Annotated in this window: 102 protein-coding genes, 7 tRNA genes and 10 pseudogenes (2 of these 119 only partly in view); 44 read left to right on the top strand and 75 right to left on the bottom strand. The window is 50.6% G+C overall.

Translation table 11 applies throughout. The annotated features are described in order from the left end of the window. Positions 1–140, bottom strand: partial view of a terminus macrodomain insulation protein YfbV gene (yfbV, locus tag AACH44_RS13325; protein WP_261847984.1) — the 5' portion only. The gene continues 316 nt to the left of window position 1, outside the view; the window shows 140 of its 456 coding nt (coding positions 1–140); it begins with the start codon at positions 138–140; its stop codon lies beyond the left edge, outside the window. Between the two features lie 468 nt (positions 141–608). Here yfbV and ackA point away from each other — a divergent pair, with 468 nt between their 5' ends. Together ackA and pta are read left to right on the top strand one after the other, a co-directional pair. Then, positions 609–1,811 carry an acetate kinase gene (gene ackA, locus AACH44_RS13330; protein ID WP_261847983.1) on the top strand — a complete coding sequence of 401 codons (1,203 nt, stop codon included), beginning with the start codon at positions 609–611 and terminating at the stop codon, positions 1,809–1,811. Between the two features lie 79 nt (positions 1,812–1,890). Further along, the gene (gene pta / locus AACH44_RS13335; protein ID WP_261847982.1) at positions 1,891–4,029 is read left to right on the top strand and encodes a phosphate acetyltransferase; all 2,139 of its coding nucleotides are present in this window, start codon (positions 1,891–1,893) and stop codon (positions 4,027–4,029) included. Between the two features lie 125 nt (positions 4,030–4,154). Here the strand turns inward: pta and yfcD are convergent, their stop codons facing one another. Together yfcD and yfcE are read right to left on the bottom strand one after the other, a co-directional pair. After that, positions 4,155–4,805, bottom strand: coding sequence for an NUDIX hydrolase YfcD (yfcD, locus tag AACH44_RS13340; RefSeq protein WP_261847981.1), 651 nt, complete (start codon positions 4,803–4,805; stop codon positions 4,155–4,157). Positions 4,806–4,928: 123 nt separating this feature from the next. After that, on the bottom strand, positions 4,929–5,480 hold the full coding sequence (gene yfcE, locus AACH44_RS13345; RefSeq protein WP_338659282.1) for a phosphodiesterase: 552 nt from the start codon (positions 5,478–5,480) through the stop codon (positions 4,929–4,931). Positions 5,481–5,745: 265 nt separating this feature from the next. Between yfcE and yfcG the strand changes: the two genes are divergently transcribed. The 3 genes from yfcG (at position 5,746) to AACH44_RS13360 (ending at position 7,787) form a co-directional block, all read left to right on the top strand. Continuing rightward, positions 5,746–6,372 carry a GSH-dependent disulfide bond oxidoreductase gene (gene yfcG / locus AACH44_RS13350; protein WP_261847979.1) on the top strand — a complete coding sequence of 209 codons (627 nt, stop codon included), beginning with the start codon at positions 5,746–5,748 and terminating at the stop codon, positions 6,370–6,372. Between the two features lie 122 nt (positions 6,373–6,494). Next, complete coding sequence (gene folX, locus AACH44_RS13355) at positions 6,495–6,866, top strand: dihydroneopterin triphosphate 2'-epimerase (RefSeq protein ID WP_261847978.1); 372 nt, start codon at positions 6,495–6,497, stop codon at positions 6,864–6,866. A gap of 15 nt (positions 6,867–6,881) precedes the next feature. Beyond that, positions 6,882–7,787 carry a TIGR01777 family oxidoreductase gene (locus AACH44_RS13360; protein WP_261847977.1) on the top strand — a complete coding sequence of 302 codons (906 nt, stop codon included), beginning with the start codon at positions 6,882–6,884 and terminating at the stop codon, positions 7,785–7,787. Between the two features lie 157 nt (positions 7,788–7,944). Here the strand turns inward: AACH44_RS13360 and hisP are convergent, their stop codons facing one another. The 14 genes from hisP to pdxB all read right to left on the bottom strand — a co-directional run bounded on the left by hisP (position 7,945) and on the right by pdxB (position 21,693). Then, positions 7,945–8,718 (bottom strand): histidine ABC transporter ATP-binding protein HisP, encoded by a 774-nt coding sequence (gene hisP / locus AACH44_RS13365; protein ID WP_261847976.1) that lies wholly within the window; start codon positions 8,716–8,718, stop codon positions 7,945–7,947. Positions 8,719–8,732: 14 nt separating this feature from the next. Further along, positions 8,733–9,449, bottom strand: coding sequence for an ABC transporter permease (locus AACH44_RS13370; protein ID WP_261847975.1), 717 nt, complete (start codon positions 9,447–9,449; stop codon positions 8,733–8,735). Further along, the gene (locus AACH44_RS13375; RefSeq protein ID WP_261847974.1) at positions 9,442–10,131 is read right to left on the bottom strand and encodes a histidine ABC transporter permease HisQ; all 690 of its coding nucleotides are present in this window, start codon (positions 10,129–10,131) and stop codon (positions 9,442–9,444) included. Before AACH44_RS13375 ends, AACH44_RS13370 begins: the two co-directional genes overlap by 8 nt. A gap of 129 nt (positions 10,132–10,260) precedes the next feature. Beyond that, positions 10,261–11,040: a lysine/arginine/ornithine ABC transporter substrate-binding protein gene (locus AACH44_RS13380; protein ID WP_261847973.1), complete on the bottom strand. Its 780-nt coding sequence runs from the start codon at positions 11,038–11,040 to the stop codon at positions 10,261–10,263. A 386-nt stretch (positions 11,041–11,426) separates the two neighbouring features. Then, entirely contained in the window at positions 11,427–11,999 is a 573-nt protein-coding gene (locus AACH44_RS13385; RefSeq protein ID WP_261847972.1) for a UbiX family flavin prenyltransferase, read from the bottom strand. A gap of 221 nt (positions 12,000–12,220) precedes the next feature. Further along, positions 12,221–13,738 (bottom strand): amidophosphoribosyltransferase, encoded by a 1,518-nt coding sequence (gene purF, locus AACH44_RS13390; RefSeq protein WP_261847971.1) that lies wholly within the window; start codon positions 13,736–13,738, stop codon positions 12,221–12,223. 21 nt (positions 13,739–13,759) lie between these two features. Continuing rightward, entirely contained in the window at positions 13,760–14,260 is a 501-nt protein-coding gene (gene cvpA / locus AACH44_RS13395) for a colicin V production protein (protein ID WP_005969889.1), read from the bottom strand. A gap of 175 nt (positions 14,261–14,435) precedes the next feature. Next, entirely contained in the window at positions 14,436–15,203 is a 768-nt protein-coding gene (gene dedD / locus AACH44_RS13400) for a cell division protein DedD (protein ID WP_261847970.1), read from the bottom strand. Then, positions 15,193–16,461 carry a bifunctional tetrahydrofolate synthase/dihydrofolate synthase gene (gene folC, locus AACH44_RS13405; protein WP_261847969.1) on the bottom strand — a complete coding sequence of 423 codons (1,269 nt, stop codon included), beginning with the start codon at positions 16,459–16,461 and terminating at the stop codon, positions 15,193–15,195. The genes dedD and folC overlap by 11 nt, the downstream gene beginning before the upstream one ends. 105 nt (positions 16,462–16,566) lie before the next feature. Then, positions 16,567–17,484 (bottom strand): acetyl-CoA carboxylase, carboxyltransferase subunit beta, encoded by a 918-nt coding sequence (accD, locus tag AACH44_RS13410; protein WP_005969895.1) that lies wholly within the window; start codon positions 17,482–17,484, stop codon positions 16,567–16,569. A 224-nt stretch (positions 17,485–17,708) separates the two neighbouring features. Continuing rightward, on the bottom strand, positions 17,709–18,371 hold the full coding sequence (locus tag AACH44_RS13415; RefSeq protein WP_261848083.1) for a DedA family protein: 663 nt from the start codon (positions 18,369–18,371) through the stop codon (positions 17,709–17,711). 194 nt (positions 18,372–18,565) lie between these two features. After that, positions 18,566–19,417 (bottom strand): tRNA pseudouridine(38-40) synthase TruA, encoded by an 852-nt coding sequence (gene truA, locus AACH44_RS13420; RefSeq protein WP_261847968.1) that lies wholly within the window; start codon positions 19,415–19,417, stop codon positions 18,566–18,568. Beyond that, positions 19,417–20,427 carry an aspartate-semialdehyde dehydrogenase gene (locus AACH44_RS13425; RefSeq protein WP_261847967.1) on the bottom strand — a complete coding sequence of 337 codons (1,011 nt, stop codon included), beginning with the start codon at positions 20,425–20,427 and terminating at the stop codon, positions 19,417–19,419. The genes truA and AACH44_RS13425 overlap by 1 nt, the downstream gene beginning before the upstream one ends. Positions 20,428–20,556: 129 nt before the next feature. Continuing rightward, positions 20,557–21,693 (bottom strand): 4-phosphoerythronate dehydrogenase PdxB, encoded by a 1,137-nt coding sequence (pdxB, locus tag AACH44_RS13430; protein WP_261847966.1) that lies wholly within the window; start codon positions 21,691–21,693, stop codon positions 20,557–20,559. A gap of 283 nt (positions 21,694–21,976) precedes the next feature. On the opposite strand from pdxB, the gene AACH44_RS13435 reads away from it, so the two are divergent. Next, positions 21,977–22,876: a DMT family transporter gene (locus tag AACH44_RS13435; protein ID WP_261847965.1), complete on the top strand. Its 900-nt coding sequence runs from the start codon at positions 21,977–21,979 to the stop codon at positions 22,874–22,876. Between the two features lie 86 nt (positions 22,877–22,962). Beyond that, positions 22,963–24,216, top strand: a complete 1,254-nt coding sequence (flk, locus tag AACH44_RS13440) for a flagella biosynthesis regulator Flk (protein WP_261847964.1) — start codon at positions 22,963–22,965, stop codon at positions 24,214–24,216. Between the two features lie 102 nt (positions 24,217–24,318). On the opposite strand, the gene fabB is transcribed toward flk, so the two are convergent. Then, entirely contained in the window at positions 24,319–25,536 is a 1,218-nt protein-coding gene (gene fabB / locus AACH44_RS13445; RefSeq protein ID WP_261847963.1) for a beta-ketoacyl-ACP synthase I, read from the bottom strand. Between the two features lie 171 nt (positions 25,537–25,707). Here fabB and mnmC point away from each other — a divergent pair, with 171 nt between their 5' ends. Beyond that, positions 25,708–27,735 carry a bifunctional tRNA (5-methylaminomethyl-2-thiouridine)(34)-methyltransferase MnmD/FAD-dependent 5-carboxymethylaminomethyl-2-thiouridine(34) oxidoreductase MnmC gene (gene mnmC / locus AACH44_RS13450; protein ID WP_338659283.1) on the top strand — a complete coding sequence of 676 codons (2,028 nt, stop codon included), beginning with the start codon at positions 25,708–25,710 and terminating at the stop codon, positions 27,733–27,735. A gap of 80 nt (positions 27,736–27,815) precedes the next feature. Here mnmC and AACH44_RS13455 read toward each other — a convergent pair whose 3' ends face one another. The 6 genes from AACH44_RS13455 to prmB all read right to left on the bottom strand — a co-directional run bounded on the left by AACH44_RS13455 (position 27,816) and on the right by prmB (position 32,631). After that, positions 27,816–28,100, bottom strand: a complete 285-nt coding sequence (locus AACH44_RS13455) for a YfcL family protein (protein WP_261847961.1) — start codon at positions 28,098–28,100, stop codon at positions 27,816–27,818. Between the two features lie 33 nt (positions 28,101–28,133). Beyond that, positions 28,134–28,679, bottom strand: coding sequence for an elongation factor P hydroxylase (locus AACH44_RS13460; protein WP_261848082.1), 546 nt, complete (start codon positions 28,677–28,679; stop codon positions 28,134–28,136). A 28-nt stretch (positions 28,680–28,707) separates the two neighbouring features. After that, a complete protein-coding gene (locus AACH44_RS13465; protein ID WP_261847960.1) occupies positions 28,708–29,508 on the bottom strand; it encodes a sulfite exporter TauE/SafE family protein in 801 nt (266 codons plus the stop codon). A 9-nt stretch (positions 29,509–29,517) separates the two neighbouring features. Next, complete coding sequence (mepA, locus tag AACH44_RS13470) at positions 29,518–30,363, bottom strand: penicillin-insensitive murein endopeptidase (protein WP_261847959.1); 846 nt, start codon at positions 30,361–30,363, stop codon at positions 29,518–29,520. A 6-nt stretch (positions 30,364–30,369) separates the two neighbouring features. After that, the gene (gene aroC, locus AACH44_RS13475) at positions 30,370–31,455 is read right to left on the bottom strand and encodes a chorismate synthase (RefSeq protein WP_261847958.1); all 1,086 of its coding nucleotides are present in this window, start codon (positions 31,453–31,455) and stop codon (positions 30,370–30,372) included. Between the two features lie 234 nt (positions 31,456–31,689). After that, on the bottom strand, positions 31,690–32,631 hold the full coding sequence (prmB, locus tag AACH44_RS13480) for a 50S ribosomal protein L3 N(5)-glutamine methyltransferase (RefSeq protein ID WP_261847957.1): 942 nt from the start codon (positions 32,629–32,631) through the stop codon (positions 31,690–31,692). Positions 32,632–32,803: 172 nt separating this feature from the next. On the opposite strand from prmB, the gene smrB reads away from it, so the two are divergent. Continuing rightward, positions 32,804–33,346, top strand: coding sequence for an endonuclease SmrB (gene smrB / locus AACH44_RS13485; protein WP_261847956.1), 543 nt, complete (start codon positions 32,804–32,806; stop codon positions 33,344–33,346). A 77-nt stretch (positions 33,347–33,423) separates the two neighbouring features. Here smrB and sixA read toward each other — a convergent pair whose 3' ends face one another. Further along, the gene (sixA, locus tag AACH44_RS13490; protein WP_261847955.1) at positions 33,424–33,906 is read right to left on the bottom strand and encodes a phosphohistidine phosphatase SixA; all 483 of its coding nucleotides are present in this window, start codon (positions 33,904–33,906) and stop codon (positions 33,424–33,426) included. Between the two features lie 937 nt (positions 33,907–34,843). On the opposite strand from sixA, the gene AACH44_RS13495 reads away from it, so the two are divergent. From AACH44_RS13495 to AACH44_RS13515, 5 genes are all read left to right on the top strand, one after another. Then, a complete protein-coding gene (locus AACH44_RS13495) occupies positions 34,844–35,395 on the top strand; it encodes a Csu type fimbrial protein (protein ID WP_261847954.1) in 552 nt (183 codons plus the stop codon). Between the two features lie 183 nt (positions 35,396–35,578). Beyond that, positions 35,579–36,115: a Csu type fimbrial protein gene (locus AACH44_RS13500; protein ID WP_261847953.1), complete on the top strand. Its 537-nt coding sequence runs from the start codon at positions 35,579–35,581 to the stop codon at positions 36,113–36,115. A gap of 35 nt (positions 36,116–36,150) precedes the next feature. After that, entirely contained in the window at positions 36,151–36,924 is a 774-nt protein-coding gene (locus AACH44_RS13505) for a fimbrial biogenesis chaperone (RefSeq protein ID WP_261847952.1), read from the top strand. Positions 36,925–36,982: 58 nt separating this feature from the next. Next, positions 36,983–39,349: a fimbria/pilus outer membrane usher protein gene (locus AACH44_RS13510; protein WP_338659613.1), complete on the top strand. Its 2,367-nt coding sequence runs from the start codon at positions 36,983–36,985 to the stop codon at positions 39,347–39,349. Between the two features lie 4 nt (positions 39,350–39,353). Continuing rightward, positions 39,354–40,364, top strand: a complete 1,011-nt coding sequence (locus AACH44_RS13515; RefSeq protein WP_261847950.1) for a Csu type fimbrial protein — start codon at positions 39,354–39,356, stop codon at positions 40,362–40,364. Here AACH44_RS13515 and fadJ read toward each other — a convergent pair. From fadJ to AACH44_RS13550, 7 genes are all read right to left on the bottom strand, one after another. Next, entirely contained in the window at positions 40,357–42,537 is a 2,181-nt protein-coding gene (gene fadJ, locus AACH44_RS13520; RefSeq protein ID WP_261847949.1) for a fatty acid oxidation complex subunit alpha FadJ, read from the bottom strand. The two genes, AACH44_RS13515 and fadJ, sit on opposite strands and share 8 nt — an antisense overlap. After that, complete coding sequence (fadI, locus tag AACH44_RS13525; protein ID WP_261847948.1) at positions 42,534–43,847, bottom strand: acetyl-CoA C-acyltransferase FadI; 1,314 nt, start codon at positions 43,845–43,847, stop codon at positions 42,534–42,536. Before fadI ends, fadJ begins: the two co-directional genes overlap by 4 nt. A gap of 210 nt (positions 43,848–44,057) precedes the next feature. After that, entirely contained in the window at positions 44,058–45,257 is a 1,200-nt protein-coding gene (locus AACH44_RS13530; protein ID WP_261847947.1) for a M20 family metallopeptidase, read from the bottom strand. 97 nt (positions 45,258–45,354) lie between these two features. Continuing rightward, positions 45,355–46,209, bottom strand: a complete 855-nt coding sequence (locus AACH44_RS13535) for a MetQ/NlpA family ABC transporter substrate-binding protein (RefSeq protein WP_261847946.1) — start codon at positions 46,207–46,209, stop codon at positions 45,355–45,357. Between the two features lie 54 nt (positions 46,210–46,263). Then, positions 46,264–46,926, bottom strand: coding sequence for a methionine ABC transporter permease (locus AACH44_RS13540; RefSeq protein WP_261847945.1), 663 nt, complete (start codon positions 46,924–46,926; stop codon positions 46,264–46,266). Beyond that, complete coding sequence (locus tag AACH44_RS13545; protein WP_261847944.1) at positions 46,916–47,941, bottom strand: methionine ABC transporter ATP-binding protein; 1,026 nt, start codon at positions 47,939–47,941, stop codon at positions 46,916–46,918. The genes AACH44_RS13540 and AACH44_RS13545 overlap by 11 nt, the downstream gene beginning before the upstream one ends. Positions 47,942–48,206: 265 nt before the next feature. Further along, positions 48,207–48,503, bottom strand: a complete 297-nt coding sequence (locus tag AACH44_RS13550) for a YfcZ/YiiS family protein (protein WP_261847943.1) — start codon at positions 48,501–48,503, stop codon at positions 48,207–48,209. A gap of 382 nt (positions 48,504–48,885) precedes the next feature. Between AACH44_RS13550 and fadL the strand changes: the two genes are divergently transcribed. Next, on the top strand, positions 48,886–50,187 hold the full coding sequence (fadL, locus tag AACH44_RS13555) for a long-chain fatty acid transporter FadL (protein ID WP_261847942.1): 1,302 nt from the start codon (positions 48,886–48,888) through the stop codon (positions 50,185–50,187). Positions 50,188–50,341: 154 nt separating this feature from the next. Here fadL and mqo read toward each other — a convergent pair whose 3' ends face one another. From mqo to mlaA, 3 genes are all read right to left on the bottom strand, one after another. Next, positions 50,342–51,925: a malate dehydrogenase (quinone) gene (gene mqo / locus AACH44_RS13560; protein WP_338659284.1), complete on the bottom strand. Its 1,584-nt coding sequence runs from the start codon at positions 51,923–51,925 to the stop codon at positions 50,342–50,344. 384 nt (positions 51,926–52,309) lie between these two features. Further along, on the bottom strand, positions 52,310–53,698 hold the full coding sequence (gene ltrA / locus AACH44_RS13565) for a group II intron reverse transcriptase/maturase (protein WP_338659228.1): 1,389 nt from the start codon (positions 53,696–53,698) through the stop codon (positions 52,310–52,312). A 507-nt stretch (positions 53,699–54,205) separates the two neighbouring features. Beyond that, on the bottom strand, positions 54,206–54,967 hold the full coding sequence (gene mlaA, locus AACH44_RS13570; protein ID WP_261849691.1) for a phospholipid-binding lipoprotein MlaA: 762 nt from the start codon (positions 54,965–54,967) through the stop codon (positions 54,206–54,208). Between the two features lie 385 nt (positions 54,968–55,352). Here mlaA and AACH44_RS21245 point away from each other — a divergent pair. The 3 genes and pseudogenes from AACH44_RS21245 to AACH44_RS13580 all read left to right on the top strand — a co-directional run. Further along, a pseudogene (locus tag AACH44_RS21245) lies at positions 55,353–55,499 on the top strand (formate/nitrite transporter family protein); the annotation flags it as partial. Between the two features lie 84 nt (positions 55,500–55,583). Further along, a tRNA-Arg gene (locus tag AACH44_RS13575) sits at positions 55,584–55,658 on the top strand. A gap of 179 nt (positions 55,659–55,837) precedes the next feature. Beyond that, positions 55,838–56,933: pseudogene (locus tag AACH44_RS13580) on the top strand (tyrosine-type recombinase/integrase); the annotation flags it as partial. Between the two features lie 52 nt (positions 56,934–56,985). Here the strand turns inward: AACH44_RS13580 and AACH44_RS13585 are convergent. The 4 genes and pseudogenes from AACH44_RS13585 to AACH44_RS13600 form a co-directional block, all read right to left on the bottom strand. Further along, complete coding sequence (locus tag AACH44_RS13585) at positions 56,986–57,285, bottom strand: hypothetical protein (RefSeq protein ID WP_261849733.1); 300 nt, start codon at positions 57,283–57,285, stop codon at positions 56,986–56,988. 708 nt (positions 57,286–57,993) lie between these two features. Then, positions 57,994–58,404 (bottom strand): annotated as a pseudogene (locus AACH44_RS13590) (helix-turn-helix domain-containing protein); the annotation flags it as partial. Positions 58,405–58,495: 91 nt separating this feature from the next. After that, positions 58,496–58,663 (bottom strand): annotated as a pseudogene (locus AACH44_RS13595) (Arm DNA-binding domain-containing protein); the annotation flags it as partial. Positions 58,664–58,810: 147 nt separating this feature from the next. Next, positions 58,811–58,886: transfer RNA gene (locus AACH44_RS13600), tRNA-Asn, on the bottom strand. A gap of 379 nt (positions 58,887–59,265) precedes the next feature. Here AACH44_RS13600 and AACH44_RS13605 point away from each other — a divergent pair. Both AACH44_RS13605 and iraP read left to right on the top strand, forming a co-directional pair. Further along, positions 59,266–59,535, top strand: a pseudogene (locus tag AACH44_RS13605) (LysR family transcriptional regulator); the annotation flags it as partial. A 401-nt stretch (positions 59,536–59,936) separates the two neighbouring features. Then, the gene (iraP, locus tag AACH44_RS13610) at positions 59,937–60,203 is read left to right on the top strand and encodes an anti-adapter protein IraP (protein ID WP_261849693.1); all 267 of its coding nucleotides are present in this window, start codon (positions 59,937–59,939) and stop codon (positions 60,201–60,203) included. Positions 60,204–60,372: 169 nt separating this feature from the next. On the opposite strand, the gene cycA is transcribed toward iraP, so the two are convergent. After that, positions 60,373–61,785, bottom strand: a complete 1,413-nt coding sequence (gene cycA, locus AACH44_RS13615; protein ID WP_261849694.1) for a D-serine/D-alanine/glycine transporter — start codon at positions 61,783–61,785, stop codon at positions 60,373–60,375. Between the two features lie 337 nt (positions 61,786–62,122). On the opposite strand from cycA, the gene AACH44_RS13620 reads away from it, so the two are divergent. Further along, positions 62,123–62,198, top strand: a tRNA-Lys gene (locus AACH44_RS13620). Between the two features lie 452 nt (positions 62,199–62,650). Beyond that, positions 62,651–62,938, top strand: a complete 288-nt coding sequence (locus tag AACH44_RS13625) for a hypothetical protein (protein WP_261849695.1) — start codon at positions 62,651–62,653, stop codon at positions 62,936–62,938. Between the two features lie 93 nt (positions 62,939–63,031). On the opposite strand, the gene AACH44_RS13630 is transcribed toward AACH44_RS13625, so the two are convergent. Next, positions 63,032–63,256, bottom strand: coding sequence for a DUF2594 family protein (locus AACH44_RS13630; protein WP_261849696.1), 225 nt, complete (start codon positions 63,254–63,256; stop codon positions 63,032–63,034). 637 nt (positions 63,257–63,893) lie between these two features. On the opposite strand from AACH44_RS13630, the gene uvrY reads away from it, so the two are divergent. The 10 genes from uvrY (at position 63,894) to AACH44_RS13680 (ending at position 70,152) form a co-directional block, all read left to right on the top strand. Then, positions 63,894–64,550 carry a UvrY/SirA/GacA family response regulator transcription factor gene (uvrY, locus tag AACH44_RS13635; RefSeq protein ID WP_010279369.1) on the top strand — a complete coding sequence of 219 codons (657 nt, stop codon included), beginning with the start codon at positions 63,894–63,896 and terminating at the stop codon, positions 64,548–64,550. Then, complete coding sequence (gene uvrC / locus AACH44_RS13640) at positions 64,543–66,375, top strand: excinuclease ABC subunit UvrC (RefSeq protein ID WP_261849697.1); 1,833 nt, start codon at positions 64,543–64,545, stop codon at positions 66,373–66,375. Before uvrY ends, uvrC begins: the two co-directional genes overlap by 8 nt. 58 nt (positions 66,376–66,433) lie before the next feature. Next, complete coding sequence (gene pgsA / locus AACH44_RS13645; RefSeq protein ID WP_261849698.1) at positions 66,434–66,982, top strand: CDP-diacylglycerol--glycerol-3-phosphate 3-phosphatidyltransferase; 549 nt, start codon at positions 66,434–66,436, stop codon at positions 66,980–66,982. Between the two features lie 139 nt (positions 66,983–67,121). Beyond that, a tRNA-Gly gene (locus AACH44_RS13650) sits at positions 67,122–67,197 on the top strand. A 51-nt stretch (positions 67,198–67,248) separates the two neighbouring features. Then, a tRNA-Cys gene (locus tag AACH44_RS13655) sits at positions 67,249–67,322 on the top strand. Between the two features lie 8 nt (positions 67,323–67,330). After that, positions 67,331–67,417 (top strand) — tRNA-Leu (locus AACH44_RS13660). A 192-nt stretch (positions 67,418–67,609) separates the two neighbouring features. Continuing rightward, on the top strand, positions 67,610–67,756 hold the full coding sequence (locus AACH44_RS21250) for a hypothetical protein (RefSeq protein WP_425606653.1): 147 nt from the start codon (positions 67,610–67,612) through the stop codon (positions 67,754–67,756). Positions 67,757–67,905: 149 nt separating this feature from the next. Then, positions 67,906–68,532 carry a hypothetical protein gene (locus tag AACH44_RS13670; protein ID WP_261849699.1) on the top strand — a complete coding sequence of 209 codons (627 nt, stop codon included), beginning with the start codon at positions 67,906–67,908 and terminating at the stop codon, positions 68,530–68,532. A gap of 22 nt (positions 68,533–68,554) precedes the next feature. Then, complete coding sequence (locus AACH44_RS13675; protein WP_338659285.1) at positions 68,555–69,352, top strand: lysozyme inhibitor LprI family protein; 798 nt, start codon at positions 68,555–68,557, stop codon at positions 69,350–69,352. Next, positions 69,349–70,152: a hypothetical protein gene (locus tag AACH44_RS13680; RefSeq protein WP_261849701.1), complete on the top strand. Its 804-nt coding sequence runs from the start codon at positions 69,349–69,351 to the stop codon at positions 70,150–70,152. Before AACH44_RS13675 ends, AACH44_RS13680 begins: the two co-directional genes overlap by 4 nt. 425 nt (positions 70,153–70,577) lie before the next feature. Here AACH44_RS13680 and AACH44_RS13685 read toward each other — a convergent pair whose 3' ends face one another. Further along, complete coding sequence (locus tag AACH44_RS13685; protein ID WP_261849702.1) at positions 70,578–71,339, bottom strand: hypothetical protein; 762 nt, start codon at positions 71,337–71,339, stop codon at positions 70,578–70,580. A 124-nt stretch (positions 71,340–71,463) separates the two neighbouring features. Continuing rightward, a complete protein-coding gene (locus AACH44_RS13690) occupies positions 71,464–71,730 on the bottom strand; it encodes a hypothetical protein (protein ID WP_261849703.1) in 267 nt (88 codons plus the stop codon). Between the two features lie 524 nt (positions 71,731–72,254). On the opposite strand from AACH44_RS13690, the gene AACH44_RS13695 reads away from it, so the two are divergent. Beyond that, positions 72,255–72,794: a hypothetical protein gene (locus AACH44_RS13695; protein WP_261849704.1), complete on the top strand. Its 540-nt coding sequence runs from the start codon at positions 72,255–72,257 to the stop codon at positions 72,792–72,794. A gap of 104 nt (positions 72,795–72,898) precedes the next feature. Here AACH44_RS13695 and AACH44_RS13700 read toward each other — a convergent pair whose 3' ends face one another. The 5 genes and pseudogenes from AACH44_RS13700 to AACH44_RS13720 form a co-directional block, all read right to left on the bottom strand. Then, complete coding sequence (locus tag AACH44_RS13700) at positions 72,899–73,471, bottom strand: alpha/beta hydrolase (protein ID WP_261849705.1); 573 nt, start codon at positions 73,469–73,471, stop codon at positions 72,899–72,901. Positions 73,472–73,540: 69 nt separating this feature from the next. Beyond that, positions 73,541–74,923: an ATP-dependent RNA helicase DbpA gene (gene dbpA, locus AACH44_RS13705; RefSeq protein ID WP_261849706.1), complete on the bottom strand. Its 1,383-nt coding sequence runs from the start codon at positions 74,921–74,923 to the stop codon at positions 73,541–73,543. Positions 74,924–75,043: 120 nt separating this feature from the next. Beyond that, positions 75,044–75,241, bottom strand: a complete 198-nt coding sequence (locus AACH44_RS21255) for a substrate-binding domain-containing protein (RefSeq protein ID WP_425606578.1) — start codon at positions 75,239–75,241, stop codon at positions 75,044–75,046. Further along, a pseudogene (locus AACH44_RS13715) lies at positions 75,226–75,745 on the bottom strand (ATP-binding cassette domain-containing protein); the annotation flags it as partial. The gene AACH44_RS21255 and the pseudogene AACH44_RS13715, both read right to left, overlap by 16 nt. A 4-nt stretch (positions 75,746–75,749) precedes the next feature. Then, a pseudogene (locus AACH44_RS13720) lies at positions 75,750–75,889 on the bottom strand (iron ABC transporter permease); the annotation flags it as partial. 169 nt (positions 75,890–76,058) lie between these two features. Between AACH44_RS13720 and AACH44_RS13725 the strand changes: the two are divergent. Beyond that, the gene (locus AACH44_RS13725) at positions 76,059–77,084 is read left to right on the top strand and encodes an LLM class flavin-dependent oxidoreductase (RefSeq protein WP_261849708.1); all 1,026 of its coding nucleotides are present in this window, start codon (positions 76,059–76,061) and stop codon (positions 77,082–77,084) included. A gap of 404 nt (positions 77,085–77,488) precedes the next feature. Beyond that, positions 77,489–77,563, top strand: coding sequence for a membrane protein YpdK (ypdK, locus tag AACH44_RS13730; protein ID WP_099606229.1), 75 nt, complete (start codon positions 77,489–77,491; stop codon positions 77,561–77,563). Between the two features lie 139 nt (positions 77,564–77,702). Here the strand turns inward: ypdK and AACH44_RS13735 are convergent, their stop codons facing one another. The 14 genes from AACH44_RS13735 to AACH44_RS13800 form a co-directional block, all read right to left on the bottom strand. Continuing rightward, a complete protein-coding gene (locus tag AACH44_RS13735; protein ID WP_261849709.1) occupies positions 77,703–78,551 on the bottom strand; it encodes a prepilin peptidase in 849 nt (282 codons plus the stop codon). 1 nt (position 78,552) lies between these two features. Next, positions 78,553–78,708 (bottom strand): hypothetical protein, encoded by a 156-nt coding sequence (locus AACH44_RS13740; RefSeq protein WP_261849710.1) that lies wholly within the window; start codon positions 78,706–78,708, stop codon positions 78,553–78,555. After that, complete coding sequence (locus tag AACH44_RS13745; RefSeq protein ID WP_261849711.1) at positions 78,698–79,192, bottom strand: type II secretion system protein M; 495 nt, start codon at positions 79,190–79,192, stop codon at positions 78,698–78,700. The genes AACH44_RS13740 and AACH44_RS13745 overlap by 11 nt, the downstream gene beginning before the upstream one ends. After that, complete coding sequence (gene gspL, locus AACH44_RS13750; RefSeq protein WP_261849712.1) at positions 79,189–80,466, bottom strand: type II secretion system protein GspL; 1,278 nt, start codon at positions 80,464–80,466, stop codon at positions 79,189–79,191. The genes AACH44_RS13745 and gspL overlap by 4 nt, the downstream gene beginning before the upstream one ends. Beyond that, on the bottom strand, positions 80,463–81,449 hold the full coding sequence (gspK, locus tag AACH44_RS13755; RefSeq protein ID WP_261849713.1) for a type II secretion system minor pseudopilin GspK: 987 nt from the start codon (positions 81,447–81,449) through the stop codon (positions 80,463–80,465). The genes gspL and gspK overlap by 4 nt, the downstream gene beginning before the upstream one ends. Further along, positions 81,446–82,006: a type II secretion system minor pseudopilin GspJ gene (gene gspJ / locus AACH44_RS13760; protein WP_338659614.1), complete on the bottom strand. Its 561-nt coding sequence runs from the start codon at positions 82,004–82,006 to the stop codon at positions 81,446–81,448. Before gspJ ends, gspK begins: the two co-directional genes overlap by 4 nt. A gap of 89 nt (positions 82,007–82,095) precedes the next feature. Continuing rightward, positions 82,096–82,461 (bottom strand): type II secretion system minor pseudopilin GspI, encoded by a 366-nt coding sequence (gene gspI / locus AACH44_RS13765; protein WP_261849715.1) that lies wholly within the window; start codon positions 82,459–82,461, stop codon positions 82,096–82,098. After that, positions 82,458–83,024, bottom strand: a complete 567-nt coding sequence (gene gspH, locus AACH44_RS13770; protein WP_261849716.1) for a type II secretion system minor pseudopilin GspH — start codon at positions 83,022–83,024, stop codon at positions 82,458–82,460. The genes gspI and gspH overlap by 4 nt, the downstream gene beginning before the upstream one ends. A gap of 76 nt (positions 83,025–83,100) precedes the next feature. Continuing rightward, complete coding sequence (gene gspG / locus AACH44_RS13775; RefSeq protein ID WP_338659287.1) at positions 83,101–83,571, bottom strand: type II secretion system major pseudopilin GspG; 471 nt, start codon at positions 83,569–83,571, stop codon at positions 83,101–83,103. A 32-nt stretch (positions 83,572–83,603) separates the two neighbouring features. Beyond that, positions 83,604–84,830 carry a type II secretion system inner membrane protein GspF gene (gene gspF / locus AACH44_RS13780; RefSeq protein ID WP_338659288.1) on the bottom strand — a complete coding sequence of 409 codons (1,227 nt, stop codon included), beginning with the start codon at positions 84,828–84,830 and terminating at the stop codon, positions 83,604–83,606. A 1-nt stretch (position 84,831) separates the two neighbouring features. Beyond that, positions 84,832–86,328 carry a type II secretion system ATPase GspE gene (gene gspE / locus AACH44_RS13785; RefSeq protein WP_261849718.1) on the bottom strand — a complete coding sequence of 499 codons (1,497 nt, stop codon included), beginning with the start codon at positions 86,326–86,328 and terminating at the stop codon, positions 84,832–84,834. Continuing rightward, positions 86,325–88,277 carry a type II secretion system secretin GspD gene (gene gspD / locus AACH44_RS13790; protein ID WP_261849719.1) on the bottom strand — a complete coding sequence of 651 codons (1,953 nt, stop codon included), beginning with the start codon at positions 88,275–88,277 and terminating at the stop codon, positions 86,325–86,327. Before gspD ends, gspE begins: the two co-directional genes overlap by 4 nt. Before the next feature lie 88 nt (positions 88,278–88,365). Then, positions 88,366–89,229, bottom strand: a complete 864-nt coding sequence (gspC, locus tag AACH44_RS13795; RefSeq protein ID WP_261849720.1) for a type II secretion system protein GspC — start codon at positions 89,227–89,229, stop codon at positions 88,366–88,368. A 50-nt stretch (positions 89,230–89,279) separates the two neighbouring features. Further along, on the bottom strand, positions 89,280–91,259 hold the full coding sequence (locus tag AACH44_RS13800) for a glycoside hydrolase family 28 protein (protein WP_261849721.1): 1,980 nt from the start codon (positions 91,257–91,259) through the stop codon (positions 89,280–89,282). Between the two features lie 576 nt (positions 91,260–91,835). Between AACH44_RS13800 and gspB the strand changes: the two genes are divergently transcribed. Further along, on the top strand, positions 91,836–92,414 hold the full coding sequence (gene gspB, locus AACH44_RS13805; RefSeq protein ID WP_261849722.1) for a type II secretion system assembly factor GspB: 579 nt from the start codon (positions 91,836–91,838) through the stop codon (positions 92,412–92,414). Here gspB and gspS read toward each other — a convergent pair. Further along, positions 92,411–92,824, bottom strand: coding sequence for a type II secretion system pilot lipoprotein GspS (gene gspS / locus AACH44_RS13810; RefSeq protein WP_261849723.1), 414 nt, complete (start codon positions 92,822–92,824; stop codon positions 92,411–92,413). The two genes, gspB and gspS, sit on opposite strands and share 4 nt — an antisense overlap. A 108-nt stretch (positions 92,825–92,932) precedes the next feature. Continuing rightward, positions 92,933–94,174, bottom strand: a complete 1,242-nt coding sequence (alaC, locus tag AACH44_RS13815) for an alanine transaminase (protein WP_261849724.1) — start codon at positions 94,172–94,174, stop codon at positions 92,933–92,935. A gap of 397 nt (positions 94,175–94,571) precedes the next feature. Between alaC and dgcA the strand changes: the two genes are divergently transcribed. Next, on the top strand, positions 94,572–95,552 hold the full coding sequence (gene dgcA, locus AACH44_RS13820; protein ID WP_261849725.1) for an N-acetyl-D-Glu racemase DgcA: 981 nt from the start codon (positions 94,572–94,574) through the stop codon (positions 95,550–95,552). A 42-nt stretch (positions 95,553–95,594) separates the two neighbouring features. After that, positions 95,595–96,455, top strand: coding sequence for a D-amino-acid transaminase (locus AACH44_RS13825; protein WP_261849726.1), 861 nt, complete (start codon positions 95,595–95,597; stop codon positions 96,453–96,455). A gap of 80 nt (positions 96,456–96,535) precedes the next feature. Here the strand turns inward: AACH44_RS13825 and AACH44_RS13830 are convergent, their stop codons facing one another. After that, the gene (locus tag AACH44_RS13830; RefSeq protein ID WP_261849727.1) at positions 96,536–98,989 is read right to left on the bottom strand and encodes a DUF3772 domain-containing protein; all 2,454 of its coding nucleotides are present in this window, start codon (positions 98,987–98,989) and stop codon (positions 96,536–96,538) included. Between the two features lie 398 nt (positions 98,990–99,387). On the opposite strand from AACH44_RS13830, the gene AACH44_RS13835 reads away from it, so the two are divergent. From AACH44_RS13835 to AACH44_RS13845, 3 genes and pseudogenes are all read left to right on the top strand, one after another. Further along, a tRNA-Arg gene (locus AACH44_RS13835) sits at positions 99,388–99,464 on the top strand. A 211-nt stretch (positions 99,465–99,675) separates the two neighbouring features. After that, positions 99,676–100,890 carry a tyrosine-type recombinase/integrase gene (locus tag AACH44_RS13840; protein WP_261849728.1) on the top strand — a complete coding sequence of 405 codons (1,215 nt, stop codon included), beginning with the start codon at positions 99,676–99,678 and terminating at the stop codon, positions 100,888–100,890. Positions 100,891–101,078: 188 nt separating this feature from the next. Then, positions 101,079–101,204: pseudogene (locus tag AACH44_RS13845) on the top strand (SymE family type I addiction module toxin); the annotation flags it as partial. A 66-nt stretch (positions 101,205–101,270) separates the two neighbouring features. On the opposite strand, the gene AACH44_RS13850 reads toward AACH44_RS13845, so the two are convergent. After that, a complete protein-coding gene (locus tag AACH44_RS13850) occupies positions 101,271–101,801 on the bottom strand; it encodes an SMI1/KNR4 family protein (RefSeq protein ID WP_261849729.1) in 531 nt (176 codons plus the stop codon). A gap of 3 nt (positions 101,802–101,804) precedes the next feature. Beyond that, positions 101,805–102,998, bottom strand: a pseudogene (locus tag AACH44_RS13855) (DNA/RNA non-specific endonuclease); the annotation flags it as partial. Positions 102,999–103,093: 95 nt separating this feature from the next. Between AACH44_RS13855 and AACH44_RS13860 the strand changes: the two are divergent. Beyond that, complete coding sequence (locus AACH44_RS13860) at positions 103,094–103,285, top strand: type I toxin-antitoxin system SymE family toxin (RefSeq protein ID WP_261849730.1); 192 nt, start codon at positions 103,094–103,096, stop codon at positions 103,283–103,285. Positions 103,286–103,351: 66 nt separating this feature from the next. On the opposite strand, the gene AACH44_RS13865 is transcribed toward AACH44_RS13860, so the two are convergent. The 6 genes and pseudogenes from AACH44_RS13865 to AACH44_RS13890 all read right to left on the bottom strand — a co-directional run bounded on the left by AACH44_RS13865 (position 103,352) and on the right by AACH44_RS13890 (position 110,777). Continuing rightward, the gene (locus AACH44_RS13865; RefSeq protein ID WP_261849731.1) at positions 103,352–103,783 is read right to left on the bottom strand and encodes a hypothetical protein; all 432 of its coding nucleotides are present in this window, start codon (positions 103,781–103,783) and stop codon (positions 103,352–103,354) included. Between the two features lie 386 nt (positions 103,784–104,169). Continuing rightward, positions 104,170–104,794: pseudogene (locus AACH44_RS13870) on the bottom strand (RHS repeat-associated core domain-containing protein); the annotation flags it as partial. 128 nt (positions 104,795–104,922) lie between these two features. Next, complete coding sequence (locus AACH44_RS13875; protein WP_261850173.1) at positions 104,923–105,447, bottom strand: hypothetical protein; 525 nt, start codon at positions 105,445–105,447, stop codon at positions 104,923–104,925. Positions 105,448–105,881: 434 nt separating this feature from the next. After that, complete coding sequence (locus tag AACH44_RS13880; protein WP_338659289.1) at positions 105,882–106,676, bottom strand: hypothetical protein; 795 nt, start codon at positions 106,674–106,676, stop codon at positions 105,882–105,884. Between the two features lie 96 nt (positions 106,677–106,772). Then, positions 106,773–107,825 carry a site-specific tyrosine recombinase XerC gene (xerC, locus tag AACH44_RS13885; protein WP_261850233.1) on the bottom strand — a complete coding sequence of 351 codons (1,053 nt, stop codon included), beginning with the start codon at positions 107,823–107,825 and terminating at the stop codon, positions 106,773–106,775. A 33-nt stretch (positions 107,826–107,858) separates the two neighbouring features. Beyond that, positions 107,859–110,777, bottom strand: a complete 2,919-nt coding sequence (locus AACH44_RS13890; RefSeq protein ID WP_338659290.1) for a DNA primase — start codon at positions 110,775–110,777, stop codon at positions 107,859–107,861. A 98-nt stretch (positions 110,778–110,875) separates the two neighbouring features. Here AACH44_RS13890 and AACH44_RS13895 point away from each other — a divergent pair, with 98 nt between their 5' ends. Then, entirely contained in the window at positions 110,876–111,274 is a 399-nt protein-coding gene (locus AACH44_RS13895) for a helix-turn-helix domain-containing protein (RefSeq protein ID WP_039297191.1), read from the top strand. A 74-nt stretch (positions 111,275–111,348) separates the two neighbouring features. Then, positions 111,349–111,573, top strand: a complete 225-nt coding sequence (locus tag AACH44_RS13900) for a type I toxin-antitoxin system SymE family toxin (protein WP_261850240.1) — start codon at positions 111,349–111,351, stop codon at positions 111,571–111,573. Positions 111,574–111,645: 72 nt separating this feature from the next. Here AACH44_RS13900 and AACH44_RS13905 read toward each other — a convergent pair whose 3' ends face one another. Beyond that, positions 111,646–112,008 (bottom strand): SMI1/KNR4 family protein, encoded by a 363-nt coding sequence (locus AACH44_RS13905; protein ID WP_121479498.1) that lies wholly within the window; start codon positions 112,006–112,008, stop codon positions 111,646–111,648. Between the two features lie 20 nt (positions 112,009–112,028). After that, positions 112,029–115,343: the 3' portion of an RHS repeat-associated core domain-containing protein gene (locus AACH44_RS13910; protein WP_338659291.1), read on the bottom strand. It continues 1,053 nt past the right edge of the window; only the last 3,315 of its 4,368 coding nucleotides appear in the window; its start codon lies beyond the right edge, outside the window — the gene reads right to left on this strand; it ends in the stop codon at positions 112,029–112,031.

Genomic DNA, 115,343 nt, shown 5'->3' on the forward strand with positions numbered 1-115,343 from the left:
CCGAACCGCGTTGCTCGCGTCACGCGGTTCTCAGGAAATAGGGGTGCCAACTGCTTTTCTGCTGGCCACGTCTTCATATAATGCTGCCCACGTTGGAGTAACTGTAGCCAACTAATTCTACTGTCTGGTTTCGTCGCCATAGCCACACCTCAACTTTACAGATAAAAAATAAAACTTTTGCACAAATCAACAACTCAAGTTGATAAGGTTAAAATATATTTTGTGTTTACTCTACGCTATCGGTATCCTAGATCGGCCTTTTGGCCGCTGTATACCTAAAGTAGTATGACTACACGCAGGGAGTATAATTCCCTTTGCGACATAAGCGCAGCCAACGGCCATAACGCGGTTATCATCGCTTTAAACGCTGCGATTTACATCAGGTCGATATCACGTTGTTGTAAAGACCACGTTATTGTAAAGACTATGTTGTAGAAATTATGGTGTACCGATTATCTGGTATACCGCATAGTATCGACCCTTATTCATCATCGTGTCTGGTGTATCACACCAAGGCATGATGTTAATCATAAATGCCAGCGGCGGTATGCGATACGCTATACCCTGTATGACATTTTTTTAACCATGTATAACAAGTAGGTACTTCCATGTCGAGTAAGTTAGTACTGGTTCTTAACTGCGGTAGTTCATCCCTGAAATTCGCCATCATCGATGCGATTAACGGAGAAGAGTACCTGTCTGGTTTAGCCGAATGTTTCAACCTGCCTGAAGCCCGCATCAAATGGAAAATGGACGGCGGTAAACACGACGCCGAACTGGGTGCCGGTGCAGCTCACAGTGAAGCGCTGAACTTCATCGTCAATACCATTCTGTCTCAGAAGCCAGAGCTGTCTGCTCAGTTGGTTGCTATCGGTCACCGTATCGTTCACGGCGGTGAGAAGTTCACCCAATCCGCGATCATCACTGATGATGTTCTTCAGGGTATCAAAGATTCCGTACCTTTTGCACCTCTGCACAACCCGGCGCACTTGATCGGTATTGATGAAGCACTGAAATCTTTCCCGCATCTGGCTGATAAAAACGTCGCTGTTTTCGACACCGCGTTCCACCAGACCATGCCGGAAGAATCCTACCTTTATGCACTGCCGTACAAACTGTATAAAGAAAACCACATCCGCCGCTACGGCGCACATGGCACCAGCCACTACTTTGTTTCTCGTGAAGCGGCGAAAGTGCTGAACAAACCGATAGAAGAGCTGAACGTCATCACTTGCCACTTGGGCAACGGTGGTTCTGTTACTGCAATCCGTAACGGCGAGTGCGTTGACACCTCTATGGGTCTGACGCCGCTGGAAGGTCTGGTGATGGGTACGCGTAGTGGCGATATCGATCCCGCGATCATTTTCCACCTGCATGACGCCATGGGTATGAGTGTTGATGCTATCAACACCCTACTGACCAAAGAATCTGGTCTGTTGGGCCTGACTGAAGTGACCAGCGACTGCCGTTACGTTGAAGATAACTACGAAACGAAAGCAGATGCTAGACGTGCAATGGATGTTTACTGCCACCGTCTGGCTAAATACATCGGTTCCTACGCGGCACTGATGGAAGGTCGTCTGGATGCGGTGATCTTCACGGGGGGTATCGGTGAAAACGCAGCAATGGTTCGTGAACTGTCGCTGAAGAAACTGGGTCTGCTGGGCTTTGACGTCGATCACGAACGTAACCTGGCAGCGCGCTTCGGTAAAGGTGGCAACATCGCTAAAGATGGCACCCGCCCAGCGCTGGTTATCCCGACCAATGAAGAATTGGTCATCGCCGAAGACGCTTACCGTCTGACCGCGTAAAACACGTAACTCCCAACACCGTCAGCTAAGGCTGACGGTGTTGTTTTTGACTAACGAGCAACCGTAAAGAGGTTCGGCCGTGTCCCGTATAATCATGTTGATCCCCACTGGCACCAGCGTTGGTCTGACAAGCGTCAGCCTGGGTGTCATTCGCTCCATGGAACAGAAAGGCGTCCGCCTGAGCGTGTTCAAACCTATCGCCCAACCGCGCAGTGGCGACAATACGCCAGATCAGACGACCACTATTATCCGTGCTAATTCCGCTATCAGCGCCGCAGAACCACTGGCAATGAGCCGCGTTGAAACCCTGTTGAGCTCTAACCAACAAGACGTGCTGATGGAAGAAATCATCGCGCGTTACCACGAAACGACCAAAGATGCTGAAGTCGTTCTGGTTGAAGGTCTGGTTCCTACCCGTAAGCACCAGTTTGCTAACGCGTTGAACTATGAAATCGCCAAAACGCTGAACGCGGAAATCGTCTTTGTACTGGCGCTGGGCAACGATTCTCCAGCACAGTTGAAAGACCGCATCGAACTGGCGCGTTCCAGCTTCGGTGGCAGCAAAAACAAAAACATCACTGGCGTGATCATCAATAAACTGAATGCGCCGGTAGATGAGCAGGGTCGTACACGCCCTGATCTGTCTGAAATCTTTGATGACTCAACGAAAGCCAGCGTTGCCAACATCGATCCTAAGCAACTGTTCGCTAACAGCCCGCTGCCGGTTCTGGGCTGTATCCCGTGGAGCTTTGATCTGATTGCTACGCGTGCCATTGATATGGCGAAGCACCTGAATGCTCGTATCGTCAATGAAGGTGACATTCAGACGCGTCGCGTTAAGTCTGTCACCTTCTGCGCACGCAGCATCCCGCATATGCTGGAGCATTTCCGTCCGGGTTCACTGCTGGTGACCTCCGCTGACCGTCCTGATGTTCTGGTCGCCGCGTGTCTGGCCGCCATGAACGGCGTGGAAATCGGTGCCCTGCTGCTGACTGGCGGCTACGAAATGGATCCAAGTATTGCCAAGCTATGTGAACGTGCCTTCCAGACTGGCCTGCCAGTATTTATGGTCGACACCAACACCTGGCAAACCTCACTCAGCCTGCAAAGCTTCAACCTTGAAGTACCGGCTGATGACCGCCAGCGCGTCGAGAAAGTGCAGGAATATGTTGCACGCCACATCGACACCCAGTGGATCGATTCTCTGAGCGCTGAATCTGAGCGTTCACGCCGTCTGTCTCCACCAGCATTCCGTTATCAGCTTACTGAACTGGCGCGCAAAGCGGGCAAACGTATCGTTCTGCCAGAAGGTGATGAGCCACGTACCGTTAAAGCCGCTGCAATTTGTGCCGAACGCGGCATTGCGCACTGTGTGCTGATCGGTAACCCAGAAGAGATTCAACGCGTTGCCGCCGCTCAGGGTGTAGAACTGGGCAAAGGCATTGAAATCGTCGATCCGATTGTCGTGCGTGAGCGCTATGTTGCGCGTCTGGTTGAACTGCGTAAGAGCAAGGGCATGACCGAAGTGGTTGCGCGCGAACAGCTCGAAGACAACGTCGTTCTGGGTACGTTGATGCTGGAACAGGGTGAAGTTGACGGTCTGGTTTCTGGTGCCGTTCATACCACCGCTAATACCATTCGTCCGCCGTTACAGTTGATCAAAACTGCACCGGGCAGCTCACTGGTATCTTCCGTGTTCTTCATGCTGCTGCCTGAGCAGGTTCTGGTTTACGGCGACTGCGCCATCAACCCAGACCCAACCGCAGAACAATTGGCTGAAATCGCTATTCAATCTGCTGATTCTGCCACTGCATTCGGCATCGACCCACGCGTTGCGATGATCTCTTACTCCACCGGTAACTCCGGCGCGGGTAGCGATGTTGAAAAAGTACGTGAAGCAACCCGTTTGGCGCAGGAAAAACGTCCTGATCTGGTTATCGATGGTCCGCTGCAATATGACGCCGCTATCATGGCAGACGTTGCACAGTCCAAAGCACCTAACTCGCCAGTGGCGGGTAAAGCCACCGTGTTCATCTTCCCTGATCTGAACACCGGTAACACCACGTACAAAGCGGTACAGCGTTCTGCCGACCTGATCTCCATCGGGCCAATGCTGCAAGGCATGCGCAAACCGGTTAACGACCTGTCTCGTGGCGCACTGGTAGACGACATCGTTTACACCGTTGCCCTGACCGCCATTCAGGCTACGCAGCTCTAATTTTTTTGATAGCGTGGATATTGATGCCAGCCTTCGGGCTGGCATTTTTTATTTGATAAGAAGAGCAAGAAAAATGCCGCAGCGGGAAAAGCGGCGGCAAGACAGGAATGCTGACCAATGTCAGATTATTTCTGTGGATCCGTTTCCGATGAAGCAACGTCGCTGTCGTTCTCATCATCAACATTGTCATGATTAACGACAGATTTCTCTGCCGCTTCTACTACCTCGTTCAGCTTACGCGAAATCGGCTTGCCATATTCCTGATCGCTATAGCGCGTCAGCCACAGCGACAACGCTTTCAGCGAGTCCGGCGTAAATTCATCGCAGCGTGCAGTGATCTCTTGCGGCGTCAGCCAACTGACTTCATCAACCTCTTCTTCCTGTAGTGCAAATGGCCCGTGGGTGACGCAGCTAAACAGCCCTCCCCACACTCGGCAATTCTCGCCTTCGTAATAGAATAGGCCATGTTCTGCAAATGGCACGCCCGCAATACCAAGCTCCTCTTCAGCTTCACGACGTGCGGACTCCAGCATTTGCTCACCGCTTTGCACTACGCCGCCAGCGGTCGCGTCCAGCCAGCCTGGATAAAAATCTTTGATTTTCGTCCGACGCTGCACCAGAATTTTACCCATTCCATCATGCACAACAATGTAAGTAGCACGATGACGAAGACTCTGAGCACGCATCTGCTGACGACTTGACTGAGCAATTACCTCGTTGTTTTCATTGACGATATCAACCCACTCTGTGCCTGCTGCCTGACTTTGTTCCGCCATCCTCTGAAACCCTTTAGTATTGGCACGTTGCTACGCGCGTCTGTTTTAAATGATCGAACTTTGTTGTGAATCTTCCCTGCTGCCTTGCCATTATTCAAGGTCAAAAACAGGGTATATGCTAAATTAGTGTCTAATTGAGACCTGTGCAATAGGCTCGCCGCCGTGTAACGGCAGAACTCGCAGTTCATCTTGTTCAAGTAAACCGTAGCTCGCGGGGTATCCCCCTTTCGACAAGCTCACAGAGCCGGGGTTGAAAAAATAATATTCCCCGCGTTGCTCCGCAATCGGGATATGGGTATGACCATAGACCAAAACATCCCCCGCGTGTAGCGGCGGCATATTCTCTGGATGATAAAGATGACCGTGCGTCAGGAAAAGGCGATTTTGCGGCAATAGCACATGTTGCCACGGTGCCGTTATCGGAAAGGTCAGCAGCATCTGATCAACCTCGCTATCACAATTTCCCCGTACGGCGATGACACGTGACGCATAAGCGTTTAGCCGGGCAGCCACTTCCGCAGGTTGATACGCTTCCGGCAGCGGGTTGCGGGGGCCATGATTAAGAAAATCGCCCAGTAAAATAAGCCAGTCAGCATGACTCTGCTCAAAGATCGCCAACACACGTTCTACCGCACTAAGAGACCCGTGTATGTCGGACGCAAACATCAACTTCATCGTTTATTCCCCTCCATGTTTATATTGGCAATATTTATATCCACAACATCCTCATTCTTCATCGGAAATAGTCTACCAAAGTTGGCGGTGTGCTTCCGGTAAAGATCGCGCAGCAGCGTGCGCCATCGCTTATTTTTCGCTCGCAGAAGTGGTAGGGTAAGAGCCCGTCCTCAATACGCTATTCTGACAGCACATCGCTCTCTGAAGCGATCAACTGCCATACCGTTCCATGATGTTTTTCTGAATGAAAATGGAGATATGATTCATGATTGACCTGTATTACGCACCAACCCCTAATGGGCATAAGATCACGTTGTTTCTGGAAGAAGCGAATCTCCCTTATCAGCTTCACCGCGTGAATATCAGCAAAGGCGAACAGTTCAAGCCGGAATTTTTAGCCATCTCGCCTAATAACAAAATTCCCGCGATTGTCGATACGCAGCCCGCGGAAGGTGACACGCCAATTAGCCTGTTTGAATCTGGCGCGATCCTGCTGTATCTGGCGGAAAAACATGGCGTGCTATTGAGCACGTCATTACGTGAGCGTACGGCCACACTACAATGGCTGTTCTGGCAGGTCGCTGGTTTCGGGCCTATGCTGGGGCAGAATCACCACTTTAACCACTATGCACCTCAGCCCGTGCCTTACGCGATTGAACGCTATCAGCAAGAAACGCAGCGTCTGTATCGTGTGCTGGATAAACATCTGCAAGACAACCCTTGGCTAGCAGGCCAAAATTACAGTATCGCCGATATCGCAACCTACCCGTGGGTGGTTTCTTATGCCCGCCAGCGCGTTGACCTTGATGATTACCCGGCGGTGAAGGCATGGTATACGCGTATCAGTGAGCGCCCGGCAACACAGCGAGCTTATCAGCGAGCAGAGCAGTAAAATTCTGGTACATCTCATTCGGCCTTTGGGTATCTTCTGCTATGGTAATCAACATATTATTGTTAATGATACCCTGACACTGTGATTTACTCGCGGTAACAGAAGCCACCGAGGGCCGACCAATGCCATATCACCATTCTGACGCTATTATTCGTATAAAAAATCTGCGGCTACGCACCTTCATCGGTATCAAAGATGAGGAAATCACGAATAAGCAGGATGTGATCATCAACGTTGTGATTCACTACCCAGCAGAACAGGCACGCAACAGCGAGAATATCGCCGACGCACTGAACTACCGTACCATCACCAAAAATATTATTCGCCACGTAGAAGATAACCGCTTCGCGTTGTTGGAAAAATTAACGCAGGATGTGCTCAACATCGCCAGCGATCACGAATGGATAACCTATGCTGAAGTAGAAATAGATAAACCGTTTGCCCTGCGATACGCCGACTCGGTTTCCATGACCCTGCGTTATCACCAGGCATAAATATGGGAGCGTGCGATGCAACTACTCATAACAGGCGGAACCGGTCTTATTGGTCGCCATCTTATCCAACGATTACAGCTGCTTTCCCATCACATCACGGTACTGACACGCGATCCTGAGCGCGCCCGAGGGGTTCTCGGCAATCAGGTCGACTATTTATCAACATTGAGTAATATCACCTCACTGAACGGCTTTGATGGCATCATCAATCTGGCGGGCGAACCTATCGCCGATAAACGATGGACGCCGCAACAAAAGCAGCGCTTGGCACAGAGTCGCTGGATCATTACCGAGCAGCTTGCCACGCTGATTAAGGCCAGCAGTGAGCCGCCAGCGGTTTTTATCTCGGGCTCAGCGGTCGGATATTATGGCGACCAGGGGGAAGCGCTGGTCACAGAAGAGGAATCACCGGTTGATGAATTCACACATCATCTGTGTGCCCGCTGGGAAGCGCTGGCGCAGTCTGCCGAAAGCAATAATACCCGCGTCTGCCTGCTGCGTACCGGTATTGTTCTTTCAGCACAAGGTGGCGCGCTAGCAAAAATGCTGCCGATTTTCCGCCTCGGATTAGGCGGACCGATGGGTTCCGGCAAGCAATACATGCCGTGGATTCATCTTGATGACATGGTTAACGGCATTCTCTATCTACTGGATCAACCGATATTACGCGGTCCCTTCAATATGGTTGCGCCCTATCCGGTTCATAATGAACAATTTTCTGCCATGCTGGCACACGTATTGGATCGCCCCGGTTTTCTACGAGCCCCCGCCTTTGCGCTCAAACTGCTGATGGGCGAAGCCTCAACGCTGGTACTGGGCGGGCAACGCGCCATCCCACAGCGGTTAGAGGCCGCAGGTTTTGGTTTCCGTTTCTTTGAGTTGGAAGAAGCCCTGCAAGACGTGATCAAAAAACCGAGCTGATAACTGTCTATCTCAGGTTGCTGGTAGCCTTTTCGCAGAACGGGATCGATGATAATGGGATCGAAGAGTAAAGCGTCCGCGCCAGGGATGTATTCACAGCGTCTTTACGATCTACCCATTATCATCGCTCAATGCACATCACTATCAGCCCCAAAGTCTACTTCAATGCACCGGACAGAAACTGCTGCAAACGGGCACTTTTCGGGCGACCAAATAGCTGATCCGGCGGCCCTTCTTCTTCAATCACGCCCTGATGCAGGAAGATAACGTGGCTGGAGACATGGCGGGCAAACTCCATCTCATGCGTCACCACCACCATCGTTTTTCCTTCCTCCGCCAACTGCTGCATGATGCGCAATACTTCGCCGACCAATTCAGGATCGAGTGCCGACGTCGGCTCATCAAATAACAACACTTCAGGCTCCATCGCCAGCGCCCGCGCAATCGATACGCGCTGCTGCTGACCACCTGAGAGATCCGACGGATATTTCTGTTGGGCAGAATCCGTAATCCCTACTTTATTCAGGTAGAACACCGCCCGCTTACGCGCTTCCGCTTTACTGAGCCCTAATACCTGAATTGGCGCTTCCATCACGTTCTCTAACGCCGTCATGAAGCTCCACAGGTTGAAGTGCTGAAATACCATCGTCAGGCGCGTCCGCAGCATCTGAAGCTGCTTTTTATCAAAAACCTTTAACTGCCCGTCAGTATCGCGCACCATGCGAATTTCCTGATCGCTGACATAAATCGCCCCTTCGCAGGGTTTTTCCAGAAAATTAATGCAGCGCAGTAAGGTGCTTTTCCCCGAACCCGACGACCCGATAATCGAAATAACGTCACCCGCTTTCGCCTGCAATGAGATCCCTTTAAGTACCTCATGCTCGCCATAACGTTTACGCAGTTCCGTCACCATCAATTTGTTATTCGACATGTTTTTTCCTGCGATTAATGAGATGAACGGGTATAAAGATGACGTAACCAGTGCCGCTCTGCCCTTCTGAACAGCCCGATTAATACAAATGAGATCGCCAGATAGATCACCGCAGCAATGCCAAACGCATAAAACGGCTGGTAGGTGGCCGCATTAATATCGCGCGCGATCTTCAGGATATCCGGCACCGTCACGGTAAAAGCCAGCGCTGTTGAGTGCAGCATCAGAATCACTTCGTTGCTGTAGGCTGGCAACGCAATACGCAGCGCACCCGGCAAAATAATGCAGCGATACTGCTTAAAACGGGAGAAACCGTATGCTCTGGCGGCTTCAATTTCCCCATGCGGTACAGAGCGGATTGCCCCTGCAAAAATCTCTGTGGTGTACGCGCAGGTATTGAGCGCTAACGCCAAAATGGCGCAGTTCAGTCCGCTGCGGAAAAAGGCATTCAGCAGATCGGTGCCGCGCACAATTTCCAGGCTATACACGCCGGAATAGAACACCAATAGCTGCACGTAGAGCGGTGTACCACGGAACACGTAGGTAAATAGCCAAACCGGGAAGCTGAACCGACGTCGCGGTGAAACGCGAGCAATCGCCAGTGGCAACGCCATCAGCCCGCCGATGACGACCGAGGAAATGAGCAGCCAGAGCGTCATCGCCAGCCCAGTCAGGCGATAACCATCGCTCCACAGCAGCGGTTGCCAATATTGTTGCAGGATCTCACTCATAGTTTACTTTCTTGACTCCCTGCGAATAATGCCGCTCCAACCACCACAACACGCCATTAGAAATGGTGGTAAAAATCAGGTACATCGCCCCGGCAACCAGTGCAAAATAAAACGGTTCGTGCGCGCCCTTGCCAGCCAGTTGCGTCGCCTTAATCACATCATTCAGGCCAAGCAATGACACGAGTGCCGTTGCTTTCAAGATCACCTGCCAGTTATTGCCGATCCCCGGTAACGCAAAGCGCATCATGGAAGGAAACAGAATGCGGCGGAACACTTTCAGAGGAGAGAAACCAAACGCCACCGCCGCTTCGATCTGTCCACGCGGCACAGCAAGATAGGCACCACGAAAGGTTTCCGTGAAATACGCGCCGTAAATAAAGCCCAGCGTAATAATCCCAGCGGTCAACGGATCGATGTCAACTTGCTCCAGACCGATCGATTCCGTCACGCCGTTTAAGGCAATTTGCAACCCATAGAAAATGAGCAGCATCAACACCAAATCGGGGATGCCGCGAATCAACGTGGTATAGCAGGAAAATCCCCCAGCCAGCAGGCGGTTGGAAGACAACTTCGCCGACGCCCCCATCAGACCGATAGCCAGCGCCAGCAGTAGCGAACTCACAGCCAACTCCAGCGTCATGATGGCACCATCCAGAATTAGCGGGGCATAGCCATAGAGCATCAATGATATCCGTAGAAACAGCGGTTAATGGCACGAAGCGTTATCAATCAGGAACCCGACACGGGAGGAACGTTCCCGTGTCGTTTTACCCTGTGATTCCGCTACAGAGTGTGAATCGTTATGGAGAAATTAGCCGCCGTAGACGTCGAAATCGAAGTATTTCTTAGCGAACGTATCGTAAGTACCGTCTTTACGCATCGCTTCGAAGGCTTTATCCAGCGCAGCTTTCAGCTCAGTATCTGCTTTACGCAGACCCATCCCCGTCCCCACACCGAAAAATTTGTCATCTTTTACTGCTGGGCCAGCAAACGCATAGTCTTTGCCCATATCTAGCTTCAGGAAACCTTCGCTTGCCGCGACTTCATCCTGAAAGGCAGCATCGACGCGACCTGCGGCCAAATCTGCGTAAATCAGATCCTGATTTTGATAAGCGACAACCTCAACGCCTTTTGGCTGCCAGTTCGCATTGGCAAAAGCCTCCTGCGTTGACGCCTGCAATACGCCGACACGCTTGCCACCCAGCGATGCCAACGTTGGCTCAATACTCGCCCCTTTCTTCGCAATCAGGCGAGAGTTAGCCGCATACAGCTTCTCGGTGAAAGCAATTTCCTGCTGGCGTTTTTCGGTAATAGACAGAGAAGAGATGATGGCATCAATTTTTTTAGCTTTAAGGGAGGGAATTAACGCATCAAAATCACTTTCCACAAACGTACAGTTAGCGTCAATACGCTTGCACAACTCTTTCGCCAAATCGATATCAAATCCGACCAGCTCACCGCTGGCATTTTTGGATTCAAAAGGTGCATAGGTAGGATCGGTACCGATTTTAATATTCTTAGGAATCTCCGCCATCGCACTGCCCGTAGCCAGAATAAGTGCCAACGGCAAAACTTTGATCAATTTCTTCATATTGCTACCCTTGTCGTGAGTGATTGATGTCATGTGTCGTCAATGTCGGAACGATATGAGTGCTCTTTGTTTTTTACGCCGACTATTACCGTTTTCATAAGCAGTTTTCATGCCACAATGAAAGCAGGGGGGTCATAAAAAAACCATGCACAAAAAACACGGAAAAGTATGATTAATCGATTGATTATTCAGTGCTTTTATAGATTTATTCGACAGGTAACAATAAGAATAGATAATATTGGCATGAATACAGCACACTTAAATGCACTATTTTAGCGCTTTTGCGCACAAAATCAGTGCGGTGTAATAAAAGCGCACAAAGAAGGGGCAGCCATGGTTTACTCCCCCCTGAGGAAGGAAAAGAGTGCGTATCGGCATCTATCCTGCTACGACGCGCCTTGCCAGCGAATAAAGAGATCTTTTGGCAGGTCGATATCAAACTGGTCCAAAATACGATTTACCGTTTGATCGACAATATCCTGCACACTTTCTGGGCGATGATAAAACGCGGGAACCGGCGGCATGATTATCGCACCCAGCTCAACGGCAGTGGTCATCAACCGTAAGTGTCCTAAATGCAGCGGCGTTTCGCGCACGCCCAACACCAGAGGACGACGTTCCTTCAACACCACATCGGCTGCGCGGGTCAATAGATTGTCGCTATAGCTGTGCACAATCCCAGAGAGGGTTTTTATTGAGCAGGGCAAAATCACCATACCCGCCGTTTTAAACGACCCCGAAGAGACACTGGCAGCAATGTCACGCGAGTCATGCACCACATCAGCTAACACCTGTACGTCACGCAGGCTAAAATCTGTTTCTAGCGCTAATGTCTGACGAGCTGCCTGGCTCATGATCAGATGGGTTTCGATGCCTTCCAGCGTCTGTAACACCTGTAACAGTCGGATACCGTAAATGACACCGCTGGCACCGGAAATCCCTACAATGAGTCGCTTCATTATTACTGCCTCTGGCTAGCCGCGTCAGCAGAAACGCGGAAAAATCATCTGCGCAAACTTTGCCGCATTGACTAGCGATAAGCAAGGACAAGCACCGAAACGATGTTTTCTATATACAACCCGATTTTCTCTATACTGATGTTTTCCAAATACAAAAAAAGAAGGAAGACACTTTCGCGCCCTCCCCCTTCAATCAACCTGCCTTAACGTACAACTCGCCGTTAACCTTCGTTGTGCAGTTCCAGATCTTCGACTTCATTCTGGCTACGCAGCGCTTTGGCATCATCGTTGCGCAAGACTTCCAGATAATCCAGATAGCCTTGATCGACATCCTTCGTCACATAAATCCCATTGAACACCGAACATTCAAACTGAGCGATATCCGGGTTATCTTCACGCGCGGCATCGATCAGATCGTCGAGATCTTGGAATATCAGCTCATCTGCGCCAATAATCTTACAGATTTCATCAACTTCGCGACCGTGGGCAATCAGTTCATTGACGCTCGGCATGTCGATGCCGTACACGTTAGGAAAGCGAATTTCCGGTGCCGCCGAGGCCAGATAAACACGCTTGGCTCCTGCTTCACGCGCCATTTCCACAATCTGCTCCGACGTTGTACCACGCACAATGGAGTCATCCACCAGCAGCACGTTCTTGTCACGGAATTCTGCGCGGTTGGCGTTCAGCTTACGGCGTACCGATTTCTTACGCGCTTGCTGTCCCGGCATGATAAAGGTGCGGCCAACATAGCGGTTCTTCACAAATCCCTGACGATACGGCTTGTTGATAATACGCGCGATTTCCAGTGCAATATCACAAGAGGTTTCAGGAATCGGGATCACGACATCAATATCGAGATCTTCCCACTGGCGCGCAATCTTTTCACCAAGCTTCTGACCCATGCGAACACGTGCACTGTAGACCGAAATTTTATCGATGAAAGAGTCCGGGCGAGCAAAGTAGACATATTCAAACAGGCACGGGTTGCTCTTTGGATTCTCTGCGCACTGGCGGGTAAACAACTGCCCTTTTTCCGTAATGTAGATCGCTTCTCCCGGCGCCACATCGCGTAAAAATTCAAAGCCCAAGGTATCCAGCGCGACGCTTTCTGACGCCACCATGTATTCGCTGCGGCCATCTTCCAGGTCACGTTTACCGATGACCAGAGGACGAATCCCATTAGGGTCACGGAATGCCACCATGCCATGACCGATAATCATGCCAACACAGGCATAGGCACCGCGAATTTGTTGGTGCGTTGCGGCAACGGCCGCAAAAATATTATCGGCTTCCAGCGGATAATGTTGGAAACGGTCCAGCTCTCTGGCAAAAATATTCAGCAGAATTTCAGAATCAGACGTGGTGTTAACGTGACGACGCTCCTGCTCGAACAGCTTTTTACGCAGTTCGTGGGCGTTTGTCAGATTACCGTTGTGCGCCAGCGTGATGCCGAACGGCGAGTTAACATAGAAAGGCTGTGCTTCCGAGGCACTGGAACTGCCCGCAGTCGGATAGCGCACATGGCCAAGCCCCATGTTTCCCTGTAAGCGTTGCATGTGCCGCGCTTCAAACACATCTTTCACCAGGCCATTGGCCTTACGCAGGCGAAAACAATTAAAGGCATCGATGGTTACAATACCCGCAGCATCCTGCCCACGGTGTTGCAACACCGTTAACGCGTCATAAATCGATTGGTTGACCGGTGTAAAACCGGCGATACCGACAATACCGCACATGGTGTCTTTTCCTCATCAGCGCTACCGCAGCGATAAATGCTGCGGCAAGAAACTTGACGTGCTTTGCAGGTAGTCAAAAAACCACCTGATAATATAACTGAACTGCGGGATTAACTGGGACTGCTTCCAGTCATCACTTTGTGAAAAACCGGTGAACGTATCCAGAAAGAATAGCAGTGCGGAAACGATCAGCACCCCACGCAGCGCACCAAAACAGATGCCCAGAACGCGATCGGTGCCGGATAATCCGGTACGTTCAACCAGTGAACTAATCACATAGTTGACGATAGCTCCCACAATCAACGTTGCAATAAACAGAATGGCAATCGCAATGCCGTTACGCACCAGTTCATCATCAAAACGGGTGAAGTAGACCGCGAGGTAGGCGTAGTAATGACTGGCAACAAAAAAAGCACATCCCCAGGTTACTAACGACAGCGCTTCGCGAACAAACCCCCGGATCAGGCTAACCAGAGCCGAAAATCCGATGATGCCAATAATGACGTAATCAACCCAAACCATGAACTATCCTAATAATGAACGATGCTACCGATAAGCCGCTACGTCATCCTGTTCGCGGCGCATTCTAACAGAAAAAGAAAACGTTTGCGTAGCGTATTTCCGCCGATTTCACCGATAGATAATCAGGCGAAAAACCAACAATCCGTCATGCCTGATTCTACTACCTATCGGTTTCTCAGCGAACCGAATGTGCTCGCACCTGCCCGTTTAACCCACTCAACTGTTGCAGTTCGCTCAGGGAAGACTCCAGCTTCTGCTTCGAGGCATCCGGCCCCACGTAAATACGGGTGATTTGTCCTGAAACTGGCGTTGACGGCACGGTATACGCGCGATAACCAGAGAGACGAAGCTTAGCGACAATCTCGTTCACCTTATCCGCATTTTTCAACGCGCCAAGCTGCACAATATAGGCCTGCCCGACAGGCGCTTGCTGCGTCGGCTGAGTGTCCGGTTTCACTTCCGGCTTGGGTTCTGGTTTAGGCTCTGGCTTCGGCTTCACTTCAGGCTTCACCTCAGGTTTTGGCTGAGGCTTCGGCGTCACCGGCGCTGGCGTCTGAATTGGCGGACGCTCAACCACCACCGGCGGTGCCGTCATGGCTGGCGTATTTGCACCTGAGCGAGATGATGGTGGCGATGTGCCAGTTTCAGGTGCCTTATTTTCAGGTGCCTTATTTTCAGGTAACTTAGTTTCTGGCGTTTCGGCTTCCGGGCTGTTCTGCATCGCCGCTTCCGCCCCTTCCGGTGGCAGGTTCGGCAACGACGGGTTCAGCGCAGGCAGAGATTCCATCTCATTGCTGTCGCCCGGCTTGGGGATCAGCGGAATCGATGCAAACTCATCTTCGTAGTGCTTTTTCTTTCCATCCAACAGACCGGGTAAGACGATCACGCCCAGCGCGACCAGAATGACCGTGCCAACCAATCGATTCTGAAATTTACTCGCCATTCGCCTTCTCCTCATCCAGCGCTTCCATCACATGCGCTACCGTATGAAAAGATCCACACACAATGACGATATCCTGTTCCGTCGCTTGGGACATCGCCTGCTGCCAGGCGGTAACAACATTGGGGAACGACTGGCTGCGCGTAAGGTGCTCGGCAATCTGTTGTGCCGTTGCACCACGTGGGCCTTCCAGCGGCGCGCAGTACCACTCATCCACCAACGGCATTAAGTAGGCCAGTGTGCCTGCGATATCTTTATCCGCCAGCATACCAACAACAGCACGCACTTTTCCGGTTTTCGCTAACCCGGCCAAACGATTTGCCAGATACGCCGCCGCATGAGGGTTATGTGCAACATCAAGAATCAACCGTGGTGATTCTTGTACTATCTGAAAACGACCCGGTAATGCCGCGTGCTGTAAGCCCTGACGAATCGCTTCTTCGCTCACGTTGAGTGAAGAATAGTGTAATGCAGCCAGTGCCGTAGCGGCATTGGCTAACGGAACATTGGGTAACGGCAACCGTGACAGCTCGCGCTGTTTATCCTGCCAGCTCCACGTCTCGCGCTGCACTGAAAATTCCCAATCGCGACCACGGCGCCGCAGCAACGCGCCTTTCTCAGCGGCAACGTCAGCAATCGTTCCTGGCATATCCGGCTCACCGACAATGGCTGGCCGATTCTGTCGAAATATCCCGGCTTTCTCGCGACCTATACTCTCTCGATCGTTACCTAGCCAATCGGTATGGTCGATCGCGATGCTGGTGACCACGGACACATCCGCGTCCACAATATTCGTGGCATCCAACCGCCCACCTAAGCCTACTTCCAGAATGACGACATCCAGATTTGCTTGCTTGAAGAGTTGCAGTGCAGACAGCGTACCGAATTCAAAATAGGTGAGCGATACCGCCCCTCTTCCTGCTTCGATATCCGAAAACGCTTGAGTATGCTGTGCTTCAGACAATTCGTTGCCCTGAATACGCACCCGCTCGGTATAGCGCACGAGATGAGGCGAACTGTACACGCCAACCCGTAGCCCAGCAGCTAACAGAATGGATTCTAGCGTACAGCAGGTGGTTCCCTTGCCGTTCGTCCCCGCGACGGTAAAAATCGTGGCGGCAGGCTGGAGCAGTTGGAGATGTTCAGCAACCTGCTTAACGCGTTCCAGGCCTAAATCAATGGCCTGAGCGTGCAGGTGCTCAAGATAATGAAGCCACGTGACCAAAGGTGACGTGGCTTGAGGTATTTGAAGAGTATCCATGAGTCCCGTTCACTGGCTTACGGTTCATTACGAGCAGAGCGTGCACATGACAACGCCATTGAGAACAACGTAGTCGAATGCCACACGCCCAGCCCATCATGTCAGTTATGCGTCATCCTGTGATGATTCAGAGGGTGCATCGCTGCGGATTTCCACGTCATCGTTGCCCGGTTCTGGATGATTCGTCAGTTTGGCAAGAATGGTGGCCAGCTTGTAGCGCATTTCTGGACGGCGAACGATCATATCAATCGCCCCTTTCTCAATCAGGAATTCACTGCGCTGGAAGCCCGGCGGTAGTTTTTCACGCACGGTTTGTTCGATAACGCGTGGGCCAGCAAAACCAATCAACGCTTTCGGCTCAGCAATGTTCAGGTCGCCCAGCATCGCCAGACTCGCAGAAACGCCCCCCATGGTTGGATCGGTCAACACGGAGATATAAGGCAAGCCGCGCTCGCGCATTTTCGCCAATGCCGCACTGGTTTTCGCCATTTGCATCAGCGACATCAGCGCTTCCTGCATACGCGCCCCGCCACTGGCGGAGAAGCACACCAGCGGGCAGCCGTCTTCCAATGACTGCTCGACGGCGCGCACAAAGCGTGCCCCGACGACGGACGCCATTGAACCGCCCATGAAAGCGAACTCAAATGACGCGACGACAACTGGCATGCCGTAAAGCGTGCCTTTCATGACAACCAGCGCGTCTTTCTCATCGGACTGTTTCTGCGCAGAAACCAGACGATCTTTATATTTTTTGGAATCCCGGAATTTCAGGACATCCTTCGGCTCCAGTTCGCTTCCCAGCTCGACAGTGTTTTCTTTATCCAGAAAAGCCTGTAGACGGGCACGCGCGGAAAGACGCATATGGTGATCGCACTTCGGGCAGACCCCCAAATTGCGTTCCAACTCAGCACGATAAAGAACCTGACCGCAGCTATCACATTTTGTCCAGACCCCTTCAGGGATGTTCGCTTTACGGGTCGGTGTGATATTGCTTTTGTTAAGAATTCGTTCAATCCAGCTCATTGATAACCTTTCTGCTTGAACCTGGCAAATGCCAGTCCGCTGTTCATGTTATTCCCTGACAACATTGCCAATGAAAAAATGCCTGAGCCGCACGACAATCGCGGTACAAAGGCATCGGCACCCAGAGTGTTCCCAAGAACAGACCATAAATGCTGCCCATTAAACCATAACGTTCCGGGACTGTGGATAAAAAACTGGTCAAACCGGATGTTAAAATACTTCACTTATTTCACATTGCCGCGCGAGGCTGCTCTACGGTGACGGGCGATTTCAATAATACCCGGTAGGATAGAGAGAAAAATAATCGCGACAATCAGTAATTTCAGATTTTCCTGCACGACGGGCAAATCGCCAAACAGGTAGCCCGCATAGGTGAACGACAGCACCCATAGCAATGCACCAACCACATTATAGGCGGCAAAATGCCGATAGCTCATGTGCCCCATCCCGGCGACAAACGGCGCAAATGTTCTCACAATCGGGACAAAGCGTGCCAGAATTATCGTCTTGCCACCGTGGCGTGCGTAAAACGCATGCGTTTTATCCAGGTAGCTGCGGCGAAAAATCTTTGAATTCGGGTTGCTAAACAGCTTCTCACCGAACAGTCGTCCAATCGTGTAATTCACTGCATCGCCCGTAATCGCGGCAACAATCATCAAAAATGCCATGGTATGCACATTCAGATCGTTCGACGGCAGCGCCGCCAACGCCCCAGCGACAAACAGCAGCGAATCTCCCGGTAAGAATGGCGTCACCACTAACCCGGTTTCACAGAATAAAATCAGGAACAAAATGGCATAAACCCAGACACCATATTGCGCCACCAGTTCCGCCAGATGAACGTCAATGTGCAGAATAAAATCAATAATAAACTGTATGAACTCCACCACAACATCTTCTCCCAAGAATGTACATCAAACGCACGCGGTCGATATACGCAAGGCAGCTGTACAATCCGTGTTGCCTTGCGTATAGCACGCTAACTCGCATCGGCCTTATCACGCATTGCACACGGCTTTTTAATTTACCGCCATCCGGCCGCATGCAACACGCAAAAGGCACACTCGTTACAGCAAAAACATCAATCCGCTAAAAAAAGCGGCCCCATCGTAGGCTGTGGCAAAGCAAAACGCGCGGGGTAATCTACCGCCACCAAATACAGCCCTTCGGCTCTGGCCGTTGCACCTGCTAACGTGCGATCTTTGGCTGCCAACAGTTCCGCAATCCACGATTCGGGACGATTGCCACACCCGACGTCCATCAGGCTACCCACGATGTTGCGCACCATGTGATGAACAAACGCATTGGCCTTAATATCTACCACGATATAGTCACCGTGACGTGTAACCTTTAAATGATTTACATAGCGCCACGGCGTACGCGACTGGCACTGTACTGCGCGAAAAGAGGTGAAATCATTCTCCCCCAACAGGCACTGCCCGGCACGCTCCATGCGCTCCACATCTAACGGGTGATAAAAGTGCGTCATGCCATGCGAGAGCACCGCAGGACGATAGCGGTGATTATAGATAACATAGCGGTAGCGACGTGCCGTCGCGCTGAAACGCGCATGGAAGTCTTCATCGACTGTTTTCACCCAGCGCACGGCGATATCTGGCGGTAAATTCGCATTTACGCCCATCGTCCAGGCCGCCTCTTTTCTGATCGCCTGCGTGGTGAAATGCACGACCTGCCCAGTGCCATGAACGCCGGCATCGGTTCGCCCAGCGCAAAACACTTCTATCGGTTCATCCGCGACTTTGCTCAGCGCCTTTTCAAGACAGGCCTGTACGCTAGCGACATCGTTCTGACGCTGCCAGCCATAATACTGGCTACCGTCATACTCAATACCGAGCGCAATTTTCAGCGGGGCGCGTTCGTTTTCCGCAACGGCAGTGGCTTGAGTCGTCGCCGCCTGAGTGGTTTGCGACATTACCCGAGATACTCCTGCACCAGACACTCAGCCGTTTCTACCGCCATCAGCGCGCCGCCAAAGCGCGCGTTATCAGCGACCGACCAGAATTGCAGCAGCTCAGGAATGCCATAGTCATTACGTAAGCAACCGACGCTCAGTTGCCCATTGCCAGAAGCGTCACCCACCTGTGTCGGGTAATCCTGCTCGTCGCTCACCTGAATATTCCCGGCATTGAGCAGTTCGTCACGCGCTTCTTCCGCAGACAGCGGACGCAGTGATTCAAGATGAACAACCTGTGCGTGACCATAGAACACAGGGGATTGAATGCAGGTCACGGAAATCGGTAATCCGTCATCCTGCAAAACTTTGCGCACCTGATCAACCAGACTGCGCTCTTCGCGCACGCTGCCCGCATCATCCGGCAGTAAAGGCAACAGATTAAACGCTAGCTGTTTCGGGAACAGCCCTTCTTCAGGCGGAATACCATTCAGCAAACGGGCGCTTTGCCCAGCCAGATCGTCTACCGCCGCTTTACCGTGTGCGGAAACTGACAGCATATTGACGACATGCAGACGCGACAGCCCCGCGGCATCGGTCAGGGGTTTAATCGCCGTCAGCAGTTGGCTGGTCAGGCTGTCCGCTACCGCAACGATATTGCGATTACGATAATCCGCCAGCGTATGCGTATTCACACCAGGCACCACCAGCGGTACATCTGGTTCCAGCGCAAACAGGCCGCTGCTATCGATGACCAAACAGCCCGCATCCCCAGCGTCTTCCGCATAGCGGGCGCTGACATCTTGACCGACGACAAAAAACGCCAACTGCGCCTGCGACCAGTCAAAATCCGCCACATCGGTGACCAGACAGGACTGGCCGTTAAAACGTATAGTTTCACCCGCGCTACGCTCGCTGGCCAGCGGATACAGCTCACCCACTGGGAATTCGCGTTCCTGCAATAATTCCAGTAACGCCGTGCCTACTGCACCCGTTGCGCCCAGCAAAGCAATATTCCAGCCGTCAGACATTTGGTTCTCTCCCAAATTTTGAATGAAACACAAATCATGAAGGAAACTGACAGACGATAGTGATGCCGTCTGTCAGTTTATGAATAAAAAGTGTGATACTCGCGCAACACCGTCGTCAGAGGAACACCGTTAACGTGCATCCCGCACTGACGCCGTGAATCCCAGCGCGTTCAGGCAATCTGCGCTGTCAGCATCGGCGCAGATAACATGGAGTGACGACCATTCGCGTCGTTCCTGATAATGTTTACGCAGGCGATCGAATTCGCCTTCCTGATGCGCTACGTGGCGCAACAACGCATCGTCCCGGCGCACATCATACACCAGATGCACCAGACGTTTTAGCAACGCCTCATCTACCGGTGCGGTTAGTGTCACTTCGGCATAGTCCGGTTCAGGTAACAACGATGAAAGCGCGACCTGCTGCGGGATTCCGATAAACTCGCTCCAGGCTTCAAAAACCTGTGTGGTGCCGCGCGCTTTTCCTTCTAACGTATAACCCGCGATGTGCGCCGTACCGATGTCCACTCGCGCCAACAGATCGGTCGATAACGCGGGTTCTGGTTCCCACACATCAAGAATCACGCTAAGTTTTTTGCCCTGTTGCAACGCCTCAAGCAATGCAGCGTTATCCACTACTGGGCCACGGCAGGCGTTAATCAGAATACGCCCGTCCGCAAACGCACTTAGCACGTTGGCATCAACTAAATGATGCGTCCGGTACGGCCCGTCGAGGTACAACGGCGTATGCAACGTCAGAATGTCCGCGTCACGCACTAGCGTTTCCAGCGGCAGGAAATCGCCTGCATCACCGCGATCGGCTCGCGGCGGATCGCACAACAGCGTTTTCACACCCCAGGCTTTCAGGCGTGCATCCAGACGTCTGCCAACATTCCCCACACCGACAATACCGACCGTTTTATCGCGCAGTTGAAAACCATCACGTTCAGCCAGCATCAGCAAAGAAGAAAACACGTATTCTACTACCGCAATGGCATTACAGCCGGGGGCGGCAGAAAACGCGATACCATTGGCGTTAAGCCAGGTGTCATCGACGTGGTCGGTGCCTGCCGTCGCGCTGCCGACAAATTTTACCGCCGAACCAGACAGCAGATCCGCGTTCACCTTCGTGACCGACCGCACCATTAGTGCATCCGCACCTGCCAGCAGATCGCGCGGCAAAGGGCGTCCTGGTACGGCCTGAACGTCACCCAAACGGCTGAAAAGCTCGCGGGCATACGGCATATTCTCATCAACCAGAATCTTCATTCTCTTCTCCGGTAACCTGTAGCCCGCCAAAAAAGCGGGGAGATATTTTGCCACCGAATGGGGCAGAAACCCAAGGCAATTACGATGCGATCCCTTTCCGCCATCGGTTCACGTCGCTGTATTTCCCTCGATAAACGGCAAGTTATATGCAAAGCCACACCCCGTTGAAGAACATACCGGGTTGATAGTCCTTATGTAGCTCTGCTATGTTGTTTGCCATTGCCGCACTTGCCCCATTTTATCGACCAGACTGGCAGCCCGTGCGTTTTCCGTCTGGTACGTTATGAGAAAACCAACGTTGAACGCCCTATTTCCCACCATCGCCGTCCTGATCTGGTCAATTAACGTCATCGTCAACAAGCTCTCCGCGAGCGTTATTGACCCGGCCGCTATCTCGTTTTATCGCTGGCTTCTTGCGTTCCTCGTCATGACGCCGTTCATGCTGCCAGCGCTTCGCCAGCATGCGGTGGTCATTCGTCAACACGCCTGGAAACTGCTAGTGTTGGGTCTGCTTGGCATGGTGTTGTACCAAAGTCTGGCTTACTACGCCGCGCACACGATCAGCGCCGTGATGATGGGGATCATGGGATCGCTCGTGCCGCTCCTCACCGTCTTGCTCAGCATTCCTCTGCTACGCGTGGCACCCACGCTGGGCGTCGTGCTCGGGAGCCTGCTGTCGCTGGCAGGCATTATCTGGCTGATTGGCGAGGGGCATCCCGAACAGATTCTGGCGCAAGGCATCGGCCCCGGTGAATTCATGATGTTTTGTGCGTCGCTGTCCTATGCACTCTATGGCGTGCTAACCAAACGCTGGAGCATCCCACTGCCCAACTGGGTATCGCTCTATGTACAAATTGCCTTTGGCGTGGTGGTACTGATTCCCAATTTTTTGCTGACGGACAATGTACAGCTCAATGCCGACAATCTGCCGCTGGTGATTTTCGCTGGCATCATGGCTTCAATCATTGCACCTTTTTTGTGGATTCAGGGGGTGATGCGTCTGGGAGCCAGTAAAGCCGCCATCTTTATGAACCTGACGCCGATCTTTACGGCGATGATCGCGATTAGCTTTTTGCACGAGCCTTTGCACCATTATCATCTGGTTGGTGGGGGCATTACGCTACTTGGCGTGATCCTCGCCCAGCGTTTGCGCGTCCCGTTAGGACGTACTTCGAGTGATTAGTGCGCTTTAGACGATGCATGACTATCGGCCATCACGGTAGATTGCTATGATTCATCTCAATCATGACGGCAGTGAGGATAACCAATATGCAACCTGTAAACGGCTCAGGTGCCCCGCTGCCCGGCGAACGTACGGTTACGCCGACAACCTCATCTGCATCCTCTAACGCCGCTGGTTCCACCAGCGGCGATCGACCGCTGACGTTGGCACAACGCACGACGCTGGAAAATCTGGTACTCAAAGTTGCTGCGCTGACCACATCAAAGGCAGCGGAAGTCTGGACGACGGTAAAACAAGGGTTAGGACTGGCAGAAAATAATGAACTGCTGTCCCGCCACTACCAGCCTGCCGAGCAGATACTCCAGACGCGCTTAACGCAGGCGCAAGATAGCGGTGGACGTCAACAGTGGCTTCAGCGCCTGACAGATATGCTGTCTCAGGGAAATAATCGTCAGGCGGTCAGCAATTTCATCCAGCAACAGTTCGGCAGCACCACGCTAAGCTCGCTGAATAAAATGCAGCTACAGCAGGTGGTTACGCTGCTGCAAAACGGGCAAATTCCGCAGTCAACGGCATCAGCGACTGCGTCGCAAACCGCTCAGGCCGCCAACTCGCCCGATCGTCCGCTTTCTCCTACGGAACAGCGCGGCTTGAATCAGTTAGTCACCCGATTAGCGACCATGACGGGGGAACAGCCAGCAAGAGTGCTGAACAATCTGATGATAATGCAGAATCTTAGCCCAGGCGACGTCATCCCGTTCAAACATCTGTCGCTGATCACGCAGTTCCTGCAAGCACAGGTTGAGCTACAACAGACGCAGACGCTGCTGCGCGCCACCTCGCCAACACCACAGGGAGCACCGACAAATTCAGGCACAGCGGATGCATCGTCAGAACCGCTGACAGCCAACACCACCAATACAGCTAACGCGACAAACGCAAATTCGGCATCAACCACTACGCTATCATCACAGCCACAGCCAACACAAAACGCCCTACTTTCCACGAACCTTGCCCCATTGCAGGCGCTGCTACAACAGCCTCTGACCGCGCAGGAACAGCACTTATTGATGGATTACACGCAGAATCGCTTCAATATTGGATTACAAACTCCGCTGACGCCGATGCAGGTCAGCGATCTGCTGACGCTCCTGTTTACCCAGCGCATCCAACGTTCACAGGAAACGGACTGGACGACCACCTCATCGTTGCTGCATCCGCTGTTTAACACTCTGATTGCCTCGCTACCGCTCAGTTGGCAATCCCTGTTTCATAAGCCGATGTTTTTGGTGATTGTCAGCACCTGCGTCGCGGCATTTCTGTTTTGGGTGTTGATCTAAAAACCTATCCCATTAAAGCAAGCGGATCTTCACTACGGCCAACAACAAAAAACCCCGCGGCTTGCGCCTGCGGGGTTTTTGTTTAGCCGGGTGAAAAATCGATTATTTATCGAGTTTTCTCATTACCAGTGCGGCGTTAGTGCCACCAAATCCAAAGCCGTTAGACATAACGGTTTTCAGTTCACGTTCAGTGGTTTCCGTAATGATGTTCATGCCTTCAGCACGTTCATCCAGCGTATCCACGTTAATGCTCGGTGCAATAAAGCCGTGCTCCAGCATTAACAGCGTATAAATAGCTTCCTGAACACCAGCGGCCCCCAGAGAGTGCCCCGTCATCGCTTTTGTCGCAGAAATAGGCGGAAGCTTGTCACCGAAGACTTCGCGAATCGCCCACAGTTCTTTCACATCCCCCACAGGCGTAGACGTACCGTGCGTGTTGATGTAGTCGATCGGCGTGTCAATGTCTTGCATCGCCATCTTCATGCAACGCACCGCGCCTTCACCTGACGGAGCAACCATATCCGCGCCGTCAGACGTCGCGCCATAACCGACGACTTCCGCGTAGATATGTGCGCCGCGCGCCAGAGCGTGTTCCAATTCCTCTACCACAACCATACCGCCACCGCCTGCAATCACGAAACCATCGCGTTCGGCATCATAGGTACGAGAGGCTTTTTCTGGCGTTTCATTGTATTTGGTCGACAGTGCGCCCATCGCATCAAACTCACAGGCCAGTTCCCAGCACAGTTCTTCGGCACCGCCAGCGAACACGATGTCCTGTTTGCCCATCTGGATTTGCTCAACCGCATTACCGATGCAGTGTGCGGAGGTCGCGCAGGCAGAGCTGATGGAGTAGTTCACACCGTGAATTTTGAATGGCGTTGCCAGACAGGCAGATACCGCAGAACCCATGGATTTGGTCACCACATAAGGGCCAACCGCTTTCAGGCCACGTGGGCTGCGCATGGCGTCCGCACCAAATACCTGATAACGCGCAGAGCCGCCGGAACCGGCAATCAGGCCAACACGCGGGTTATTCTGATAAACCTCATCAGACAGCCCAGAATCCTGAATCGCCTGCTCCATGGATAAGTAAGCATAAATCGAAGCATCACTCATAAAACGCACAACTTTGCGATCGATGAGGCCAGTGGTGTCCAGTTTGACATTCCCCCAGACGTGACTACGCATACCGGAATCTTTCAGCTCTTGAGAGAAAGTAATACCCGAGCGGCCTTCCCGCAATGATGCCAGAACTTCCTGCTGGTTATTACCAATGCTCGATACGATCCCCAGGCCAGTAATCACTGCACGTTTCATTTAATACCTCTTCTTCCACTTATAGAGTTTGGGATTTCGCTTCGCACTTTAGCGTACAGTTGTAAGCTGAACAAGTCCGATCAGCCGAACTAGCGCGAAATATTGCTAAATTTGCACCACGATCTTCAGCTCGTTAAAATCTCATCATCACTTGAATAATGAGCTTTTGCCGTGGCTAACCTTCCCATACAACATGCATCGTTAAGTTGGAACGCTCAGGGTACACCTGTATCGCAACAGTTTGATGACGTCTATTTTTCGAATCAGGATGGGTTGGCCGAAACCCGTTATGTGTTTTTAAAAGGCAATCAGTTTCCAGAGCGCTTCACCACGCACCCGCGCACAGCCTGCGTGGTAGCAGAGACCGGCTTTGGCACGGGTCTGAATTTTCTCACGCTGTGGCAAGCCTTTTCCCTCTTTCGTCAACAGCACCCGCAGGCGACATTGCGACACCTGCATTTCATCAGCTTCGAGAAATTCCCCCTGCGGCAGCACGATCTGGCTGCCGCACACGCACAGTGGCCGGAGCTAGCAGAATTCGCCGATGAACTGCGCCAGCAGTGGCCGTTAGTGCTGTCGGGTTGCCATCGTCTGATTCTGGCACAAGGCAGCATCACGCTCGATTTGTGGTTCGGTGACGTTAACGCCTTACTCCCTGAGTTGGATGATAGCCAGAATCATCAGGTCGACGCCTGGTTTCTGGACGGTTTCGCGCCCGCCAAAAACCCAGATATGTGGACCGATAATCTGTTTCAAGCGATGGCGCGCTTGTGTCGTAAAGAAGGCACATTCGCCACCTTTACCGCCGCAGGCTTTGTTCGTCGCGGTCTGCAACAGGCAGGGTTTCAGGTCAGCAAAATCAAAGGATTCGGGCAGAAACGTGAAATGCTGAGCGGCATCCTTCCCGATGTACTTCCCATCGTCTCGCCGACGCCGTGGTATGCACGCCCTGCGGCCAGCACGACTGACGATATTGCGATTATCGGCGGCGGCATCGCCAGCGTACTCACCGCACTGGCACTGCAACGTCGCGGTGCAAACGTCACGCTCTACTGTGCGGAGTCACAGCCTGCCACGGGCGCATCCGGCAATCGCCAGGGCGCACTGTATCCTCTGCTGAATAATCGGCACGATGCGGTGTCCCGTTTTTTCTCCCTCGCCTTTGACTTTGCTCACCGCAGTTACACCGCGTTGGCGCAGCAGGGTTTGGAGTTTGAGCATCAGTGGTGCGGCGTCAGCCAGCTCGCCTGGGATGAAAAAAGTGCGCGTAAAATCGAACAGATTCTGCAAGGGGAATGGCCGGAAGAGCTGGTCGTCAGCGTGGATGCACAGCAACTGGAAAAGCAGAGCGGCCTGAATCCCAGCGTAAACGGCATCACTTATCCTGACGGCGGATGGCTGTGTCCGGCGGAACTGACAGCCGCGGCGCTGAAGCTGGCACAGCAACTCGGCCTGTCGGTGCAGATGAATACTGCCGTTTCCGATCTGGAGAAAACGGGTAACGGCTGGGCGCTCACCCTGAGCACTGGCCAGCAGGTAAATCATGCGGTCGTAGTGCTGGCAAATGGTTATCACATTACCGACTGGCCACAAACCCGCCATTTACCCGCCTACGCCGTACGCGGGCAGGTCAGCCATATTCCGACCAACCCGGTGTTGGGGAAGCTTAAACAGGTCTTGTGCTACGACGGCTATCTGACGCCCGTGAGTCCGCAACATCAAACGCACTGCATCGGAGCAAGCTATTTACGGGGCGAAACACATTGTGAATACCGGGAGGAAGAACAGCAGGATAACCGTCAACGCCTGCTGAATTGTTTGCCCAACGCCGAGTGGGCTAAAACAGTCGATGTCAACGATGCACAAGCTCGCCAAGGCGTCCGCTGCGCGCTGCGCGACCACCTGCCGCTATTAGGCGCAGTGCCAGACTATGAACAAACGCTGGCAGACTATGAGGTTCTGCTGCATCCACAGCACCGTGCCGAGGCCGTGCCAAGCGCGCCCTATTGGCAGGATCTGTTTATCATCGGTGCGTTAGGTTCACGCGGCCTGTGCTCCGCCCCACTCGCGGCGGAAATCCTGGCTTCACAAATCTATGGCGAACCCCTGCCGCTGGATCGCGACACGCTCGCCGCGCTCAATCCGAATCGTTTCTGGATAAGGAAACTGCTGAAGGGTAAGCCTGTAAATCAGGATTAATGAGGAAGAAAATGTGCTGGCTTGACTAAACCAGCACGTAAAACCAACACTGACAGATTCATAATAAGCACACCTGAAAATCAGTGCGTACTATTCTGAGCTTGCTGGAACAACCGTTCCCACATCCCGTTAACCAGTACCTGATCCGGCGGTGACAGTTCACCGTTTTTGATCGCGTGATTAATACTGTCGCTAACGCGTACACGCAGTGCTTCAAGCGAGTGTTCCCCGTTCTCTTCCGCTTCTGCGACTGACACTGTCAGATGACCGCGCAAATAGCCGCCAGCAAAAAGTTCGTCGTCGCTGGCATGTTCTACCATGTCATCAATCAGCGCCAGAATGCGCGTTTCAAATTCTGCGATCATTTCTTATCCTCAAATTTTTGCATTTCCTGCGCATCACAGATCGGCTGGATACGGGAAGCTCGCCGCCGTCAGCGGGGGCGTATTGTAAAACGATTGTAACGCGTGAATAAAGCTTGCTGGACGCGCAGGTATCCCTTCTTCCAGATACTGCATCACCTGCGCATGCACACGCCGCTGAAAATCAATACGGTCCGGCTCGCAGTCGCCATTTAGGTTGTCACAGCTGACGTTAAACGGAAAGCCCGCCGCGACGCAGAACAGCCAGTCGAAGGCCTGGGGTTTGATCTCCACCACTTCAAACTGGCTTTGCGTCGCCGTATCACGGCCATCTGGGCAGTACCAGTAGCCGAAATCGACCTGCAAACGCCGCTGTGCGCCCGCAATGCACCAATGAGAAATTTCGTGCAACGCGCTGGCATAAAAACCGTGAGCAAACACAATACGGTGATACGGAATTTCATCATCCGCTGGCAGATAAATGGGCTCATCGTCGCCTTTTACCAGACGGGTATTGTATTCATCACCAAAGCAATCATTAAAAATATCAATCAGTTGTTGATAATGGTGCGTCGTTGTCATGTTATCTGTTGTTATCATAAAATTTTTTTCATAAAAGCTGTTCCAGCCAGGCAGCAATGGCATGCCCATGGCTGTCATAAATCAGCTTGCTGCTCATGATGGCAGAAACCAGCACCAGCATAGGACGGATCAGCTTTTGCCCTTTCGTCATCACCATTTTGGCACCAAGCCGCGCACCGAGGATTTGCCCAGCCAGCATCACGCCCCCGACGACCCAGACCACTTTTCCGCTGAGTATAAAAAACAACAGCCCACCGAAGTTAGAGGTAAAGTTCAGGATTTTGGCGTTCGCCGTCGCTTTTGCCAGATTGAAGCCATACAGGGTGACAAAGGCCAGCGCATAAAACGACCCAGCGCCGGGGCCGAAGAAGCCATCATAAAAGCCGACGCAACCGCCTGCCACAATCGCAAACGGCAACGGCGATAACCGACGTTGGCGGTCTTCATCACCAATTTTGGGCGTTAATAAGAAGTAGAGACCGATACCGATAATGAGAAACGGCAATAGCTGACGCAAAAAATCAGCGTGAATTTGTTGGATCAACCAGGCACCAAAGGTTGAGCCGACAAACGTCAGCGCAATAGCCAGTTTCTGCTCGCCCAGATTCACCGCGCGACGACGAATGAAATACAGGCTGGCCGAAAAGGAACCCCCGACAGCCTGAAGCTTATTCGTTGCCAGCGCCTGTGCCGGGGATAGCCCTGCCGCCAGCAAGGCTGGGATCGTCAATAACCCACCGCCACCCGCAATCGAATCAATAAACCCTGCCAATGCCCCGACAAAAAACAGCACGGCCAGCATGTCTGGCCCAAGCACTAACCAATCCATCTTTACTCGTTATCTCGCGGTAAAATGTCTGTCGAGCAAGGCCTGACAAGACGGCGGCAACGGTGGTGGCGTCGTTTTCTCTGGGGCTTCGCTACTCGGCTGCTTCGGCTGGAACCAACTGGTTAACTCAGCGCCACATCCGTCGCCAATAGGGGGATCGCTCTGTTCCTGACACTCCAGGCTATCTGCCGGACAGCGCAAACGAACATGCATATGCGCACGATGCGCAAACCAAGGGCGGACTTTGCGTAACCAGTCACGATCGTGACCCGCTTCGGCACACAGCTGTTTTTTAATCGCCGGATTAACGAAAATACGCGTCACATCGCTATCCAGCGCTGCGGTCTTGATCAGCGTAGTGACTTCCGGTCGCCAAACGCGCGGGTTGACGTTCAGCCCGCTGGCGTTAACCAAATCGATAGGTTGCGGTTTCAGCAGTTGTTGTTCACTCCAGCGCTGTCTGGGCAACTGTAGCCAGATATCCACATCCAGCCCAGATTGGTGACTGGCGTGGCCGCTGCTGAAGCGCCCCCCAACAGGCATTCCCATATCCCCTACCAGCACATTTCCTGAGGTCGTGCGCTTGACCTCGTTGCTCAGGCGCTGAATGAACGCCAGAAGATCGGGGTGACCAAAATAGCGACGCTGATCGACACGCATCACCTGATAGTCCAGCGACTGCAACGGCAACGGTTGGGCACCGATGATACAGCCATTGGAAAAGCTACCGATGGCCTGTGCCGTCCCCGCGACCGGATGCGTGATCTCCTGCCAGGGCGTTTTCGCCCATGCAGCGTTCGACAACAGTGGCGCACTCAGCGCGAGCGCGAGAACCCCGATTAACCCTTGTTTCATGATTTTTTACCAGCGAGGAACCTGACTGTTCACATCCCCACACTGTGCGCGTTGGCGCAACAGGTGATCCATTAACACAATCGCCATCATGGCTTCGGCAATCGGCACCGCACGAATCCCGACACACGGATCGTGACGTCCGCGTGTCACCATTTCAGTCGCTTCCCCCTGACGATTAATCGTTTTTCCCGGCACCATAATGCTGGAGGTCGGTTTCAACGCCAGATGCGCGACGACGTTCTGCCCGCTGCTGATCCCACCCAAAATGCCGCCAGCGTGATTGCTCTGAAAGCCGTCCGGCGTGATTTCGTCTCGGTTTTCGCTGCCACGTTTGGTGACAACCGCAAAACCATCGCCAATTTCGACGCCCTTCACGGCGTTAATGCTCATCAGCGCGTGAGCCAGGTCGGCATCCAGACGGTCAAAAACCGGTTCACCGAGCCCGACAGGCACCGATTCCGCTACGACGCTGACTTTGGCACCAATGGAATCGCCCTCTTTTTTCAGCGCGCGCATCAGTTCATCCAAGGCTTCCAACTTGTCGATATCTGGGCAAAAGAACGGGTTTTGCTCTACCTGTTCCCAATCTTTTAGCTCGCAGGTGACATCGCCAATCTGTGACAGGTAGCCGCGAACCTTCACACCATGTTGCTGTTGCAGGTATTTCTTCGCAATCGCCCCCGCAGCAACGCGCATCGCGGTTTCGCGCGCAGAAGAGCGGCCACCGCCACGGTAATCACGCTGGCCATATTTTTGCTCATAGGTGTAATCGGCATGACCAGGGCGAAAGACGTCTTTAATCGCGCCGTAATCCTGAGAACGCTGATCGGTGTTTTCAATCAACAAGCCAATGCTGGTTCCGGTTGTCACGCCCTCAAACACCCCAGACAAAATCTTGACCTGATCGGGCTCGCGGCGCTGCGTTGTATAGCGAGACGTCCCCGGACGACGGCGATCCAAATCGTGTTGCAGATCCGCTTCTGTCAGCGGGATCCCCGGCGGTACGCCGTCAACAATACATCCCAGCGCAATACCGTGGGATTCACCAAATGTAGTGACGCGGAAAAATTGCCCAATACTGTTGCCTGCCATCACAACTCCTTCGCATGTGTTCTGTTTCTACCTTACCGTCTAAACAGTAAGGCGAATAAATATCGTTATGACCGTTTAATCACGGCTGCTGACAGAGGTCGTTGAACGGTAGTAACGGATAGATCGTAAAGACGCTGCAAGTACATCCCTGTAAGCTCGGATTGCGCCATCCCTGGCGCAAACGCTTTACTCTTCTATTCCGTTACTCCCGCCCTCACTTCGCAAATAGGTTTATCAGCTATCCGAATCACGGTAAGCGCTAAAGTGCGCTTTGTAATCAACCAGCTGTGACTGGGTTAGCATAAACACGCCGTCACCGCCGTTATCAAATTCCAGCCAGGTAAACGGGATGTCTGGGTATTGATCGATCAGGTGCACCATACTGTTGCCCACTTCGCAAATCAGCACGCCGTCGTCGCTAAGATAGTCTGGCGCACAAGCCAGAATACGGCGAACCAGATCCAGGCCGTCGTTACCCGCCGCCAGCCCCAGCTCCGGTTCAAAACGGAATTCCTGCGGCAGATCGAACATATCTTCTTCATCGACATACGGAGGATTAGTCACGATCAGGTCATAGCGAATGGCAGGCAAATCGCGGAACAGATCAGAGCGAATCGGCGTCACACGGTATTCCAGACCGTGCTGCTGAATATTTTGCTCCGTCACCGCCAGCGCATCGCTGGAGATATCCACCGCATCGACTTCCGCTTCTGGGAACGCCTGAGCGCAAGCAATAGCAATACAGCCGCTGCCGGTGCACAGATCCAGAATATGATTTGGCACCTTCGGCAGTTGCTCGTCAAAATAGTTATTGATCAGCTCACCGATAGGAGAGCGCGGCACCAGCACACGTTCGTCAACGTAGAATTCCAGACCGCAGAACCAGGCTTTATTGGTCAAATAAGCAACCGGGATACGCTCATTGACGCGGCGGATCACGCGTTCAACAATGCGCTGCCGTTCGCTGGTGATCAAACGGGACGTGTACATATCTTCAGGAATATCGAGCGGCAGATACAGACTAGGCAACACTAACTGTATGGCTTCATCCCAGGGATTATCCGTCCCGTGACCGTAATAGACGTTGGCTGCGTTAAACCGGCTGACAGCCCAGCGCAACATATCCTGAATGGTATGAAGTTCACTGACGGCCTCATCGACGAAAATTTTGTCCAAGGGTGTCCTCCGCAGACTGTTCGGAATTAAGAAATTGGCGCTTAGTTTGCCATGAAGCCCGCGACAAATCAGCAGATATAACCGACTGAACGCGCCCTGATACAGACTTTTATTTAGCGACAGCGAGGAGACAAGGTAAACTGATCGAATGTTGACGCAAGATGAATGAACGATGAGTAATAAATATTCGCTGAATGACGACGAATTGCAGCTTTTTCGCACGTCTATCACTGGCACAAAAAAGTTGCGTCAGGATACCCATACCCACAAACCGCTACGCAGGAAAATAGGCGAATTGCCCGCCAAACGGGTATTGCAGGAGCAGGTTGATGCCAGTTTTTATTTTTCGGATGAATTTCAGCCGCAGTTGGACGCAGAAGGCCCGACGCGCTATGTTCGCCCAGGTGCCAGCCATTATGAATTGAAGAAACTACGGCGGGGGGATTATTCACCGGAGCTGTTTCTGGATTTACACGGCCTGACGCAACTTCAGGCAAAGCAGGAACTGGGTGCGCTGCTGGCCGCCTGCCGCCGGGAGCACGTTTATTGCGCCTGCGTGATGCACGGACACGGCAAACATATCCTCAAGCAGCAAACACCGCTTTGGCTGGCTCAGCACCCTGACGTACTGGCTTTTCATCAGGCGCCGAAAGAATTTGGTGGGAATGCCGCGTTGCTGGTATTGGTTGCGCTGGAAGCGCCTTCGCTTGAATAATCTCTGTTCTACTTCAAAACGAAAAGGCGTGTACATGCGTTACACGCCTCATATCGTATTCAACGTTAGGTTAGCATTCAGGATTTCGCGCTCAGTTGCGCCGGGCTGACTTGCCAATGCAAAACGCCATGACCGGATTCAACTTCCACTTTCACGCAGGCAATAGCAGACGTGGCAAACATCGGCGCCGTTTCATTCCGGCATAATTCTGCGACCATATAACCCACCAGCGGCAAATGCGAGACAACCAGAACCGCCCCCACGCCTTCTCTCGCCAGTGTTTGCAGATAATAGCTGACAAGTTGGGCATCACCACCGGGCGTCAGTTCATTAAGGCAATCGGCTTCCTCCGGTAAAGGCAGTACTTTTTTCACCACGTCGAGCGTTTGCTGGGCGCGTAAATAGGGGCTCACCAGAACACGCTCAATATCAATATTCTGCTCATTCAACCAACGCGCCATCTGGCGAGACTCATCACGACCACCGTCACTTAATGGCCGAACAGCATCACTCGCTGCATCAAGTACCGCATCACCATGACGCATTATCAACACTTGCATATCACACCGCTATGTTAATGAAATATATGGTTTATCCTCATACATTATATTGTATGAGCATAGGCTTTCCTGCAATTATGGCATTTCTGCCACGTAAGCCATCTTTCATTGCTGTAGGTTACCTGAGTTTCTCATCCCGATAAACTCATCTGACAGCGGGTTCAGGTATGAGACTTGTTCCATTTCTGATTATAAATAGTAATACCATGATAAATAATAGGTTTAAGTCTGCATAACAATCACACTCTCTTGTAAAAGACATAACCATAATCTTAAGAAGGGTATTGTGATTAATTAAAAAATCACGCAAAAATGAATCAAAAAACCACCAAAGCAACAAAATCAAAATAAAACACTATAAAAACAAAGAAAATCGATTACTTAAACTTTTTTAACACATATCAATTTTGCGATATTGTTAAAAAACCACTCTACTTCTATCTTTATCTTAAATAGCGTTTTTTTAATATTCACTTTATATAAAAAAGAAATCATACGGAATATAACGCCATATAATCAAAAGAGAGTGATCTTCTATTTTAAGGATGCTCGTGCAACTCAGGATAAAAACCGAAGAGCCTTTCTATTATTTTTATATGTTCGGAATGCCCATCACCATGGAAGAGAGAATTAGCAGCACATTTTTCCTTTATAGATTTATTTTCACCATGCGAAAAACACTGAAATTTTAGCAAGATATATTTCAGCAGTGCGACATTTTTATGTCAGTGGTTTTGCCAATCAGGAAAGAGAACAACCCTTCTGCATTTTCCTGGTAGGTTGCTCCATGCCATATAAATATCCGTACTGATTAAAACGACTCGTTATGATTTTTTTTGTAATAGTCATTCATGACGAGCAGTTTTCACGGAAACCAATACACCTTCGTGAAGATACTTTCGATGAAAATAAGTGAGATACATATAAAGGAATCGTTATGAATTCTAGACGTATAACATTACCTATTCTGGCGACACTATTCACAACAGTCAGCCTCTCTCCCACCGCCAACAGCGTGACGATTAATGGTCAGATTCCCGTATCACTCACCATTACTGCCGCCTGTACCATCAACAACGGCGCAGCAGGTCAAAGCGGTACATGGGGTACGATTAATTTTGGTTCCCATTCCGATTTGACCAGCAGTATTGATAGCCAGTCCACCAGCGCGGGAGGCAACGGGATTACAGTCACGTGCTCGGTTGGCACCCCTGCCACACTGAACATCGGCGCCGGGCTGAACGACAGCGGCGCACTGCGCAGACTCGCACCGGACACAGGCACCTATAACGTCCCTTATCGTTTATACAGCGACAGCAACCGTAGTGCCGAGCTTACAGCTACGGGGAGCACGGGCATTGCGATTGTCGCAACCGGCAACCCGCAGCCAGTTCCCGTCTATGCCAGTATTTTGCCATCAGACCAGACTGTTCTGTCACCCGTTGCGGGGTCTTATACCGACACCGTTGCAGCCACTATCGTATGGTAATTGTTTACAGGCCGACATGCTCATATGTCGGCCTTTTTAGGGTCATTGATCCACAAAAAAAGGAGCCGTTATGTCACCCTCTCTCATACGCGATGTGGCGTTTACTGACTACGTCACGTCGCTCCTTTTGACTTCAACCGTTTCTCGTATCGCCGTTCAACTTACGTAACCACGGGTATTGCGATGCGTTTTTCGTCGGCATTGATGTTGCCACTTCTGCTGTCTGGTTCCATTGTTCCCAAGGTGGTGATGGCGCTCACCGTGAGCAGCACATTCGATGTCACGGCAACGATACAAAAAGGCTGTGTTTTTGGCACCAGCACGGCAAGCAACCAGCCGAACATGGGCACGCTGAATTTTGGGACGCGTAGCGCCACGGCGACCAACGTGGATATCGCCAGCACCAGCGGCGGGGGGTCGATTATCGCGACCTGTACGCCAGGCATCAGCGCCGTTATTGAACTGAGCTACGGCACTAATGGCGGTGACAGCACACAACGTTATCTGAAAAATGCAGCAGGAACGCGCCTGTTGGCTTATCAACTCTATCGCGATGCGGCACGCACACAGGTATGGGGAATGGGAGGTCTGGCACTCAACATCGCCTCTTTTCCTGCTACAGCTCAGACCTACACGGTTTATGCCCGCTATTTTGGCGGCACGCCTCTTCCTCCCGCAGGGGTTTATACCGATAACGTGACCGTCAGCCTGACTTATTAAAAACAAAACAGGGTGAATACAGAATGAAAAGGAAAATGATGTTTTTTATTCGGTCAATGGTCTTTTTATTAAGCGGTTTCGCCTCATCGTGCTTTGCCGCCAGCTCTATTCTTGTATGGCCGATCTATCAGGTTATTGAGTCCGATGAGAGCAGCTCGGCGCTGTGGCTGGAAAACAAAGGTAATGCGCCCGTCGGCTTGCAAATCCGCATCATGTCCTGGAAGCAGATAGACTTCCAGGATCGTTATGCCGAACAAAGTAACGTGATTGCCACCCCACCGTTCATGACACTGGAACCGGGTAAGCGCAATATGGTACGTCTGATTCGCGTCAACCCCGCGTCTGCCAATACCGAGCAGGCTTATCGCATCATCGTTGATGAAATTGCCGCACCCAACCAGCAAAACTCCCCACAGATGGGTTTGCAATTCCAGATGCGCTATCTGCTGCCATTATTCCTTGATGGTGCGGGCGTCTGGACGCATGTTCGCCCAGGTAAACGACGAGCCAACGCAGGGCCTACGTTGCCCGTGCTCAGTTGGAGAATCAGCGCGGTTGGGGGGAAAAACTATCTTTATGTCCGCAATCGTGGCGTGGTCCATGCTCGTCTGAGTAACGTCTATTGGTCGGCCGACCAACGCGGGAAAGGCAGTCAGGTAAAGGTAACCGACGGCTTTTTAGGCTATGTGCTACCGGATCGGGAGATGCGCTGGCCGTTGCCCGCGGGCGTATCGACACCGGGTGCGACGATGCAGCTCTTCACCCACCTGATCGATATCACCGATCCCATTTTGATTAAACGTGAATGATGGTTTGGTTAACGGCAGAGGCGCGGTTATTGGCCGTGAAGCTATGGTGAAGCCGGGTATGAAGCGCAAAATCGTTGCCTTTCCCCTGATCATGTATGCTCCGTTTGTGCTGTTTTATTCTGCGACGATCCTCGCGGAAGAGTACACCGATCTTCCCGCGCCCCCCAGCGCCATGCCCACGCTCAGCGAATCGGTTTACTATTTAACGCTTTCTGTTAACGGACAGAGCGATAACACGGTTGTTCCTGTCACCTATCGTGCCGGGAGCTATTATGTGGAAGCGGCAACGCTGCGTTCAAATCACATCCGCTTACCGGAGCAGAGTACGGGGCTAGTCAATGTTAACGCGCTGCCAGAGGTCACTGCCGATTACGATCAGGCCATACAGCAACTAACGCTCACGGTGCCCACGCTCTGGCTACCAGAGCAGTCCGTTGAAGGCGGAGGACAAGACATGCCACGTATCCCCGCTCGCAGCAGCCCCGGATTGTTGTTCAACTATAACCTTTATTACACCTCATCCCGCAACAATGCAGATTTACTCAACAGTTGGATGGAACAGCGCGTTTTCAGTCCCTATGGAACCTTATCCAACACGGGGATCTACTATTTCACCTCGGGTGGCAATACCGCGCAGCAAGGTGACTATCAGCGTTTCGACACCTATTGGCGCTATAACGATCACGAACGCATGCTCACCTATCAGGTTGGCGATCTGATCAGCAACTCCCTGACGTGGAGCAACTCGGTGCGCATAGGCGGCCTGCGCATCGCTCGCAATTTCGCCCTCCGCCCGGATATCGTGACCTACCCGATGTTGCAATATACCGGTACGGCTGCCGTACCCAGCACGCTGGATCTGTTTATCAACGGCTATAAAGCTAATAGCACCAGCCTGAATGCGGGTCCCTTCACTCTCACGAATACGCCTTACCTTAACGGCGCAGGGGAAGCGACCGTCATCACTACGGATGCTCAGGGGCGGCAAGTTTCCACCACGATCCCCTTTTACGTCTCCAACGCATTGCTAAGAGAGGGATTAAACGATTTCGATCTGTCCGTTGGCGTGTTGCGTCAGGACTATGGCGTAAAGAATAACGCCTATACTCACGACCCTGCCGTCAGCGGCATCTATCGCTACGGGTTGACCAATAAACTGACGGTATCGGCGCATGGCGAAGCGGTACAGGATCTCTATCTGCTCGGCGCAGGGGCGGATTTTACCGTCGGCCGCTGGGGCACGCTGAGTTCGTCCTACAGCCAGAGCGAAAAAGAAGCCACCGGACACCAGTACACCACAGGCTACTCCTACTACACCTCCGCGTTTGGCCTGAATGTTCAACACGCTAAACGCAGTGAAACCTACCGCGATTTAACCGCCATGCTGACGGAGGGTCGACTCAGCCGGGAAAGCTATCAGGCAACCGCCAGCAGCCAAATCTTCGGTGAAGGCAATGGCTCATTCGGCGTGGGTTATTTCGATATCCGTACATACGATTCAATCCGTACCCGCTTGCTGAATTTCTCTTTTAGCCGTCAGGTCTGGCAAGACAGCTCCATTTACCTCGCCTTTAATAAATCGCTGGGAGAAAACGGCTACAGCGCCCAGATCCAGTTCGTGATGCCTTTTGGTACAAACGGCAACATGAATGCCGGCGTTCAGCACGACAGCAATGGTGATTATTCACCACGTGTCGGAGTGAACCGCACCGCGCCAACAGAGGGGGGAGTTGGCTGGAACGCCGCGTATGGCGCAGGAAGAACGCCTTATCACCAAGGTTCGCTGAGCTGGCGTGGCCCTTATGCCATGTTTGCCGGAGGGACTTACGGTAATGAAGGGAATACCACCCAGTGGGGTGAAGTAAGCGGCTCGCTGATTTACATGAACGGGGGGCTTTTCCCTAGCAATCGTATTAACGACGCCTTTATTGTAGTCGATACCGAGGGATACCCCGACGTCCCGGTAAGATATGAAAACCAACTGGTGGGGAAAACCAACAAACGCGGCCATTTGCTCGTGCCCTGGGTCGTGTCCAATTACCCCACGAAAGTGGAAATCGATACGTTACAACTGCCAGCCAACGTCACCACACCACAGGTAGAATCCCGCGTGTCGGTCAAAGAAGGCAGCGGCACCATCGTGACATTCCCCGTTCATGCCGTGCGATCCGCCAATATTATGCTCCGCAATACGGATGGTAACCCACTCACCATCGGCACCTGGATAACAGACGAAGCCAGTGGCAATACCACCATCAGCGGCTATGACGGTCTGGCTTACTTCACCAATCTGGGAACCGCTAACCGCTTACGCTTTAAACAAGAGGATGGACGGCTTTGCCGGGTGGAGTTCTCACTGCCGGAATCACAGACCATGATGGCGACTATCGGCCCACTGACCTGCCAGACTGACTCAAAAGGATAAAACGATGCTGACCCCGATACCGAAAATCCAGCACTTCTTTCCCGCCAACGCGCGCGCGGCCCGCTGGCTACGTCGGTCTTTCCTGCTGATGGCACTGTATTACGCCCCCTTTAGCTACGCCGCCTGCACGGTTCCACCAAGTTCGACCACGCTGGGTCCCTATCCCGCTTCCGTGGTCGGTGTTAACGGTACGCCACAGATCGTGACATCAGGCAGTGGGTTTCGCTGTACGGGAAGTATATTGAGTTTAGCCAGCACCAATACCATCAGCGCCACAATACAGAGTGACAGTAACCCCAGTGGTACAACGATGAGAATGCGCAGAGGGACAAGTTCAGATTACGTTCCCTACAGCCTGTGTATGGATTCGGGCTGCGGTACGCTCTATAACATCGGTTCCACCTACACGTGGTCCCGCACAACGCTTTTGGATCTATTCGGCTTGTTTAATTCTCCTGATGGCACCATGCCACTCTTTATCCGAACCAGTATAGGCAACAATGTTGCCGCAGGCAGTTACACAGATACGGTAACCATCAAGTGGGATTATAGTATTTGTACCGTTGGTATATTGGGGGGTTGCTATTACGACACGGGGACGCAGGTTTCAGCCCTCAATATCACCATGAACATCACCAATGATTGCCAGATCACCAGTGCGCCGAATATCAGTTTTGGTATTGCGGCATTTCCCGCCGATTTCGCAGCGGTCAACGGTAGTCTCGGCGTTAGCTGTACGCTGCTGGGAGCCTATACCGTCAAGCTGGTTAGCCCCCACCCCGACGATGCCAACTGGCGCAGAATGACGGCAACCGTTGGTGGTGCCCCTTCTTATTTGCAATACCAACTCTATCGCACTGGGAACATCGCCTGGACCGAGACCAACGATTACAGCGGAACGGGTTCGGGGGTGACACAGAGTATCCCGTACACCGCCCGCATTAACGCCAGTCAGGCCAGCAAGCCAGAGGGCGCGTATAAAGATACCGTCACGATTAACGTCACGATCAATTAGTGCCAGGCTCTTCATTGGTTGGCGGATAGAATGTCTGCTGGCCTTCCCGCATCGCGAGTAAACGTTCACAGGGTGCGAAGCGATCGCCATACTGTTGTTGCAATACCAGCAGCGTTTTCACTACCGTTTCCATCCCAAGACGATCCATATAGTGGAACGGTCCACCGAGGAAAGGTGGGAAGCCAATACCAAATACCGCGCCGATATCGCCGTCACGAGCGCATTGAATCACGCCGTCATCCAGACAACGCGCCGCCTCATTCAACATCATCATCACCGCACGCTGGCTGATCAGCGCGGGGTCGATATGCGCCTTCGGTGTCACATCCAGCAGTGGATAAACCGAGCGATCTACCTCCTTTGTGTGCCAGAAACGGCGCGTTTTATTGTACCGATAGAACCCTTTGCTATTCTTACGCCCCTTGCGCCCATCTTTCAGGATCGCATCAAACGCGGGCGGAGAGGTAAAGCGCTTGCCCAACTCTTCACTCAACACGGGCACTATTTTGGTTGCGACATCAATACCGACTTCATCAAGCAGCGCAAGCGGGCCAACAGGGAAACCAAAACGCACCAACGCATAGTCAATCGATTCAACCGGTTCCCCTTCCAGCAGGCAATAAGCGGCTTCGTTGATATAAGGTGCCAGTATGCGGTTCACATAAAAACCGGCGCTATCCCCCACAACAATCGCTATTTTTCCCTGTTTTCTCGCCAGAGCAACCGTCGTTGCGACCGTCTCTGCGCTAGTGTGAGCGTGAGGGATAACCTCAACCAGCGGCATTTTGTCCACCGGGCTAAAGTAGTGCAGACCCACAACCTGTTGTGGACGGCGCGCCCCCTCTGCGATCTGGTGGATCGGCAGCGAGGAGGTATTCGATGCGAAAATCGTGTGCGGTGCAGCGTGCTCTTCAATCTCCGCCACCATTTGCCGTTTCAGCGCCAGATCTTCAAAAACGGCCTCAATGACGATATCCGCATGTTCAAAACCACGGTAGTCCGTGCTGCCGGAAATCAACATCATCAACCGCTGGCGCTCCGTCGGCTTCATCCGCTTACTCTGGACGCGCTGGGTCAACAGTTGCCAGTTGTATTTCAGCGCATGATTAATCCCCTGCTCATTGATGTCTTTAATGCACACCGGCACCTGCCCGCGCGTCGCCGTGACGCTGGCGATTCCGCCGCCCATCAGCCCGCCACCGAGAATACCGACGCGGTGGATCGGCTTCGCTTCAGAAGCCGCACCGGCAGTTTTCTTTAACCCATTCGAGGCAAAGAACAGGTGACGTAACGCGGCCGATTCCGGCGTCATCACCAGTTTGCCAAACGCCCGTGCCTCGTGCCGATACCCTTCTTCTCGGCTTTTTTCTATGCCCCGACGCACCACCTGAATGATTTTTTCCGTGGCCGGATAGTTGCCGTGTGTTTTCGCACGCGTTTTGCGTTTCACTATTTTGAACAGCACATGGCGAATGCCCGGACTGCTCAGCAGACGCGAACGCCAGCCCAGCGGCGCCGCTTTGCGTTTTCCTTTTTTGAGAATCTCGACCGCCGTCTCCAGCAGAATATCGTGCGGGACAGCCTCATCAACCAGCCCCTGCCGCAATGCCTGATTCGCCCGGAGATGGCGGCCTGTCAGAATAAGATCCAATGCGCTATCCAGACCAATCAAGCGAGGTAAACGCTGCGTTCCGCCCGATCCGGGAAGCAGGCCAAGCTGTACTTCCGGTAGCCCTAGCACCGTCTTTTCATCCAGCGAGCAAACGCGGTAGTCGCAGGCCAATGCCAACTCTAACCCACCGCCCAGACAGGCACCGTGGATCGCAGCCACCACGGGGAACGGCAGTGCGGCAACTTGATCAAAGGTTTCCTGCCCTTGTTTCGCCAGATTTTCTGCCTGTTCGGCGCTACTGCACTGGTTCAACATGGTGATATCCGCCCCGGCAATAAACGAATCGGGCTTGGCAGAAATAAAAATCAACCCTCTGAGCGTCGCATGCTGCCGCGCCTGCTCGAAGACCGAGAGAATTTGTTCTGCAAATTCGCGCTTTAGCGTGTTCACTTTCTCGCCGGGGACATCAATACGAATAACGCCGATATTATCTGGCCGAATGATGAGAGAAAAAGCAGATGGGCTTTCCGTTGCCGCGAGGAAAGGCTGTTGATCGTTCATAGCATCACCTCCAGTACCATTGCCGCGCCCAATCCGCCCGCCGCGCAGGCGGTGGTTAATCCCAGCCCGCCACCGCGACGCCGCAGTTCATTCAACGTTTGAGTGATCATCCTCACGCCAGTGGCGGCAAAAGGATGCCCATAGGCAATCGAGCCACCCAGCACGTTGAACTTGTCGCGATCCACCTCGCCCAGCGCGGCGTTTCTCCCCAGTTGATTCCGGGCGAACTCATCGCTGGCAAACAGTTTGAGATTTGCCAACGTTTGGGCGGCAAAGGCTTCGTGCATATCAATGAGCGTCAGGTCGGCCAGTGTCACGCCGGCCCTTGCCAGCGCCAGTGGGGAGGCATAAGCCGGCCCCAACAACATATCGCGCTGCACGCCAATAGCGCTGAAGGCATAACTGCGCAGATAGCCCAGCGGTGTAAGCCCCAGACTTTTGGCCTTAGACTCACTCATCATCAACACCGCCGCCGCGCCATCCGTTAACGGTGTGCTGTTCGCCGCCGTGACCGTGCCATGCCGACGGTCGAACGCCGGACGTAAGCGGGAATACTGCTCCAGTGCGGAATCGTGACGCACATTGTTATCTTCACTCAACGCTTTCTCATAAGGCGGGACATACGCCGTCATGACCTCATCCCGCAGTACGCCAGATTCCCAAGCCTGTGCCGCCAGCCTGTGCGAACGGTGCGCCAGCTCATCCTGTTCTCCACGCGTGATACCGTAGGTTTTTGCCATCTGTTCGGCGGTATCCCCCATGCGCAACCCGGTGGAATATTCCGCCACGGCGGGTGCAACCGGCAGCAGGTCTTTCGGACGCAGGCCGCTTAACAGTTTCAACTTCTGGCTCAGCGTTCGAGCCTTGTTCATATCCACCAGCGTTCTGGCCAGCGCTTTACTGACACCAATAGGCAGCACGGAAGAAGAATCCGCCCCGCCAGCAATACCGACCTCCACTGTTCCCGCCATAATACTTTCCGCTACGTTGGCGACAGCCTGAAAGCTGGTGGCACAAGCGCGGGAAACGCTATACGCATCGGTATGCACACTCATGCCCGTGCCGAGCACGATCTCTCGGGCGATATTCGGCGCTTCCGGCATTTGGACCACCTGTCCGAACACCAATAACTCGATCAGCTCAGGATCGATCCCAGTGCGAACCAGTAATTCACTGGTGACGAGCTTCCCTAATTCGATGGCAGGAACACCATGATAGGCCGTTGCCTGCCGGGCGAATGGGGTGCGTAATCCGCTCACGAACGCAATGCGATCGCCACGGCGGGTTATCAGAGGTAATACCTCGCTCATAAACGCTCCTGTTAACCGAAAATACTCCCGTTAACCAAAAATAAAGTACGCGTACAACAGGTCAGACCTGATTTTATTGTTAACCAGATAGTTACATTACGCAAAGCCGCGCAACATAAAAGTGTGAAGAGCATGCGGTTGTCAGTCAGAAAGATGCACGAGATCGCCGCTGAAACGGTGGTTTCAGCAGCAATTTCGGCAGCTATCTCATCAGGCAGGGGAATGAGTTCGGAGAAAATCGGCTTTCACACTTTCCAGCAAAGAAGGTTCGGTCAATAAACGGTAGCCCGAGAACGCCAGCGCCTGCGCCGCCACCAGCAACGCACGATCCCCCTGTGGAGAAGCGGCGGCTTCACGAAATTCAGGTGTATGACCAACAAGATCGTCAGGACCAATCTTGATATAGCAGTGACTGACGGGGATGACGTGGCTGGCATTACCGGCATCCGTCGAGCCGAGACCACGGCGCGGCTGGTCAGAAAGCCCTTCACCCAGCGCCACCAGTTCCTCTCCGACGATAGTGTCCAATGGTCGGTTGATAACCAAATCCTTAACGGGATTTTGGAACCGCTCCACTTTCAGCGTACTGCCCGTCGCCAGTGCGGCCCCTTCCGCCACCGCTCGAACTCTTTCACTGACGGCCTGTGCTCGCTGCCAGGTTGAGGCGCGAATATAAAACCGCGCAGCAGCATACTCAGGGATAATATTTGGCGCTTCTCCCCCATGGGTGATAATGCCATGAATGCGTGTATCGCCCGGCAACTGCTGCCGCAACGCGTTGATGCCGGTAAAAAGTTGAATAACCGCATCCAGCGCGTTAATCCCCTCTTCCGGTGACGCCGAGGCATGCGCCGCTCGGCCGGTAAAATGGAAATCCAGCGGATCGACCGCCAGGCTGGCGGAAGTCAGTTGTGTTTTACCCGAGCCGTGAATCATCAACGCGGCATCAATGCCATCAAACACGCCCGCATCAGCAAAACTGCCTTTGGCGCTGCCGTTAGCGCCGCCCTCCTCTGCTGGTGTACCAAATACCCAAACCTCGCCACCGGTCTGATCCACAACGTGCGACAACGCAATGGCCGCCGCCACGCTGCTGGTGCCAATCAGGTTATGGCCGCAGGCGTGCCCTAGCCCCGGCAACGCATCATACTCGGCCAGATAGCCAATCCGTGGCCCGCTGTTTGCTTGCCCTTTGTGCGCCACGAAGCCCGTTTCATGCCCAGCGATATCCCGCGTCACGGTAAAGCCAGCGTCACGCAGCAGATCGGTCAGGGTTTCAGCGGCAAAATACTCCTGATTGCCCAGCTCCGGCCGGGCATGAATCTGGTGGCTGACCTGTAGATATCGCGGCGTAACCTGCTCAAAATGGGACCGGATGATGCCCCGATGATGGGGGGTTAATTCACTCATTTTGCGCCTCCTGGCGTCATCGTTACGATAGCGACACGGTTTAAACAATGTGGTTTAAACACAACGTGGTCTAAACAAAGGGATTTAAGAATAGGCTCTACTGCTTCCTCAAATCGTCTTCCAGCTGTTTGAGCTTGTCCTGCAAATCCTGGGCTGGCAGATCCACCACAACCGCGACGCCTTTCGTATCCTCTTTCACTGCGGCGATCACTTCAGGTTGGTGATACAACGCCACAATCCGCTGGTAGACCGGATTGTCTTTGTCTTTTTCGCGGGCGGCAAACACGTTCACGTAAGGCAGCGCTGAGGGTGCCGTAGGGTCGTCCTGAAACAAGATCTTATCGGCGGGTAAACCAGCATCGACCGCCACGCCCTGATTGACCACCGAGGCGGCCACATCTGCCAGCACACGCGGCGTCTGCTGTGCGACTACCGGCAGAATTTTCAGTTTGCGCGGGTTCTCGATAATATCGTCAGGCGTCGCGTGCAATCCCGCACCGTCTTTTAACTTCAGCAAACCAGAGGATTGCAACACGTTGAGCGCTCGCCCCTGATTGGAGGGATCGTTTGGCAAGGCAATCTGCGCACCCTGCGGGATATCCGCCAGAGCACGGTATTTCTCCGAATACAGCGCCATAGGCACAATTTGTGTCGCACCGATCGGCACAATCGTCAGTTGATTGTTCACGTTGAACTGGCTTAGAAAAGCCAGATGTTGAAACGCATTAAGATCGACATCACCGCTGGCCAACGCTTTATTCGGCAACGCATAGTCCGAAAAACTGATGAGTTTGATGTTGATATTTTCCGCTTTCGCTTTTTTCGCCAGCACCTTCCAGTACGCGTCTTCGCTTCCGGCCACGCCGATTGTCACGTCCACTGGTTTTTGTGCTGCACCCGCCTGCAAGGAGAGCGTTAAAAGCGCCCCCAATACCATCTTTTGCCATTTCATTGATCGCTCCTTAAATGAATACCATTTTGAATACTGCCCACCTAACGCACCGCGCTAGCGCCGCATGATGCGACGAGAGAAGTAATTGCCCGCATGCTGTGCCAGTTGAACCAACACAATCAGAATGACTACCGTGACCACCATGACGGAGGTGTTAAACCGGTTGTAGCCGTAGGTCATTGCCAGATTCCCCAACCCGCCACCGCCAACCATGCCAGCAACAGCAGAGAAGTCGACCAGCGCCACGGTGATAAATGTCAGTCCCATAATTAGCGGACCCAGCGCTTCGCGAATCAGCACACCAGTAATGATTTGCAAAGGCGTGGCACCCAAGGCGCGTGCCGCTTCAATCATGCCGGGATCGACCGACATCAGGTTATTTTCTACCACCCTCGCAATCGCGCAGGCGGCAACCAGGATCATCGGAAAAATGGCGGCGGCAATACCGATAGTGGTGCCCACCACCATGCGCGTCATCGGACTGACCGCCACCAGAAAGATAATGAAAGGAACGGGACGCACGATGTTAATGACCAGATTCAACAGCACAAACAGCACGCGGCTTTCAAACAGGCCACCGGCACGGCTTAGAAACAGCAGCAAACCCAGGCTAATGCCCAGCACGCTGGCGAACAACAGCGTCACCAGTACCATCGCCAACGTTTCGCCTGTGGCAACCAGCAGCGTTTGCCAGAATGTCGTCCAATCAACCTTCATGGCTTACCTCCCTGATTTCTACCGTTTGCGCCAGCGTTTCCAGTGCGGCAGCAATGCTGTCCGGCGGGCCAATAAATTCCACAATCAGGCTGCCGAACAGTGCGCCCTGTAACTCACTGATGTTGCCGTAGATAATGTTGTAATCGATAAGCGGGTGCAGACGAGCCGTCTGTGACAGCAGCGGTACGCTGGTTGAACCATCATGAAAAATGAGCTGGTATAACGCGCCGGAATGGCGTGCTTGCAGCGTCTGTAATAGTCGGGAAGGAAGCCGATCGTTAAAAATAGAGCGTACGAAGTTGCGCGTGGTTTTATGCTCAGGGCGAGTGAAGATATCAACCACGCGGCCCTGTTCGATGACGCGACCTTGTTCCATGACCGCAACCCGATGGCAAATGCGGCGGATCACGTTCATCTCATGCGTAATCAACAAGATCGTGATGTTATATTGCCGATTGATACTCTCCAGCAGTTGAAGAATATCCTCTGTCGTTTCAGGATCCAGTGCCGAGGTCGCCTCGTCACAAATCAGGATATCCGGTGAACTGACCAGCGCTCTGGCAATGCCAACGCGCTGCTTTTGCCCTCCAGAAAGCTGTTCGGGATAGTGATCCTTCTTATCCTCCAGGCCGACAAAGCGCAGCACTTCGTCAACACGTCGCTGTATCTGTTGGCGATCCATTCGTGCCAAACGCAGCGGCCAGGCGACATTTCCCGCCACCGTTCGCGACTGAAATAAATTGAATGTTTGAAAGACCATGCCAATACGCCGCCGGAGTTGGCGCAGCGCCTCAGCAGAAAGCGCAGTAATATCCTGCTGGTTAACCGTCACTTTTCCTTCCGTTGGCTGCTCCAGTAAATTAACCAGACGCAACAACGTGCTTTTCCCCGCCCCGCTGAACCCGATGATGCCGAATATCTCCCCTTTATCGATATCCAGCGTGACATCTTTCACCGCATAAAGCGTTTTACCTTGTGTCGTAAACGACTTACTCACGTGCTCAAAACTGATCAAGACAGGACTCTACTTGATGTAAAAAATAATACTGAAATTAAATAGAATCACAGAGTTATCTACCAGAAATAAAAAATACTATCCAATTGCGATTGTTAGCTAAAGACGTGGCAGAAAAAGAAAGGAAGAACAAATTCCGGTGCAATACGTTATTGTTTTAAACAACGTAAATGCAGCATGAAAGAGGGGAAAATATAAGCCGTGGGGAGAAGAAAAAAGAGTCTGGCAGGCAATACGATTACGTCATGCCCGCCAGAAAGAATCCTTAACGCAGGCCGAGCTGGAAAATCATCGTTTCAGCCTGGCAGCTGAACGTAAAATCAATATCCAGCTTAACGCCGCCGTCTACGTCTTCCAGCGTGCTGTTGATTTCACAAGATTCAGACTCTACCGCTCGCGCTTTTTCCGTCAGAGCCGCTAATGTCGCTTCCGCGTCAGAACGATCGCCGAAAACTTTGCTGTAAGATGCCGTGCAATCGGTGTTATCCATAATTGTGCCAACATCGACACAGCAGCAGGCTGCGGTTTCTTCAGCGCTGCATTTGTTGATTACGTTCGTCATGATGCTTTCCTCTTAAAACGCGGGAGATATGATCCAGTTCAAATATTTCTATCTTCCTTATATTTTACTCCCTCATTCCAAAGCAGTACCAGCATTTCATGCCAGCCCGTAATTTTAGTGATATCAGTCACATTAAGGTGTTATGGGACAGTAAAGGTCGAGTAATATTTATTCACACAAATTAACCAAAACGTTAAGCATGTCTAAATTTCGCATCATTTTAGAAATATTTATAATACACAAATGCAACATTACTGTATTCCCACCTTATACTTTGGCAACTGGTCTGATTTGTCAGGCTGAGTGCGCCCCCCTACAATGCGCGTCCCTTGTTACCTCGTGTAACAACGTTAAATAACAAGTATATAAAGAGGTTTTGGTCATGAGCCAGAAAAACCTGTTCAAACATTCCACAATTGCTGTTGCGGTGGCCCTGTTTTCAGCAAATGTGTCCGCGGCTGGTTTCCAGCTAAATGAATACTCATCATCGGGTCTGGGACGCGCGTTTTCTGGTGAAGGTGCTGTAGCCGACAATGCGGCCTCCGGTAGCCGTAACCCGGCAACCATGACCATGTTTGACCGCCCGTCCTTCTCCGGTGGTGTCACCTATATCAACCCGGATATCGATGTTCAGGGAAAAAACTCCCTGACAGGACAGAATACCAGTGCAAAAAATATTGCGCCGCACGCTTGGGTACCGAACCTGCACTTCATCATGCCGCTAAATGAGCAATGGGCAATCGGTGCATCCGCTACCACCAATTATGGTTTGGCGACGGAATTCAATGATAACTATGCCGCAGGTTCTATTGGTGGACAAACCGACCTGCTGACATCAAACCTGAATCTGAGCGCAGCCTATCGCCTGAACCAACATTTCAGCTTCGGACTGGGTGTTAACGCTGTCTATGCAGATGCCAAGATTGTTCGTCGCGCGGGTGAACTGGCAAACGTACCTAGCTCTGTTGGTGGGTTGCAGGGAGCCGTTGCAGGCCCCTCTTCAGAAGTCGCGCGTTTGGAAGGCAAAGAATGGGGTTACGGCTGGAACGCTGGCATCCTGTATGAAATCGACGACAATAACCGCGTTGGCCTGACCTATCGTTCCAAAGTCGATATTGATTTTAATGGCGATTACAGCAACCAACTGTCAGCAGGACCCGGAGCCCTTAATGGCTCGACAATCCCTGGCAAGCTGACGCTGAATCTACCAGAGATGTGGGAAGCCTCTGCTTACCACCGCGTGGCACCGAAATGGGCAGTGCATTATAGCCTGACCTATACCAGTTGGAGCCACTTCCAGGAGTTGAAAGCGACGGGTAATAACGGTCAGACGTTGTTCCAGAAAGAAGAAAATTTCCGTGATGCTTACCGTATCGCACTCGGCACAACCTACTATCACGACGATAACTGGACGTTCCGTAGCGGTATCGCGTTTGATGACAGCCCCGTACCTGCTGACAAACGTTCTATATCCATCCCGGATCAGGATCGTTTCTGGTTGAGCGCAGGCACCACCTACGCATTTAATAAAGATGCGTCTGTTGATGTGGGCGTGTCTTACATGCACGGTAAACAAGTGGATATCAGCGAGCCAATCTCTGATAGAGCAGGTTCTCCAAGTTACACCTTTAGTTCCAAAGGCAAAGCCTGGCTGTACGGTGTGAACTTTAACTACGCATTCTAAATAAGAACAGACGTTCCCATTTCTACCGCATAGAACGTGATAAAGCAGGTAAGGCGACTTACCTGCTTTTTTTATTGCCTGAATTTACGCGATAACGGTACAAAAAAGGCCGCTTTCGCGGCCTTTTTTGGTGTGCTCAGATTAATACCGATTATTACTCAGGCTTAACCTCAATATAATCCAGACCCAGCGTGCTGCTGGTGTAGCTGCGGATTTTATTGGTCATTTCAATATTGCCATCCAGCTTCTGACCATACGACGGAACAATCTCTTTCAGCTTACTCTGCCATTCCGGCGTCGCCACTTTATCTTTAAACACTTTTTGCAGCAGGCTCAGCATAATCGGTGCTGCGGTTGACGCGCCCGGAGAAGCCCCCAGCAGAGCGGCAATCGAGCCATCCTGCGAACTGACGATCTCCGTACCCAGCTTCAACACGCCGCCTTTATCATCATCTTTCTTGATAACCTGAACGCGTTGGCCTGCAATCACCAGTCTCCAATCCTCTTTCTTCGCGTTCGGGAAGTATTCCTGCAATGAAGCGAAGCGATCGTCATCATCCATCATGACCTGACTGACCAGATATTTCACCAGATCGAAGTTATCCAGACCGACGTGCGTCATCGGCATGACGTTGGAGAAGGTCACGGAACCGATCAGATCCCACAGCGAACCATTTTTCAGAAATTTACTGGAAAAAGTGGCAAATGGCCCAAACAACAGCACTGGCTTGCCGTCAAAAATACGCGTATCCAAATGAGGAACGGACATCGGTGGTGCACCTACGGAGGCTTTACCGTACACTTTGGCCATGTGGCGTTTCACGATTTCCGGATTTTCTGTCACCAGGAATTCGCCGCCAACTGGAAAGCCGCCGTACAAATCGGCCTCAGGAATACCGGTTTTCTGCAACAGTTGTAGTGCCGCCCCACCCGCACCGATAAAGACGAATTTCGCCTTAATCACGCTCTCTTTTTCGCCGTTCTTCAGATCGGCGTAAGTCACGCTCCAGCTGTTGTCTGCATTACGCTTGATATCACGCACTTCTGAATTCAGGTGCAGCGCAAAGTTGGACTTGGTTTTCATCGCACCAACCAACTGACGCGTGATTTCACCGTAGTTCACGTCAGTGCCGATAGGCATGCGGGTTGCTGCAATTTTTTGAGCAGGATCGCGGCCTTCCATCACCAACGGCGCCCATGCTTTGATCGTATTTGGATCGTCAGAGAACTCCATGCCACGGTACAGCGTACTGTGCTGCATCGCATCATAGCGGTGTTTTAGGAACGCGGTGTTTTCGTCGCCCCAAACAAAGCTGATATGCGGCACACTGTTTATGAAAGAGTGCGGATTATTCAGCACGCCGTTTCTCACCTGATAGGACCAAAACTGGCGCGAGACTTCAAACGCTTCGGTAATTTCCAGCGCTTTGCTGATATTGATTGGGCCGTCGGGATTATCCGGCGTGTAATTGAGTTCCATAAAGGCCGAGTGACCCGTACCCGCGTTATTCCAGCCGTTAGAACTCTCTTCAGCCACGTTATCCATACGCTCAACCATATCGATAGACCAATCTGGCTGTAGCTCCTGTAAGTACACACCCAGCGTAGAGCTCATGATGCCCCCACCGATCAGTACCACATCCGTTGTCTTCTCTGTCGTTTTAGCATCTTCAGCCATCGCCAGTGGGGTGCTAACCACCACGCTCAGACAAAAGAACATAGCAAGTAGTTTTTTCATGCTTATATCTCTATTTTTATAAGTGCAGGTAGATAGAATCCCAGCCCTTCATTAACACACGGCTGGCGACCACCCGTAACAGCGTCATTCCTATGACCTTTTTGTTAATCACCTTGCTAACAAAAAATCAGCGTGCTGACACATTTCAGCCATGATAGACATCAGTAGTGGTTAACGACGTTGCATTATTGTTATATGGCGGCAGGAAATAAATTTTAGTAAGTAAATAAACGGTCAACAAAGTAATAACTTTTGAGAAACAAACCACAGAAGCATCATGGTAAAAGTAAGTTTAGCAGCGTTTTATAATCGAGTAGGAGGCGAGATTACTCCCGCCGTCCTCTCACACCACCGTACGTGCGGTTCCGCATACGGCGGTTCATGTTAACTCTGGAACTGCCGTTGCTGCTCCACTAGTGATATCAAGCCGAGTCGTCTGAACTGCGCCGTCTTTATCGCATCATTCATGTGACTCGACCCCGCGTTCCACCACGCTCCTCGCTGGTTACTCGCCGACCTCCACGCTCGCTTTTCACACAAGCCCGCTCGCATTAGCATTCGGGCTCGCGTATACGTTCGTTTCCATTGCCGCCACAGTAGACTGCGCAGTTTACGCCTGACCCAGCCGTCAATCTTCTCCAGAACTCCTTTTACTTCCGTGTATCTGAAGTAGCTCATCCAGCCTCGCAGTATCGGTGTGAGTTCATTGATTACGCCTTTCACTGATTTCGTCGCGTGCCCTGTCGTCAGGCTACGGATCTTCTCCTTCAGCCTCTCGACACTGCTCCCTGCGATCTTCAGTCGGGTCTGTTTGTGCCGTGTCACGCTGTATCCCAGGAACTTACGCTCCCACGGTCGCGCCACCGCACTCTTCTGCTCATTGACCTTTAGCTTCAGTATGTCTCTCAGGTACACCCTGATTGCCCTAAAGATATGCTCGCCTGCTTTGCGACTGCTCACGTAAATGTTGCAGTCATCCGCATAGCGACAGAAGCTGTGACCTCGACGCTCCAGTTCTTTATCCAGTTCATCCAGCAGAATGTTCGACAGTAGCGGCGACAACGGTCCGCCCTGCGGCATTCCCTTACCTCGCTTCTCTGTCTCGCACCCGTTCGTCATTTCCGCTTCAAGGTAGCGACGTATCAGTTTCAACAGCCGTTTATCCCTGACATGCCTCGCCAGACGTGACATCAAAATGTCATGATCCACCCGGTCAAAGAACTTTTCCAGATCCAGATCGACCACCCAGCGTTTCCCGCTTTGTATGTAGCGCTGTGCCTGTTGCACTGCCTGCCACGCATTGCGGTTACTTCTGAACCCGTAACTCGATTCGCAGAAGTGCGGCTCCACGACCGGACTGAGTTGTTGTGCTATCGCCTGCTGGATAAGCCTGTCCACTACCGTCGGGATACCCAGGGTTCTCACGCCGCCGTCCGGCTTTGGGATATCCACTCTGCGTATCGCCTGCGGCTGGTAGGCGCCCGTAATCAATGCCTGCCTGATACTCGCCCAGTTCTGTTTCAGCCACGGCTTCAACTCCGTCACTTTCAGGTTATCTACCCCTGCCGCGCCGTTGTTTTCCACCACGCGCTGATAGGCCAGCATCAGGTTCTCTCTCGTTATCACCGTTTCCATCGTCAACGGCATTTCCGCTTTCGTTTGCCCACCGACCGCCGTGGGGATTTCAGCACCCTCATGCAGCACTGACGGATACTGTCCGTCTCCTCTGCCGCTGGCCGCAGTGCTCTGCGCTTGTGCCTCATTAATTCCCATCGAGTATCGGTGTCCTAATCACGGTTAATCATGTTCAGCCCTTCATGCTGCCAGTTATGCAGCACTACTACGGCTTCGGCTGACTGCTGCACGTTCATCCCGTCGCCTCTCGACGCTCGGTAGCCCTGAAGCAAACGTGCAGCCCTCCCGGGGTAATTCGCGCGACCTTCCTGCTTATGCCTGTCAGCTTTACGTCACAGCGTTCTGTGCAAGTATTGGGCTTTGATGATATTTGCCACCTTACCCCGCTGTGCCGCCTAAACTGCTTCCTGTTCGTCAGGCCAGCATTTTGCCTTCAGCTTCCTTCAGATCCCACCTCGCGGTGGGCACCCTTGCCGTTCGGCTAACACTTCCCCTTGCCGGGTGTGTAGAGGACTTTCACCGCCAAGTCGCCCCTTGACCACTACAGTCAACGGACAGCGCCCGTCAAGGCGCTACGCGCCATGCCCGGCGCACAAAGCAAAAGGCACCCACAGGTGCCTTTGAGATAAACGAAAATATGCTGTACTACTTCGCTGAGTCGATCTCGTCGAGCGAATCTTCAATCGCAGCGGCATTCGGATTCTGCTGCGGGGTGATTTGCCCATCACTGGCAAGGAAGTCATGCCGTTGGAAGTAGGCTTCACGCATCATCAGGTACGGATCGGAAGAGTTACGCAGCAAACCGTCGGAATCCAACAGTTGCGCTCGCGTTTCTAGTCCCTCGATAGCCCACTTGCCCGCAGACATCCAGAACGTCAGATAGCTCAGCATCGGATACAGCGTATCCACCACACCACCACCGTCTTCACGAGGTGTGACACTGCCGTAGCCAGGCACCACTACGTAAGGCCCGTATCCCACGCCATAATTACCCAGCGTGCTACCAAAACGGCGAGACTCTTCTTTCGCCAATTTAGGATTCGCCATCGACGCAACGTCAATCAGACCACCCATCCCGAGCAAGGTATTCAGGAAGAAACGGTTAAAGTGAATCATTGCTTTATATGGCTTGCCTTCAACGAAGTAGTTCACCATCGTTGCAGGTTCTTCCAGGTTGCTGAAGAAGTTTCCCAGCCCATTACGCGCGGGAGTCGGCACATAATCGCGCCAGGCAACAGCCGCAGGACGCACCAGATAAGGATCCAGAACGTCATAGTTAAAGCTGAACATGGTACGGTTAAAGCCTTCAAGCGGATCAGAACGTCCTTCTTGAGCGCGATCCCCGGAACTGGCGCAGCCGATCAGTAACACGCTGGCAAACACCACCCCACTCAGGCGGTAATTCATATCTGTTCTCCCTGATTTATAGTGTGCTATACCCGCGACCGAAAATGGGTATTCCCACTATCAGCTCAACCTATCAAGCTGGACGATAAGGACGGGATATCGGCTAACAGTGTAACATTTTATTGCTCTATCGCTACGCTGGCTTACGTATTACTGCCTTTTCAGAGGGTTGCCATTTTTTCTTATCATGACAATACCCGCCCCAGTGTGGAGACAACACGGTAGTTCGTTGTTCCGCTCAAAGCATAGCACTTGCCAACCTAAATCAGTGAGGCATAACGCATCATCCCGCATTGTCAAAAAGACTACGCTTACCATCTAATACCGAGCGTTTAAAGATCGAGATACTGGGGCGCGTCAGCACCGCGAACCAAGTACCAACTGACCATTTGCCTTACCTACGCTGGTGGGGAATATCATCGGTGGCACCTTTATTTTCACACTCATCAGCCGCCCACCAAGTAATAAGGGTCATTTATACCGAACCACACGCCACAAGTCGCATGAAAACGAGAAAAAAGAACAGTCATAAAGCACCGATTGCCGACACTTTGAGCAAACGCACAGTTAAGTGCTTATTCTCAGAGCAAAAATGCGTATAATGGCTCCGCTTCACGTCCCCGTAGTTAAACGGATATAACAAGCCCCTCCTAAGGGCTAGTTACTGGTTCGATTCCAGTCGGGGACACCATAACCTCGCCTACGAACGTCCACCAAAGTCTATTTTTTCCATACTATTCATCAATTTGACACAATCAGCCCGTCTACTAAAACCTACTCAGTTTTACCGACATCCACGCTATTTTGTTGGTATCAATGTTGGCATGGTAAGTTCGATAATGCAGATACCATCACTGTGGGAGATTTTCTATGGCACTCACTGAGGCAAAGGTTAGAAATGCAAAACCTGCGGAGAAGTCCGTCAAACTGACTGATGCAAATGGTATGCACCCTTTGGTTCAACCTAACGGCTCTAAATACTGGCGCTTGCAATACCGTTTGCAGGTAAGCAAAAAATGTTGGCATTAGGTGTTTATCCTGCGGTTTCTTTAACGGAAGCCCGTCGCAGAAGAGATGAAGCCAGACAACAGATTGCCAATAACATCGATCCAGGTGAAAAGAGAAAAGCGTAAAAGGTTGAAGAGAAAGGTTTACTCACCTTTGAAACCGTTGCCAGAAGCTGGCATGCCAGCAATAAAACCGGGTCTGAGGGGCACCGAACTCTGATTCTCAATAGTCTGACAACGCACGAATTCCCAATTATCGGGCAAAAAAACATCGCAACCCTTAAAACCCGCGATTTGTTGATCCCTGCTAAAAATGCAGAAAAAACCGGACATCTGGAACGGACTTCTCGCTTGCAACAACGCATCACAGCAATTATGCGTTATGCCGTTCATAATGATCTGATCGACGTTAATCCGGCTTATGATCTGGCAGGAGCCATCGCTACGGCTAAAAGTGTCCACCGCCCCGCTTTGCCTCTTGAACACATTACCGAACTGCTGACACATATCGAGGCATACAAAGGAAAAGGGATCACCCAATTAGCCGTTCAGCTATGTCTTCTGACCTTCATCCGCTCCAGTGAATTGAGGTTTGCGCGTTGGTCAGAGTTCGACTTCAAAAATGCGTTATGGACAATCCCTGCGAAGCGAGAGCCACTAAAAACGTTAAGTTTTCAAATCGTGGATCGAAAATGAAGACCCCGCATTTGGTGCCATTAAGCAAGCAGGCTATTGCTATCCTCAAAGAACTCCATGCTATCAGTGGTGAACACAAACTTGTTTTTATTGGTTTTAGTCATGCAGATAAACCCATCAGTGAAAACACCATTAACAAAGCCTTACGGGTAATGGGATATGACACGAAAACCGAAGTTTGTGGGCATGGTTTCCGCACAATGGCATGTAGTGCACTGATTGAATCAGGATTGTGGTCCAGAGACGCAGTGGAACTTCAAGTCAGATGGGCTACCTTCCTGCAAAATGTAGCCCATATCGTGCAAAAATCCGCACTTATAGAACGGATTTTATTTTTTCATTCACCCATACAGTCATATCATGCAGCAACGTCATTGCTCCCTGTTTATCTTTCGATGGCCCCCAGAAACTGAGAGAAAGATGGGCTCCATTTTTTGAGGGAGTGACAGCATAATCTTCATTAATTGCACTCGGTATAAAATCATTATTGGCTATGCTGTTTTCTACCTCATCCTTGAGATAGGCTATATTGGGATATTGATTTTTATTAATTTCAGCATTGACATAAAATTCAATTCCATCCCCATCACCTTCTGGCCGATATACCAAAGTCATATACGTCCGTCCATCCCCCCACTCACTCGGAATAAAATGCAATGCTTTATAATCTTCATCCCAGTTATTTACACTTTTGGAGATAGAAGTTAGGTTCAGGTATTTCTTTAATCGCTAACTTACTAAGCTGGTCCAGAAAATTATCTGGAAAAACATTTCCGCTCATAATCCCTCATATAATAATTTAATCATAAAATAGTTTATGTAACTCAATCACTTTCTACGCCCAGTTACTGATCAGTGAATTCTTTGAGTCAGTGACATAGATGATACCGTCTTTCCTTAAAAATTCATTGAGTTATTCATGATCTAAAGGTTATCTATATCTGAAAATCAACACCTCACCCTCTGGTAACCGCTTTTTACATTGTTTTTTTGAGACATGGGCATAGCTTCAACCATGATGAACCAAATAGCGGTTATCCTCACCAAATAAATAGCAGACTATTTATATAATAAAAAAGCATTCCGCTCATTAGTTGATTACAATCAATCGTAACGTAATCATGTAATTCCTGGATGGAATGACAATGACCGAAGCAGACCTGGATGAACTAAATAGCTTTGCATATTACCGCTCCACTTGGCCAGTCCGTGCTAATTACCCGGAAACGGTGAGGCGGCCTTCATAAACTGAGTAACACGGTTGAGTAATTGCCACATATACCGACATTGATGATTACGCGTTACCGCTTCATGTAACGACAACCGCAGGTAGCGGTGTAATGTTACGGGATGAAGCGAGATATCAAAAAGCCGATTAACGACAAGCGCCAAAAGTTCGGTACTCCAGCGGGAGCGCAGCCAACCGAAATCCTGTGGTGAACGCTGCACAAGAAGCGGCAGAATACGCAAGATATCAGCAACCAGCCACTGTGGTTCACGACCGGGCTTGAGACTTTTTAATTCACTAACACCATATAAAGTAAACAAATTAATCCACCGTTCTACCGAGGCACGAGCCGCACACAATATTCTGGCGACCTCAGTAACAGTCATTCCTTGATGCAACATGAGCATCGTCATCAGTCGGCGAGCGTGGTTTTTATCATGAGTTTGCTGAGCTTCTCTTTTCATAAGACGTCGTTCTTCATCAGTGATAAATGCTATGATCGGCATAACTCAGTCCGGTTGGTGATGTGGGATATTTGGCGATTGATCAGATCGCTTAAATCGGACTGAGTTCCCTTCGAGTGATCGACTATTTTGCAAAGCTATTTAGGCTGAAGCGGTATTCTTTTCTATTGATACGATATTTAAGATACCAGAGACGTGAACCGCTTGGATTGACCAAAAGGTGTAGACCGTGCGAGTCGGAGACTTTGAAGGGTTTTTCGGATGGTTTTAAGTTGCGGATTTTTGAGTCGTTAAGAGGCATTTGGGGTCGCTTCATCATCGAACCAACTTGACCCCAAATTCTCCCGATGCGGAGGAAAAACTGAAAATGCATCGGGAAGACTTTCCACACTAACCTGTTGAATTTAAATCGTATAAGGATTCGCAAAGCGGCATGAAAACAAGAATTTGGCTCCTCTGACTGGACTCGAACCAGTGACATACGGATTAACAGTCCGCCGTTCTACCGACTGAACTACAGAGGAATCGGTTAGTTGCGATGGATAATAGCGGTAGCGTTTCAGGTTGTCAAAGGCTGTTATCGCTTGGTGCGTTTGATTGCCGAACTAATAACCAACATATTGAAATTATTGCTCAAGTTGAACATAGAAAAGCGATGAAATATGCCGGTTAGCGGGTAGCGTTGCACCCTAAAATTGCAGGTTTTGCTTTAGGATGGTGCAGATGGGTACTCGCTCGATGACGAGTTACCCAGACAAAACTAATAGAGTTGGTTAGCAGAATCATTTCTTTTCCTTATTTTACCTGTGGCTTATCAAGGAGGTATCACTTTTTCTTAGGTATAGAGACATAATATGGCGCGCTTTTTGCTACCTCTTTAGGGTAACTACTCAGGAGGCAGACATGAATCTTAGACGGCTCAAATACTTTGTGAAAATCGTTGATATCGGTAGCCTTACACAGGCTGCTGAGTTGTTGCACATTGCACAACCGGCGCTGAGCCAGCAGGTCGCGACGCTGGAGGGGGAACTCGAAAAACAACTGCTGGTGCGGAGTCGACGTGGTGTTACGCCTACCGAAGCGGGGAAAATTCTTTATTCTCATGCGCAGACGATATTGTCACAGTGTGAACAAGCAAAGGATGCCGTGAGTGGCGCACATCAATCAATGAGTGCGTAAATGTAACTATAGGGCCAGCTGTTTCCCGATAGCTGGCTACTAACCTGGTATCTTTGTTTGACGTTCTGTCAAAAAATGAGCATCTTTATTTTTTCTGTGAATCTCATCGCATATTCATGATTTTGGTGATTTTCTTTAAACTTTAAAATGGTTATTTTTTCTCGAAAAAATAAAATGCCTTTTCGATTTTTTTTATTTTTTTGATTTATTTATCTGCAACCTCATTTCATTGCCGTCGTGTGAATATGATTTTCTTAAAATGCTAATAGACACTAGCGGTCAGACCATTCACAGTGTTACATTAATCTTCGCTATGTTTCTCTAATCCTGTGCGACAAAGAACGGGTGTTGCCTTATGGATGTATGACGGTTATTTTTTTGATTAAGGAGTTCAAATGAATAATATCCTCTCTCATCTTTTAATAAAGCTTGCAGAAAAAGAAGCTGGAGAAAAAGCGCTTAACGCTAAGATCGAATCGCTAGAGATGCTGATCTCTGCTATTGTTTCAACGCTAGATGACGGTAAAATCAATGAGTTAAATAGAAAGATAGAAGGTGTAGTTGCTGATGCTTCTCAGAGAAAGGATGAGTGCAATTTCTTAGCTTTCGAACTATTAGCTAAAAATATCAATCGAATCACAACCGTTTCATTACGAGAATAACTTTCTTATATATCAATGGCGGCGACATTAATTGACCGCATATTAATTTCCGTACATCAATTGAGAATTGTTTATATTCAAGAATAGAGAGTGTTTATGCTATGCGTGATTTTCCCGAAAAAAATTAAAGGCGCAGAGACTGTCTGCGCCTTTCTTGCATTTACAAATTTTACTTCCCGTCAATAGCCTGCTTTTTCTGACGAATAAACTGATAAGCAATAGCCAGAACAATAAACCATAATGGCGTGACAATGAGCGCCTGGCGTGTATCTGGCTGCAATGTTAACAGTACAATAACGAAAGCAAAAAAGGCCAAGCATACCCAGCACATAAAAATTCCCAATGGCATTTTATATGATGATTCTGTATGCAGTTGTGGGCGCTTTTTACGATATATCAGGTAGGAGCACAGGATGATACTCCAGATGAACATGAATAAAATCGCGGAAACGGTGGTCACTAGCGTAAATACGGTCATCACATTCGGAATCAGGTAGATCAACACCACGCCTGAGAGTAAACAAATACAGGAAAACATCAGCCCAGTAGAGGGGACTGAACGTTTAGATAGCATACCAAAACTTTTTGGTGCATCGCCTTGTTTAGCAAGACCAAAGAGCATACGACTGGTTGAGAACACACCACTATTGGCGGAAGATGCCGCAGATGTCAGTACGACGAAGTTGATCATACTGGCGGCAGCGGGTAAGCCAACAAGTACAAACATTTCTACGAAAGGACTACGATCCGCAGTAATTGCACTCCACGGTGTCACAGACATAATCATGATTAACGCAAAAACATAGAACATGATGATGCGAATTGGGATGGCATTAATCGCGCGGGGTAATACGACTTTTGGATTTTTAGTTTCAGCTGCGGTCGTACCTACCAGTTCGATGCCGACAAACGCGAATACAGCTATTTGGAACCCGGCAAAGAAACCGCTAATCCCTTTAGGGAACATACCGCCATCATTCCATAGGTTGGTAAAAGAGGCGACGTTTCCTGATGGGGAAGAGAACTGCATCATGACCAGTACGACACCGACCACGATTAACGCAACGATAGCGACAATTTTTATCATTGCGAACCAGAATTCCATCTCGCCAAACAGTTTCACCGTTGCTAGATTTAGCGTCAGTAATAGCAGAACACAAAGCAGGGAAGATACCCACTGCGATAAATCAGGGAACCAGAACTGAGAGTAAGCACTAATGGCTACGACATCGGCAATCCCGGTTACTACCCAACAGAACCAGTAAGTCCAGCCAGTAAAAAAACCAGCCCATGGTCCAAGCAGGTCGGCAGCAAAATCACTGAATGATTTATAGTTGAGGTTGGAGAGTAATAATTCTCCCATTGCGCGCATGACGAAAAACAGCATAAAACCAATGATCATATAAACGAAAATGATCGAAGGGCCAGCCATGCTGATTGTTTTGCCTGAGCCCATGAATAGCCCAGTGCCGATCGCTCCGCCGATGGCGATGAGCTGAATATGACGATTAGTCAGATTCCGTTGCAGTCCCTCACCCTGTTCTGGGGCAAGGTCTGCGGATTCTTTTGATTGTTCGACCATTTAAGTACACTTTCCTGTTTCTGTCTGTGATGTGTGTTGAGCTCTTTGGCGGCTCTCGTTTGCGAAAATCGAAGAGAATAAGATAGCGCAACCGCAGTATTTATTACAGCGGATGTCTGAGATAACCAAGCATAAAAAGGGTAGGTAAGGATGTCAGATGCTGCTGTATGTTTTTCACCCTAATAATGAAGAAGATATAAAATAATGAGGAGTATAGATATACAGATCGCGCAGATTAACAAAATTGCTAACCTCTAACAATGCTATTGTTGCGATATAAAAAATTAATATGAAGTGTTTGACAGGCGCGCTCGGGAGGAGAATAATCCCTCCCGTTGGGTCGTTAGCTCAGTTGGTAGAGCAGTTGACTCTTAATCAATTGGTCGCAGGTTCGAACCCTGCACGACCCACCAACAATATCAATATGTTACAAATGGTTTTTTGATTTGTTATCATCTTGTTATTCCAGTTATCTATTAATTTAAATAGATCTACTCTTTAATTCTTCCTTTTTTATTAATTCTTTTCCTTTCGTTTTCATTCTATTTTTCGACTTTTTCTACTTAATATTTTCGATGATTTCTTATGTGTCTTTTATCCATATAACCGGATTACCATTGGGAGAAAGTATAACTCAATTGGCGATGCAGTTGAAAACCATTGTTTCGCTTGGGCAAAATCGGCCTCTTATGTCCTGGCGAGTCTTGAGAAAGTGCTATGCTTAATGGATGGAATAGACTGTAGATCGTATATGATGTTACGAGTTTGCACAGGCTGTGTTCACATCCACTGGGGCAGCGCTTAGAAGTAGCTGGAGTTTCCTGGTTAGCCATAAGCAAGTTTATGCTTGATTTCGGAGGTTCATATGGGATTCGAAAAATTACTGGCTGTTATAGAAAAAAGTCACCAGGACCCAAAATCGGTTATCTCGTTGTCTGAACTGAGCCAGGCAATCCATGAGATAATTTGTACGGAAAGTTCAAAAGAATACAAGATAAATGAGTGCTTCACTGAACTGAGGGAGTTGGTTGATGAAAGAAAGGCACTCGCCAGGAAACAGTTTTTGGATAAGGTATTGGTTACGGAATTAACACGATATAAAAAGAAAGAAGAGGCACTGCTTTTGAAGCTTATCAGCATTGGGAATAAATAGACGAGAGTCTCTATTTATTAAACTAAACAGGTAATGCTAAATATCGCTACACCGCCAGATCAATCTACTGAGATGGCGGTGTGGCAAATAGTGCTATTTTCGGTAACTTGTTTTGATTTGTCTAATCGTGTTATCAAAAACAGCAGCCTGCTCGGCGTCTTCCAATTGAGCAATATATCTTTCCATATTGATGATCACTTTACCGGCATCTGCCTGGCCGATTGCTTTTAATAACAGCGTAACCATAGCTTTCAGACAGGTAACCTCATGGGCTAGGGTCTCAGCAGATGCGGTAGTAGAAAAATCTACGTTGCTCATGTTTTCTCCTCAACAAGAAAAAGGTGTTTTTCTTCGCCTGCTGCGGCGTTACCGCTGACACAACAGGCAGAATTAGATAGTGAGGAGTATAACATAAAGCATATTGTAGATTGATATTATTCGCGGATAACACCGTTTTAGTGACTGTTTTTTATGCATTTAATTTATATAAATAGCGTTTATATTTTGGATTCCATTTTGTGGAAAAAGCTATAGATGTGTTGTGCTTAATACATAAGATATTCACTATGGACGCTGTTCTCTGAATATATTATTTGTATAATATCGTTGTAGGCGATGATGTGATGCTTAATCACAAGTTGCTTACAATAGTGATTTTTTATTGACATTCAAGATATAAAGCCAATTGCATGCCACCTGGTTTGTTTTCTACACATCTTGTATCATTAAACGGTTTATACTGCGTAGCGTATTTGAAATGTTAAGAGTGTGATCAACATGCGCCTTCAGGATAGTGATATATTGTTATGATCGGGAATATGCTTTATTCCTTCTCGGCATATTTTAAAATACATATTCATATAAGTCAGTGTTCATTATTTTTTGAAACCAACGTAGTATCACCTGCAAGCAACTTTTCATGTAAGTGTTACTCCCTTTTTTGGAGAATTATTCTTTGATTAGCGTTTTTCTTGTTGATGACCATGAACTGGTGCGGGCAGGGATACGACGCATTCTTGACGATATCAAAGGTCTGAAAGTGGTTGGTGAGGCGTGTTGTGGTGAGGATGCGGTCAAATGGTGTCGAAGCAATGATGTTGATGTTGTTTTGATGGACATGAGCATGCCGGGTATCGGTGGGCTTGAAGCGACGCGTAAGATCCTACGATTTACGCCAGACATCAAAGTTATTATGCTCACTATTTATACCGAGAACCCATTGCCCGCTAAGGTGATGCAGGCGGGTGCAGCGGGATATGTTAGTAAAGCGGCTGCCCCTCAGGAAGTGATCTCCGCCATTCGGGCGGTGCATGCAGGCAAGCGGTATATCGCCTCTGATATTGCTCAACAAATGGCATTGAGCCAGTTGGAACCGCAAACGGACGCGCCGCTGGAGTGTTTGTCTGAACGCGAATTACAGATTATGCTAATGATAACCAAGGGTCAGAAAGTGACTGAAATCTCAGATCAGCTCAATCTTAGCCCCAAAACAGTGAACAGCTATCGTTACCGTATGTTTAGCAAACTGAATATCAACGGTGATGTTGAGTTGACGCATCTGGCTATCAAGCATGGGCTTTTTACCGCGGAGACATTGTTAAGTAGTGAGTGAGTGTTTCGATGCTTCGGCATTTTTAAAAACGGTAACGAGCCAGCCTGGGGTCTACCGGATGTATGATGTCGGCAATACGGTCATCTATGTCGGTAAGGCAAAAGACTTAAAAAAACGACTTGCCAGCTATTTTCGCAGTCATGTCGCCAGCCGTAAAACCGAGGCGTTGGTCAAAAGCATCAATCATATTGATGTCACGATTACGCATACAGAAACTGAAGCCTTGCTGCTGGAACACAACTACATCAAGCTTTATCAGCCGCGTTATAACGTGTTGTTACGCGATGATAAATCCTATCCCATGATTTTTCTGAGTGGTGATGCTCATCCACGTCTGACCGTTCATCGTGGTGCCAAGCATGCAAAGGGCGAATACTTTGGCCCTTTCCCTAACGGCAATGCCGTGCGTGAAACGTTACTATTGCTGCAAAAATTGTTCCCGGTGCGTCAGTGTGAAAATAGCGTCTATCGCAACCGCTCTCGTCCTTGTTTGCAATATCAAATTGGCCGCTGCCTTGGGCCTTGCGTTAGCGGTTTGGTTAGCGAAGAAGATTATCAGCAGCAGGTTGAGTATGTTCGCCTGTTCTTGTCCGGTAAAGATCAGCAAGTACTGAATCAACTCATCTCCCGGATGGAGGTGGCGAGTCGTGACCTGCGTTTTGAAGATGCTGCACGGATACGCGATCAGATCCAAGCGGTTCGTCGGGTGACGGAAAAACAATTTGTTTCCGGTGACGGCGAAGATTTGGACGTCATCAGCGTCGCTTTCGATGCTGGCATGGCCTGCGTATATGTCCTTTTCATCCGACAAGGGAAGGTACTTGGCAGCCGGAGCTATTTCCCCAAGGTACCTAGCGGTACGGAATTGGGTGAAGTCGTACAAACTTTTGTCGGGCAATTCTATTTGCAAGGAAGCGTAGGTCGAACGCTCCCTACAGAAATTCTGCTTGATTTCACTCTGCCCGATAAAGATTTGCTGACGGAGTCTCTAACGGCAGTCGCGGGAAGAAAAGTACAAATTCAGACAAAACCCCGCGGCGATCGTGCTCGTTATTTAAAATTGGCGCGAACGAATGCGGCTACAGCGCTGGTCACGAAATTATCTCAGCAATCCACTATTCATCAGCGTTTGGCAGCATTAGCCAACGTCTTGCAGTTACCAGAAATCCATCGAATGGAATGTTTTGACATCAGTCATACTATGGGGGAACAAACTGTGGCATCTTGCGTGGTATTTGATGCTAATGGTCCTCTACGTTCGGAATATCGGCGCTATAATATCAGTGGTATTACGCCCGGTGATGACTATGCTGCTATGGCGCAAGTTCTCCAGCGTCGATATGGTAAAGCGTTAGATGACAGTAAAATACCCGATGTGATTGTGATCGATGGTGGGAAAGGGCAACTCGGCCAGGCTCAGACTGTGTTTGACTCCTTGCAGGTATCATGGGATAAAAATAAGCCTCTGCTGCTTGGCGTTGCGAAAGGCAGCGATCGTAAAGCTGGCTTAGAAACGCTGTTTTTTGAGGCTACCGGTGAGGGTATGGCTTTGCCAGCTGATTCCCCAGCGCTGCATGTGATCCAGCACATTCGCGATGATTCGCATGACCATGCGATTGGCGGGCATCGCAAGAAGCGAGCAAAAGTAAAAAATACCAGTACGCTGGAGCTTATTGAAGGTGTCGGTCCTAAACGTCGTCAGACCCTGCTGAAATACATGGGTGGGTTACAGCCTTTGATGAATGCCAGCATTGAGGAGATTGAAAATGTTCCAGGAATTTCGCATGCATTGGCAGAAAAGATCTTCCATGCATTGAAACACTAGGGACAATGTAGCAACATACTCCTAGTATCCACTCCAGCCAGATAGTTACCTAAGCGCTATGCAATTTAATATACCGACGTTGCTTACCCTGTTTCGTGTTGCTCTTATTCCGTTTTTCGTGCTGGCGTTTTATCTTCCATTCGCCTGGGCACCGCTACTTTGCTCGTTGATCTTTGTGTTTGCTGCCGTAACGGATTGGTTTGATGGTTTCCTTGCCCGCCGCTGGAAGCAGACTACGCGTTTTGGTGCCTTCCTTGATCCTGTTGCGGATAAAGTGATGGTGGCTGTCGCGTTGGTGTTGGTTGCGGAATACTATCATTCCTGGTGGATTACGCTGCCCACCGCAACGATGATCGCGCGGGAAATCATTATTTCGGCATTACGCGAATGGATGGCTGAAATCGGCAAAAGAAGTAGCGTGGCCGTATCGTGGATAGGGAAGGTTAAAACCACGGCTCAGATGATGGCGCTTTTTGCTTTGCTATGGCGTCCAGAACGCATTGTTGAAGGTATTGGCGTTGTTGCGTTGTACATAGCGGCTGTGCTGACTTTCTGGTCCATGTTTCAATATTTAAACGCCGCGCGTCACGATTTGCTTGAACCTTGATCGAACCGACGTAAAAACCAGCAAACGAGTGCGGTTGCTTGATAATTCTGTTGACTCATCGCGTCAGGTCAGTAGAATGCACCGCATCAACAGCAACGCTGGTTTGTAAGAAGTTAGAGAAATCAGCATGTTCTGTGCTGCGGGAATAGCTCAGTTGGTAGAGCACGACCTTGCCAAGGTCGGGGTCGCGAGTTCGAGTCTCGTTTCCCGCTCCAATTTAAAGCATCGGCATTTGCGGATGTTGGTTACTAAGACCTGAATATTTTGGCGCGTTAACAAAGCGGTTATGTAGCGGATTGCAAATCCGTCTAGTCCGGTTCGACTCCGGAACGCGCCTCCAATATTTAAGCCCAGGTGGTGAAATCGGTAGACACAAGGGATTTAAAATCCCTCGGCGTTCGCGCTGTGCGGGTTCAAGTCCCGCCCTGGGCACCATTGATAAATCAATAGACGTCACCGACGTCTATTTTTTTGCCTAAAACCCACGGTTTTACTGGCTTGTCCTTCATTCCATACTCTCCCAACGTCAACGCAATTCAACCTACATCAACTTGCTGGTGAGTATAATGGTCGGAATCTCATGCCGAACGTATACTGAAAAGCCTGAGCGACAGTATTTTCCCCGCCATCGATGGCACTCATATCGCGGATCTGAAAACACGTGATTTACTGGCACCGATCAGAAACGTTGAACGTTCAGGACGGCGACGGTCAGTGTCAAGGTCAAGGTCAAGGTCAAGGTCAAGGTCAAGGTTGTTGTCACCCCCCTGCTGATTTAGGCAGCCTGTTTTTCCCGCTCTGGATTCAGTACACCCTACATCTCGATAGTGACTGAAATAGCAAAGAACATATACTTATAACCATGAATAACCTTATAATATCAAAAAGATTTATTCACTATTTGTAAGGAATGTGTATTTATTATGAAACGGAGTTATATAAAAAGCGTCGTTTTGCCTTTGCTTTTCCTCCCTCTCTCCAGTGGGGTATATGCACAAGACTTTCCCACTTTTGTGACAGATTTCACCAATGTGTTGCAAAAAAGTAAATTATCACAAAAAGACTATAACCAATTTATTGAACTCACTGGCTCCTATTTTATTCCAGCTAACGATGATGTAAGCATAGCGAAAAAAGATAAAAGCAGTTATAAAAACAACGAAGTAATGCCAAAGCTTGAATCTGACTCCAGCTTTATTTTTAATGGTTCAAATGGGAAAATGGCTTTTATTTCATTTCTGCAAGAAATAAAAAACCAACCGCAGTCAGAAAAATATTTTGAAAAATCCTACACGGGCGCAGGATCGGTTTTTGTCATGAATTACTATACGCTATCACCGGGCATCATTAATATCCAGATGGATATCGTTTCTCCGCCTGGCCTCAAAGGAATCGTCATGAACCTACTTAACGAAAGGGAATCAGAACTTAAACAAGAAGCTGGCGAGCGAGTTTATATTTACCAATTTAAAAAAATAAATGAGACCTATAAGATGGTCGGTGCCAACTCATATCCATCTTCAGATAAACGAATCTGCATGTCCTGCTAACGTGATTTCAATGGAATTGAAAATGATAAAAATCATAATAAAATCCCTATTATTAATAATGCTTTCATCACACTATGTTAATGCAAATAATCTTGTGTGCCGTAGCCCTCTCGTCATTCAGTCGTTAATCAAAGAAGATCAAGAGAAAGCGCAATCCATCACCGATCGTGTATCTTTGGAAACAATTAAAAAAGTAGAATTTGAATATGACATCATTATCACAAAGCTTAAAACAAAAAATAACCTAAGCTGCTTTGGCAAAGCCAAGATAAAAATCCCATCCGGTGTGTCAAATTTTTTAAAATATTATCCTATTCTAGAAAATGGGGATCCTAAAGCAAAAAATATTTACCTTTTCAATCTTCACCACTATAGAAAAGGCGATGAATACATCGCATTGGATCAGGTTTATTATAATGTTCACATTGCTGATAACCAGCAAGAAACCAATATTATGTATCCACACGATGAGCCAATCTCGCTCACACTTTATGCCCTGTCTTGGTTTCAGGAAAATGCGGCAAGGCTGGAGGATCAATCACCTCGTTTTAAATATAATAAAGCACTCGTAGAGTTCATAGAGACTGATAGGGCATTAAATACTTACTGGAATAACCTACCTGATTATATTAAAGGGCAGATGAAAGAGGATTCACGGCAGTGGATAAAAAATAAAAATAAACAGTGCGGCGCGATAGAGACCGTCGCGAGTAAAAACCGCTCACTGGAAGATCAAGCAAAAATTTATACCTGCCAACAACAAATGACCAGGGAAAGGCTGGTACAGCTTGGATTGACCGAAAACAAGGACAAGAAATGAAAAAATGCCTCTATGTCATGATTGGAATTATCCTTACTTGCACATCAGCGTATGCGAAGGATGATTTTCAATGCAGCGATCCCAAAGCGGTTGACGTTGTTAAAAACACATTTTCCGACCGCGCAAAATCACTGTTCTCTAAGTCTCCCTCTCTGTCTGTTGATAGCGTGAGCGTGATTTATTCAAAAATATCCACTCAGCCACGTTGGGGAACCGCATTCTCGTGCAGTCTACGAGTCGAAATCCCCGTAAATCAGGCGATCGTTGACATCATTCTTAATGAAGACGATCTTATGTACACAAAAGATGAAAGGGATAAAATCGGCAATAACATTTTCACTAAAACGGGTGAAAGCAAAAATAATAGGCTCAGCGATAACAAAATTGTCATTCCGTACTTTGCCTACGATCTCAGCGTTATTGATAACGGAAAAGAAATAAAAGTAGAAAAAAAATCCTATGATGCCCTATCCAGAGCAATTTATGCCGTAGCCTGGCTCAGTGAAAACGCCGAAAAAATCACAAAAACCGCACAAGATAAAACGCTTGAAAATGAAAAGGAACAGTATCTTTTCTTTTTCACCGACGTCTATGGAATATTGGAAGATGCACCTAAAGACATAAAACGTAAATTCCACGCTTCTCAAGAGACATGGGTTGAAGAAAGAAATAAAAAATGCGGTAATGTCGAGCTATTAGAGGCGAATAACATTTTAATTAAAGAACAGATTCATGCTTATCGCTGCCATAATGCAACGATGAGTGAACAAATATCAAGTTTAGATCCAAGCGCGGGGTGATAAACCACGCCTAAAATACGTTACTGCATGCCTATTTATTATTCAGAAATAGGTTATTCCGCAAGGGATTTATCAAGTTAAAGAACGCGACAATAGGAAGAGGTATGTGTAACCATACCTCTCTTATCATCATTATTTTTAGTAGTGAAAAATATTGAGAATGCCAGAGCTGTTTTCTTTCCTGAAAGCATATTAATCCTTGAGTAAATAATAATCCATTTAAACCCAATACCATCAATAGCTACAAAAAATATACTCATGATGAAAATGTAAGCAATTCCACTTTTAACAAGAAAGGAGAAGAAATGAAAATGTTTTATTTTCAACAATAAAGATGAATATATTTAGGCTGCAAAACAATGTAAGGGGCTTATATATAACAATAATAATATAGCAATAAGAAAGCCCCTACCACGTTAGGATGTTTACTCTCCAAACACGTCATAACGCTGATTTTCAGCATTAAAGCGATATTCCAACAGAATATCACCACCGCCGTGGGAATAGCAGTTCAGCATGATACTGCGATTATCTTCGCCATTTTCAATATTCATGTAAACTGGAGTCATGAAAAAGCCGAACTGGCATTGTTGAAAATCAGGTTTAAGAAGCTGATCGACGTTGCCGTTCTTCTTGTTAACCGCCTTGATCCCCTCAACAACCATCCCTGTGTCGCTGTTTTGATACACGCCGATGAAACTGTGGGTTGCCGTTTGCCCCCAGAAAGGAATATCGATCTGCCCTTCTACCCTGGCTGGTTGCTCGCTATCGTCAAAGGATGCGATACGCCGTAAGCTAACATCATAACGTGCTTTCCCGTTCGACCACTCGCCGCGGAGTTCTTCTCCCACTTCCGTTAATTTAAACGGGCAATGTGTCATATCCATGTCAGACTTAACGCCCTGAACGATATATTTATCATAATCCTGAGGAGTATGAATTTCGCAGATCTCGAGTGACGTTTCCGCGAGTCGCCCATACAGCGGGATCGGCGCTCGGTATTTATCGTAAAAGTAGCTTCCCAACAGGTTCTTATCTTGATCAATACTGTATTTCTGCAATGAAAAATGCACCGGATAAGGCCCAATATGGCCTTCGTAATTGCTCACAACATACCAGCCAGCATGCGCTCCCCATGCTGCCGTCCACAGTCCACAGGCTATTAAGGTTGATACCGCTGCTCTCATACATTCACCTTGTCTACCCGTCATACTTCAAGCTACTGATGTGTTGGCTTTTCTGCAACTCGCGTTGTGTTTTAGCGTGTCAATCATGAAACCGAATCATTCAAAAACGGCTTAGCGTATCAGGCTAATCATGGTGGCAGCAGGGACAGATTTCTACCTCAGAAACCGTCATGGCTGTTGTTCCATGGCAATCCCATTCGACACGTACAGGCAGACCTTCAGGCTCCGAGTGGTGCAAATACTTATTGACGGGACTTTCCGTCATACCACTAACCACCTCAGTAGCGATAAGCGCATCACCAACAAAAATACGGGCTGTCGCTTGTGATGTTTCGCGCGTTTCACCAGATTGCCGATACAAATAGTTAACCGTGAGTTTAATGCTGGGCATAGCACTTCTTAACAGGAAAAAAACCAGGAAAACAGTGTATCGCGTTCACCCGCGCTTGTAGAGCACATACATAGCAAGCGGTGTCACCAATCCATGCTAATACCATGATAGTTTTCTATTTTTTTTAAAATAGAGATCTCTCGTCACATAAAACCACACAATTAGTAATCAAAAAGTTAAATTTTATGCCTTTTAGATATTAATGAAGCAGAAAAAACAGCCGATAGACTTTTTGATAGGGTATTTTTTAATGCAGTTGCATTTTGCAGGAATAGTGTTTGGCATAAATACTGTTTTACATTAACCGTGTTTTGATTGAACCATGTCGTTAAGGTCATTGTATTGAATAATAGGAAATTATACTCATCGGATTGATGCCTCTTCCAAGGAAGATAATTAACTTACTTATGTTGGCGGCACAAGTTTTAACAATGGTGCATTAACGCATGTGGTTTTAACACACTGAAGTAACTCTCTGGTAAAACCATTGCCAGCATTAAATAGCTATAAGAAGGAGTTATACTGTGGTGATTCCAGATATTCAAATCGTGAGTTCAACAACCCCGGCGACCATGCCTCCCATTGGCGCAGCTGCCAACCCAACTGTCGTTGCAGCCATCAGCCCGGGGAATAAAACCGACACATCAGCAAATTCCGACTCGCAAAATATGCCGAGTTCGAACGAGAGCACGAAGGTCACACTGTCGTCTCAAAAGAAGCGTGCCACTGAAGAGAACAATGTCACGCCACCTGAACAGATTAAGGCACAGCAGAAAGCAGCCACTGAATATTCTCTGGCGATGACCGGTATTCCGTTGTACAACGGTAAGCTCATTTCCGTAGTTAAATACCCAGATGGCAATTCTGAAATGTTTGATGCCTTTACAGGACAGCGCATCACACAAGAAGACCTAGCACTCATGGGCGCACTTCATAGTTCTGGTAGCGAACAGGTATTACATTTTGAGAGTAAGACATCATATAGCAATTTGTCTGCGGCCGAAGTTTATCAGCAGATTCAGGAAATGCTGCATGGTTCCGGCGATCCGGAAGCACTGTCTTAATAACAAATCGATGCCAAGACAAATAAACGCATTGCCCTGGCATTAAAGAATAATATAACGCTATCTTAATAATGTAGGATGGCGATTTAATGGAAGCTGGCCGATTAACGATTAGCAATGAGCGCTTGCGAAAATTCAGTTAATTTTGTCAGGCCATATTCCCAGGGACCAAACCCCGCTTCTGCATTAATATGCCCCGCCTCGCCGACATCAACTAACTCACTGTTCCACGCCTGCGCCCAGTATTGGGCGCGAGTAAAACTCATCAGCGGATCGTTATGGCTGGCAAATGTCAGCGCAGGAACCGGCAGCGGTGCTGCCTGAATGCGATCGTCGATTTCAAAGCGCAGGGGCTCGGCAGGAGCCACCAGCATCACACCGGCGATCCCTTCCTGACCCTGTTGCACAATATGGCAGGAAGCCAGTGCGCCAAAGCTGTGACCGATCAGAATCACAGGCTGTGTACAGATGCTGATCTCACGGCGGATCGCCAGAACCCAGCGGTCTAGATCGGCCTGATACCATTCCCGCTGGCGTATACGGTGCCAGTGAGGAAAACGCCGTTCCCAATGGCTTTGCCAGTGTTCGTCATCGCTGTCTCGCAATCCCGGCACCAACACCATCGTTAGCTGCTGGCTCACTTCAGCAAGCCGTCGATCGATTTCTGTTGTCTGCATCCGCCCTTAACACTCCTGTCTGTTACCCAGTGACGCTCATCCTACCTAGTCTGATCTATCAAACACCGGTTACTTTAACAATCTGGCCTTACAGCTTTTCCCTTTGATTTTGCCTTTCTGGAGCTGTTGCAAGGCACGTTTAGCGCTGGCTTTACGAATAGCCACATAAGCATGCAAAGGAAACATATCAATTTTCCCGACTTCTGCCGCAGTTAATCCCGCATCACCCGTTAACGCGCCGAGAATATCGCCGGGGCGGATTTTAGCTTTTCTGCCGCCATCAATGCACAACGTCATCATCTCAGGTTCGAGCGCAACGTCACCACTGCGGCTAATCTCATCCACCGGCGTCCATTTAATGCGCATACCAAGATAGTCTTCAATCAGATTAGCACGATTCATTTCCTGTGGCGTGCATAGGCTGACAGCCAGCCCCTGCGTACCCGCGCGGCCGGTTCTGCCAATACGATGAACGTGGACTTCAGGATCGAAAGCCAGCTCAAAATTCACCACCAGCGCCAGCTCTTTGATATCGAGGCCGCGAGCCGCAACATCGGTTGCAACCAACACACGGCAACTGCGATTAGCAAAACGTACCAGCACCTGATCGCGATCGCGCTGTTCCAGATCGCCATGCAGCGCCGATACACTAATCCCGCGCATGTCCAGCGCATCAAATACGCTCTGACAATCACGCTTCGTGTTGCAGAACACCACGCAGGATGCTGGCTGGTAATGGCTCAGAATAGCAATCAACAGCGGCAGGCGTTGTTCTTTCGTCGTCTCATAGAAACGTTGTTCAATGGCCGACTCTTTCACATCATCTGCAATCTCGAAACGTTGCGGCTGACGCTGAACACGTGCGCTGATCTGCTCGATCTCTTCCGGGTACGTGGCGGAAAAGAGTAGGGTTTGACGATCGGACGGCATATAGGAAATCACATCATCAATCGCGTCAGTAAAGCCCATGTCCAGCATGCGATCCGCTTCATCCAGCACCAGCACTTTCAGGCTATCCAGAGACAGTGACTGCTTGCGTAAATGATCCTGAATACGCCCTGGTGTCCCGACGACGATATGTGGTGCGTGAACCAGCGAGTCGAGCTGCTGACCCATCGGCTGACCACCGCATAGCGTAAGAATCTTAATGTTTTGCGCAAAACGCGCCAGACGACGCAGCTCTTTGCTGACCTGATCCGCCAGTTCACGCGTCGGGCACAGCACCAGTGCCTGCGTGGTAAAGTCGCTCACGACGATACGATCCAGCAGGCCAATACCAAATGCCGCCGTTTTACCGCTACCGGTTTTCGCCTTGGCCCGTACGTCCGCGCCGCTCAGAACGGCTGGCAACGTCGCCGCCTGAACTGGCGTCATGTCGGTATAGCCCAGTTCGTTAAGATTGGATAACTGCTCTGCCGGCAGCGCGAGGGAAGAAAAAGAGGTTGTACTCACAGTGATTACTCTACCAAGGACAAAATAACGGAAGGTGACGCCGAGCCAGAGAACGGCGCAGATATGTCGCAATCATAGCAGAGTTCGCCATCGTTGACCGATTTACCTCCCGTCCCCCGACTAAAACAAAGAGACGAATCCTTTATTCACCAAAAAACCCTGTCCTTCAGGTGATAAAAGGTAGTTCGCCAGCCGTCGTGCTTCACGTCGGGCAGGTTTCATGCTGGCCAACATGTGCTCGGCATCAATCCGATAGGGATCGGGTAAATGCAGGCGTTCGATGCGATCAAAGAGTGAAACGCATAATCTAATAGCCACAGCAGCAGCGCCTGATTTTGCACATCAAGCGCCGCCATCGGTTCATCCAGCATCAGTGTCTGACACTCGGATGACAATGCCCTTGCGATTAACACAAGCTGCCGCTGTCCACCGGACAATACGCTAAATTCACATTCCGCAAGGGAGGCAATTCCCAGCAGACGCAGCGCATTCTGAGCCACGCGGATATCATGCGCAGAAGGCATGGTAAACAGCCGAACACGCGCGGCACGCCCCATCAGTACCCTATCCAAACGTTATAAGAAAACGCTGGGGTAAATATCTGTGGAACAAAACCAATGCGCCTCTCACGCCGAATCGTCCCAGAAAGCGGCGATAAGTGGCCCAGTAAGGTATTCAGCAGCGTGGTTTCCCTCTGCCATTCGCCCCCAAAATTGCCGTAACCTCCCCTTCCCAACAGCACAGGTTCAACGGTGGAAAAATGCCCCACCCTTGTTGGTAGCCATACACCAGTTCTTCTGTCGATAACCTGATAACAGGCATGCTAGCGCAAGGGCTGTACAGCCACACCCAGCGCGCGCGTCTTGCCCGCCCATCGACAGCACGTTCACCTGCCAACGTAAGCGCAGCAACAATCCCTCCCGCAAGTGCTAATAGCACCGCCACCGTCATCAGCGAGTTCCAGTTGTCCCCCCCTTACTCTGTATGCGATCGCTCAGATAAACTGAATTATTACGTTAAAAAAATGACATTTATTCTCATTATTAATCGCGTAGAGTAATTACACTGTCGCGTTACGCCTTGCTACGCGCGTGCTGCTACTAAATATCTCGCTGAGCATAAGGATAAATACCCTATGAAGAAGATTGGATTTTTATCATTTGGCCACTGGACGCCGTCGCAGCAGTCCGGCACACGTTCAGCGGCAGATTCATTACTGCAATCCATCGATCTTGCTGTCGCAGCCGAGGAGTTGGGTGCTGATGGCGCTTATTTCAGGGTTCATCATTTTGCCCGCCAACTAGGTTCACCTTTCCCGCTGCTAGCCGCGATTGGGGCAAAAACCAAAAATATTGAGATTGGTACTGGCGTCATCGACATGCGCTACGAAAACCCACTGTATATGGCTGAAAATGCCAGCGCCGCCGATTTGATTTCAGAAGGACGATTGCAGCTCGGTATCAGTCGAGGTTCTCCTGAACAGGTCATTGATGGCTGGCGCTATTTTGGCTATCAGCCCACAGAAGGTCAGTCCGAAGCGGATATGGCGCGACATCATACTGAGGTATTGCTGGATGTGCTGCGTGGAGAAGGGTTTGCAAAGCCGAATCCGCAGCCCATGTTCCCGAACCCACCGGGTCTGCTACGTCTGGAACCTTATTCTGAAGGGTTACGTGAACGAATCTGGTGGGGTGCTGGATCGAATGCGACGGCGGTGTGGGCGGCGAAACTGGGAATGAACCTGCAAAGTTCCACGCTGAAGGATGATGAAACTGGCGAACCTTTTCATATTCAACAAGCACAGCAAATTCGCGCATACCGAGCTGCCTGGGCTGAGGCAGGACATACACACACACCGCGCGTCTCCGTCAGCCGCAGTATTTTTGCACTGATGGATCAGCGCGATCGCGCCTATTTCGGCGGGAGCAGTAACGATAGCGATAAAGTCGGTTTTCTCGATGAGAAAACGCGCGCGATTTTCGGTCGCAGTTATGCGGCCGAACCAGAAGCACTCATCCAACAGTTAAAACAGGATGAGGCGATTGCCGAAGCAGATACATTATTGCTGACGGTGCCGAATCAACTCGGTGTTGATTACAATGCACATGTTATCGAAGCGATTCTGAAGCATATCGCGCCAGCAATGGGGTGGAGAGGTTAAGCCAGCCACCTAAATAACCAGCCTGATGATGAGCGGGTGACAATACAATGACTCGGCGATTACTGAAGCGTTACGCCTAAGATAGCACCGTCAAGAATCGGGGGAATAAGGTACGATTTTTACCGGAATTCCCCCGAATCTCCCTGCCTCTGAAACGATGTAACGCTTTTTAATGCTATTTTGAAAATATAGTTTCTGGACCTCTTGAATTCCCCCCCTCACTCGGCGTAGATTTAGCGCCGATCCCGTCATAACTAGTGTGATTCTGGTGATGACAACGGGAAGAATTACCCTTCGGCGATGTTCTCCTGCGGTGACATCGTCGGCTGCGTAATTATTTCCTTCCATAATAAAACGCACAATCGGGATCGTTGCTGGCGTGGTTTCTGCTGGAGAATAAATCGGTGAAGTATTTTTTTATGGGTATCTCATTCTGCTTAGTCGTTTGGGTGAGTACCTTTATGCTGATGGTAGAATAACCTGTCATTTGCCCGGCAAAAATGTATGCGCTGAAGGGCACACAGAGATAAAAAAGGCTGATGGTATTAATACCCTCAGCCTATTTTTATGCCTTTTATTCGCCGTCGACTAATAATTCGGCCATGCCTTTGCCATTATCTACAGATTGAACCCGTTCATTATCACGCTGAACACGCCGCCAAGTGCCAGCCAGGGACCAAATGCCAACGGTTTATCCGTCCCTTCTTTGCGCAGCCCACGCCAGACGAGCGTCACAACCAGCCCGCTCAGCGCCGCTACCAAAACCAGATTCGGCAATGCCTGCCAGCCCAGCCAGGCACCCAGCGCAGCCAGTAACTTGAAGTCACCGTATCCCAGCGCCTCTTTGCCGGTGGCATATTTAAATCCCCAATAAAGTAGCCACAGCGACAAATACCCGGCCATTGCGCCTACCACTGCATCGCGCAATGGCACAAACGTTTCCGACAGATTAAACAATAATCCCACCCACAGGAGTGACAGTGTGAGTACATCCGGCAGCAGCAGCGTTTTTATATCAATAACGGTCAGCACCAACAGGAAAGACAGCAGAATCAACGTTCCCCACAGCGCCATACCGGGCGTCCATAGCAAACCCGCCGTCAGAAAGGCCAGCATGGTGATCACTTCCACTAGCGGATATTGCACAGATACCGCTTGATGACAGCAACGGGAGCGCCCGCGTAGCCACAGCCAACTGAACAGCGGGATGTTATCTTTCACTGCAATCGCCTGCTGACAATGTGAACAAGCCGAAGGCGGCCACCACAGGTTATAACGCGTACTATCGCGACCGGAGTCCGTCACTTCCCTCTGAATATCGGTGTCCTGCTGCCAACGCCGTTCCAACATAATTGGCAGGCGGTAAATCACGACATTCAGAAAACTGCCAATAATCAGCCCCAACACGCCCAGCGTGCCGAACCACCATGCAGGAAACACCTGTGCGAATTCCCTTAAATCGTCCACGCTAATCCCTGAGTATTGGTAAAGAAGTGGTATAGATAAATTGACCGTTCTCGCAAGCGTCTACGCGCAGTATGCGGGCAGGTGCATCGCGCGCCGGAAACAGCCCACAGGCCAGAACCAGAGCGACACCTGCACCGATGCCGGACTTAAGCGTCATCCGCCCGTTCCAGCATCAATCGGGTGACATCTACCATGCCAGGGCTTTGCTCTACGGCATTCACATCCAGCGACAGCACTTTCACACCGTTTTGCCGTTCCAGTTCACTCAGCCAGCGTAGCAGATTATTGAAGTCGCTCTGCGCTAGCGTCACCGACGCCTGATTGCCCTGTGGCTGCAAACGGACAACGGACAGTCCGTAACGCTGGGTACTTTGTGAAATCAAAATAGGCAGACTGGTTTCCTTCTGACTATTTTCCCCCTGCGCCAAATTTTCCTGCGGGATCGATGAGGCCTGCTTTTGCATCCAACTGACGGTCTGCTGCTCACGGGAAATGGTGCGTTCCCACAGTTCTTCCCGCAATTGCCACGGCTGAACAATAGCGTAATACACCAGACAGAGTAGAAGCATCGCCGCACACACAACCATCAGTTGGCGCTCGCGCTGGCTCATCGCCTGCCAGCGTTGTCGTAATTCATTCACTGCTGGCTCCTTAATGTTAACCGGCCTTCGACCCGATCGTTTTCCTGCCGCATCTCCCCCGCCTGTACCTGATAATAAGCAGCAGCCTGCTGTTGAAACTGCTCCAGCTCTTGATAAGACGAGCCCTGCAATGCCAACCGCAATTCACCCGCAGCACCGTCGTAAGACAGCGACTGAATTTTGATCGCGCTATTCTGCGTCATGAGTTGCTGCAAAGGGTTCAATTGCTCCAGTAGCCCCTTCCCTGCGCTCCCGGCAGTTGTACGTTGCAGATGCTGCTGCATCTGTGCTCGCGGGTTAACGACATTCGTCTCGGAAGGGAAAATTTGCCGATAGACGCGCACGCTCTCCTGCCGCCAATGCTCGGCCTGCTGATAAAGCTGATAGTGCGCCCAGCCAGCGTCAGCCACGACCAACAGGAGGTAACAGGCAAAAGCGATGCCAACGCTACGCCACGGCAACAGGGTGTTTTGCCACGCTTTCTCCGCCGCGTAATCGCCCTGCCGCAAATCAACCGACGCGGGTAGAGATACCGTTGCCGCCAAGGTAAAGAGATCCGTTGCTGGCTGCGCCTTCCACTCGCCTTCCTCCTGCCATTCGTACTGCGACAGTTCACCGCCGACCGATGCCGCGCTATAACTATATATCGCAGGCAGCGGCATAGATGCCTTCAGCAGGTCACCACACCAGGACGATTCTGCCGCCATGGCATGACCCGTAGGTTGGCGAAACAGCCACATACCATCATGTTGCAACGCGCTCCAACCATCCTGATGTTTTGGCAATACGCGGGCATCAGGCAGTAGGGCATCAACGCGAAGACCCAACGCATTACACTGTGTCAGCCACTGCTGCATCCGGTTTTTTTCCACCACGGCGACCGTGCCATCATCACCATGAATGTCCAACACGGCAAAATGCAGCTTTTCAATGTCCGTCGCCAGTTGGTCTTCCAGCATAAATGGCACGACTTGCGTCAGTTGACGCCGCGCCTGCCGGGGTAACGTCACGGCATAAAACGTCACGTCAGTTGCCGGAACCAGAACGCGGGTAAATGTCACGGACGGATAGGCCGCCAACGCTGGACGAACCTGTTCTACGCTGCCGCATCCCTGACTCAGTAAGCTTTCCCCATTGGATGAACGAACTTGCCATTCGATTTCTCCCTGTTCCTCTACCGGAAGGCGTACAATGAGGCACGGCTGTCGAACCACCGAACCTCGATTTACTGGGGCTCTCGCGGTTTTTTGCTTCCATTTTCCCGCTAATTTCATGGATTCACCGTCCTATATCCTCCATATTGCCGCTGCACGACTTCTACCTTTTGTCCACTCAAATGAAGCAAGCTGCGTTGGTGAAAATCACTGTCGCCGACACGCACCTGAAGCTTTACAAAGAACCACTCACTTTTTACTGCCAGAACCCGCTGCGCGGTATTTTTACTATTTGGAGGCAATAGCCCGGTTTGTTGCAGAACCTCAAGGCTTGCCCATCCCATACGTGGACGCTGCTGCACCAACGTTTTTGCCTGTGACATCGTCATTTCATTCAAGAAGATAGCGGATAACAGTGGAGCATCAAGCTCAGTTAATGTATTGATATTAATAGACATCGCATCCACTGGCAGCGCACAGACATAAGGTAATAATCGGCGATAGAGATCGCTGTCCATACCGTAAACTGCTCGTAATTCGCTGATTTCACTCATTCTCTGATTGGCTGTGCGATAAGGCACTGGCAACGCGGCATAGACTTCGTCTTCTGCCCCGTTAGCCGATGGATAGTTATCCGCATCAATCCAGTCACGCACTGCGGCAGTAATTTTCTCTGCACGATCCGCATCCTCGCCTAGATTTTTCAGCAGAAAACGGAAAACTTGTGCCGGATAAGGTGTCTTCACTAGCGTGCTTTCGTTATCTACACCTTGATTGATCGCATTCAGATTAAAGCAGGTACGCGCGTCACTAATCTGGCCAATGACGTCCCCACCGTCCACGGGAAAACGCTGGCTTGGCTGCGACCAATTTTGCCCGACAAACGTGCGACCCGGCATATTTCGGGTATCGCGTAGCAATATCTGCCCGCTTAGCGTTTCTGCCCCTAACGCAAACCATTTCGCCTGCTGGCGGCTTAAATGACTTTCAGTACGCAAAAACGCTTTACCCGTGCGTTCCGTGATCACCGCAGCGATTGTTACCATTAATGCCAGAATCAAGAGCACCACCAGCAGCGCTACACCGCGCTGACGCGACTTCATTTAACTGGCCCAGTGGTAATCAAGAACATACGTGACATTTCTCCGTAATCCCTTAAGGTCAGCACGATTTCAATTCCTTGTGGCAATTGCGTACTGTTATCCCAGCGATCGCGCCAGGTTTTATTGCTAAAAAAGCGTAGGCGGAAACCATCAACCTGAGTGAGAAGTGGTTTTACGCCGGGATCGAGCCCTTCAATAGGATCGGGAACCGAGTGCGTTAGCCGTTCCAACGTGTGATCCCGCAGTCGATAGGCTACAGGCTGAAGCTCAGAGCGCGGCAGAATGCCAAACGGGTTCTGCCAGCCATTGCGCATAAAGCTAACGCCCCAGTCATCACTTTTTAGCTGATCGCGACCGGCGTAAAATATCGAGGTACTTCCCCGGCTGCCACGCGCGATCATCTGGGAGAAATCGCTGTCCATTTGTGAAAAAGCACGCTGTATTTCAGCCAGACGCTCTGCCTTGCGCTGCGAGATGTCATCATTACGCATCACACCGTTCAATACCTGAAATGCGCTGACGCTCAATGCTGCAAAAATAGCGATCGACAGTATCATTTCCAACAGGGTAAAACCCTGTTGACGCCCGTGCCGCGCAGTTTCTCGCATCCTTTTGATTTGATTACATATCCTTGTTTTACCAAACATTATTGTTTCACCACATAGGTCCGTAGCGCGGCATCGGAAGCAAAGGCATCTTTATTACGCCGCACTTCCACATCCAGCGCTTTGGTCTGAGGGTCGCCAGTCTCTACGCCTTGCCAGCGCCAATGCCAGCGCTGTCCTGCGAACTGTGTTTCACCCCTCACCCACGACGCTTCCGGCCAACGCTGTTCCAACCGCAGTTGAACCTGCTGGTTTTCCGCCACCCAGCCTGCAAATGTTTTCTCTTCCAGCCGACTCAGGCTGCTTGCCTGTCTGGCTGTCGTTTGTAAAACGGCAATGCCTGCCAGCGCAAAAACACTCAGCGCGACCAGCACTTCCACCAGCGTCATCCCTTTCTGTCGCCTCATCGCTTCTTACCCTGACTCATCGACGTCACAAACCGTCCGTTACTATCCACCTGGAGCCAATTCGAGAGCGCCTTGTTGTCAGACTTAACGAGCAGACGGAAAGGCGTGATTTCACCTCCGGGCAAAATCAGGATATCGGGATCGTCACCACTCTGCGTTTTCTCCACTTTTTTCCCATCGGCCTGCAATAGCTCAAGCCGTAACGCATCGGGTAGCGTCGCCGATGCGCTCACTCGATACGGTTGCCACGGCTGCCACTTGTAACCCTGCCAGCGATCGCCGCTCGAGATCGGCGCCCCTTCTGATGCAGCGGGTCGCTGGAGTTGATAAAACTGCCAGCGATCGGGGTAGATCCGCACTCCCAACATGTATTCGTTAACCTGACTGCTTTCAGCAGCAAATTCTAACTGTGCCTGAAAACGAGCCAACTGCCAGGCACTGTCATTCTGGCGCTCGGAAGGAAACGCCATGACCACCATACCCGCAGCGATGCCAGCCAGTAACACGACCAGCATCATTTCCAGCAGGGTGAACCCCTGCTGCTTCCTCGTTGACCGCTTCATTGCGCTTCTGCCGTCCTTTTCCCGCCGTCATCGATAGCAACTCCCCACAACCCATCTGCAACAAAGACCGATGTCTTTATTTTTTATCAAGATTCCAGTTGCCGATGTCATCTTCCGTTCCCGGCATGCCATCTGGCCCCAGAGAGAAGATATCCAGTTTGCCGTGCTGGCCGGGGTTCAGCAGTTGATAGTCCGTACCCCACGGATCCTGCGGCAGGCGGCGAATATAGCCATCGGCTGGATAGTTGCGCGGTTCCGGCTGCACTGTCGGCTTCGTCACCAACGCTTTCAGCCCCTGTTCTGTGGACGGGTAGCGATTGTTATCCAGCTTGTACATATCGAGCGCGCTTTCGAGAGAGACAATATCGCTGACCGCTTTTTGTCGATCCGCCTTTTCTTTATTCCCCATCAGATTGGGCACCACCAAACTTGCCAGCACGCCGAGAATGACGATCACCACCATGATTTCCAACAGGGTAAAACCACGCTGACTATAACTATGCTGCCCATAACTATGCTGCCCATAACTACGTTGATACTGTTGCATCCTTACTTTTCCTTGTTCAATTGTTGGTTCTCTTACGAACTCATTAACGTATTCAGTTGCAGGATCGGTTGTAAAATCGCCAATACGATAAACAGCACTACTGCCGCCATGCTGACGACCAGCAGAGGTTCAAATAACCCCAGTGCCAACGTCATTTGTGAACTGAATTCACGATCCTGATTATCTGCCGCCCGTTCCAGCATGCTGTCCAGCTCGCCGCTGCGTTCACCACTGGCAATCATATGGCGCATCATCGGGGGAAAGAGTGCCGTCTGTTCCAGCGCTTTGTGCAGGCTAACGCCCTCTCGTACCGCATCCGTCGCCAGAGAGAGTCGATGGCGGGCGTAATCATTGCTCATCACATCGCCGCTAATACGCATCGCCTGTAGCAGCGGCACGGCACTGGCGTTGAGAATACTGAGCGTCCGCGCGTAGCGTGCCGTATTCAGGCCGCGAGCGATACGACCAAGCAGCGGTAAATACAGCAGGCGTCGATGAAAACTAACGCGCCGTTTCTCCTGTCGCAACATCACGCGCAACGCCATAAACCCTGCCAACACCGCCAGCATGAACCACGGCCCAAACGCGCGCACGGCATCACTCATCCCCATCAACGCACGGGTTGAAAGCGGCAGCGCCTGCTTCATATGAATAAATTGTTCGACGACTTTCGGCACCACAACGGACAGCAAAATACTAACCACGGTAATCGCGACTACGGTTAGCACGCAGGGATAAATCATCGCCTGCTGGATGCGGCTACGCATCTGTTGACGCTGCTCGGTGTAGTCCGCCAGCCGGTTCAGCACGTCATCCAGATGACCGGACGTTTCACCCGCAGCGACCATTGCGCAGTACAAGCGCTCAAAGCTAGCGGGAAAACATTTCATGGCATCAGCCAGCGAGTGACCTTCCATCACCTTGCTGCGCACCGCCGCCATCAACTGGCTCAGATGCGGCTTTTCACTTTGCTTCGCCACGGCATCCAGCGCTTCTTCCAGCGGCAGCGATGCCGCCACTAGCGTAGCCAACTGGCGCGTCAACAATGCTAAATCTGAGGTACTAATACGGATCTTGCGACGTAGGGAGAAACCCGTAGCGCTGGATTTCTGCTGTTCGCCTCGGTTTTCATCAACCGACAGCGGCACCAGCCCGCGCTCCCGCAATAACTGACGTGCCTGTCTGGCAGAGTCGGCCTCCTGAGTGCCACGGCATTTTTTCCCCTGCGCATCCAGCGCCTGATAGTGGTACTGTGCCATCTCATTCCTCTTTGGTTACGCGGATCACTTCTTCCCAGGTCGTGAGCCCCGCCAGTACCTTATCCAACCCGTCCTGACGGATAGTGGTTCGATTCCTCCCCAGAATCTGCGCAATCGCCATTTCACCGTCACTGCGGTGGATCGCGGCGCGGACATCGTCATTAATCAGCACCAGCTCATGAATGCCGATACGTCCCCGGTAGCCGGTAAAGCTACACTGCGGACAGCCAACGGGATTATGCAGCAGCGTATCAGGCGCGATCCCCATCTGTTTCGCCTGGATTGGATCGACAGGTTGTGGCTGGCTACAGTCAGAACATAGCGTCCTGACCAGACGCTGTGCGAGTACACCCAGCAGAGAGGTTGACAGCAGGAAAGGTTCGACGCCCATATCCTGCAAACGAGACAACGCGCCCAGCGCACTATTGGTATGCAGTGTGGATAACACGAGGTGACCCGTCAGCGAGGCCTGCACAGCAATCTGCGCCGTTTCACCATCACGGATTTCCCCCACCAGCACAACGTCCGGATCCTGACGCAAAATGGCACGCAGCCCGCGGGCAAACGTCATATCCACTTTGGTATTGACCTGCGTTTGCCCGATGCCTTCCAGCTCATATTCGATGGGATCTTCCACCGTCATGATGTTACGTTCCGAAGCATTTAGGCGACTAAGCGCAGCATAAAGCGTGGTACTTTTCCCCGACCCAGTCGGGCCGGTGACCAGAATAATGCCGTGTGGGCGGTGGATCAGACTGTCCAGCAGTTGTCGATTGCGTTCCGACATGCCTAGCAATTCAAGATCGAGCTTAACGCTGTTTTTATCCAGCAAACGTAGCACAACACGCTCACCGTAATTCGACGGCAGCGTGGAGACACGCACGTCAACCGCCCGTCCTCCCACCCTCAGCGCCATGCGCCCATCCTGCGGGATACGCTTTTCCGCAATATCCAGCTTTGCCATGACTTTGATACGCGACACCAGCAGCGAAGCCAGCTTACGCTGTGGACGCAAGATCTCACGCAGTACGCCGTCAACGCGGAAACGGATCAGCAAATAACGTTCATAGGTTTCGATATGAATATCCGATGCCTTATTCTTGATCGCTTCGGTCAGCATGGCGTTAATGAGGCGGATAATCGGTGCGTCGTCGTCGGCATCGAGCAAATCATCGCTGTCTGGCAGTTCTTCCACCAGCGTATAGAAGTCCATCTCGTTGCCGATGTCCTCCATCAAGCGACGTGCTTCTTCCGAATCGCGCTGATAGCTAATGACCAATTGCCGCTCAAATTCTTCGTCCGTGACCCGCTCAATTCTGAGCGAACACCCAGCAACCCGACGCGCCTCCAACAACGCAGCCGCTGGTGTCTGCGCAACACAAATTGTCTGGAGGTTCGCATCACTATCCCCTTGCAACAGCAGAATTTGCTGCGACCGTGCATAGGCGAAAGGCAATATGGGGCGTAATTCTATCATCTGGGAGGCAACGTCACTCATTTCCCGCCCGCCGGATAGAACGCAACAATAGAAGACTGAACCTGACGGAACGTATAGGCATTTCCGCCTTCCGGCAAGCGCAGTAAATCGTTACTCAAAAGCCCCCCTTCACCACGACTCACGTCCCGCTGTTTATCTTCCTCAGCATTAAATGAGTGATATTTACTGGCAGAAGCGCTCTGATATTGGCTGCGATCGCGAATAATAGAAGGACGGATAAACAGCATCAGGTTACGCTTTTTCGTTTCCTGGCTGTTAGAACGGAACAAGTATCCCAGAACGGGAATATCTCCCAACAGGGGCACTTTACTTGCAGACTCATTGGTACTTTTATCCAGCAAACCGCCCACCACCACGGTTTCGCCGCTGCTAACCAACACCGCATTATTAACAGTACGCGTATTGAATGTTGCCCCTAGGTCGGTGCTGCTGCTAGAAGCCGCATCTGCCACGCTGGAGACTTCCTGTTCGATTTCCAGCAGAACGGAGTCGCCTTCGTTAATTTGGGGCTTCACTTTCAGTTTGATACCGACCGTTTTACGTTCCACCGTTTGGAAAACGTTGTCGCCGGATGTCGTCTGCGACCCCGCCAATACAGGTACTTCTTGACCAACGTTAAACGTTGCTTCCATATTGTCCAGCGTCACAATGCTGGGTGTTGCCAGAATATCGTTCTTGCTGTTTTTGGACAGTGCCGTCAGCAGCATGCCCCAGTTACCCTGATAGAAGCCGGCGGCAATGCCGTTGAAACCGCCAAGTGCACTCGTCGCTGCCGTACCAAGCGTTCCATCACGCCGATACTGATCCGATCCCGCCATCATTGTCGTGATCGGCAACCCGGTATTCGTGAACTGCGTTACCCCGGCATTCTTATTCGCCCACTGCACACCGAGGTTCATCCCATCGGCATCTTGTACTTCCGCGATGATCGCTTCGACCAACACCTGTGGACGACGGATATCCAACTGCGCAATCACCTGCTCCAGATCGCGCATAATGTCAGGCGCTGCGTTCACAATCAGCGAGTTGGTTTGCTCATGCGCCTTAATCGAAATATCTTTACGCAGCGCAGGCAGCGCATTTTGTTGGTCGGTTTGGATACTGTCGCCTACGCCCGTGAGCACTTCAACCAGATCAGTAGCCTTGGCGTATTTGAGATAAATGACTTTGGTGTTGCCCTGCACCGCCTGCTGGCGATCGAGCTGCTTGACCATATCGATAACACGCTGGCGTGAATTCGGTTCACCACGTACCAGCACTGAATTGGTTCGTTCATCGGCTACCACATTCGCAGTCAGCATACCCGGCAAGGCGGACTTCTCGTCCATCTTGTTCAATTCATTCACCATCTTCACGACTTCCGTTGAGGACGCGTAAGACAGTGGAATACTGGTGACATTCCGATCGCCCGTCTGATCAACCCGTTCGACGATCGTCATCAACCGCTTGATTACCCCCGCACGCCCAGTCATCAGCAACACGTTAGACGGCTCGTAATGCACCACGCTCCCAGCGCCCGCGTTGTCGTTCAACTGACGCAGCAGCGGCGCCAAATCACGGGCTGCCACATTGTTGACTGGCACCACACGCGTAACAACTTCATCGCCGACACCAGGTTGATCATCACTGGCCAGCGGCATCGACGTCGATTTCGCGTCTTTTGAGCGAATAATTTTCAATACATTGTTATCCATCGGGATAACAGTAAATCCATAAACATCCAGCACGCTAAGGAAGAACTGGTAATACTGCTCTTCGTTCATCATGTCGTAGCTGCGTACGGTAATCGTTCCGCTGACCGACGGATCGATAATCACCGTCTTATTCAGATTCTTACTGACAGTATTGATAAACTCTTGAATATCCGTACCCTTAAAGCTGGCGGAAAATTCAGCGCTCCACGCTAACGATGACGCCACTAGCAAAACACTCCCACCGAGCAATAACATGCTCTTGCGGCGTATATGACCAAGCCATTGGTTTTTATGCTTCGAAAAAACCTGACGCTTAAAAAATCCCTGTCCCTTGCTAAACAAATTAGTGGTCTCCATCCAGTGCCAGATATATATCCTGCTGTTGACCATCACGCTCGACGGTCAAATTAAATTTGCTCATCCCTGCCAATTGCGCCATTGCCTGCTGTGCCTGATCCGTATCACGTAAATCCATGCCGTTTAATGACACGGCGAGATCGTTATCCTGCAAGCCTGCGCGGTAGAAAAGATCGGGATTTTTGCCGGGGTTTAACTGATATCCTTTCAGTACGTCTTCTTCCGTGACGGGAGAAATGGTGAGGTAATCCTGCGCCGTAAAGGGGGCTTTTTGTATTTCGTCTTTCACCTGGCTAAAGGCGCCAGAAGACGGCGGTGCATCAGGCGCTTTTTCTTCCTGATATAAATGCAGCGCCTCATAGCGCCCCTGATACTGGAGCACGACACGATCGGCAGAGATAGTCACAATTTTAGCTTCATAGCCCGGCACCGCATCGCCGACGTTACGGCTATATTGCTGACTATCTTTAGCGATAATGGCAATCGAACGTTTAGTGTCTTCACTCGCCAACACCCCAGTCAGACTGATATTTAACGCTGACAGAGGAATATCACCAGATAATACGGCGTTGTTAACTGTGGAGGCATCCGCATCGGGAGCATGGCCAAACAAGGTAAAATCACCCGGCATAGCGGATTTTTCTTTCGCTTGGGCAGGCGTGACTGACGCGCCAGCAATGCGCGAGTCTTCAGGTAGGAGAAAACGCCAGGTCAGTACAGCCAACTGCTGACAAATCAGCAGTAAAATCAGCCCCAACACAATACGTCGAATCAAAGGCGCGGGCAGTGACCGGAGAGCGACAACCAGCGAATTAAAGGACAGCTCTTTGAAAGCTTGCAATCGTGCCATAGGTAATCATCCATAATACTCCCCACGCCCAACAGCGTGGGGAAAATGCCTTATTCCGTTGCGGCTTCCCGGGTGATGGTTTCATCACCGCTGGTCGTCAGCGCGGCATCATTATTTACACGGTCTTCAAGCCTGATATTTTCAATATGGCCGAAATTCCAGGCTCCCGGTACATTCTCAAAAATGACGTTCTTAAATTCACTGTTCTTCAGGAACGTGATATCCGTAACTTTTACATTTTTGAATTTTACATTCTCAAAATGCAAGCCTTGGTGATAAGCATCACGCCCAAAAGAGAACTTATACGCATCAGCCATCTCAGCCACAGTCATTCCGTCAACCTTGATGCTGTTTTTCTTTGCTGAACCATCAATCGTAACGTTAGAAACGGTCACATCGCGGAACTGCGCGGGTTCGGCAGCTGGCTGGGTATCGTTCACGTCCGCTTTATATTTGATAGTGAACACGAACGGCTCGTTGACAATATCACGCATCGCGTTATTACGGAATACCACGTTACGCGAGCCGCCACCATAATAGGGACGACTCTTCATACGCAAGCCAACATCCGTCTTATTCATTACGTTATCTTCAGCAACAATTTTTTCAATCCAGGCACCCGTGTGGCTACCCGTAACCACCGCACCATGCCCGCGACGGAAGTAGTTATTGAAGATCCAGGCACCGCTTTGCGCTTTTTGCCCCAGCGTCGTCACTTCGGCACCATACCCTGCTGCGAAGTTTACACTGTCATCACCTGTATCAAAAAAGTTATTGAATACCATGACGTTTTGGCTATTGCCGAATTCAATACCATCCGCGTTGTTGGCATCATACGTCGTATGAACTAACGCATTCATCGCCACATTTTCAGATTCCAGCACCATTACACCGTGGTAGGCAGGGTTCAGAATGGTCAACCCTTCCAGATACATGTTGCTTACGCCGCGCAGTGTCATCAAGCTGGAGCGGCGGTTTTTGTACGCGTCATCCAGTAGCATTCCTTCAGCAATAGCTTTGGCCGTTTGGTCTTTTGCCAGAATACCATCACTGGCAACATTGGTGGCTTTGCTCGCACGATAGAGCGGTAAATTGTTATTTAATTCATCAATTTCAGTAATGTTTTCGTCGCCAGATTTAATACCACGCGCCCAACCATTGCCATCAATCGTGCCTTGCCCGACGATGCGAATATTTTTAAAGGTGCCAGCATGGCTGCTACCCTGATCGTCCGCTTCCAGTACGTTAATCAGTGAAGGTGGGCGCTTAGGCAATTTAGGTGAACTGTAAGGGTAGAGATAGTAGCCACGGGCGAGTGGGTAATCGTCACCGTTTGCCGATCCCAACAACGTTGCGCCTTTCGCAACCTCAAACGTCATATCGCTATGCAGGAACAGCGCCCCCGTTTTAAACGTCCCCCCCTCAACTACGACTTTACACCCTTTCGGATAGGCGGCTGGCGTACAGTCATCAATTGCTTTCTGAATCGCCAATGTATCGTTTGCTACCCCATCCCCTTTCGCGCCGTAGTTGGTCACATTCAGTGAAGCTGGCGTAGCCGTCGTTTTCTGCACGACCGTTTCACTATCCACGGATTCTTTGCCGTCGTCATAAAGCGCACGCACAGTGAAACGGTATTCCGTTTCCGGCGACAGGTTAGCCACCTTGAAATTATGGAAGCTGACTCGAACATGCCAGTTAGTGGTATCGATCGAATTGTAGAAATTATCGATATAAGGCTTGGCTGGCGAGTGGGTGTTCAGGTTATCAATGGTTCCGCCCAACAAGGTTCCGTTCATATAGACACGATAATCTTTAATGCCTGCGGCAGGTTTAGTCGGTTTTTCCCAAGCCAGTACCACGCTGTTATCATCATAGGCCAGCGTCGGCACCTTAAGATTCTGCGGCGCAGCGGAACGATCGACACCGACATTTGGTGCTCGGTCGCTATCGCCGCATCCGGCAATCAGGCCGCTCAAGACAACTGTCGCGCAGAGGGTAAGACGAGTACGGGGTAAAAAGTAATTCATCGCATTTCCTGTATTTTTACTATTATTTTTCCCGATATGCCTCACCCTGCGGAAAATTCATTACCGCAGAATGATTGATATTGGGCAGAGAGATTACAGATAGCTATTTCAATAAAAATAATGTGTTTGTGTTAATGACGATAACTACGGGAGAGATTTAGTGGCAAATTGACACCTTCCTTATTGATAAGGAAATAGCGCAATACTTATAGTAAGAACCACATAATAACGCAGCTAATTTAGCCCTCGGAATGGTTAATTAAATGATTAGGGTTTCTTCGAGTTTATTGACTATTAACCACCAAAAAGAAACACAATGCCTACAATGGTAAAACATTATTTCATTAAATCAAATCCGCACTTTTTTTTTGCGACCTGCATCAAGGTTCCATCCGTGATTATTATCATTACTATAGTTTTTAATCAAAATGAAGGGGTTGTCACATAACCGAGAAACTCGGTTTTTAGTTCTTTCTATTTTTTGCAAAATAAGGCAGATGACATCATCCGTTTGCACAACTTTCGTTTATGATGTGATGCTACACGGTCTAAGGATAGATAATTAAGGATTAGCGCGTGGACAACGCACCGGACGCACCAACACACTCACAACCTGCATTACTTGCCAGATACCCGATGCCCGGTTACCTGATGGTGGTTTATGCTTTGCTTTTTATCGCGCTAGGCTGGTTCAGCCACCAGCGCTGGGGTAGCCCTACGGCTTCCCCGACAACCACTCTGGCCGTTCACGCCGCGGCTTTGCCTACGAGCGAGGGAAAAACGCCAGCAACTCCCACGGTTACACCTCATCAAGAAGAGGCGCATGTCGATATCGATAAACCAGCACTTCCTGAGAAAAAGACCATGCTGCCATTACCTGCCATCAGCAATGGCGACGTTCCGCCGCTGATCTACAGCGCACATGTTTATACGTCCGACGAAGCCAAACGCAGTATCACACTCAACGGCCTGCAATTTCGTGAAGGTGATTCGCCAGTAGAAGGACTAACCATAGAACAGATCCAGCAAGATATGACGATTTTCAGCGTAGAGGGCGAGGCATTTATTCTGGAAGCGCTGGAAGACTGGCCGGGCGGAAAATTCAACGAAAATGAACGTTCCGCCGACAATGAAAGTGGAAGCGACGCGTCTTAGCCGTGATTGCGCATGGCATCAATAAACGGCGTCAACGTACGGTTAAATTCCGAACACTGCGCCTCTTTTGGCGTGCTGTCTTTTAATAACCCTTGATACAGGCTTTCACTGCGCTGCGGTAAAGCTTGATAGTTCGTAACATTCCAGCCTCTTTGTTTCGCCACAGCGAATGCCACATTGGCAACTGTCGCATCATCGGGAAGATCGCTACGATTACATTTCGATTTAAGGTATCGGGTGGCGGCGACCAATGACGACAGCTGATTCAACTGATCGTTAGGAGAGACCGTTACCGCAGAAGACGGGTCTGCCACGGTTCCTTTGTGGGCAGACGTTCCTGTTTGTTGACACCCGGCCAGCGTGACGCACAGCAGCGTTAACGCAGAAAATTTAGACAGAGATAACGACATGACAAACTCATCCTGATTGAGATTAACGGTAGGCATTCTAGCAAATGATAAGCCGCTGTCACGGCATGTTTATGTCGCTCCCAGTCAGACGACTGGGAGCCGAAAATATCAGGCAGCAGTGCCCTTTCCTGATAAAGATTTAGTCGACGGTAAAATACCATCGGCGCGAAACATCGTCTTAATACCGCGTACCGCCTGCCGAATACGATCCTGATTTTCGATTAAAGCAAACCGGACATGGGTATCGCCATAATCGCCAAAACCAATTCCCGGTGAGACGCACACCTTTGCCTCCGATAGCAGGCGCTTGGCGAACTCCAGCGACCCCAAATGCGCATAGGCATCAGGAATTTTCGCCCACACGTACATCGACGCTTTCGGTTCATCTACCATCCAACCTGCTTCATGCAGACCGCGCACTAAAACGTTACGGCGCTGTCGATACTGCTCAGCAATATCACGTACACATTGCTGATCGCCTTCCAACGCGGCGATTGCGGCAACCTGCAACGGCGTAAACGTACCGTAATCGTGATAGCTCTTGATTCGTGCTAGTGCGTTGACCAGCTCAGAGTTTCCGACCATAAAGCCAATACGCCAGCCTGCCATGTTATAGCTTTTTGACAGCGTGAAGAACTCTACTGCAATGTCCTTTGCGCCGGGAACCTGCATGATCGACGGCGCCTTCCAGCCGTCGTACACAATATCGGCATAGGCCAAATCATGGATCACCAACACATTGTACTGTTTCGCCAACGCCACCACGCGCTCAAAGAAATCCAGTTCGACGCACTGCGCCGTCGGGTTCGACGGGAAGCCAAGAATCATCATTTTCGGCTTCGGAATACTCTCGCGGATCGCACGTTCCAACTCATTAAAGAAATCGACGCCCTCCACGAGCGGTACAGAACGCACCTGGGCTCCAGCAATCACCGCACCATAAATGTGAATCGGATAGCTCGGATTCGGCACCAGCACCGTATCACCATGATCCAATGTTGCCAGCATCAGGTGCGCCAGCCCCTCTTTGGAACCGATGGTGACAATCGCTTCGCTTTCAGGATCGATATCAACCTCATAGCGATCGGCATACCAGCGAGAGATCGCACGGCGTAAGCGCGGAATGCCTCGGGATGTCGAATAACCATGGGTATCTTCGCGCTGTGCAACCGTACAGAGTTTTTCCACGATATGAGGAGGCGTCGGGCCGTCAGGGTTACCCATGCTGAAATCGATAATATCTTCGCCACGACGACGCGCAGCCATTTTTAATTCAGCAGTGATATTAAATACATACGGGGGAAGACGATCGATGCGCGTAAAACGGCGCGGAGAAGTAGAATCAGCCATAACATCCTCAAATTAACGTGAGCGCCCGGACCGTCCGAGCGACGCAGTGCCTGTAAAAAGGCACTCTATTCAACCTCTTTCAAATTGCACGAAGCTAGTTTTCGTTGGACACGGCGTTCACTGAGCACCGCTGTCGTTAACCACAAGAACACGTGCAACCTGAAGTATGATGAACCTATTCACGCTATCTTAGATAATTCACGCTGTCGATACCCGTTCATAAATTTTCTCAGTCTGGAATTAAACCTTATTTATTTCTGACTAAAATTGCGAAAGATGAAGAATATATACAGGAAGAGGCATTACACTTTACAACCCGATCTGGCCTTCTAAATAAGATGCTTAAGCTCGGGACTCAAAATGGTTGATTCGGGATAATTGATTCAAGAGTAAGCTTATGACCGAGATGCGACATTTCACCGAAAGCTGGCCAATAGAGGGCGCATTTACCATTTCACGCGGCAGCAAGCGTCAGGCCGATGTCGTTGTCGTGGCGCTCCAGTCCGATAACACGATGGGCTATGGCGAGTGCGTCCCCTATTCACGCTACGGAGAATCCCTTGATAGCGTAATGGCTCAGCTCATGTCACTGAACAGCGATGTTCGTAATGGTTTAGACCGAGAGAACTTGCAAACCATCCTACCAGCCGGTGCAGCGCGTAATGCACTCGATTGTGCGTTCTGGGATCTAGAGTGCAAACAACATCAGCAGCGCATTTGGCAGCGCCTGAATCTTCCTTTGCCTACCGCGCTAGAGACGGCCTATACGCTATCGCTTGATACACCAGACCGTATGCAGCATGCTGCGACGCAAAATGCCAGTCGACCCCTTCTCAAGTTAAAACTGGCGGACACAGACGATCTGGCCAGAGTGGCCGCCGTTCGCGAAGGCGCACCATTGGCTCGCCTGATTGTAGATGCCAATGAGGGGTGGGATATCGAGCGCTATCTGATGCTAATTCCTGAACTCGTCGCGCTTGGCGTTACGATGATCGAACAACCTTTCCCCGCGGGTAAGGATGATGTACTGGCAGATCTGCCTCGCCCCATTCCCGTCTGTGCCGATGAATCCTGTCATGACAGCCAGTCGTTGTCCGCACTGATAGGCCGCTATGACATGATTAATATCAAGCTGGATAAAACAGGTGGACTGACTGAGGCTCTGCGTTTGCGAAAATACGCACAAGAGCAAGGTTTAAAAGTTATGGTCGGCTGCATGGTAAGCACATCGCTGTCGATGGCGCCCGCATTTGTCGTGGCACAGGGCGCGACTGTGGTCGATTTGGATGGCCCGCTGCTCTTACAGCGCGATCGCAATAACGGGTTGCATTATAACGGTAGCGAAATATTACCGCCCAACGCATTATTGTGGGGATAACGCGTATTAACCTGCATTGAGCAACTATTAAGGAGTGTTGTGATGCAACGTCTTGTTTACGTTGATGGACAGTATTTAGAAGAGAATGAAGCAAAAATTTCCGTATTTGACCGTGGTTTCCTGTTTGCCGACGCTGTCTATGAAGTGACCGCGGTAATCAATGGCAAGCTGGTTGATTTTCCCGATCACATCACTCGCCTGCAACGCTCCTGCCGTGAATTATCGCTTACGTTACCCGTCACGACTGAGGCGCTCAAAGATATTCACGATGAACTGATCCGTAAAAACGATCTGCAAGAAGGTGCGATCTATTTACAGCTTAGCCGCGGCAATGCGGGCGATCGTGATTTCTATTTCCCTTCTGCGGACGTCAAATCCACGCTAGTTTTATTCACTCAGGCTCGTTCGCTGGTCGGCAACCCTAAAGCAACAACGGGGTTACACATTGTCACCACCGAGGATATCCGCTGGCACCGCCGGGATATCAAAACCGTCAGCCTGCTCGCAGCCAGCTTGGCGAAAGAGTATGCCCACGCCAATAAGGCCGATGATGCCTTCTTTGTCGAAGATGGCTTCATCACCGAAGGGAGCTCTTGCAACTGCTACATCGTCCTGCATGACAACACGGTGGTAACTCGACCGCTTAGCAACGATATTCTGCACGGTATTACACGTCAGTCGCTGCTCAAACTGGCAGAAAAGGATGGTATTACGCTAGAAGAACGCTGTTTTACACCAGAAGAGGCGTATCACGCCAAAGAGATTTTTGTCAGTTCAGCCACCATGCTTGTCCTCCCTGTCGTTATGCTGGATGGGAAAACGATCGGCGACGGCAAGCCAGGTCACATTACTCAACGACTGCGTGACATCTATCTCGATATGATTAAGCAGCAGGGAAAATAGCTGCCATTCACGCTCTGTGAACACGGCATAGATGTTCATCCGTTATCCGTTCAATGCAGGATAACGGATGGTTGAGTAGATTATTTATCCTCCCCCGAGATGCTATCAGGCAGCGCTAACCCCGAATTTTCCAGCACCATCTTCTGCGGCACAGCCAGCGGAATGTTTGAGGCCCGTAACCGTTTGATGATCGCAAACAACAGGTCGCTTTTCGCTTCCGATACCATTCTCGGGCTACTGACATAGCCCGTCACACTCAACACCATGCCCGTCGGGTTCAACTGGCTGAATTTCACTGACGGTGCGGGTGATTCCAAAATCGCATCGTGGTTGATATAAGCATCCAGCAGCAAGGATCGGACTTCTTCAGGATCGATATCCAACGGGAACGTCAGCGCCAGCGTCGCAACCCCAAACGGGTTCCCCATGGTAATATTGCGCACGTTCTGTGAAATAAATTGAGAGTTCGGCACAATTACCGTCGAACGGTCGCCCAGTTGAATTTCCGTCGCACGCACATTAATCCGACGGATATCGCCTTCAACCCCGCTGATACTCACTGAATCCCCGACTTTTACCGGACGCTCCGTCAATAGAATCAGACCAGAGATAAAATTCTTCACTATCTCCTGTAAGCCAAAACCGATACCCACCGACAGTGCGCTGACAATCCACGCCAGCTTGTTCCATTGAATCCCCAATGTCGCCAACGTTAGCAGAATAATCAGGATATAGCCGATGTTGCTGAACAACGTCACCAGCGACGCTCGGATTCCGCGTTCTAACGTTGTTTTAGGAAGAAACTCGTCCTCCAGCCAGCGTTTTGTAGAGCGTAAAACATAAACCCCCACCACCAGAAAGAGCACAGCATTGACCAGATGAGCAGGCACGATACTCAAAGTTTCCAGCCCTTTCCCCCCCCAGATTTCAATGGCTTTTTGCACCAGTTCCAGAGGCGTAGTCGTGCCAAACGTGCCGTTCAATAAGGCAACCGCCGCCATCAAGATTAAAAAGACTTTACCGCCAGCCGACAGAAGCAATGTGGCCTGAGCCAGATGCCGATCGTCCAGATTAAGCGAGTTCTTCATCCGCTTGCCGCAGGCATTATTGGGAGAAAAGAGGCTTTCGCAGATGTCGGTAATAAACGTTGAGAACAAATATAGGCAAGAGAACACCATGCCAATCCACACCAGTTCGAATGCCAGAAAACGAGCCAGTGAGATATAACCGATGACCAAAGACACCAGAATTGAGAATGACGTCGCCAATACCGCAAGGTGGATAACGCCAGATAGCGTTGAGCGCGCTTCCGGCTGCTCCCCGGAATGCACCATATGCCGACGAATTTGATCACTTTTCAGCGTGATCGTCCCTGCAGTGAAGGCTAAGAACAGTGCAGATAAACCGTTCACCATAATGGTTGCCGCTACCGATGTCCCTACCGTTACCGTCACTTGTTCAATAAAGCCGAAGATCAGAATAATACCGGCGGCAACCACAGGGAATGGCCTCATGGCCTTTGCGACGGGATTAGCAATTGCAGGTAAACGCCAAGAAGGGCGTTGATTTGACAAGAATGCTCGCCCCAGCCCGGCAATCATCGAACAAAAGATGGCCTGTCTCACCAGCGTATCAAGGAACGATACGACGCGTTCTGTCGCCTCACCATGACGCGTGAACGTAAAATCAATCAGGTTCGCCGCAATACCGATCGTGACTACGGTTGAAATAACCGATGCTGTCGCTAAAAAGCTTCGTCGCAAACGTCCTTCAGGTAACCAGTGGATTCCCGCCCAGGCCAGATACTTTTCCAGATACCGTCGCCCTGCCGAACTCATAGCCATTGCGATCAGAATCAGGAAGGCAGAACCGTAACGCCAGTCCGGTTCCCAGGCCACCATAAAAGCATCGCTTAATTGATCTTGAAAAGTACTCAGACGGCGAACATCCTCGGCCTGCGGCGCTACAAGTGGTGCCCAAAAACGCCCGCCCAGAATGCTGCCTGAATTCAATGCCAGCTGTGTTTTCAGCGCGCTACGTCGCAGAGTAACAATTTGCGCCGACAGATTAGCCGCACTCGTGCGTAAAGCCTGAGTTTGTTCGAGCTGCGCATCCATTTTTGCTTTTTGCGCATTCAGACTGTTGCGCTTACGCGTCACTTCACTGGTTTCATTAAGACTGGAACCAGACTCTGGCGCGGGGCCTAATACATCCAGTTGAGCCTGTATTTGAGCACGTAGCGGCGCAACCGTATTAGAAAGCTCGTTGGCACTATTCACCAATTCCTGCGTCGTGTCATTCAACGCACCAAATTTGCTGTCGTTATTCGTGCCTGAAACTTGCTGTTTGATGCTATCTAACTGTTTTTGCAGCTTGATCAACTCAGCATCAACATTAATTTTTACTGGAGCCTCAGTCTGAGCGGGCCGTGGGTCGGGATCAGAACCCGCATTCGCCGCCGCTGCATATCCAGCAGGCAGCATTAACACCGTCAATAGACAAATGCGTAAAAATGCGGATGAAAAAATGTTCATAAATCAAAAGGTTCCAAAGTTCGACGAAATAGCGAAATCATCAATAGCCAAGCAACGACCCCAACACATGAAAGCTGCCCGCACTTACCCAAAGTCCAACGAGTGCGAACATAGTGTACCAACAGCGTAGGACACAGAATATGCCTGTTCATAACTTGAAAAGAATTACTGAACGCATCCAGCAGATAAAACTGAAACTTTCATTACTATGTGTAATTTATGTGGAGAGCGCTCGCAATTGTGCAAAAATTTCACACCAGAAAAAGCAATATTCGCCAAAGTTGTACAGGGATTCACCGTATAGCGTAAATCCCGCGCCAACCCGTTGACTCACTGGGACGTGTGGGTATAATCCAGCCCACTGTTGCGACAAGCAACAGCCATTTCTTTTTTGAAATGCGCCCTTAGCTCAGTTGGATAGAGCAACGGCCTTCTAAGCCGTAGGTCACAGGTTCGAGCCCTGTAGGGCGTACCATTTCGAAGTAAACAGACGTCAATCGACGTCTTTTTTTATTCCTAAAATTCAGTGAATTAGCTATAAATTCGCTGATTTCAGTCAACCAGACTCTACCGACATCTCCGTACATCAAGTAGGATTTGTTGGTATAAGTGATGGTACAAGCCCGTTCAATGAATTCTTATACCAACAGCCAGCGTATGCCGACACCTCAATATGGAGATCTGCTATGCCACTCACCGATGTAAAAGTCAGAAGTGCCAAACCAGAAGACAAGGCTTATAAACTTACCGATGGTGAAGGGATGTATCTGATGGTCCATCCTAATGGCTCAAAATACTGGCGTCTGCAATACCGCTTCGACGGCAAACAGAAAACACTGGCGCTTGGGGTATATCCTGAAATTACCCTGTCTGAAGCACGGCAACGCCGTGATGAAGCCAAACGCCAGATTGCTACCGGGACTGACCCCAGCGAACAGAAGAAGGTGGACAAACAACTGCGCCAAACGCTCGTTGATAACACCTTCAAAGCTATCGCACTGGAATGGCATGAATATAAGCGCCCTAACTGGTCGAAGGGCTACGCTGAAGACCTGATGGAAGCGTTTGAGAACGATATCTTCCCTGATATCGGCAAACGCCCTGTTGCTGAGATCAAGCCGTTGGAAATGCTAACCACGCTGCGCAAACTGGAAAAACGCGGCGTACTCGACAAGTTGCGTAAAATTCGCCAAGCCTGTAATCAGGTATTCCGTTACGCGATCGTCACTGGCCGGGCTGAAAACAACCCAGCGTCAGAACTGGCAAGCGCCCTTCCGCCCCCCAAAGCCACGCACTACCCTCACCTTCTGCCAGATGAACTGCCGGATTTTCTACGCGCGTTATCAACTTACTCAGGTAGTAAGGTCACGCAACTGGCAACTCGTATCCTGATGCTTACCGGCGTTCGCACTATCGAATTACGACAAGCCGAATGGAAGGAGTTTGATTTCGAAAAAAGGCTCTGGGAAGTGCCGAAAGAACGCATGAAAATGCGCCGCCCTCACCTCGTTCCTCTCTCCGATCAAGTGATCGATGCTCTACAACAGCTCCAGGCAGTTACCGGGCGATACAATCTGGTTTTCCCTGGACGTAACGACATCACCAAACCGATGAGTGAAGCCAGTATTAATCAGGTACTGAAACGGATTGGTTATCACGGCAAAGCGACAGGCCACGGCTTTCGCCACACCATGAGCACCATATTGCACGAACAAGGCTATAACACCGCTTGGATCGAATTGCAGCTTGCTCATGTGGATAAAAACACTATTCGTGGGACGTATAACCATGCGCAGTATCTGGAACAACGAAGGGGAATGTTGCAGTGGTATGGGGATTTTATTGATGGGCTGGAGCATGAGGATGCGAGGAAGGTTGTGGTGATGGTGAAACGAAAGTAGGCAAAAAATTATTGGCCGGAATTATTCCGGCTTTAGTGCAGCGTGCATGTAGTTCACTGGTTTCCCCCAGTGTCAGGATAGATGTCACTGGGGGCGGTCGTCATACTGGTAATGCCACTGGTGGCCGCTGCCGTCGGTAAAGGTGCTGACCAGTCCGGTATCACCCAGATAGGCAAATTCCACCACCCAACCCGCCGTCAGCGATTAACCTCAAAGGCCGCTGGCTGGAAGAGTCGGGTTTTATGACCGGGATGCCGATAACAGTGACGGTTGAGCGGGGAAGGATAGTGATTGAGACGGAGATTAATCTGTGAGCATTGAACTAAACAGCAGGTAAAATAAAGCCGGAAGGATCGTGAGGATCATTCCGGCTTTATTTTCTAATATTTCTCAAAAATGATATTATCAGGAGGAAAGTTATTAGGTAACGAGTCTGGTTTTATTTTCATTAATAAAATACCAGATAATAAAGACGTTATATTTTCATCAAAATATTCTATATCAGGGGATCTAGATGCAACTATTGCAGTTCCCCATGCATCACTGTTTTTTAGATCGGAAACAACCCAAAAAATATAATCACCATTATCCGATACACCTATTGGTAAAAGTCCGTTTTTTTCTGGATAAAGATTATATTTAAAATAGTCAGGGTCTTCATTGTTAAGGTAACTAAAGCCCTCAATAATTAATTTTTTTTGCTCAAAAAAATTAAGATCATGATTTTGAGTAAATGGACTAAATATCGCAATAAAATTAGCAATTCGTCCCGTACCATAGCTACTGATAAACTCAACATAGTCATTAGGAAATGTAATGCTTTCATCTATAGAAGGCCAAGCATCACCGCTACCAGACTCATTAGGAAAAGCAGGTGGAACTAAAATGCTATTTAATTTAGGCATGGTCATGATTTACATTCCTGGAGGATTAAGAAGAGTAACGCTTTCAAAGAAGCCGCCACTACCTTGAGCATTCATTGTTATACCCGCAGGTATTCTAGAAGGACCTTTATAGATAGGCGTTACCGATACATCAACTATTTCCCCTCGTTCTAACGCTTTTCTTATACGTCCTTCGATACTGCTCATATCTGGGGTATTCATTGGACGATGTTGAATAGTAACCAAATTACGTATATCATCGCCGGAACCGCCCAATTGCCGCCCTAACAAATGTCCACGAGCACGATTAGAACCTGCTCCTGTAATAAATCCAGGTGGTTGAATGGCAGGGTTGGCATGCGTACCTGTATTTATATAGCTTGAATCTAAGCGAGCTTTCACACCAGTTGGGCGACCCAGGTGATCCAATTCACCGTATCGTGTATTACAACCAGCCAACCCAAACGGATCAACCCAGCAGACCGGATTCTGAACGTAAGCGTAATTATTCTCTCCCCCCAATACCCCTATCGGGTCAGGCGAGACATAGCATCCACCACTCGGATCATAATAGCGAAAACGGTTATAACATAGCCCGCTTTCGCTGTCACGGTATTGCCCGGCAAACGCCAGTCCCGGATCAAGACTTTCAATATTATCTGTATAGCGCTGGCCCCATAAGTTGGTGCGCGGAGCCTGCCAGCGCAGTTCGCCTTGCGGATTAAAAACTGCCTGCGGTTCACCATTATGGCCGCTGGTGACAAAGTCCGTTTCCCAACTACCGTCTGTATTTTGCCGCTGTTGTACCAGCAGCTCCCAGCCGTTATGCACCCAGTGACGGCGGCTGATAAGTTGGTTGTCGCGGTAGTGACGCACTTCAGCTATCTGGTCGCCGTCCCACAGGTAGCGGATATCTTCACGGGTCTGGCCGCAGCGCTTGCCGATGCGTCGGCCAAACGGGTCATAGCGGTAGAACCAACGCTCTCCGGTCGGCGTGTCCACGACTCTAAGCTGGTTACGGCTGTCCCAGCGGTAGTGCCACACCTGTGGCCGGTAGCCCGGCTGCACCACCTGTTTGCGTATCAGCCTTCCGGCCTTGTCGTACTGGTAGTGGGTGTTGTCCTGTTGGGTCAGGCGTCCGGCCTGCCAGTCAGTCAGCCTTGTCGCGTCCTGTGGCAGGCCACTGCGGGTGTAGCGGTATTGTTCTTCAGTATCCGCGCTTCTGTGGCGAGCGACATCGTGAGTCAGCGTCAGCTCCACACCGTCTGGTGACAGTATCTGACGCAGTTCACCCGCACGCGTTGTCGCTGAAAGTGCCGGTGAGTGCGGTGGAAAAAACAGCACGTTACTACACGGTGGGATACGCCCCGCATAACGGGAAGCCCAACCTGCCGTCAGCGATTAACCTCAAAGGCCGCTGGCTGGAAGAGTCGGGTTTTATGACGGGGATGCCGATTACCGTTACGGTGGAACGGGGAAGGATAGTGATCGAGACGGAGATTAATGTCTGATCGTTGTACTAAACAGCAGATAAAAAATAGCCGGAAGGATCGTTGGGATCGCTTCCGGATTTTTATTTATAAATTATTATCAATAGACATCACGTATTTTTTCGCTTTTACTGACAAAAGCAAATCATTTCCAATGAAAACATATCCTACTAACTCATTATTCTCATTAATCTCTTCATAGACACCAGGATGAAGCTCTGTGCCATTAAGATAATTAGATAAACCAGAGTTTTTGTCAGTGCAATAAAAGAAGTCGAAAATTTTAAAGTCAAAATTAGCTATTCTATACCCAGCATTATTATAAACTTCATCGGGCATGTCTGACTCGTCATGTAACTCGTTGCATTTAAGGTAACTGTTAATATCTTTTTCTCGGCTATCGGTACCTAAAAAAACCAAAAAATGTACATTCAAATAGCTTCCTAAATAAGAAAAAAATGGTTCAGATACACTTTCCATAACCCATGGGAATTCAATATTTTTTAGTGAAAAATTCATTTAACCAACCTTATAACATCAAGAATAGTGTTGTTGTTCGGTCCTGGGGTAATAGGGATGGATAATCCAGGCATAGAGAACACTTCACCTCGTTGCCTTAGAGGTATTTCCTTCAATCTATTAAGCAAAGTCTCTGTAACTGGAACTTCTTTTAATATTGTTGGCTTCATTCCCGCCGCAGATATTGCCGCGAGAGTCCTATTGCTCTCAGCTATTCTTTGGCCTGTTTGAGGATGAATAAAATAGCTAACAGGTAATTGATCTGTATGCAAAACGCCACTTCTCAAATCACCAGCAACGTCATAGATACTTCGTCCTCGAATATAGTCAGGCGCATCAGAACCAACATTCCTAAACGTATCACTAATCCTTTTTTGACCGAACAGTAAATCACAACCAGCCAACCCCAATGGATCAACCCAACTAATCGGATTAGGTGCGTAAGCGTAGTTATTTTCCTCACCAAGTAGCCCTATCGGGTCAGGCGAAATATAACTACCACCACTTGGTTCATAATACCGAAATCTGTTATAGCACAAGCCACTTTCCGCGTCACGGTATTGACCGGCAAAGGCCAGTTCCGGATCGAGGTTTTCAGTATTATCTGTATAACGCTGGCCCCATAAATTGGTGCGTGGAGCCTGCCAGCGCAGCTCACCTTGCTGGTTAAATATGGCCTGCGGTTCGCCGTTATGGCCGCTGGTGACAAAGTCCGTTTCCCCACAGCCATCTGTATTTTGGCGTTGCTTCACCAGCAGATCCCTGCCGTCGTGTACCTAGTGGTGTCGGTGAACCAGTCCGCCACCGCGGTGGTGCCACACTTCCGCTATCTGTGGTCGCTATCCCACAGGTAGCGGGTCTTCATCGGGCTGGTCGCAGCGTTTATTGATGCGTCGCCCAATTTTCGCGGCTGGGTGTATCCGCTACTCTAAGCTGGCTGCGGCTGTCCCAGCGGTAGTGCTACACCTGCGGGCGGTAGCCCAGCCGCACCATCTGCTTGCGTATCATCTTTAGCATTTGACATTACTATGCGGTGTGCAGAGTTCTTATAGCTGGGAGCAACTTTCCCTGCAGCTTCCATGTTTTCACGTAACTTAAAACAACCAAGGGCATAAGTAATATCCCATATTGACAATTAATTATATTAATGACCAATCATCATTACTAGAATCCATTTGGCATATGAGGAACTCAATATCTTCAAATTGAACTAGATCTTCCTTTACTATTCTAGTCAAGTAATCCTTCTTGCAATTAATATGCGTGTATATTTCATCGGTAGAAAAAACAATAGATACGGAAAAAGAAAAATCAGAGGATGACAGGAAAATTGAAATAACCTCATTATACTCAGGATGAAAGAAGACTTTTATAAAATCAACTTTGAATGGTAAGAAATTATGCTCTTTACTTTCACTCAAAGCGGAATATGAAGCATGCAAATTAAAATCATCAAACTTATCAATATGATTAATAGAAATAAGTGGATTAGAACCATTTATATAGAATCCTACCACATCGCTAAATTCTAACTCGAAGAATCTAACATTATCAATTAAATCACCATCTTCATCACTTATTAAAATAAGGTCAGAGATAGTCTTACCATAGAAGAGATGCGAAATCTTCTTTAAAAAAGAGCGATGATAATTCGTTAATTTCATTTAATTACCTCTTGCAAGAATGAGGATATTCTATCTTTATGAAGAAATGTCAATATTTCATTCGTTGAGTTATTGACTAAAACCACAGCCTTGTCTTTCACATATGCACTTGTGGACTCAATTGTGTTCCACTTGAATTTTGGATTGGCTAAATTACTGCCATCATTCACTATGGAAAGAATAAAATTCTTCATACCTTCCTTGTCCCCTTTTGCAACAGGAACGCCTAATTTCCTTGACGTTTCGTATATATCTTGAGCATGCTTCTTCAGCTTAGTTTCAAAATTGTTACTAAATTTAAAATCACAAGGTGCTAACCCAAGTGGATCGATCCATGATATCGGATTTGGAACGTAAGCATAATTATTATCCCCGCCCGCTATCCCTATCGGATCATAGGGACGATCCCGACACGGTCGTACTTTTTAGCGCACTTAACTTATTGAAGTGGCTGGCTTTTCAGGAGACGTTTTCGGCCTATTTAACACCACCTTAACCCGAACAACCCGACGCGCACTTTTACCCCCGGACACGCTACCGCCATGCTGTGACTTCCCTGTCTGCCTGTGCCACATCATAGCAGCGGCGTCAGCCGCTGCCATTAGTCGTTGTGTTAATGAACCGGGTTTTATCGCGGCGCGAGCCGTTCCGCAGCTTGCCTGTGGGACGGTGAAGCGTCTGCCGGGTGCGGGCTGGCGAAGCCCGCAGGACAAGACGTTGAACAGGGAGGCCCCCGGCGGGGGCCGCACGGGGCGGAGATGGCGAGCACGGGAACGAGCAAGGAGCCTGCGACTGCGCGCCGGGCGCAGCCAGTGCAGCAGGGTCGGGGCGGGGGTGAGGTGAAGCCCTTCAGCGGAGGCCGCAGGCCGACAACCCTTGTTTTGTTGACGTTGACGCTGATGTTTGCTGAAGGATGACGCCGGAGCCTGCGCCGCCAGGGAGGGCGGCCACACCATCGGAGCCAGCAGGGAAGGAACTCGATGCCGATAGCAGAGCGAGCCTGCGAGCTGTGCCCCACACCGCGCCACGAACCCGCCCCCGGCGGCCAGCCGCACGCCTTTGCCGAAGTCGCCGCAGCGCGCCCATGCGTTGAACGGCGCAGACATAATGTTCGTTACGCGTGGGTCGCGTTCAGCGGCTTTCGCGTAATGCCACATTATGTTGAATGACGTTCGGCCAGCAACGTGACCAACAGAGAGCGCCATTGTCTGGCGCTGGCCGGGCGGCATTTACCGCCGGAGCGCCCATGCTGACCAAGGCAAGAGGTGCGCCATGGACGGCGCAGCTTTTGCCCTGCACCGTCCTGCGGGACTGAAGGGCGTGAGCTACTTTTTGTGACTGTCCGGCAATGTTGTAGCGTCCGGCTTGCGCTCGTCCCGCTTCTTTTTACGCCGCGCCTGCTGTTTCCGCTCTGCCGGATGGGTCTGTTCATGCACCTTCTGTAAGTGTCCTATAGCAACCCGCGTATAGATTTGCGTGGTTTCCAGCTTTTCATGGCCGAGTATGGCCTGTATGTGTCGCGTGTCCGCGCCGTTCTCCAGCATCTGTGTGGCCATTGAGTGCCGGAACACATGGCACGCCCCCGGTTTATCAAGATGTCCCGTTTCCCGGATGGCTTTGCCCGCCATCTGCGTCAGCGTGACCCGCGCCAGTCCTTTTCCCCGCTGGCTGATAAACAGGTGTCCGCTGTCATACCGTTTCGCCAGTTCAGGCCGCGCATGATTCAGGTAGCGCGTCAGCCACTTACACGCCCGCTCACCCAGCGGCACCACCCGGTCTTTATTGCCCTTGCCCTGACGCACCACCATCACGCCCCGGCTCAGGTCGATATCGCTCAGCATCAGATTAGCTGCTTCTGTCCGGCGAACGCCCGTACTCCACAGCACTTCCAGTATCACCCGGTTACGCAGCCCGATAACGGTGCCGCTCTCCACCGACTGTAATACGCCGCCGGTTTCTTCCACGCTCAGTACCTGCGCTGGCAGCCGCTTTTCCTCTTTCGGCAACGTCAGCATGTCCGCCGGGTTATACAGGATAATGTGGCGTTTCAGCAGCCAGCGGAACAGCATCCGGATAGCCGACAGGCGGTTTAACTGACTGCCCGCCGTTAACGGTCTGCCGTCTGCCTTGCGATAGCCCCGCAGCCAGCGCTGATACCCTTCCAGCACGGACAGACTTACTTGTGGTGCATGAAGCAACCCTCTGTCCTCACACCACGCCACGAACGGCAGCAGCCGCTCCCGGTAACCTTCATGCGTGCGCGGGCTGTAGCCTGCCGCGCTCAGGTGTTCAAGGTAATGGTCGGTGTGCTGGCGCAACGTCTGCGTCTGGCGGCTAAGGTAAAGGGCTTCCGGTGTCGGGGATTTGGGTTGAGTCATGGCGGCGCGTCCTGCGTGAGGGTGAGAAGGGAACTACGGTACGATGGGCTTATCGTGTGTTGCCGGAACAGTGTTTTTACCGTTAACCCGACCGGATGACGTGGAAGCTTTGCCAGTGCGGGCTTTAGCCACTGTTACCTTGTCCGACCGACTACCGACCACCCCCCGACCTGAGGCCGACCGCTTTTTATTTACCCCCGACCGGACGAAGTCGTACTGGCTGTTATTGTCGGTTGTGGCTGAACTTGTTGGTGCTTCCAGCACGTCGATAAGCCCGCACAGATGCGCGTTATCGGCCTGTGTATCCCCGTCGAACAGCAGTTCATAGCAGAACGTCAGCCCCCGCTTGTGCAGCATCAGGTATTCCAGTTCAGCCAGTCGGGCAAGGTGGATTTTCAGTTGCGTATCGCCCCACTGCACCGCGTCCCGTAGCTGTTTGCGGGTGAAGTGAAGCTCTGCTTTCGGCTGGCCGCTCTCTTTTACCCATTGCTGTATCAGCATCAGCAACTTCCGCGTCTGCGGCGGCATTTCGTCCAGCGTCCGGCCAAGGATTTCATGCGCTAACCGATTGGCCAGCACGATATCCGACCGTTCGACCTCGATATACTCGATAACCGCGCCACGGTGCTCCACCGTCTTCACCTCCCGCTGGTACTGATGCAACAGCGCGACAGACTGGATTAACGTCAGGTACTTCATATGGTCGCGGCGGGTGCGGGTTTTGTCGCTCAGGAACGTGAGCTGTGAGGCGAACGGATTGACCACCCTGAGCGGGCGTAACAGCCGCTGCGCGTTCTGGTGCAGTTCGGTGAGATAGCCTTTCTCGTTCTCCATCAATAACCCTTCCAGCGTTTGTTTGTGGCGCTGCAACGCATGTATCGCTTCGGTCTGTTCGCGGGATTCGTTTACGGTGAGCACAAGGCAGCGGTTCAGCAGTTCTTCATCCACGTCGATGGCCGTGGTGGTCAGCATCAGCATCACCGGACCTTTTACCGTGTACTGTTTGGTGACGAGGTTTCCCGTCGCATCATCCTTGCCCGTACTGGCTATCGTCAGTTCACCATCTGACTGGAGCAGTTTCAGTGCATACGCCGCCTGCCGCACACCTTCTTCTTCCGCGATGGCGAGGATTTTATGCTGGAGATTGGTTTCACCGAGATAAAACAGGCTTTGCCCCGTCATGGCGCTGTACTGTAAGCGCTCTTCCGGCGGTATCAGGTTCAGCACCGCATCCATCAGTGAGGATTTCCCCGCCGCCGAACTGCTCTGGATGAGCACCGCTAACGGCCTGTCCAGCTTGCGCGACACCGCCGCCAGATAGCCCGCCACTAAGTTAGTGGATTCCCCCACCACACCACAGGCGGCCAGGTCATCCGTCAGTCTGCCGATAAGGTTCGGGTCTTGCAGCAACGCCAGCGCCGCCGCTTTGGCGTCCTCATCCAGTTCAGGAACGCTTTCACCGTGGGTGTCCGGCTGGCTCAGATGGGTTTCCAGTGCCAGCAGCACCCGCCCCAGACTGCGTTTAATGTCGCTTTCCGCTAACCCCAGCTCTGATGCGGCCAGCCGCGCATAGCCCGCCCGTGAACGGGCGCTCACCATGTCTACGCTGTCCGCGAACACCACACCACTTTCGGTGTCCAGTATCTGCGCGTTGACCTTCATCACGCCGCTGCCCGCTTTCACCGACGCCATGCCCCGGATGCGCCAGTGCTGACCGGACAGCGTTATCTCCAGCTCACCGCCCGGCAGCGTTTCAACCACAACCCCGGCAACTAAAGAAGAGGCGGGTTGCGGCAAGGTTTCAGACTGTGGCGCGGCTTTACGCTGTGGCTCAGGAGCCGTGTCAGGCGTGGATTCAACCCCGACCACTTCCCCCATTGGCAACGCCCCGTCAACCGCCGCACGGAACGCCAGTTCTGGCTCTGAGACCTTGCACAGGTACTCATTCGCATCCATGCCCGCCGGGAACACCAGCCGGAACGGCGTGATACCGTCAGCCGCTAACACAGAAGCCAGTTTCACCGCGCCTTCATCGCCTGCCGCGTCGTTATCGAACGCGATAAGTACCTGTTTCACGCCGTGACGGATAAAAGCCTTCCGCATCTCCTCGGTCACGCCGTTCACCCCATACGCCGCCGTTACGTTGCGGTAGCCTGCCACCCAGAAGCTCATCGCATCGATAAGGGATTCGCACAGGATGACCGTTTTACCTGCCACTAACGCCTGCTCGTTCCACACCCCGCCATGCGGCCCCGGCAGATACAGGTGCAGCGGTGTCCCTTTGCGTAACTCACTGCTGACCTTGCGCCCGTACAGCTCCTGCACCTGACCGTTAAGGTCGATAACCGGCACCACGAGCGACCCCGCCAGATGTTCATGACCGGATGAACGCAGTATTCCCAGCGCCTGCAACTGACTACGGATGGCCGCGCCGTCTTTCAGTTTCTTCGGCGGCAGGCGATAACCCAGCGTGCGGTTGGCGAACCCCAACTTAAAGGCAGCGACTAACTCAGGATGATTGAGGCGGCGCTTTTCCAGATACGCGATGGCCTCCGGCGCATTCATCAGCGTGTGGTGATAGAAGTCGATAACACGCGTCAGTAACGCCTGCCGCTCCTGTTCATCCGCGATATCGCTGACAGGCGGCAACGGTGCCGCCGCAGGCACCACGCCAAGTTCACCCCGCAGGCGGTCAACCGCCCGGTGCAGGCTTAGCCCTTCCGTTTTCATCACCCAGTCCAGCACCGAGCCGCCTGCATCGCAGCCGAAGCAGTGATACAGGTTCTTGTCCGGCGAGATAACCATAGACGGGGTTTTCTCCTGATGGAACGGACACAGCACCACCACGTCTTTACCGCGTTTGACTATCTGCCGACCCTGCGAGCGCACCACGTCCACTAACGGCACGGCGGCTTTCAGGTGCTGCAACTCGGATTCAGGGATGCGTGCCATAACAGGCTCCTTACAAAAATGCGTCAAGGTCATTATTGACCTATAATATAGGAGTCATTATAATTACTTCAAGGGTTAATTTTAAAAGGACGTTTATCATGCAGAGTAAACAACTTAACTGGCTTTGTTTCTCCATGAGTGATTTTGGTAAGCGTCTGGCTGCGCTGCGTAAGGCAAGACAGCTAACACAGATAGAACTGGCGAACCTGCTGGACATTCAGCCCCGGATGCTGGGGCGATGGGAACAAGGGCAGGTTAAGCCACAGTTTGATTACATCATTAAACTGGCTCAGTTTCTTGAAGTCAGCATTGACTATATGCTGCTGGGAGATAAGAACACGCCTGCACCTGTTTTTGACATTAAAAACAAGCGATTAAAAGAGTTATGCAAGCAGGTTGATGAACTTAAGGCAGACGATCAGGAAGTGATATGCCGTATTCTGGATATGGCGATCACACAGGAGAAGATGAAGCAGGTAATGAAGACAATGCGTTGATATTTAACGCGGCTGCTACAGGAGGCAACCTGTAACAGCCGCTCACCACAAGCAACTAAACGAGGTAGTTAATCATGGCTAAGGCACATTCTAAGTCAGGCGTCACCGTTAATACAGCAACTAAAACAGAACGTTACTACACGGTGGGATATGCTCCGCAAAACGGCAAGCCAAACCCGCCGTCGGCGATTAACCTTAAGGGTCGCTGGCTGGAGGAGTCGGGCTTTATGACCGGGATGCCGATAACGGTGACGGTCGAGCGGGGAAGGATAGTGATTGAGACGGAGATTAATGTCTGATCGTTGAACTAAACAGCAGATAAAATCAAAGCCGGAAGGATCGTTGGGATCGCTTCCGGATTTATTTAAAGACTAAGTGCGTAAGCTATAAATATCCTTCGCTTCCTCATCCATGTCTAGGCTACCAAGAGCACCAAGATCTAGACTATAAATTTTATCACTATTATCATGAAGATAAATAAAATACCCTATATCCCCATCCTGACCAATTAAAAAATAATTAGGTTCAACATCTTGTATTGTATATGTTTTGTTTCTTTCAATTACATCATGATAGTTATAAATATAAATTAAATCACCACGCGAATTTTGGATTTCATAAGCTTCATTTTCGCCAACCTCTTCAAACAAGAATTTTTTATATGCGATAGGCAACCCTTTGCCTATAAATTTTTCTATATCTACTAATTTTTCCATCGCTTTATTTTTATCCACAAAAAGTCACCGCGCATTTATTAAATATTAAAAAATGGGTTGCCAATATTACTTTCTCTCAATCCATCAAAATATTTGTATGCATCACTAAGGGCTTTTTTAGCCTGTCCAGAAGGAACTCCTGCATCAAGCATCTCCCTATAGCTTGTATTGAACTCTTGTTTCAAAGAGGTATCCCATCCCCCAGACATAGCTCTTCTCGCTCGCTGGGCTGCGCTAATTTTAGCGTGAGGGCTGCCCGATGCAGATCCTAATAATGTAGCGGGGGCCGAATTTCTCTGATATCCGTCGATTCTTTTCTTAGCCCAAGCATCTTGGATAGGATGATGACTTTGAACAAAACCATCAGACTTAGTATTCCGATGACCTGATGCCCTGTTTGCATTTGGTGATAAATTACCATGAGGGTCAACATCACCTTTTTTATATCCGTTCGGTGAATTGCACTTCGCCAACCCCAGAGGATCAACCCACGTATTCGGATTCGGTACATACCCATAGTTACTCTCACCCCCCGCTATCCCTATCGGGTCAGGCGAGACATAGCATCCACCACTCGGATCATAATAGCGAAAACGGTTATAACATAGCCCGCTTTCGCTGTCACGGTATTGCCCGGCAAAGGCCAGTCCCGGATCGAGATTTTCAGTATTATCGGTATAGCGCTTCCCCCATAAGTTGGTGCGCGGAGCCTGCCAGCGCAGTTCGCCTTCCGGATTAAAAATGGCCTGCGGTTCGCCGTTATGGCCGCTGGTGACAAAGTCCGTTTCCCAGCTACCGTCCGTATTCTGGCGTTGTTGTACCAGCAGCTCCCAGCCGTTATGCACCCAGTGGCGGCAGCTGATAAGCTGGTTGTCGCGGTAGTGCCGCACTTCGGCAATCTGGTCGCCGTCCCACAGGTAGCGGAGTTCGTCCTGCGTTTGCTCACAGCGCTTGCCGATGCGCCGTCCGAACGGGTCGTAGCGGTAGTACCAGCGCTCTCCCGTTGGGGTATCAACAACCCTTAGCTGGTTACGGCTATCCCAGCGGTAATGCCACACCTGCGGCCGGTAGCCCGGCTGTACTACCTGTTTACGTATCAGTCGCCCGGCCTTGTCGTACTGGTAGTGAGTGTTATCCTGCTGGGTCAGGCGTCCGGCCTGCCAGTCGGTCAGGCGGGTGGCATCCTGCGGCAGGCCACTGCGGGTGTAGCGGTATTGTTCTTCAGTATTGATGCTGCGCCCCGCGCCACCGCTCAGCACCGACAGCACGCGCCCGCTGGCATCGAGCTGATAGCCAGCCGCTTCGCGGTTGCGTCGGGTGCCGGTCAGGTTGCCTGCACCGTCGTAGAGGTATTCCCGCGTCTGGGTGGGGTGCAGGCGACCGTCCACCGACTGGCCACTCATTTCCCGCGTCAGCCAGCCCATGGCGTCGTATTCACGCTGCTGTGTAAAACCGCCATTGCTGTGGCGGGTAGATTCACGTCCGGCGGCATCATGAGCCAGCGTTAACTCCGCGCCATCCGGCAACTGTACCTGGCGCAGTTCACCCGTCGCACTATAGCGGAAGGTGCTGGTCAGTGCCGCACTGTCCTCTTCACCGTCCCAGTACAGGCTGCGGGACACGGTGTGCGATGCGTCCTGATAGTGGCGTCGGATGACCGAACCGCTGTTGTACTCCTGCACCACCCGGTCACGCTCGTCATATTCAAGCCGGATATGACTGGTGGCGGACGTGACTTCAGTCAGCCGACCTGCCGCGTCATAGCGGTAGTGCAGGGTGTCGTCCGGCGCGGTTTCCTTAATCAGCAGTCCGCGTCCGTCGTACAGAAAGTGGCGAGTTTCTCCTTCGCCATTGCGGATGCTGATGCAGTGGCCGTCTTCGTCATAGCCATAGTGGGTCTCCGTGCCCGCCATGTCGCGTTCACGTATGACACGTCCGTCTGCATCCAGCCACCACTGCCAGCGGTTGCCGTCCGGTGCCGTAACGCAGACAAGCTGCTGGCTTTCTTTGTCGTACTCGTACTGCCAGGTGCGGCCTGCCGCATCGGTGCGTGAGGTCAGCAGGTCAAACGCGCCATAGGTTTGTGCCCATACTGCGCCGTTGCCGTCGGTGTAGTTCAGCAGGTTGTTATGTTTGTCGTACTGGCGCTGCTCTTGCTTGTCATCCGGGCGCAGCAGTTGCTCCGGTAGCTTCCAGCTTGCACGGCGATAACCGAGGCGGTAGGTTGAACCGTCCGGGCGCGTCCAGCTTGTGAGTCGGTCCTGCGGGTCGTAGCGCAGTTGCTGAGTGCGGGATTCTGCATCCGTGGCACTCATCAGGCGCTGCCGGTGGTCATAAAACAGGCTGGCCTGTACCTGACCGTTCTGGTCGCTGACTTCAGTCAGCAGGCCATAGCGGTTCCAGGCAAAACGCACTTCGCTGTTGTCCGGCCCGGTCAGGCTCTGCGGATTACCGGTGCTGTCGTACTGCCACGCCCAACTTCGGCCCAGGGGGTCGGTGATGCCGGTCAGCCGCTCGTAATGGTCATAGTTGTAGTGCCACTGGTGGCCGCTGCCGTCGGTAAAGGTACTGACCAGCCCGCTGTTGTCCAGATAGGCAAATTCCACCACCCGCCCTGCCGGAGAGATTTCCCGCAGCAGGTTGCCGACGTCATCGTATTCATAATGGGTGACATGGCCGAGTGGGGATTTCTCCCAGGCCATCAGGTAGAGGTCATTGAAGCCATATTCACTGCGTTGGCCCTGTCCGTCAGTCATCACCACGCGGTCGGTCAGGTACTCAAAACCGGCGGTCAGGTAGCCGTCAGCACAGGTGGTGTAAATGCACCGCCCCTGAAGGTCATACTCATAATGCGCCCAGGTTTTATCGTTGTCGTGCCAGCGAGTCAGACGGCTATGGTTGTCATACTCGTAAAACAGGTGATAGGCATGGGCGGCATCCGCCTCGACCAGTCGCCCCTGTTCGTCCTGCCGGTATTCGGCCAGCATGGTTTTCTGGCCGCCATCAATGCGCTGTATCTGACGCAGAAACTCACCCTGCCACACCAGCAACAGCTCGATGCTGTCGCTGTGCCGTATTTTACGCAGGTAGCCTTTGGGGTCGCGGAGAAAGTCGATACGATTCTGGTGGTTGTCGGTAATGGCCGACAACAGCAACTGGTCGCCCTGTTTGACGGTAAAGGCACGCCAGGTCTGGCTGTCGCGGTGCCACAGGTGAAAACCGTTATGCCGCTTGACCAGTTTAAATTCGGGGTATTCGGCGCAGTACACCACGGTGGCACCGAGCCCGAAAGTGAAGTCGATATCGTAGCCCTGCGCCAGCGTAATGGTGACATGGGGGGCACCGTTATCGTC

The sequence above is a fragment of the Pectobacterium araliae genome, assembly GCF_037076465.1.
Lineage (GTDB): Bacteria > Pseudomonadota > Gammaproteobacteria > Enterobacterales > Enterobacteriaceae > Pectobacterium > Pectobacterium araliae.

Bases quoted from the DNA above. Each gene is read 5' to 3' on its own strand.
- AACH44_RS13675 (WP_338659285.1), top strand. From the start codon at position 68,555: ATGATAAAAATCATAATAAAATCCCTATTATTAATAATGCTTTCATCA.
- AACH44_RS13435 (WP_261847965.1), top strand. From the start codon at position 21,977: ATGAGAAAACCAACGTTGAACGCCCTATTTCCCACCATCGCCGTCCTG.
- AACH44_RS13630 (WP_261849696.1), bottom strand. From the start codon at position 63,256: ATGAGCAACGTAGATTTTTCTACTACCGCATCTGCTGAGACCCTAGCC.
- AACH44_RS13515 (WP_261847950.1), top strand. From the start codon at position 39,354: ATGCTGACCCCGATACCGAAAATCCAGCACTTCTTTCCCGCCAACGCG.
- AACH44_RS13900 (WP_261850240.1), top strand. From the start codon at position 111,349: ATGGCTAAGGCACATTCTAAGTCAGGCGTCACCGTTAATACAGCAACT.
- folX (WP_261847978.1), top strand. From the start codon at position 6,495: ATGCCATATCACCATTCTGACGCTATTATTCGTATAAAAAATCTGCGG.
- AACH44_RS13585 (WP_261849733.1), bottom strand. From the start codon at position 57,285: ATGACTTTGGTATATCGGCCAGAAGGTGATGGGGATGGAATTGAATTT.
- ltrA (WP_338659228.1), bottom strand. From the start codon at position 53,698: ATGGGAATTAATGAGGCACAAGCGCAGAGCACTGCGGCCAGCGGCAGA.
- AACH44_RS13455 (WP_261847961.1), bottom strand. From the start codon at position 28,100: ATGATCGCAGAATTTGAAACGCGCATTCTGGCGCTGATTGATGACATG.
- AACH44_RS13500 (WP_261847953.1), top strand. From the start codon at position 35,579: ATGCGTTTTTCGTCGGCATTGATGTTGCCACTTCTGCTGTCTGGTTCC.
- smrB (WP_261847956.1), top strand. From the start codon at position 32,804: ATGAGTAATAAATATTCGCTGAATGACGACGAATTGCAGCTTTTTCGC.
- AACH44_RS13510 (WP_338659613.1), top strand. From the start codon at position 36,983: ATGAAGCGCAAAATCGTTGCCTTTCCCCTGATCATGTATGCTCCGTTT.
- yfcE (WP_338659282.1), bottom strand. From the start codon at position 5,480: ATGAAGTTGATGTTTGCGTCCGACATACACGGGTCTCTTAGTGCGGTA.
- gspK (WP_261849713.1), bottom strand. From the start codon at position 81,449: ATGAAGTCGCGTCAGCGCGGTGTAGCGCTGCTGGTGGTGCTCTTGATT.
- gspD (WP_261849719.1), bottom strand. From the start codon at position 88,277: ATGTTATTGCTCGGTGGGAGTGTTTTGCTAGTGGCGTCATCGTTAGCG.
- gspL (WP_261849712.1), bottom strand. From the start codon at position 80,466: ATGAAATTAGCGGGAAAATGGAAGCAAAAAACCGCGAGAGCCCCAGTA.
- fabB (WP_261847963.1), bottom strand. From the start codon at position 25,536: ATGAAACGTGCAGTGATTACTGGCCTGGGGATCGTATCGAGCATTGGT.
- gspG (WP_338659287.1), bottom strand. From the start codon at position 83,571: ATGCAACAGTATCAACGTAGTTATGGGCAGCATAGTTATGGGCAGCAT.
- AACH44_RS13690 (WP_261849703.1), bottom strand. From the start codon at position 71,730: ATGCCCAGCATTAAACTCACGGTTAACTATTTGTATCGGCAATCTGGT.
- ackA (WP_261847983.1), top strand. From the start codon at position 609: ATGTCGAGTAAGTTAGTACTGGTTCTTAACTGCGGTAGTTCATCCCTG.
- AACH44_RS13425 (WP_261847967.1), bottom strand. From the start codon at position 20,427: ATGTCTGACGGCTGGAATATTGCTTTGCTGGGCGCAACGGGTGCAGTA.
- gspC (WP_261849720.1), bottom strand. From the start codon at position 89,229: ATGGCACGATTGCAAGCTTTCAAAGAGCTGTCCTTTAATTCGCTGGTT.
- fadL (WP_261847942.1), top strand. From the start codon at position 48,886: ATGAGCCAGAAAAACCTGTTCAAACATTCCACAATTGCTGTTGCGGTG.
- AACH44_RS13895 (WP_039297191.1), top strand. From the start codon at position 110,876: ATGCAGAGTAAACAACTTAACTGGCTTTGTTTCTCCATGAGTGATTTT.
- iraP (WP_261849693.1), top strand. From the start codon at position 59,937: ATGAATAATATCCTCTCTCATCTTTTAATAAAGCTTGCAGAAAAAGAA.
- AACH44_RS13385 (WP_261847972.1), bottom strand. From the start codon at position 11,999: ATGAAGCGACTCATTGTAGGGATTTCCGGTGCCAGCGGTGTCATTTAC.
- folC (WP_261847969.1), bottom strand. From the start codon at position 16,461: ATGGATACTCTTCAAATACCTCAAGCCACGTCACCTTTGGTCACGTGG.
- gspH (WP_261849716.1), bottom strand. From the start codon at position 83,024: ATGAAGCGGTCAACGAGGAAGCAGCAGGGGTTCACCCTGCTGGAAATG.
- dgcA (WP_261849725.1), top strand. From the start codon at position 94,572: ATGACCGAGATGCGACATTTCACCGAAAGCTGGCCAATAGAGGGCGCA.
- AACH44_RS13465 (WP_261847960.1), bottom strand. From the start codon at position 29,508: ATGGATTGGTTAGTGCTTGGGCCAGACATGCTGGCCGTGCTGTTTTTT.
- yfcG (WP_261847979.1), top strand. From the start codon at position 5,746: ATGATTGACCTGTATTACGCACCAACCCCTAATGGGCATAAGATCACG.
- mlaA (WP_261849691.1), bottom strand. From the start codon at position 54,967: ATGAATTACCGCCTGAGTGGGGTGGTGTTTGCCAGCGTGTTACTGATC.
- accD (WP_005969895.1), bottom strand. From the start codon at position 17,484: ATGAGCTGGATTGAACGAATTCTTAACAAAAGCAATATCACACCGACC.
- AACH44_RS13670 (WP_261849699.1), top strand. From the start codon at position 67,906: ATGAAACGGAGTTATATAAAAAGCGTCGTTTTGCCTTTGCTTTTCCTC.
- AACH44_RS13370 (WP_261847975.1), bottom strand. From the start codon at position 9,449: ATGAGTGAGATCCTGCAACAATATTGGCAACCGCTGCTGTGGAGCGAT.
- AACH44_RS13850 (WP_261849729.1), bottom strand. From the start codon at position 101,801: ATGACCATGCCTAAATTAAATAGCATTTTAGTTCCACCTGCTTTTCCT.
- AACH44_RS13685 (WP_261849702.1), bottom strand. From the start codon at position 71,339: ATGAGAGCAGCGGTATCAACCTTAATAGCCTGTGGACTGTGGACGGCA.
- hisP (WP_261847976.1), bottom strand. From the start codon at position 8,718: ATGTCGAATAACAAATTGATGGTGACGGAACTGCGTAAACGTTATGGC.
- AACH44_RS13880 (WP_338659289.1), bottom strand. From the start codon at position 106,676: ATGCCGCCCGGCCAGCGCCAGACAATGGCGCTCTCTGTTGGTCACGTT.
- AACH44_RS13380 (WP_261847973.1), bottom strand. From the start codon at position 11,040: ATGAAGAAATTGATCAAAGTTTTGCCGTTGGCACTTATTCTGGCTACG.
- AACH44_RS13740 (WP_261849710.1), bottom strand. From the start codon at position 78,708: ATGACGCTTAAGTCCGGCATCGGTGCAGGTGTCGCTCTGGTTCTGGCC.
- AACH44_RS13535 (WP_261847946.1), bottom strand. From the start codon at position 46,209: ATGAAATGGCAAAAGATGGTATTGGGGGCGCTTTTAACGCTCTCCTTG.
- mepA (WP_261847959.1), bottom strand. From the start codon at position 30,363: ATGAAACAAGGGTTAATCGGGGTTCTCGCGCTCGCGCTGAGTGCGCCA.
- gspJ (WP_338659614.1), bottom strand. From the start codon at position 82,006: ATGATACTGTCGATCGCTATTTTTGCAGCATTGAGCGTCAGCGCATTT.
- dedD (WP_261847970.1), bottom strand. From the start codon at position 15,203: ATGGCGAGTAAATTTCAGAATCGATTGGTTGGCACGGTCATTCTGGTC.
- sixA (WP_261847955.1), bottom strand. From the start codon at position 33,906: ATGCAAGTGTTGATAATGCGTCATGGTGATGCGGTACTTGATGCAGCG.
- fadJ (WP_261847949.1), bottom strand. From the start codon at position 42,537: ATGAACGATCAACAGCCTTTCCTCGCGGCAACGGAAAGCCCATCTGCT.
- AACH44_RS13375 (WP_261847974.1), bottom strand. From the start codon at position 10,131: ATGCTCTATGGCTATGCCCCGCTAATTCTGGATGGTGCCATCATGACG.
- flk (WP_261847964.1), top strand. From the start codon at position 22,963: ATGCAACCTGTAAACGGCTCAGGTGCCCCGCTGCCCGGCGAACGTACG.
- cycA (WP_261849694.1), bottom strand. From the start codon at position 61,785: ATGGTCGAACAATCAAAAGAATCCGCAGACCTTGCCCCAGAACAGGGT.
- AACH44_RS13360 (WP_261847977.1), top strand. From the start codon at position 6,882: ATGCAACTACTCATAACAGGCGGAACCGGTCTTATTGGTCGCCATCTT.
- AACH44_RS13800 (WP_261849721.1), bottom strand. From the start codon at position 91,259: ATGAATTACTTTTTACCCCGTACTCGTCTTACCCTCTGCGCGACAGTT.
- yfcD (WP_261847981.1), bottom strand. From the start codon at position 4,805: ATGGCGGAACAAAGTCAGGCAGCAGGCACAGAGTGGGTTGATATCGTC.
- fadI (WP_261847948.1), bottom strand. From the start codon at position 43,847: ATGAGCGAGGTATTACCTCTGATAACCCGCCGTGGCGATCGCATTGCG.
- cvpA (WP_005969889.1), bottom strand. From the start codon at position 14,260: ATGGTTTGGGTTGATTACGTCATTATTGGCATCATCGGATTTTCGGCT.
- gspF (WP_338659288.1), bottom strand. From the start codon at position 84,830: ATGGCACAGTACCACTATCAGGCGCTGGATGCGCAGGGGAAAAAATGC.
- gspS (WP_261849723.1), bottom strand. From the start codon at position 92,824: ATGTCGTTATCTCTGTCTAAATTTTCTGCGTTAACGCTGCTGTGCGTC.
- pdxB (WP_261847966.1), bottom strand. From the start codon at position 21,693: ATGAAGATTCTGGTTGATGAGAATATGCCGTATGCCCGCGAGCTTTTC.
- AACH44_RS13830 (WP_261849727.1), bottom strand. From the start codon at position 98,989: ATGAACATTTTTTCATCCGCATTTTTACGCATTTGTCTATTGACGGTG.
- gspE (WP_261849718.1), bottom strand. From the start codon at position 86,328: ATGAGTGACGTTGCCTCCCAGATGATAGAATTACGCCCCATATTGCCT.
- AACH44_RS13550 (WP_261847943.1), bottom strand. From the start codon at position 48,503: ATGACGAACGTAATCAACAAATGCAGCGCTGAAGAAACCGCAGCCTGC.
- gspI (WP_261849715.1), bottom strand. From the start codon at position 82,461: ATGAGGCGACAGAAAGGGATGACGCTGGTGGAAGTGCTGGTCGCGCTG.
- AACH44_RS13700 (WP_261849705.1), bottom strand. From the start codon at position 73,471: ATGCAGACAACAGAAATCGATCGACGGCTTGCTGAAGTGAGCCAGCAG.
- AACH44_RS13460 (WP_261848082.1), bottom strand. From the start codon at position 28,679: ATGACAACGACGCACCATTATCAACAACTGATTGATATTTTTAATGAT.
- AACH44_RS13680 (WP_261849701.1), top strand. From the start codon at position 69,349: ATGAAAAAATGCCTCTATGTCATGATTGGAATTATCCTTACTTGCACA.
- AACH44_RS13875 (WP_261850173.1), bottom strand. From the start codon at position 105,447: ATGAAATTAACGAATTATCATCGCTCTTTTTTAAAGAAGATTTCGCAT.
- aroC (WP_261847958.1), bottom strand. From the start codon at position 31,455: ATGGCAGGCAACAGTATTGGGCAATTTTTCCGCGTCACTACATTTGGT.
- AACH44_RS13725 (WP_261849708.1), top strand. From the start codon at position 76,059: ATGAAGAAGATTGGATTTTTATCATTTGGCCACTGGACGCCGTCGCAG.
- AACH44_RS13505 (WP_261847952.1), top strand. From the start codon at position 36,151: ATGATGTTTTTTATTCGGTCAATGGTCTTTTTATTAAGCGGTTTCGCC.
- purF (WP_261847971.1), bottom strand. From the start codon at position 13,738: ATGTGCGGTATTGTCGGTATCGCCGGTTTTACACCGGTCAACCAATCG.
- xerC (WP_261850233.1), bottom strand. From the start codon at position 107,825: ATGACTCAACCCAAATCCCCGACACCGGAAGCCCTTTACCTTAGCCGC.
- AACH44_RS13495 (WP_261847954.1), top strand. From the start codon at position 34,844: ATGAATTCTAGACGTATAACATTACCTATTCTGGCGACACTATTCACA.
- AACH44_RS13625 (WP_261849695.1), top strand. From the start codon at position 62,651: ATGGGATTCGAAAAATTACTGGCTGTTATAGAAAAAAGTCACCAGGAC.
- AACH44_RS13865 (WP_261849731.1), bottom strand. From the start codon at position 103,783: ATGAATTTTTCACTAAAAAATATTGAATTCCCATGGGTTATGGAAAGT.
- AACH44_RS13890 (WP_338659290.1), bottom strand. From the start codon at position 110,777: ATGGCACGCATCCCTGAATCCGAGTTGCAGCACCTGAAAGCCGCCGTG.
- AACH44_RS13825 (WP_261849726.1), top strand. From the start codon at position 95,595: ATGCAACGTCTTGTTTACGTTGATGGACAGTATTTAGAAGAGAATGAA.
- AACH44_RS13540 (WP_261847945.1), bottom strand. From the start codon at position 46,926: ATGAAGGTTGATTGGACGACATTCTGGCAAACGCTGCTGGTTGCCACA.
- truA (WP_261847968.1), bottom strand. From the start codon at position 19,417: ATGTCGCAAACCACTCAGGCGGCGACGACTCAAGCCACTGCCGTTGCG.
- AACH44_RS13530 (WP_261847947.1), bottom strand. From the start codon at position 45,257: ATGAGTGAATTAACCCCCCATCATCGGGGCATCATCCGGTCCCATTTT.
- mqo (WP_338659284.1), bottom strand. From the start codon at position 51,925: ATGAAAAAACTACTTGCTATGTTCTTTTGTCTGAGCGTGGTGGTTAGC.
- AACH44_RS13840 (WP_261849728.1), top strand. From the start codon at position 99,676: ATGCCACTCACCGATGTAAAAGTCAGAAGTGCCAAACCAGAAGACAAG.
- alaC (WP_261849724.1), bottom strand. From the start codon at position 94,174: ATGGCTGATTCTACTTCTCCGCGCCGTTTTACGCGCATCGATCGTCTT.
- pgsA (WP_261849698.1), top strand. From the start codon at position 66,434: ATGCAATTTAATATACCGACGTTGCTTACCCTGTTTCGTGTTGCTCTT.